Below are 115,343 nucleotides of genomic sequence, written 5' to 3' on the forward strand. Positions count from 1 at the left end.
GAAATTTTACGTGAACCGCAGGAAGACTTCACGGCTGGTGATTCAATAAATGTTGAAGGGCAAACACTTAGGGCGTCACATGTAGACTTTGGGTATACAACAGAAGAAAATATTTTAACAGATGTCTCTTTTGAAGCGAAACCAAATACGGTAATTGCCTTTGCCGGCCCTTCTGGTGGCGGTAAGTCAACAATATTTAGTCTTGTCGAACGTTTTTATGAACCCACTTCAGGCATTATTAGCATAGGCGATAGTCCATTAAATCAAGTGAATCTTGCCAGTTGGCGTTCACAAATTGGTTTTGTTTCTCAAGATTCGGCTATTTTAGCGGGAACTATTCGTGATAATTTAACATTTGGTTTGTCTGGGGAATACTCTGATGAGCAGCTATGGCATGTCTTGTCATTAGCTTATGCTAAAACATTTGTGGCTGAAATGCCAGCGCAATTGGAAACCCAAGTAGGGGAGCGTGGTATTAAAGTTTCGGGTGGCCAGCGTCAGCGTTTAGCTATAGCACGTGCCTTTTTACGAGACCCTAAGATTTTAATGTTGGATGAGGCAACGGCTAGTTTAGATTCACAATCAGAAGCGATGGTGCAAAAAGCTTTGGAGAGATTGATGGCTAATCGTACAACGTTAGTGATTGCACATCGCTTATCAACTATTGTCGGAGCGGATCAAATTTACTTCATTGAGCACGGTCGTGTGAGTGGCTTTGGTACACACCAAGAACTGATGTCAAATCATCCATTGTATCGTGAATATGTTCAGGGACAGGCTATTAATCAATAAAGAAACGGTAATCATTGTGATTACCGTTTCTTTATTGATTAAAAAGGTGAGTGCCAAGCAAACTGAGGAGAAGTACCGGTATACACAGCATAGGATTGACCTGATACCCATGCCCAATTTTGATTACCGTAGTCATAATGCCACCATTCTTCACTATAATTCGTAAAGCCATGTCGTGTCATAATGTCGTATAGTAGTTGTCGGTTTTTTCTTATAACATTTAATGGATCATTAAAATAAGTTGTTTGGGCACGAACACTTGCTTCATCAAAGGGCGTACCCATATTGAGCAAACGGCCAACAGAATCGATAATAGTCAAATCAACACTACCGCCTGTATTATGAGGAGACGGCTTCAACAAGTTAGTAGAGGGTAATGCAACAATTTTAAGCGTCAATTGTTGTAACTCATTAACAGTCATGTTTGGATTTTGTTGCCGATAGCGTTCGTAGAGTATATCAAATAAATCCTGTTGTGTTTTTATATCACGCCAAGCATCATAAATTAAGAACTTATAGCCAGAAGGTAAATCATTACTTGCTGTAATTAATTTTTCATAAACTCCTTGTCTGAGATATAGTTCGGGTATGGCACCTGGTAATTTTTGCAAGAAGTATTGTGGACTAATCTGTATTTTTTCTGGAAAAAAATTAATTGGCACAAGATCTTCTTCAAGTGGTTTGATAGGTACATTTTTAACCGCTAACCAGTCCCATTCAGTTGTTTTTGTAAACGCTTTCATAATGTCATTTTATCATGTTTAAACATTTATTTCACTAGTTCTGCACCGTTTCTTCATCACACGTTACTTGCTGATATTTAAGGATAGAAAAGAGAGGGGATTGTGGTATAATGAACGAGTATGTACTAGTAATTTATTGTCAGATAATGTGTCAGTTACCAAATAATTATAAAGTTAATCAAAGGAGCTTTTATCATGAAAGGCATTATTTTAGCGGGTGGTTCAGGTACAAGGTTATACCCTATAACAAAGTCGACTTCTAAACAATTGGTCCCAATTTATGATAAACCTATGATTTATTATCCCATGTCTGTTCTAATGTTAGCAGGTATCAAAGATTTTTTGATTATTTCAACTCCAGAGTACACGAACCAATTTGAACAACTTTTTAATGATGGTAGTGACTTGGGCTTAAACATTCAATATAAAGTACAGCCTCAGCCGAACGGATTGGCAGAGGCATTTATACTTGGTGAAGAATTTATTGGGGATGACTCAGTTGCACTGATACTTGGTGATAATATTTTTTACGGGGCAAACTTATCAGAAATGCTACAAGCTGCTGCTGCCAAAAAAAATGGTGCAACAGTTTTCGGTTACCAAGTACGCGACCCAGAACGTTTTGGTGTAGTTGCATTTGATGAAAATCAGAAAGCAGTTTCTATTGTTGAAAAACCGGAACAACCAAAAAGTAATTATGCGGTAACAGGTCTTTATTTTTATGATAATGATGTCATTAATATTGCTAAGTCAATTTCACCTTCAGAACGTGGTGAACTAGAAATTTCAGATGTTAATCAAGCATATTTGGATCGTGGTGATCTTGATGTACAAGTCATGGGCCGGGGCTTTGCTTGGCTAGATACTGGTACACATGATTCTTTATTGGAAGCATCGAGTTTTATTGCAACAATACAAAAACAGCAGAATTTAAAGGTTGCTTCTTTAGAAGAAATAGCATACCGCATGGGATATATTACATTAACGCAATTAGAAGCATTAGCACAACCATTGAAAAAAAATGATTACGGCCAATATCTGTTGCGCTTAGTTGCTACTGAACGGTAACAATCACATAACGACTTATAAAACTATCGCATAGCGAACCACTTTACTAGTAATATGAGTGAAGTGGTTCGACTTTGGTTTATAGGTTACAGAATTGTTCATTTTAAATTATCAGGTTTTCCTGAGTACATAAAAAGAGCGTCAATTAATGAAAGGCTTTTTAATATAGATGATTGAAAATATCAAAAAAATTGCTGCCGATGAAAGAATCCGTTTTTTAGTCGTTGGAGGTTTTAATACAGCGTTTGGATTTCTTATATTTACCAGCATTACACTTATGCTGAAACATGTGCCACATGGTTATATGATTGGTTTAATTGTTTCTCAATTCGTTTCCAATTTTGTTGCCTTCTATTTACATCGTAAAGTGACTTTTAAGGCTAAGGGACACGCAATGACTGACTTTATTAGGTTTACGATGGTTAATGCAGTGAGCTATTTAATTAATTTAATAGTCTTACCGCTCTTGGTCAACGTCACTCATATGAATCCGCTTATTGCACAATTCCTAATTTTGCTCGTTACAACCATGATTAGTTTCGTTGGTCATAAATTCTTTTCATTTAGGAGAACAAAATAATGCTAGATGTATCCGTTGTTATTCCCGTATATAAAGGTAGGCCGTTTATTGAGGAGACTGTGCTGTCTGTTTTGTCTCAGCGTGATGTAGCATTTGATTTATCTATAGCATTACAAGGTCCAGAAGATGGTACACGTGAATTATTAGCTGAAATTGCGAAAACTGATTCGCGATTAAAAATTTTTAATGCCCCAACTGGTGCAGCTAAAGAAAATTGGCAGTATGTCTCACAGCAGGCTACCGGCAAATATATTAAATTAATTCCTCAGGATGATGTTTTATTGCCTGGAACATTAAAACGTCAGTTTGATTTGCTTGAAGAAAATCCACAAGCAGTGCTAACTGCTAGCCTAAGGCAAGTCATTGATGATAAAAATACGATTTTAAAAAAATCATGGGGTCTGATGGGAATCACTAAACCAATGAGTGGTACTGCAGTGATGCGGCATGTTATTGGCTTAGGCATGAATGCTCTTGGCGAACCCGGCGGCGTCATGATGAGACGAGACGCATTTGAGCAAGGCGGTGGTTGGGATTTTTCAAATCCCTATGTTGTTGATTTAGCTTCTTATTTACATGTTCTTGCTCAAGGTGATTTTGTACCAGACAATCAAATTGGGGTTAAATTCCGTGTTAGTTCGGGGCAGTGGACAGCAGAATTACAAGATGTTCAAAGCCAGCACGTCATTAGCATGAACAAAGCGATGCATCGAGACTATCCTACAATTGTGACAAACGCCGTTTTATGGCGTGGTAATGTTATGTCTCAAGTCATGCAATTGGCTCGTTTAATGGTTTATAAAGTAAAAGGAATGAAGTGAAATGGCAGCGAAAAAATTAGCAATTGTTTTACCTGCATATAACGAAGAAGAAGTTATCGAGAAGACAACAGCACGTCTACATGGCTTGCTGTTGTCAATGATTGAAAATAAAAAGATCACATCTGACAGTTTTATTATGTATGTTGACGACGGTTCCAAGGATCGAACGTGGGAATTAGTTAATCAACTGCGTGCACAGTACGGCCAAGTACAAGGTATTCGTTTTAGTACTAATTTTGGTCATCAGAACGCACTAATTGCCGGTATGACACATTTAACAGGTACAGATGTTGATTATGTGGTTACCATTGATGCTGATTTGCAGGATGATCCGGAAGCCATTGTTGATATGGTAGATTTGGCTAACGCAGGGAAAGACATTGTCTATGGTGTACGAAATGACCGTACAACAGATACGCTCTTTAAGCGTTACACGGCGCAGGGCTTTTACAAAGTTATGAGTGCTTTGGGAGTGAATTCTATTCCAAATCATGCAGATTTTCGACTGGTTAATCAAAAAGTGCTCAAAGCATTTTCAGCATATCAAGAGCGTGAAATGTTTTTGAGAGGCATTTTCCCCTTGATTGGCTTCAATGAAGGCCGCGTGTATTACGCGCGTGCTGAGCGCGAGGCTGGCGAAACAAAATATCCATTAAGGAAAATGATACAGTTTGCGGCAACAGGGATTACTTCGTTCTCAATATCACCAATTACTTTTGTACGCAATTTGGGAATTGGTATTTTTGGTATTAGTATTTTATTTTTAATTTATATTTTCTTCGGTTGGGCTTTTGGTAAAACGTCAACTGGGTGGCCAACATTGATGGTATCAATATGGATGCTCGGTGGTTTACAGTTAGTGGCAATTGGCATTATAGGTGAATACATTGGTAAAATTTTCATGGAAGTCAAGCATCGTCCAAGATATATTATTGCAGAAGAGTTGAATGATTATGATGAACAAGCATAAGCAGAATGAATGGCCTATTACCTTTAAAAATGTTGGTCTAATTACCTTAGTCATCGTTGGTTTAAGTCTCATACCTTTAATATTTTTCCATCGTTTTTATTTTTTAGACGATACGCAGCGTGGTGCAATCGGTCAGTGGTATGAAGTCGGCAAACTATTATCACAAGGTCACTTACCTATTTTTAATGCTGCAGCGCAGGGCTCAGGTAATTACCTTGCTGAAGGTCAATGGGGGACCTTTAGCCCTTTGGTGTGGTTAATTGCTTTCACAGTTTATCATTCATCTAATTTTGTAATATTCTCAACTGTTTTTAAAATTATTTTATTAGTTGTTTTAGGTTTGGGCGCTTTCTTTTTAGCCCATTCCATGCACGTTGACAAAAAGTACGCAATTATTTACGGGTTTATCACCCCATTTGTTGGCTTTACACTTTTTGCAGGCGCAGCATCGTGGGTCACTGATTTAATGGTTTCTGCGCTATTTCCATGGTTTTGGTGGGCATTACGTCGCTTTTTAGAAAAGAATACAGGCCCAATACTTGTTTTCCTGATTGGTTATTCCATCATAACAATAGGTTATGTGTTCGGTACGATTATGCTAATTATGACAATGCTTGGCTCATTAATCGCATTTATAATGAACAAACATTGGCAAAGCGTTAAAAAAACTGTATTGTTAGGTGTTAGTTTAGCTGCTGCGACAATAGCTGTTTATTTACCTGGTATTGCTATAGCAACAGTGACATTAAGAAATACTTCAGGCATCTTTAATAATAACTTCTTATCGCCCAATTTGTCTGATTTGTTGTTTTCGTTTTCACCAGTCGGCTACTCTGAAATGAACTCTTGGTGGACCGCAGGCGGTGTTACATACATGCCATTTATGTACATAGGTTGGCCTTTGTTATTAATCGCTTTTCTTAACTTCAAGGCTATTCGGTCGTTTATTAATAACCATAAGACTGATTTAATACAGTGGGTGGTACCGTTCTTAATAGCGTTTTTGCTGCTATTTGGCCCAGACAGTGTTGGTCCGCTACGCTTTCCAGTTCGTATGATGGCTTATTTTGGACAATTACTATTGCTAATGTTGGTGATGGTGATTTCACAAGTAGGCTTGACTTTTAATAAAGCACGTATTTGGTTCCTCACATCAATAGTTTTGCTTGGCACATATTTAGAAGTGTCCAATACACCAGCCAGATTGAAATCAGTTTTAGTTATTAATTTAATTATTGGTTTGGTAATTATTGCAATTGCTTATATAAGTAGTGGTGGCAAGAAGTTTCAGTATAAAAATCATCGGTTTAACATCAAAAAACCGGCAATTACTATCTTATCGCTAGCTATTGTTATCTCATTTTTTTCGATGATTGTTCAGCAAAGAACCATAGGCAGACAACGGGATAGTATACAGCAGCAACACATTACCTATCGATATGTTGACTATGATATGCCAGCAAAAAAAGCTGATATTTTAAATATGGCTAAAAAGTACAAAGGCAATACAGTTGTATTAGGAAATAGCAGTCATATCATTATGGGAAATGATTGGTATGTTACTGACAATGATTCAATGAATGTATATACGCCCGTTGGCTTTAAAAAGTTTAGCGACGATTTTCGTGGTGGAGATCCCACGCGCATTCCAGTAAAGCACTATAATAAGCTCTTTACACTAGATAAGACAACGCAATTACCATTGGTTGATTTGCTCAAGATTGATACGATAGCAGTTGGTAACGAAGATGATAAAAAGATTTATCAAAACCTTATCCATCGAAAAAATGTGCCTAATGGTTGGCGTTTAACGTCTTATAATCGCGATTTTGCCGTAATTCAACGTAATGTTTCGGTTGGTCAAGTTGGCAGTGTTGCTTGGAGTAGCTTAAATAGTATTAAGCAAGTTGCTAACAATAATTATCAAGTTAAAATTTATGTCCCAGCTCATGATAAAAATGAAAAGGTCGTCTTTTCACGAACTGCCTGGCCGGGTTATCATGTTATAGGGCACAGTGCTAAGTTAATCACTCCCTTACGGGGGTATTTGACTCAAATTGAGGTACCCGCATCGCACGTGCCAAAAACCATTACTTTGCGGTTTGAACCACCAATGTTAAAACCTGCATTCGTTTTAGTTGTCTTTTCTGTGGTATTTACCTTGTCTTGGTCATTAATACGCATGTTAATTAAGGTAGTTGGGAGAAACTAAATTCCGTTCCTGACGTAATTGTTAATTATATCATTTCAAGAAGAGTGTATTAAATCAAAATTATTTAATACACTTTTTGTTTTCAATGAATTAACAGTATGTCTAATGACACGTTTTTCTGTAAATTATAGTGGGGTAGCATTTTCAGTAATGGCTATATCATATAGTTCATAATCATTTCTTATTGGAAGCACTACATTAAGGTAGTGTTTTTTTGTTTGGCATGTTGATAAATCAACATCTCTGTATTTTTAATACAGTTTTATTTTCTAACTACTTGACTGCGTGGTTACCACACAGTGTACAATATAATCAACTTAACTATTCAAGAAAGGAAGCTTATGCAAAACTATTCCATTTCCGAGCTAGCTCGTATTTTTAAAATTACAAAGTATACCATTAGGCATTACGTTGATGAAGGATTACTCTCACCCGAAAAAAATTCTGTTAGCGGTTACTATACATTTTCAGAAACTGATCTTTATAGGTTATATCAAATTTTGACATTTAGAAAAATTGGCTATGCTGTTAAAGATATCAAAAAATTATTAGAACAAGATAATTTTACTGACGTTTTTAGGGTTGCTGAAGCTAAAGTTCAAGATCAAATTAATTCACTATTGGCAACTAAACGGATTATTCATACGATTATTCAGGCACAAGAAAATACAAAATTTGACAAAATTGCCTTTGCAGAAAGAGATGGTCGTTTCTTCAAACAAGTGCCAGACAATTTGTTGGCAGAGGAACAGTTAAATTTATTAGAAATTGCTAAATTTGATTCTTATCAACCAGAGAATGTATGTTATCTTATCAAAAGTAATGGCAATTATGACACATGCTTTCTTGGTAAATCAGATGACTATCATTATGTTATGCCAAAGGGAGATTATGCATATAAAAATGTATTGATTCAGGAAGAACAGGAGCTGTATAATCAAATTGAATCATTTAAAAACGATAGTTTTATAAAAAATGCCTTATCTACTGACAATAGTGTAATACTATGCTATGAAAATATTTTTAGTTCCTTAGCTTATAATCAGGCGACAGTTTTTACGTTAGAGGTTAAATTATGATTGTTGAAACACTCAGCAAACGTGACATGTTTTCAGAAGACATGCGTCAGCAACTGAGTATGCTAATTTTGGATGGTTTTGAACGTAAATTTACAGTAAAACTTTTTAACGTTAATGTTGCTAAAGACATTGCTAAATTTTTAGCGCGTTATGTCAGTGAAAATAATAACCAATTAATTATTGCACATCAAAATACTAACATTTACGGTTGCTTATTTTACTCAAGCAAAGAAGCAGGTTCCTCACTTTATGATGCAATAAAAAAATTTTACTCTGGTACGACGCGCCTTAAAGTGATTTTGTTCTTTTTGATACTAGGATACAAACCACTAAGCAATGAAACTTATATTGAGTTTCTGGTAGTCTCAAATAAATGTAGAAGGCAGGGCGTGGGCACGCAATTAATAAAATATTGTCAAAGGCAACTGTTAACCAAAAAACTAACGCTATATGTTGCTGCGGAAAATACAAGAGCCATTAAGTTATATCAAAAAAATAATTTTGTCGTTCGGAAAGTTCAACATAGCATGCTTTCCAGAATTTGTGTTAACCATGAAAAATGGTGTTTTATGGTATGGAAGAAATCAAATGAAGATTGTTACGACCGAAATGTTTAGTAATAAAGATATTGTCGAAGTCAAGGAAGCGGTTTTTAGTGAACAAGTATTGTCAGTAAATATCGTTAAGGATGCCATAAGTGGTATCAAGGGTATTTTGGGGGGCAAATCTAATAGTTACTCAGAAGAATTCAGCAAAGGCCGAGAACTAGCACTTGTAGCGTTAAAAAGCCAAGCGGCGCTTTTGTCTGCTAATATCATTATTGATGTTTGTGTGGATTATAATCAATTTGTCAATTCTGATATCATGCTAATTGTTGTCACAGCTAGAGGCACAGCTGCAGTAATAGAATAAGTACACTGGGCAATTTGATTCAGTTAGGCGTTAAATTTGCTATTTTTTAAAATTAACTTTAGGTAAAGATGTAATGAAGAAAAAAATATTTGCTGCTATTTTTATAGTGCTAGTTCTGATGATTGGAATATTTATTTTTGGTAATGATTACCAAATGTCAGAAAAAAAGGTAATGATTCATACAAAAACTAACAACTTGTCAACTATTATGACTTTTATGACTTTTCCAAAACATGAAAAAATTAAGGGTTTTATTGTATTTGTACACGGCGACGGGGCTCAAAATGCAACGCAAGACGATGGTTACAAGCCGTTAATGGAAAGATTTGCTAAGCAGGGTTATGTCTCAATTTCTTGGGATAAACCTGGTGTTGGGAAATCAACGGGTAATTGGCTTCATCAATCGATGACTGATAGGGCAAATGAGGTGACCGAAGTTATTGACTGGGTTCATAAAGCCTATCCGAATGCAAACTATCGGATAGGCTTATGGGGCGCTAGTCAAGCCGGGTGGGTTATCCCTAAAGTAATGAAACAGGAAAATAAAATTAGCTTTGCGCTCTTGGCAGCGCCAGCCATTAATGTCATGCGACAGGGTATATATTATAACGTCTGGCAGGCAAAAAAATCGGGCGCTACGAATCAAGAAATAAACAGAATCAAAAGAAATTTTATCAACGATAGTTATTTAATTCAAAAATATAATACTTATCAGGAATACAAAATGCATGGGGGTAGTGAAAAGATTAGTGCAGACAGATATCGCTTTGTTCGTAAACTGTTGAATGAAGATGCCACTGCCGATTTATCTCAAGTTCATGGGAAGATAGGTCTCGTCTTAGCTGCAAAAGATAAAAATGTTGATTCAGTGGAAACAAAAAATGTTTATTCAAAAGTGATAGACGCTAAACAACTTAGGATAAAAACGATTCCCAATGTTGAACATCGAATGATCAATCCTGATATAGCTAATTCAGATTTTTTAATTAATCTCGTGGGTGTGATACTGCCTAAATACTATTTAATTGATAAAAATTATCTAGATTATTGTGAAACCTTTGTGTCACAGCTATCATCTTGATCATATTAAATCGAATTAAAATTTTTGTCACCAATCAATGACGCCAAGTTATAAAAATAGGAATAGGAGTAATAATGATACGTGCTGTTACATTAAAAGATCTCAATAAAATTCATCAAATAAATAGAGATGAATTAGGTTATGATTATCCGTTAGACAAATCTTTAAATCAATTACGTAAAATTTTAAATGATCCAAACCATCATTTTTTAGCACTATATCAGAATGATTTTGATCATAAAATTCTTGGTTATGTTCATGCTGAAATTTATGAAGAGATATACGCTGATCCAAGCCTCAATGTCCTTGCCTTAGCCGTATCATCAGATAGTCAAAAATCTGGGATAGGCACGCAGCTTATGGGATGGCTTGAAGATCAGGCTCTAAAAAACGGCTTGACTAACATTCGTCTAAATTCTGGCATGTCAAGAACCGCTGCTCATAATTTTTACGAGCATATTGGTTATAAGCATATTAAAGACCAAAAAAAATTTCTAAAGATACTTTTATATGAATAATCGTTAAAGCACACAATCAATCATACTGATGTTGTGTTGAATTGCAGGAGAGCGTTTAGAAGGTACTTAAAAACGTAGGTAATGCTTTCCACGTTAGTTACTTTCGATAATATATATTATGTTAACTTCAATTGGTATGGCGGATGTCAACCTGAAAACCACATGTTTAATATTTTAGTAAACTTCTGGTAACACGTATGTAAAACTAACGAAGATTATTTTTATATCAGAGCACAACTTTTTTAAGAATATCATGATTTTGTCTAAAAGTAAACTGCATGTCCACGCTTTTAGAACGTCGATACAAAGGCTTTTAGCAATCTAATTACTCACTATTATATCAAATATTTCAATCAATTAAACCATTTTCAAATCTTTATATTTTAAGCACAACAAAAAAAGACACTTCTAGTGTCTAAAGTTCATTATTTTATTGTTGTGCTTAAATTCGCAAAAAATATTGAAAAATAATAAAATTACGACCTGAGCCTTTTGTTAATGGCCATTATAATACTAATACTTTCGAATCTTTGGTGGGATGTAATTATTCATAAAATCGAATATTATTTCTAGAGAATCAGAAAAAAGTAATTTTTGACGATCTTCCACAGTTAAGAAACCATGCGCTGTCATAGTATCAAACATTTTTTTTAACTCATCATAATAGCCATTAATATTATAAAAAACACACGGATTATTATTGTTGCCTAAGCGTGCCCAAGAAAAAGCTTCGATAATTTCTTCTAGTGTTCCTGGTCCACCTGGCAACGCAAGACAACCATCTGATAAGTCCAGCATTTTTTGCTTTCTAACAGACATATTTTCTACTATCGTTAAATCAGTTAGTCTTTCTAAGGCTGCACCTCTGTCAGCTAATTGATTTGGAATGATACCATGAACATTACCACCAAAATCTAGTACTTGATTAGCTAGTATACCCATCAAACCAACTCTACCGCCACCATAAACCAATTCAATATGATTCTGTGCTAAATATTGACCTAATTCTTTAGTAGCAGTTACTACTGCAGAATCTTTCCCTAGTGATGCACCACAGTAAACTGCCAAATTTTTCATTTTTATATAACCCTTTTACATATTCTAAATTTAAATAAAACTGATTAATTAAAACGTTGTTTCAATTTCGTCTGACTTTGTGCTATTAAATCATCTAAATCTATATTATATTTTTCGCTTAAAATCAGTACTTGATCTAAAACATCAGCTAGTTCTTCTTTTAAATGTGCATTAAGCTCTGACTGATTTTGCATTTCTTCACCAGGATGATCTCTGCCTAGTTCTATTGCTCTAATACATTGGGCTAATTCACCAACTTCTTCAAATAAAAAATTTAATCTGATAAATGTCGAATATTGAAACCAATTGCGTTTTTTATAGAAGCTTGTTAACCACATTTTATGTTCCTGCATCACTAATCTTCCTCCTTAGTGTTAGTATGTATAGTATAATCAATGCGTACTAATTGATTATACTATACATATATATTTTATAAAATGAGACCTGTCACTTTATTTAGAAATATTAATTTAGCCACTACATTACTGACTATAATTGGTTACCCTTCATCATTTTGGCGCTCTTCTAGCATGCGCTGTTTACGCTTTTCATAAGCTCTACGGTAACGTTGCATGGCTTTATATTCTTGTTCAAACACTACCATTGGTCTTTTGCCGTCCAATACTTGTCTAAGTGGCATGGCATTCATTTTTGAAGCTACTTCATCTAGTTGTCGTTGCTTCACATCTTTAAATGACGTACCTTTAGGGTACCAATCACGTAGCTTACGGTTTCTGTTTTCATTTGAACCACGTTGTTGTGGTGATGACGGTGTAGCATAGTATAGCTTGATTTTAAGCTCTTTTTGAACATATTCTAAAAAGTCCCATGAGATAAATTCAGAACCATTATCAGCGGTAATCGTTCTTACTGCTTTGCCATATCGTTCATAAAATAGCTTAAACGCATCAACCATATCACTAGATTTTTTACTACGAACTAATACCAAAGCAGTAAACCGAGTTTTTCGTTCAGTAAATGTCATAATCGCAGTCGTATCTTGATACCGTAGATTATTCATTTTAGCAGGCAGAACTAAATCAATTTCCCAATGACCGAACTGTTTACGACTTTCAACAACCTGTGAGCGATCAAATATTGAGTGGCGGACTAATTCTCCGTCATTTTTTAGTTGCTCACGAAGTCTAGCAATTTCACGTTCTTTAGCACGTCTTGTTTGCGCAACAGCTCTTTCTTTTGGTGTCCCATTTTGTCGATGATACTTGTGTTTGCGAATATCAATTAAACCTTTTCTAGCCCATAATCTAATGACTGATGCGGAGACATCAACATCTTGAACGTTGCCAGCTATTTGTTCAGGTGTCCAATGTTCAACATTAACCCAAGTTTCAATGATTTCTTTTAATTCAGGTGTCAATCTTGAACCGGTACCCATTTTACTACGTTTCTTTAAGGCTAGATATTGACCACGTTGTGCCGAATACTTGATACGTGCGTGTATATCCATATTCAAAAGCGTTCGTCTATCTAAATGCGAAAAATCAAGTGTGTTGCCACGGTGTAATTCACGTAGTATTGATGACGGTGTATAGCCTAAACGCCTAGCTATATCCGCTTGTGTCATTTTCTCAATATTCCACAAGTATTCAATCATGTGACGTTGATTTTCATTTATATGTGGTTGGCGCTTTCGTTTTTTTGGTGTTTCATCACTCATAAAACGTATATACTCCTTTATTATGATTATTGAAGTTGGGAATATTCCCTTATAACAAGTTTACCATTTCACAATGTTGTCTATTATTTTATTTTTTAACTTATCGAAAAACAAAATTATAAGCATATCAACTGTTCACACAACATTGAATTCATCAAGAACCTTTTTTACATCAGCTAGTTCTTCATAATATTCAGATAGCCAACGAGTATCTAAACGCATACGTTCAAGTTCAGGTAGTAAATTGTTTTCCAAATTTTTTGCATGTTCTGACAATTCCCTCAAAATAAAGGCTTCATAATTGTTTACATCATCAAATGGTCTAAAGACTTCATCAGTAAAATCAACAATATTGTGAATGCTATAAGCTATCTGCCCTATAATTTTGTTATTATCAGACCATTTTAATTGTTCACGCAAATGACTATCAACCTCAATATCACGTAAACAATCAACATAACGATTGATGATGCGATACCTTAAATTGTCAATTGCTTTGTTTATCATCACATTGCCCTTTCTCTTAGTTGCTTTTTAGCTTGATACAACTGTTCTTCAATCTTATTCAAACCACTTTCAGTGTTGCGATCAGTTCCCTTAATCAGCAAGTCTAAATCACGATAAGCAAAGGTTAGCTCAATTGATTTTGAGACCAAATCTTGTACCCTTGATGCTAATTCTTTGTTAAAAAAAAGCACATCTCCGTATGTTTGAGATTGTGCTTGTCTGATTTTAGCTTGTAATTGCATTGATACGCTTAACGTTGTTTGAAAGTTAGGCGCACCAGCCTTGAATTGAAAGCCTTGTATATCGCTTTCTAACGTTTGGTCTAATTGACTATATAAGTCTCTAAATCGTTCTAACTGCTTAATATACAGCTCTAATTGTTCCGGCTTTAACCATATTTTTGTTGGCATCTTACTTTATCCTTTCAGTTTTAATTGCAAACAAAAAAGCTAGTACCTATCAAGCACTAACTCACTTTGTGACTAATCATATATATTTGTACGAACCGTCAAACCTGTTTCTTTACGAATTTTCTTAATAATTTCCGGTATTTGTTCTGTATATGAACTATCCAATCGTGCTATTTGTTGTGAATGTGTTGCACGACCAATCTTATACCATTCAAAAAATATATTGACCTTTTTTGAGTAGATTTGGTCTACAACTCTCACTTCATATATCGTATTAGGTTGCTTAGCAAACATTTCTTTAATATCCCCAATTACCGCATCAATTTGGTTCATAGCTCAAACAGCTCCAGTCGTTTTATTTACTATAACTATTATACGAACAGTTGTTCCCTTAGTCAACAGTTAAACACTCTAAATTATTTAGGGTAAATACTGTTTATCTTTACCAGTTTCATCAATAATTCGTAATGGTTCACTATAAATTTGTTGAGTACTCATAGTACGTCTAGGTGCTGGATATTCCTTTTGTAACTTACGCATCACATCTGCTAGCGTAGTGCCTATCATGTACTCATTCTTTGAATGCCAACCAACTGCTTTATACATTATCATGCCCCCTTTCCTTGTTCATCATCTTCGTTGTATTTTTTAGTCGGCTTTTCAAAGTTGATATTTAACTGCTTACTTGCCTGTGTAATCGCATTTTTAGTAGTTGCCATAACCAGTTTTTCGTGTTCAGCCGATAATTCCACTGCATTGATTGCTTCAATGATTTCATGCCAATGTCCTGTTTTCTTCAATACCGCTAGACTAGGCACAACCGACTGTAAAACCCATTTTTCAATACGCTCAACACTTTGCTTTTTTGGCTCTCTAACAAATTTCATTTTCTTGCCTAAAGCTGTTAGTAACGACCAAGCAGGCATCGGCTCAACCGTTGCTTCAATCTCATCACGCACTGTATCTGATTTCAATTGTTGGTCATCAATTTTGCCATTAGTAAACCACAAATAGGTATACAAAATATCAAAGGTTATATCCACCAATTTCTTATCTTGATTAAGCCACTCATCAAGGACATACTCTGCTTTATCTTGATGCAATTCTAATTCCACACGAGTTTTTACATCAGTGTCATAGCCTTTATTAGCTTGTTCTTTGTGCTTATCATAGGCACGGATAACAAAAGGCGACTTACCAAAATCAACCGTCCAGCCGTCATCAACGTTGCCATGCACTGCATAAGACTTTGATTTACTCCAAAAACGCTTTTCCTGTACAGCCTTAACAAGGTCATTCATGTTCAGCAGACCCCATTTATCATTGATTGCAATATCTAATCGTGTTAGATGCCCCCGATATAATCGTGCTTTTGCAAAAAAGTCATGCCAATTCATACTCTGCTCTAACAAAGCTTTTTCAAACAGCCGTGTGCCTTTACCAGTTAAATAAAGCGTTGTCCCAAATTTTTGATCCATAGCCTGTGTTTCTGGGTTTTTCACTGGCGCAAAGTCTTGTATGTAAATATTTTTTTCGCCAGCAAATGCCATTTCACGAGTATAAAAGTTTTGAGACGTAGGACGTTCTAAAAACAAATTTTCCTGCAAACGTAACACATCAGCAATCACTTGCTTTGAAGTTAAATCTGGGAACGTTAATGAAACCCAATCGAATTGTACTTCAATGCTTTCTGCTAAATCTGGATAGGCTACTAACAATTTATCAACAAACTTATCTGATATTTTTTGTTCTCCATTTTCAAAACGAGTAACTGTTTTTCTACTAATATCCAGTGCAGTAGCTAATTCTTGTTGTGTTATCCCAAGCAGTTGTCGCATCAATATTAAATTATCATTTGTTAGTTCTGGTGCATTTAAATCTTGTGTCATAATATTTTTCCCTTTCAATAGTTGGTATCGACCAACGTTTTTTAAATCGACTAATTTTTCTAATTCAGTTGAAGCCGTATTTTGTATTTTTGCATCAGACTGTTTAAGTTTTGCCTTAAAGCCTGATAATTCACTACCAGTAATTTCATCAATCGCAATCTGACTACCGATATTAGGTAATTGTCCCAATTCAATGGCTGGTACAGTTACGTTATAAGTCTCAACAATTTCATCATTCAATTTCATACCAACCATGATAAGTATTTCCAACGATAACCGTAAACTATGTTGTGTTGTGCCTAGAAATATAGGTGTATAAGCTGTTGGCTCATTGTTAATCGTTATCATGTCGGCTTTCCTTTTTTAAAATGTCCCATTTGGTACTTTCAAAGGGACATTTTTGTTTTTTGTTCTAAATGGCTTCATACCGGCGTTTGTTCCCCATATTGGGTTGACGCTTTCAGCGTTTTTACCGGTTTAACCCCCCTGTTAGTAACTGGGGGTTAAAGCCTTTTTGGTGACTTTATTTTTGGCGCATGTGCCAGTCGCTTACAAATGCTTTGCATTTGCTTAACAGCGACCACGCACCCAGCCCCAACGCTACGCTAGGGCTGGGCGTGGCACTGTCTCTTCCTTTGGTCGAGCCACGCCTAAAATAAAGTCACTATGTACATAAAGCCCCGGTCTCTCACAGGACATTTGCTGTAAAAGACTAGAGCTTTAACAATAGTTACTTACTTAATATGTGACAGTTGATCCAAAAGACCCTCAATATCCTTTGTACGATTGACACCGTGTGTCTGCAAAGACTTAGCCGTACCAAGCAAAAAACCTAAATTTTTACGTAGTTCTGCAAAGTAAGGTGGAAGCATTGGGCTAACAGCACGTAACTGTTCCTCATCTGCCATTGCTTTTTTAAGTTCATCACTTAGTTGAGCAAGGTGTTCAAGTCCACCTATCTTTTCAATTGCCTTCAAATCTTCAATTGATTGAGCGGACAAAGATTGAATTTTTTTAACTTCTAAAGCCATAATTTTTTACCTACTTTTTCTTTTTAAACTACAAATATTTAATTAACAGCAAAGCCAAACACAGATGCTAAGTGTTGGACTTCTTGCGTGGTATTTCATCATTTCTAACTCCTATTTTCTACTAGACCAATCAAGGTTTACATAAGGTACGCTATAAAAAGTAACGCTATATCAACGTTTTAAAGCACTAAAAAATAGAACATTTTCAAAACCTTTCACAAAGTCCTTAAAACGCCTATTTCATCACGTCATTTTTAAAATTTCACAAGTAAACTTGTTTTAGACCAATTTTCTAAACTCTTTGATGTACGCATCTAACTGTTCTTGCGAACTTTCAATATGCTTCATCAAATCGACAATATCCTGTGTAAAATTAAAAACATCAACATCTCTTATTTCTGCAATAAATCGTAACGCTTTTTCATTTTCAATTGCGCCACTTTCAACATCAATATTCTTAACAATATTTCTAATGTTAGCCATTTCATTGGCATCAATCGAACGTAACTTATCCAACATCAACGACATATTTCTTGAACCATTCACTAGACTTAACCTAGTTCGCTCAATTGCCATAATATCATCTGCCATTATTTTCCCTGTCTTTCTCTTATTGCGATATTTTCACGCATGTATTCATGTAAATTAAAATCTTTTGGTACTTCTGGTGCAAAGAATGACCTGACTTGACTGTCCCCAATCTTAATAAAGCCCCAACCTTTCAAACTAGATGACAAAGGGCGCAACTGCTTTTCATTATCAGGGAATACCATTTTTTCAATTTCAGGTGTTGGCACACCCATGTTAATACGCATATTCAATTGGTTACGTATTGCCATAGGTAACGTGCCTGCATCAGGTCTTTGCATACCAATTAAAATATAAAAACCTAGTTCACGTCCCAACATAGCAATCTCTCTAAGATTTGACATTGCTGTCTCATAACTAGCTTTAGTTGGGTCATCATAAGCCAATCTATCATTCATTTCATAATAAGCACCAAATTCATCAAACACTAAAAAATAAGGTGTAAACCCAAAATCTTTATAAGTCCCAACTTTACCCGATGCTTTAATTGCTTCAATTTTTTCAGCACGAGCCATCATTTTAGTATAAAAATCTATCACAGCTTGATTGATTTCAGATGCCACACTAAAAACATTATTTTTTAATTCAGGTACATGTTTTAAACCAGCTAAATCAGACCGTTTTGGGTCAATGATATAAACAAATTTAGTAACCTGTAATAACTGCCCAATAATCGCAAACATAGTATAAGATTTACCAGTACCAACGTTACCTGATAGTAAAGCATTGTAGAAAGTATCATACTTCCAATCAATACCCTTTGAAATTTGCAATAACCCTTTTTTAGGTTTCAATTCTTCTAACTGTCTTCTAAACTTAATCGGGTCAAAAGCAAAGGTACTAATCATTTTATTTTTACTAAATTCACTTGTTTGTCTATCAGCGAGTAATGCTGTTTCAACAACATTATCAAACTCATTTTTAGAAAAACTTTCCATGTATTTCTGGCCGTCTACTGGCTCTTGTAAAATCAGTTGACCTGTTTTGTGTAATACCTTTAATTTTAATTTTGGGAAATAAGCTATAAATGTCCCATTATCATCACTAGCAGTATCAAAGAACCCTTTGGAAACAATCAACAGGCTTATCATCTGGCGTAATTCAACTGTTTTCAGGTACTTTGAAATAAAGTCGGAATGTTCTGGGGCATAATTCTTGTAAAACCAAAAAAAACCCCAACCAAACAAACCAGTCAACAAGATGCTTAACACAATAGGCAACAAATACCACCAACTATATTGTCCTTGCATCAAGGCTTGAAAAATGTTTAAATACCAAAAACCAAAACAAACTGTTACTACAAACCAAACAAAAAGCAAAGTCCTTTTAAATAAAGTCTTTGCTAAATACTGATCGCTGTATTTAATTTTCTTAAACACTAACTATTCCTCCAACATATTAAACATTACAAATTCAAAGAAAAAAAATAAATCAAACTTGAAAAAAAACCAAAACCCCAAATAAACGCTACCAAACTTAATTTCCAATCTTCCCCTTTCTCAACAAATATAATGTAATTAAACCAGATAAAGAAACTAATCAAAAGATATTTTAATAAGTCTATCCAATTCATAAATGTACCCCTTATCAATTACCCGATAGAAAACGACGACACGTCAAGCCACTACCAGCCAATAAACGCCACTCAACTTCAATGTTTGAAGCATCTGTCTTACCTGACTTCAAACATCTTTCAGCTTGTTTGTAAAAACCAAATAATTCATTATCATAAACCCTAAAGCAAGCCACACTAGAATAAAAAACACTATTCACTAAAAAATCATGAAATTTATCAGAACAACGCTTAGCATCTTTTACATCAGCAATAGTAATAACACCGCTCTCTCTATACTTCGGAAAATAAGATTGTTTAAATTCATCAACTGTTAAGCCAAACATTAACGTTCACTCTCCAATCTCTGCATCTCATCATTGATGACATAATCATACATTTGATGTGTGAATTCATTTCTAAATCGTTCAAATTTTTGAGGACTGCCCTTAATCTCATTCAAAGTAAGACTATGTTGGTCGGGATAAGGACTATCACTAGCATAATCTTGCCAAGCAATCTTTCCATGAACATTGATAATTGCTTGAGCTAACAACAACACATTTTTACGTGTCATACGATACTTTTTAAATTCACTCATGATTAAACCTCTTTTTCATCACTTTTAACAGGCACATAATCATTTCTAATCAATGCCGATAATTCATTGTAGCTATCAATATATTCAAGATAATTACCAAAAATATCTAAGCTATTATAATTACCTGCTCTAACCATTAACTTTGCTTGTTTTGCAAAATACTCTAACGACATATCATGATAAATAAAAGCATATCTTGCTTCATCAAAATCTTTGATTTGGTCTTTGATTGCTAAATACTTATCATGAAATAACTTATAAGCACGATTAGCTTTCCGTGAAACATCTTCATTCACAAGCATACCCTCGGAATAACCAAGCATTGTACTTTGTAAATCTGCCATTGTAAAATCAACTTTAGTCATCAACCTTACCTCTGTTCGTTACATCAAAGCGAACCACATCTCGCTTTTTATCCAAAATAACCGTAATTGTATAACCACTGGCTTCAATCTTTAAAGTAAGTTGCTTTTTATCAAAAGCAGTCACTGTCTTACCAGTAATCACACCAGTTGTCTCTTGAATATCTTTTGACAAATCACTAGCCTGTGGCATAGTAATTGCCAAGTCTTTTGTCTTATAAATATCTTGTGCCAACTGATCTAATTTTTTCAATTCGGCATCATGTCTAAAATACACATACCAAATGCCAACCCCAACAATCACTAAAAATACAACATTCATTATTAGTTCCTACTTTCTTATCCGTACTTTGCTTCAAGCTCCGCACCAGCGTTCTTATCAACTGTCTTAAAGGCTTTCGTCCATTCTTCAAATAACGAATGGATAACCACCTTACCGACACGACCATAAATATCCCTAAACAAACATTGACCCTTTTTCAGGTCTTTTAACATATCCATATTTGATTTATTCACTGGCAAACCAAAATGTCGCAAGATATTTTCACGCTCACTATCATCAGCGCTATCAAAGGCAAATATTTGTCCATATTGACCGTTACTCTTTTCATCATTGACATCACCAACTCTTTGAGTGGAATATATCAGCATATTGTTTTCAGAACGACCCAAACGCTTGATGCCGTCCAAGACTTTACGTCCAGCAGGCGAAGCGTTAAATATCCACGCTTCATCAATAATTTCAGCACTAAATCGTTTCGTGTCTTCACGTCCAAATTTTTCAAGGTACTTACCTAATGCCAACATAATCGATACCGAATATTTTTGTGTTTCAGTGTAACTACGTACTTCTTGTTCAGCGTGTGGCAAGTCCAAACCCGTCACTTCTAAAATTGTCCGTTGATTATTAAATTCGATACTATCCGTTTGTCCGTTACTAAAAGCAAGTTTTAACATACTATCAGGAATGACACTCTCATAATAATTCGCTAACTGTTGTGACTTCTCATTGCCAGCTTTTAGAATTTCGATAATCGCCATTGTACCAACTTGTTCGCCTGCTAATCGTTGATTACAAACTTGCTTAATTGCATTCGTCAAAGCCGTATCAAGTTCCATATCTTGTGAGATTGACCGAACTTGTACCAACATTTCCTTAACCAACGTCAAGACACTAGGTATTTCATCAACTGTACTTTTACTGTTCAAAGTAAGCATTGGGTCAAGAACACCACGGTTAGCACTATCATTGGCATTCAAAGTCACATAATGAAATGAATTCATCAGCTTAGTGAAAAACGGGTTTTCATTATCTTCCAATGATGCTTTAAACCAACGTCTCACTTCTTGCTTAGGGTCAACGTACAACAGCTTGACATCGAACATAGCAAGATAATTCAACAGAATTTTAACTAAGAATGACTTTCCTTGTCCGGTATCGCCAGTGATCGCTATGTGTGGACTATCTGTTTTCGCCCCAACAATTCCTTTGTTGGCAATCACTGGGTTGATTAAAAGCAATGTTCTTGAAGATGCCACGGCGCTATCGACACTAAAGTAACGGTTTGTATCTAACACACGTCCAATATAAAAGCCAGTTCGAGACCCTAATTCGTGACTAGTACCAAACATCAACTGGGCTAGGGCTGGCGCATTGGTAAATTGTCGCCAACGTTTAAAAACGCCCAAATTAGTCGCTGGCAGATTTTGATACAACAATAATTCTTGATTAAAACTAGGTTGAAAAACTTCTATTTCACGACTAAAGGTAGATAATCGTGTTTTAATTTCTCTAATCTTAGTTTTTAATTGCTTAACATCATCATCACGCACTACTAGAACTAACAGCCATTGCATAAAAGCATCTTTACTATCCATAACATCAGCCAAGTCTTGTGCTAAAGCATAATTTGTTCGAGAACGCTTTGAACTATCATCATCACTTGACAAGGCATCTTCTAATTCATCTTTGTACTTTCCTTTTGAACTTCTAGTCTCTTGTTTCATTCCTTTAAAACCGTCACGTTGTGGAAAATTGATTTTAAAATGAACTTCAACAGGAAATTTAAACGATTGTAATTCAGGAATAAGCGCTAAATTGTCTAGTCTATCAGGCAAATTCAAAACCAAGTGACTAATATAGTCTGTTTCTTCCTGCGTTTCACGTTTGACAATACCCAATTTTGCTAAATCAAAAGCCGTATCACGCATGTTAGAAAAATCTTTCATTCCTTGATGATGATAAGTTGAGCCTAACATATTGATTAACTTTTCTTCGGACATTTTAACGGCATCTAGCGGTCGCAAAATACCAAGTACATCATCATTCATAGTTTGATAACGTTCAAAGAATTTGTCATCAAACTTGACCTGATAACGCATGGTTTCTGCCAATCTACGCAAGATTAAATCTGTGGCAAACTGGAACTTGTCTTTTAAGTCGTCCCCAACACTGGTATTTTTCAACTTAACACCAATATAGAATTCATCACGAATTGCTGGCTTAAATTCACTTTCCAAAATATCGACTTCTTCTTGACCCATATAGTATTGCGCCACATCAGCTATATCTTTTGCCCAATCAGGACTAGTGCCTTGAATACGCCCCGCCAAGTCCATATCAACTGGAATCAACTTCAAATCAACATCATCATATTTTTGTAAACGCTCAAACACATCAACAAATGTTTCTTTAAAATTGCTTTTATCTTGTGCATTAGCGACATTGATTTGAAATGGTTTTAACTGATAGTAAGCCCACACATCACCGATTATTGTCAGGAGTAAATTATCTTGATATTGCACAACTGGGTTTTCGTACTTTACATTGACATTCTTTGCCATACTTAATGACCTACCTTTCTTTTAAAATTTGTCATTGATCACTTGCCCCAGTTTCTGCAAAATTGTTAATTTGTTTCACATCAGTTGAGACAAGCTTCATGTTTGGGTTATTAGGTTTCATAAACGTTGGTGTTTCTTGTATCGCAAAGTCAGACACATAATGTTTGTTATTGACGTTTTGCACATTGATTGTTTGAATTTGTTTGTCCTCATGATTGAAATTCAAAACATTGTGCCAAAAGATTTTGGGATAGACCTTTTGACAATGTGCGCAATCGGCATTGTAAAACATCACAGCTTGTACATTTGTATCTAACCCTTTCACATCATTATTTTGAAAATACATTGATGCTTTCGGGATAAAATAAAAACCAGCCACTAATAACAAAATGACTGGTAATACGCTATTGATAATAATTGTAATGGGTTTGGGTAACTGTTTTTTATTCCCTTTCTTAGTTTCATTACCCCCTTTAATATAATGTTTCATCATTCATTCTCCTTACTGTATTTGATTGATTTTAATTGATGTTAGTTTCTGCGTTTTTATATCAAACCAGCCATGTAAAAGAACGGTTTGATTGATTGCTTTTTGACCTGTACCACTAGTTTGTACAACCACATTCGCTAGGCTTTCGATTGTTTGATTATCTAAATCACTTGTATAACCTGTGGCTGTTTGATACTCACTAGTTAAACCAAGATTATCAATTCGTGACCCACCAGTGGCATCTAGTCCACTATCAAATAAACTGTTTTGCTGGTCTTTAGATAGTGACACAATACCAGACACCTTACTAAATCGCTTATCATAATCTGACTGACTACTAAAAGTATAATAAGCCTTTGCAAATTCTAATAACTTTCGTTTAGCTGTCGCATCATTTGCATTGTAAGTCGTTTGCAAGTTATCAATTTGTGTCGTGACATGCTTTTGTGTTTTAGCCACTTGCGACACTTCCTTTCTAACTTCTGCTATCTGTGACCGTTTATGATTTGTGATTGACATTGTGATGCCAAGACTAACTAAAAGCAAACTCATAATGCTAAGTAAAACCTTATTTTTCATTATCGAATGCCCCTTTCAAGTTTAGTCGTGACATATCAGTCACTTGCTTTTCATCAGTATCATAAGTGATTGTGTAAGCCACACTTTGTACATCACTCTTAGCAATAACTAAATATTCTAAATCAGACCCCCAAGCATTTTTAAGCCCGACAAGTGGTACATCATAATGTGCCTTGTCACTAAACGTCACAGTAGGCGCAAAAGTCTGTGTTAATTCGTTAATCACTTTTTGTGATGCCAACCCTTTCAAACTATCAGGATAAGTTGAAGTAGGCTGATTACTAAATGTTTTTACAAAATTAGTGACTTGATTAGTGCTATCACTAACTGTCGATTGTTGTGATTGAGGACTAGATACGATTGTCTTTGACTTTTTTTGACTTAATTTAGCTTGCTTTAAATCAGCTTTAGCTTGAACTAATTGTTTATCTAAATTAGGCATCTGATTAAATTGTGTTACAAGAATACCAGCCAAAACTAAACACGCAACAATGATTAAACGGCTATTTTTCATACTATCTCCTTTCGATTATTTACCTTGAATAAAGGTTACGCCTTGACCTGCTGTTAATTCTCTAAAACTAACCGTTCCAGTCCCAGATGCCACAACATTACATTCACTAACTAAGAAATGCTTACCGTCATCACTGATCGCTTCAACTACGGCTACGTGTCCGTAAGTCGGGTCGGCACCGTCTGCACCTTGTGAGAAACTAACTGCCCAACCCACATGTGGTTGACTATCAGTTTTATACCCTTTGGCTTTAGCATTCTTACCCCAATCAGCACCATTACCTAAGCCATTTTCTACTGGTGTGCCTAATTCTTGCATACGATTATAGGTATACCAAGTACATTGTCCGAATGGATAAGTATTTGATGATGACGTGGCTGTGAAATTCGTATCTTTAATTTTGCTTTTATAGGCACTAGGAATTTCTTTAACTGGCGCACCACTAGTTCCCATACCTTGCGCAACATTGGTTGAGCAACCACTGGAATTATTAGTTGTGTTATCAGTATTTTGAGTTGTTTCAGTACCAGTTGTGGCGGTGTCAACGGCTGTATCTGATGACCCATTGGAAAACTTAGCATACCAAGAACGAGCATAGCTTTGTCTTGTAGCTGTTGTCCCAACACCACCACGTTCCCAACTAGCTCTTAAAAATTCAGTGGCATCATCAACGTTAGTCATTTTCAGACCTTGCTTTAATAAATCAGAGTTCGTGCCGTCATGATTAAGGGCAAAATCTAATTGCAAGCTGGCATCAGTCCACTTTTTATTTTGAGATTTCGCATAATTCAGCAACTCAACACGCCTTGAATTGTCCCATTGATTAAGCCCAAAAGCGTAACCACTGATACTAGCGTTCATTGCCGTTGTCTCATTGTAAGTTGCATTTGATTGCACAACACTAGCATTAAAACCACTTTCATGTTGTGTATTACCCAGATAACCAGCAATACCAGCTTCGGTCACACTTGATATTTTTTTAAGGTTGTCATGCAATGACTTAGCAACCGCTTCTTTATCAGCACTGGTTGTGACACTAACGTCTGTACTGGTAGATTGACACTGATCACTATTGCTAGAAAACATACCAATAATGACAATAATTAAAAAAACAAGGGATAAAATAGCTATTAAATAGCCTTTCAGAAGTTTTTTCATCGCAACTCCTTATCTAAATCTTGCTTGTTTTGTTTACGCTGTTCAGTATCAGCTTGTAAACGTTGATTAAAATGTGTGGTATCATCTTTTGACTTCAATACCTTTGAACGTGCCTCACGTCTTGTCTGTGCCTCTTTAGAACCGGTTTCATAACTTTTACTTGATTTACGTCCTGTTGGCTCTGTGGCGCTATCAGACGTTTCAGGGACTTTCTTTAATTCTTTAGAACGTTGATAGCGTGGCAATTTCACTTCATCAGCAATTGCTCTACTATGTGTACCGTTATTATCAGGCAAATCATTGCCCTTTGACTGTGGCATGTCATGTGGTGTATCTTGATTTGGCATTGCATTCTTTAAACGACTAGCACGGTCTTTTTTCACTTGTGCTTGATGCTTTGCCATATCTTTTGAAAGGTAGTCTTTGCGAGCTTGCTTACGCTTTGCTTGTTCTTCCTGTTCAATTTCATCACGAAGTTCATCATCATCAAAATCATCACTATGCTTGTCTTTGTAATTGTCTTTCATGTCTTTGCCACGTTTGATACCGTTACGTGCGCCTTGATACATACGATTAGCACTATTACGCATTTCATTTGCCGTACCTAGTGCTTTACGTCCTGCCCGAGTCATACTGATTTTGTTCATAGCATTATTAGCTACACTTGAACCAGTAATCGTTTGCACTAACCAACTTTTGTTTTTCCAAAGTAGAATCATCAAAACAATATAAACAATTGAGTTTAACATTGAACTTGCACTATTTGTTGGTGGAATAACAGTATCGGTCACATTGCCAACCCAACTAATAAACATGATGCCAAATAACAAACCAACCTTAGCAAAAAGCAACCCCAGCGCACCCATTGCAGTTTTTAAAGCACTATTCGCAAATTTTGGAAGAAGTGAAATCATAATTGTAAAAGGCGCTAAATAATACAGTAAAATAGCCCCTAATTGAACTAATAGATTAGCTAAACCAACCATTAGTAAAGGTATACCATAGGCAACCGACATCACTGGCGACATAAAGGCGATTGCGACTTGATACCATTCTTGTCCGCCTTTCTTTTTAATATAACTATTATTCTTCGCAAATTCTGTCAACACATCATCAGTGACGTTACCACCAATTAAACGATAAGGGTTACCCATTTTATCATTACCTTTTTCGGCATCTGCCATTGTGGCAACACCATAATTACCTAACAAAAAAGGTCGCTCAACCGCTTTTGTAAAGTATGCGTATCGTAAAGTACCTTGGAAATCATCGCCAGTTGAAGTATAACCACTATCATCAATATCACTTGTCGCCACAAAGACGGCTGTTTGCGCATTAGAAGTTAACGTATTGATTGTTTTTAATACTGTACTACCACCACTAACCCAAGCCGAACCGACAACTGCAATAACAAGTATCGTAAGAATTGATTTTAAACCACCTCCATTTTTAATACTTTTTGCAAACGTCCAAATAAGCCCAATGCCAAATGCTACATAAAGTAGTCCTTTTAAGGCATCACTTTGCCATGCTTTTTGAGAATATTTTCCCACGCTACCTAAAACTTTATTGATACCATCAGTAATATTCGTCAAATCAAACATCGTTGATAGTGACTTATCAAACAACGGATAAACAATATTTAAATTAACAGCTGTAAACAGATCAGTCATAATATGTGCCGCACCAGAAGAAAAATCTGTCAATGAACTATCTTGATGATAGAACTTGTAATTTTGCAAAATATGACTGTTTACCCAGTTCATATTATGTTGAGTTAGATTTAATTTAATTTCTGTCTCCGTATAATCACTAGTGGAAGAAGTATCCCCTGACTTTTTTTCCGCATCACTGGTTACTTCTCCGACTGCTTGTTCAGCTTGCTTTGAAGCATCATCGATTGCCTTAGTAGTATCATCAGAAATTACGGAACTGTTCGAATTACTACTATCATTGGCAGATACTTGTGTTTGTGCAAAACCCAAAACAAACAAAAAAGAAGCCAAAATAATTAGCTTCCGACATAATTTTATTAACATGTGCTTTCCTTTCAAAATAAAAAGCGCCTGCAAACATTGCAAACACTAACATATTTATTGAACTGTATTATTCGTCCAAGTATATACTAATGGCTGATTATCATAATACAACCGTCCAATGTGACCTGTTACCATTTCTTTTTTTGATAAATCGTAAGCTATTATCACCGTTGGCTCATTGTTTTTATAACCATTCTGAAATAGTTTTTGAACAACTACGTTCTTTGCTTTATTATAATAGAGTTCAATTTTTGCATAGTTACCACCGTCAGTATTCATATCATTTTCATAATTATTAACACCAGTAGCTGTCATAGCTTCATCAACACTAGCTTTATCAATAATACCGTCATTTGAATATTTAACAGTGTAGTCTTTACCCTCAACGTATTTACTAGTTGATGAGCTTGATATACTCGATGCACTACTACTTACTTTAGCCGTTGCACCAGTTTCTTCAGTAGTCGCACCCGAATTATTGGAAATTATGACCCATGATGCTAATAAAATGATAATGACTAAAGCTAGTCCTGCAATCACTAGATACAATAAATTCTTTTTCTCAAATTTTTTTGGTTTTTCAGACATATTCATTCTCTCATATCGTGTTGTTAATATATCCATTCTATCACACCAACCTTTCCATTTTTTTGTAAATTAAAATGTTACCTGCTGGAACTGCCCCAGCACTGCCCTATCTTTCAATTGACGATAACATGATAAAAACATGCTTTCACATGCTTTTTAAAGACTATAAAATTTGATACCGCTTATGATTACTATTCAAATGTTTATCCTGATACAACTGTTTCTTTTGAAACCAATAACGCCAATAATGTGTTAAAGCATATTTAAGCGTTGTCTCAAATGGTAAATCATCAACTTTGAGTAGTTTGTCTAATTGATAAACACCAACTAATGTGCTAACCAATAGAGCAAACCCCAATGTTAAACCCCCATTACTCACAGTATAAAGTTTGAATACAAAGATAATCACGGCATCGATCACCGTTGTAATTGACAAAACGCCAGCAATTCGAGTATCAATAAAAACTGGTAACTTGAAATCGCCATAAATCGTTTTGAACTTTGCCGAATTCGTGTAAACTCGCCTGTAATTGTACATAGACCTTAACCCCCTAGCCCTTGAATATAATTCAAAATTGTATTCATCAAACCAGAAAAGGCATTTAATGTATTGGCTGGTCCATTGACGAAGAAATAAACCAAAGCGCCAATTAAAATTGTTACCCACATGGCTTTTGTTTCATTCTTACCATAATGACCGATTGAACGGCCACCAGCGATAACAACAACACCAAAAAGCAACACAGGTTTCAAAGCGTTATAAATATCCATAATACTCCTTTCTATGCTTGTACAAATTTAGTGACAAAATAGGTTGATGATTGTTTCTTCAAATCTAACCTAATTGTCTGTACTTGCATAATGTTTGTACCATGAACTTGAACCGTCATTGTCGCTGTCACAACTGGCTTTTCACTTGTGCCTGTTACTTTGATACTACTATCATCTAACGTCACAAGGTCAACAGCACCATTTAACCCCACAGGGTCGGACATTAACATTGACATATCTTTAGTTGAAGATGATACATATTTTTGTGCAAATTGTTTGGTAAACTTAACGACTTTTGCCGTGACTTCACTATCGTTGATTGTCTTACCAGTTTTATCAAATCTTGCAGTCCCTATGTGTCCGACACTATCAATTGTGTTGGCAACATAAGGCAAACCAATCACGGTTAGTTTTTCATTTTCCTGCGCATACGGTACATTAACCGTCATATCACTTTGTTTGCCGTCCGCTTCAACCACCAAGCTATACTGTGCTGTTTTGACACTATCCACAGTGAAGATGCCATTTAATTTAGCACTATCTAACTTCATTTTGGAATTGCCAACGTTGTTAGGTAGTGTGATATTACTCGCCAAATATTTACTTAATTGTTGCGAACGACTATCAGCGTTACTATCTGATGAAGCATAATAAAGTGTCAAAAAGTTGGCAAGATATTGTCCGACAACAGGGTTGTAACTGGTTGTACCAGCACTTGCTTTATCCAATTTTTTGCTTAAAGTTGTGACCGTTGCACGCAACGTTTTATTCTTTTGAGCGATCGCATTAGCAAGTACCAATACATAACTAAAGTAAATAAAAAGCCCTATTAGAAATAATAGAACTATCTTACGTACCTTACCTAAATTCATTGTGTGAGCTTTAGGTATTTTTACTGCTTTTTCCTTTTGCTTTTTTTCATACTCAAAATTCACTTTGAGTTTTGGGAGACCACGCATTTCACACCCCCTTTCGCTATTTTTAAACCATTATAGATGCTTACGCTTGTAAATCAAACCACCCAAAGCAACTAAACCAGACACTGCCAATGCTAAGATGCCATTACCACCCATAGATGACTTTTCTGTGGCATGTGTTAATGGCAATGCCTTAGCTACGGCATCATCAAGTTTTTGCTTAGCTTCAACAACTGGTGCCTTTGTCGCATCTTTGTCATTAGCAGTTAGCGCTTGATTATAGGCTTCAACTGCACGAGCAACGCTAGGTACACTAGCAACTTGTGTTGGCACATCAACAACATTACCAGAATTATCAGGTGTTACTTCAACTGGCTTGACATGATTGACTTCGCCTTGATTGTTTGTATCAGGTGTAGTTGGTGTCAGTGGCACGGTATTATCTTCGCTTGATGCCCCATTGTCACCAGTCGTTGAACTATCCGTACCGCCACCATTTGATGAAGAACCATTGTTATCTGATGAAGAACTTGAACTATCATTGTCCTCTGATGAACTTGAACCACCATTATCAGTTGACGAACTATTACCGTCTTCTGTTGAGGAACCAGAACCACCATTATCAACACTGGTACCATCATCAGTAGATGAAGAACCACTACCGTCATCAGTTGAAGAACCGGAACCACCATTATCAACATCGGAACCGTTATCAGTAGATGAAGAACCACCGCCGTCATCAGTTGAAGAACCAGAACCACCGTTATCAACACTGGTACCGTCATCTGTTGATGTACCACCATCACCCACTGTCGTACCGTCATCTACGTTAGAATTGGCATCACTCACAACATCAGTTGTAGCACTTAAGACAACCGCCTTAACTTGTGGCAACACCTTAGCAGTTGCTTGTACTGATTGTGCTGTACTAGTATCAGTTGTTGGTACAGTATCAGCACTAACTGCTTGATGACCTAATGCTAAAGCCCCTAAAACAGACCCAGCGATTAAAAGTTGTTTTTGCAACATGTTTATTGTCTCCTAACAATTTTATTGATTGGGCTTCACACCCCATTTGGTTATATTCTGTGATAACGTCACGAGATCAATTTTTAAATTAGTTTTGCTTTTTACCTTTTTTTGAGATACCAAAAGCCAAACCAAGACTAGCTAACCCTGCCAATGCACTTAACAAAACGCCACCCTGATTTTCATTAGCATGCGTTGTTGGCAAAATACTTGCCGTTTCAACTGCCTTTGGCGTTTCGGGTGTGGCTGTCTTTTCAACCTTTGGTGTTTTCTTAATGTTGTAATAATGCACTGCAACCTTTTGTGGTTGTGGCTTATCAGCATTTGGCATATCCGCAACCGTTACCTTTTTAACACTAGCAACTGGTACAGCAGGCTCTTGACCTTTAGCAGGTGCGACAACTTGTACATGATGTACTGTTGCTTTCGGTGCCGTAGGCTTCACAGGGTCTTGCTCATAAGTTGGTGCCTTTGGCGCTACATTAGTATTCTTAATTTGCGTTGATACTTGACCGTGTGTATTCCATATCCAGTTATCATCAACAACCAAAACCTGTGTTAGGGGACTAGTCTCATTTGGTGAGATTTTGAATGTTTTGTTAATTTGCGCAGTCTTATTGATTGTTTTTGAGAATGTCGTATTGCCGTCATGGTAAACCGAAAATAGTTCGTTGCCGTCATTGTCATAGACGTGGAAATTGATATTTTGGTTAACCGCTTGGTTTTGATAAGCATTGGTATACGTATATGAATACAATTCAATTGATGAAATCGTCACGGTTTCTGTGCCGTCACCATTTGAAACAATCTTCCAATTGATTTTACCTTTCAAAACACCATGACCAATGATGTGTACACCGTCGTTCATATCGTGTTCCAATGTGAATTCGCCTGTTGTTTGGTCAACAGTGGCATTCATAAAGGTTTGATATTGACCAGATGACGCATCAGTTTGCGTTTGGGCTGTCATGCTTGTCGTATGGTTAGTCCCATTCATATAGTCTTCAAGCGCTTTTTCATAGGCTGCTTTTTTATCAGCATTTGCCTTATCAACCGCTGCCTTTTGTGCTTCATAGTCAGCCACTTGCTTTTGATATTCAGCCGTCAATTTAGCCAATGTTTCAGTATCGGCTTTTTCACTTGCCACACCACTAGCTACTGCTTTGTTGTACAAATCAAGGTTATAAGCCATTGCATCTAATAAATCTTGATCCTCTAAGCCAGTCAAATCTTTGTACTTTGGCGAAACTTTTGAAACTTCAACACTAACATCAAGTCCAGCATTTTTGCTTGCTTCAACTTGCTTATCAAGGTCTAATGTCGCATTGTTCAAATCTGATTGTCCTTTTTCAACCGCTTCATCACGGTCTGCATTAGCTTTGGCGTAATCAGCTTGCTTTTGTTGGTATTCAGCCGTCAATTTAGCCAATGTTTCAGTATCAGCTTTTTCACTTGCCACACCGTCTGCGATTGCTTGTTTATACAAGTTAATGTTATAAGCCATTGCATCTAACAAATCTTGTCCCTCTAGTCCCGACAAGTCCTTATATTCGGGTGAAGATTGAGCGACTTCAACGTTGACTTTGATACCAGCTTTTTCAGTAGTATCAACTTGTTTATCAAGGTCTGATGTGGCATTGTCCAAATCAGCTTGACCTTGCTTAGTGGCATCTGTTTGTTCAGTAGTTGCCGTTTGATAAGCCTGATCGTTTGCTTGTTGTTTTGCCGTGGCATCTTTAACCGCTTGGTCTTGCTTATTCAAATCTGATAAGACTTCATTTGTTTTTGATGAAGCGTTGTCATCATTGATTGTGACATCAGTTGTCTTACCAGTCGTCACATCAACACCAGCTTTTGAAGCGGTGTCTGCACCACTCTTAACAGTATCTTGTGCTTTATCGACCGCATCTTTTGCTTGGTCTTGTGTCACACTTGAACCGGCAGTTGTTGGCACTGTGCTTTTTTCAGCAGTTGAAGAAACAGTTGCAGATTTAGTGGCATCATCAGTTGTCGCTTTGTCCGTAGCTGTACCAGTTGATGAAGCAGTTAATTGAACTTGCTTGTCATTTTGCGTGGCATCAGTGGTTTTAACAGCATGTGCATCAGCATTTGAAACAGTATCAGCACTGACATGTGTGATATTAGCACTCACAGCAACAGCAGTTACTGCAACAGCTCCGATTACCCACAACTTATCTGACTTGTACAACTTATATTTTTTTACATTTTCCATAATTTTCTAAATAAAAAGACTACATATTAGGTAGCCTTTCTTTCCCTTCCTTATAAAGTATTTCTAACACAATCGTGTAGTTTCAAAAAAAAAAGCCTCCGAATGGAAACTTTTCATTTTCACAGAGTAATGTCTGTAAATTTTATTCAATTACTGAAATCTTTTTTAACACTGATTTTGGTACTTTATTTTGTTTAATGGCAGTTGGACCATATAAAACTCTAGTGTTCGATACTTCCGCTTCCAAAAATTCGCCTGGTTTAAATGGTTTGACATTTTCTCCTGATAGCTCAAAAGAAATGCTTTTTTTAGTACCATCAGCGGTCACAAATTCAAAATGATACTGATAACTGTATGATCCTTTAATTACCTTGCCCGTGTCGTCTTTTGTTTCTTCACGATTAGGAACTTTTACGGGCGCCCTAGTATACGCCTTGGACGCTGCATAGGTGTTGTCATAATAATTTCTGACCTGAATTGCTAGGCCAATAACTAAACTTATTGTCAATAGACTTGCAATGATTAAACTGACTTTTTTCATTTTATATTTTTCCTCCTGTATTCTAAGAGATAAATATGGACAATATATTAATAATCACAATGATTAGCATAAAAGCTATATGAAATTTTTTGTGATTAGAAAGAATTGCTATATATTCACGAATTAATGCATTAGGCAAAAAATAGTTACTTGTTTTAGAGCCTATACCATCGATATTCAAGCCAACTAAATGTGCAAAACCCGCTGCTCTAAAAACATGGTAATCATTTGTTGCAAAAATCCCTTTTTGTAAATCAAATCCATTTTCTTCAACAACTTGTTTAGAAAAAAGCATATTTTGATAAGTATTTTTTGATTGATTTTCTACTAGAATATCAGATTTTGGCACCCCGTGATTAATTGCATATTCTCTCATAGCTTCAGCTTCGGCCAACAACTCATCTCGCCCTTGGCCACCAGACATAATTAATTTCATAGGCATTTTATTTTTCTTGAATTGTTGATTTTTGAAGTTAGCAGCTACCATGATTCTTGAGCCGAGCAATGGTGAAACCGTATCACCATTAATCAAACCGGATCCCAAAATAATAGCATATTCTTTATTAAATTTTGGACGAACCACTTTTGTAATCACATAAGATGCAAGAAATGTCAAAACCCAAAAAAGTAAATAATTTTGAAAACCGTATGAAACATTCTCCACAAAATCAATAATTTTGTTGTTTGGAATATATCTATTCAACATACTGAAGACAACTGGAATTAGTAGCAGTAAAATGCCAATAATTAAAGTTAGCATGTTTCCAATTGAATGACTTTCACGCCGCCAAACTATGATGCCATTCCATATAAACAAGAATGCGCTTAAAAATGTCAATAAAAAAATGGGTATGAAAATCAATACCAACACAGCCAAATAGACATAAGTCAACACTTTGTTATTGATCTGGAGAACAATAATAGATAGTGAGACAAAATAACTAAAAATGGTTGCAATGGTTGCCATACCACACAGAAGTCTATAACGGTTTTTCTTGATTAGAAGAAAAGTTATTGACGACATCACAGCTGATGCGGCAATAAAAAATATAGAATAACTAAAATAGTTATCAAAAATATTGCCCATAATAAATGAATCCCCTCTCTTACTTAACTACAATTGTAGCATGAAAGAGGTTTTTACAAAAAAAGCAGAAACTATTGCTCAAAATTTCTTAAAATTTTTTGATGACAAGAGTTTATGTTATTGTGTGATTGATTACATGTAACTCTGTAAAGGTTCTTTGAACGATAATAAATAAAAAGGTCAGCACACTAGCAACAGCCATAGCAACATGTAGCGATTGACCCAAACTCATAAAGAGTAAAAATATAGGGAGCATAGACCCAATATAGACGAGCCAAACTCCAAACATAAAGCCAAAATAAATCATTTTTTGTGCCATTGTAACAACTAAAAAAGACCAATTGTTTAATCGGCCTTTAACCTTTCTACTATATTATGATGCTATTAACCTTTTGCTTTGTCAGCTTGATTAGTCGTTGTCTTACTTTGATTTGATGCTGGCTTTTCGGTTGCCTTTTCGGTTGCCTTTTCATCAAGTGCAACTAACGTGTCAGCATACACTGTCCAATCAGTGGCATCATTACCAGCAAATGCAAACTTCAAACCTTGTGGCACTAACTTGTCCCCCGGCTTCAAACCAGCTTGCAAGCGTTCACTTTCTGCTGGGTCAACCAAAATACGGACAATGTTATCATCATTGCCAACATCGCCTGACTTGCTTTGTTGGATAAAGTTGAACTGATAATTTGAAATAATTGGTTCATCATAATCATCACGGGCAACTTCGCCACGATTATCAGTTTTATAATTAGGTGTAACCCTAAACAAAACTAAATCATGACTATCAAACGCATCAGCACTACGCACACGTCCATGTGGTGTCTTGTCTTTACCTGATACGAATACAGCATCATATTCTTCTTCTGGCAAAGTGTCTGTTTTAGCATCAGACATAGGTAACAAAGTTCCTGTCTTAGTGGCAACACGAGCGCCATTTCTTTGGTTACTGCGAGCAGTACCAGCAATAATTTTTGCATCAATCAGTTTCAACGCTGTGCCAAAAGGCATACTAAAATCAAAGCCAGCCTGTGGTGTAACATTTTCAGTGTTCAATGTGTTGTTCACATTCAACATTGCCACTGCCACATCAGCATTAGCACCAACTAAATTACGCCCAGCAAATGTGAGCTTTCCGATACTTTTTCCTTGTAGTGATAAACTACCAAACTTATTAACCATAATGTAAATCCTCTACTTTCTTTTATAAAATAAAACACAAAAATCATTTGATTTCTGTGTTTTTTAATGTGGAATGCATATTGTGTTTGAATTTAAGCATTGAAAATAATTATATAGTTCTTAAACCTAACTATATGTTGTAACCATTTTTCAAAAAGCGTGACAGCCTAAATTTCTCAGTGTGTCCAATAAACGTATTTTCAATTCTATTTCTTGAACAGATTTTTTTTGGAGGAACTACTTTTTCAAAATCTCCCCTACCATTTTGTGGGCGCATTAATGTTTGATAATAGTTACCTAGCATATCTTGATACTGTACAATAAAAATTTCATAACTACTTGAATATGGCAATAAACCAATATTTTTTTGCCCATCAGCTTTTATAGTTCCTAGGCTTTTTTCCAAAGTCACTGTTGCAAATGGATATTGATTTTTGTTATTTCGTTTCTTTATAAAGTTAGGAAGATGTTCGTGTATATGTTTGTACCAAAAAGACTCTTGGGTTATATCTAAAAAACATCTAAAAATATTTACATTGACCGCAGTATTTACGCCTACATTTTCAACCAACTGAGATTCTCCGTCAATATTCTTCGCTTCATTATTAATTTCTGCATCTTGTATTTTGAATACTAATAGTGGCTGTCGTGATATTCTAATTTGCTTTGCCACATTTTTACTTCCAACGTAAATAGCAATTAAACTAACAAGCGTAGTTTGTTTTAAAATATAAGATATTATAGGATGTATAAATTCCCAAAAGTGCAATGCAATATTAACCAAGTCAGCCACCTCATTATCAATATATCATAAAACCTGCCCTAACAAATAAACTAAATAATAAAAATTCTATTATCTCCGAATAATGTTCACGAACAATCGAAAATAAAGAATTTTATAATCAAAAAAGCAAAAACAGAAATGCCTGATTTTGCTAATATCAATACTGTTTGTAAAAATATACAATAAATATTTACTAACGTTTTCTAATTCACGGGATATAATTCTATTTTGACTATATCCGTCCTTATGATTAACTATGCTAAATTCTCAAATGTTTTAAAGTCGCCTACTTCATAAGTAGGACATTCAAGCAACACTCTTAGGCTCTGCCCATTTCCGAAATGCAATCTAGCACTTTACATTTCTCGACATGTTGTATTTTTGATATCGGAGCGGAAATTGTGACTAACTCAATTTTTCTAGACTTTTCTCTCTTACTGTTTACAGTCTCCGGATTGAACACTTTTCAAAAATACAGTATAATAAATGTATTGAAACATTATATTCTGCACTATTTAATAACCGTGGTGGGGCATTAACTATGTGTCAATCAATATTAAGTTTTCAATGTACAAATTGACTAGCCATTGGCTGGTCTTTTTTTGTGCTTATTTTGTGTTCTTTAGGTTTTCTTAATAATATAAGCCTTTTCTACAAAATAATAAGCACAAGGTATGTTACAGAGGTATTTCAACTTCCATATCAAACCTTATGCTTATAATTTTACATACTCCGGTCAACCCCTAAAGTAACAAATAATCTAAAAAAATTGTTTTTAATTTGGCTAATCCGTTGTCGTTGTTGCGATAGCGGATTTCTTTACAATCTGATTACAAAGACTGTTTTAGTGCTATTTTTGGTTTTGCAGTTCTAAAGTTTAGTTACCATAATTTATTTCTGATTTTGGTCGCATATTTAGTTTTTGCCTTGCCATTTTGACTTTTTTAAGCCAATCAAGCACTTAATTCGTGTTTATCTGGTTATTATTATACGCAAAAATGCAGCCCAAAGCTATTGACTTTGAACTGTCTTAACAATTAGCGATATTTAGCATTTAATGATAATTAAGCTGCCATGATTCGCTTAGTAAAGACTTTTTCAGGTGTTTTGAACCTGAGCACATTTCTAGGACGCTCGTTGATGTCCTGAATGGCGTTTTGAAGCTTACGTTGGGTAATCTTAGTAAAGTCATAACCAGCAGGAAATACACGCCTTAATTCACGATTCATGCGTTCGTTTGTACCACGTTGACCTGGTGATTGTGGATCAGCGTAATATAACTTTTTGCCGTACGTATCTTCAATGCTGTAAATAAATAAACTACTGGTGAATTCTGAGCCACGATCACATGTGATACTGTCACAAACGTTCTCAAATCTTGACATGAAGGTATCTATGGCTGTTTTGACATCTTCTGAGTTCTTACTCTTTGCTTTGACACCAACCATAAAACGTGTTTTTCGCTCTACAAATGTGATTACGAAAGATTGGGAATCTTGAGGACTCATCACCCCATCAATTTCCCAATGACCAAATGTTGAGCGATTATTGATGACTTCTGGACGGTTGTGAATTGAACGCGTTTCAATCATCATCCGTTTATGTTCTGGATTAACTGGTTTTGCCCTTAGATGCCTGCGTCTTTTGCCTTTAAGCGGTAAATCATTTAATGTCGCACTCAGGTTGCGATTAAGTATCCAGTTATAGATTGTCCGTGTGCAAACACCAATTCGTGGCACACCATTTGCAATTTGTTCTGGCGACCAATGTTTCGTTTTGAGATAGTAATCTATCTTTTCGCGTTTTTTAGGTGTAATTTTAGGCTGTGAACGATGCGACTTTGATTGGTAATACTCAGCACGTCTAGTCGCTTGCACAGGTTCGTATGTATGGCGCAATATTTTCTTTTTGCCACGCCAGGTCATGACACGCGCATTACGCTGCAATTCATGTGTAATGGTAGCTCGAGGTCGGTTTAGCTTGCGAGCAATTTCCGCATTGGTCTTACCCGCATCAATCATATTTTTAATCGTAATACGCTCACTAAAGTCTAAACGTGCGTATTTGGATTTGGGATTCTTTTTAGTCATGTGGCAATTATTCCTTCTCTCAATAAGACTATAAAATTGACATTCGGTCAATAGTTAAAATGTTAAGAAAAACAAAAGTGAACAACTGCGCAAATAGCTTGGTATCAGCGTTTGAAGACTGTTATGGTTTATTTATATACGTGTGTATATTAGCAAGTATGATGTAACTATATGCACGTATATATACATGCATATAGTTACAAGTATATACGCTAACATACTCATCAATATGTTTATCTTATATTGATGTGTATACGTATATTGATATAGATAATAGACTTGCTTTTACCTAAATCATGTATCTATATTTTCTAATAATATCGTGCAAATGATTTTATGTAATCGTCATCTATTTGATGTGTTCGTCTGGCTTGACAAGCGTGCTTGTTCATAAGCACACACAAAAAAGCCATCAAATGACGGCTCTATTTGCGCAGTCAATCTGAAGTAAAGATTCACTGTTTAACTTAGGAAAAATGTTCTGAGAGGCCATGCAATATTGTTAAATGTATGAAGTGAGACATGATAAATTTCAAAAAAGAAATGATATATTTAGGAAAACAGACTATCAATATCACATGTCAAGACCCCCATCTGAACACTTTAAATATACCACCTTGTGAAGAACAAAACAAGTGTTATTGTTTATTATTTTATCGCTTGATAAGGACAAAACAAAAAAACAATGCCCTCAGGCACTGTTAATGTATTTATTTACGGAAAAGCTTTTTAACGATTATTTTGCGGAACTTGATTGCTGTTATTCCAAGCAATGTTAGTGCTGCAATACTACCGTACAAAAGTCCTTTAGGCGCTTCACCAAAGCCTGTGTTTGGTGTTGCAGGTGTCTTTGGCTCAGCAGGCTTAGGATTTTCAGTGATATTATTCTTCACTGTATCCGTCTTATAAGTCTGTCCGAAATTAGTTTGAACGGCCGTATTAGTCAACGTACCAGTAGCGTCATCCTTGACGACTGGCTTGAAGGTAATGATGATTTCATGACCCCCATGCGCCTTGAGGAAGGCCTGAACGTCATTTGGTGTAACAATCCACATACCCTTCTTCTCGTCCCATGTGAGTGTTACTTCACTCGCTACAGACTTCTTCGTTGTACTATCAATCAAAGTGAAGTCCGTCTTCGTCGAGGCCGTAATATTGAGCTTAGTTTCGTCATAATCATCTGAGAACGACAATTCCTTTGCTAACACATCATCTGAAATTGAGGCGTCTTTAATACCCTTTAAATCCCAAGTCAATTGATAATTCATTGTTGCCCCAGGCTTAACTTCCTGACCGTTGATGTCGTTACCATCAGCGTCTAGATCTTTTTTTATAGGTGCCACAGCTGGAGTATTATTTGTCACCTCTTTTGAGTCATTACTATCTTGATTGATAGTCTCAGTGAAGGTATTAGTGAAAGTCACGTTGTCTGCATTGGCTGTAACGTAGACATCAGCGATTGGCTTAGCAAAGGCTTTGGTCTTGTCCTTGTTCATTTCAGCCAAATACTCGTCATTAGCTTGATAAGTTACGGTGTGCGTCTTTTCGTCGTAGGTGATCGTGAAATTATCGGAAATATCCGTCTTACCATCAGCACTTAACACTTTACCAGACGTGTAAGTCACATCCTTTGGCAACTTATCCACGTACTTAAAGACGGTCACATCATAAGCGCGATTGGCTGGCAATGCACTTGACGTCAATGAGTAAGTTAGGTCTTGTCCTTTGACAACGGTCTTGCCATCATCACTGCCTTCTTTGTTACCATCATTCGTGCCAACGTCAACGTCCTTGACGGGTTTGACTGTCACGGTTGAGTTGTGAACCTTGTTCGATTCAGTTGTACTATCGTTGAGAATCAATTGATAACTGTTCTCAAACTTGACATTACCCTCGTCAGCTTCAACATACACATCGACAATTGGCAATGCAGCAGCCTTAGACTTGTCCTTGTTTAACTCGGCCAAGTATTCTGCTGTCGCTGTTGCCGTAACAGTGTGTGACTTTTCATCATACTTAATCGTGAACTTGTCTGACATATCCGTCTTGCCATCGGCGCTATAAGCCTTCGCTGACTTGTACGTCACACCGTCAGGCAATGGATCAACATATTTGAGACTGGTAATGTCATCAACGCGGTTAGCCGGCAAGTCGCTAGCTTTCAATGAATAGGTCAGCTTATCACCCTTGTTGACCACTTTATCGTTGTCTGAACCTTCCTTATCGCCAGCATTTTCGCCTTCATCAACATCCTTACTATTTTCCGGTGTGACGTACAACTTGTTTAGGTTGTAGCTAACCGTCAGTGCCGTAGGCTTAGTTGGTGCTGTAGGCTTAGTTGGTGCAGTTGGCTTTGTAGGCTCAGTTGGTTTCGTTGGTGCAGTAGGCGCAGTTGGCTCGGTTGGTTCTTTAGGTTTAGTTGGTGCCACTGGTACGTCAATTTTTGCAAGCGGTGATAACTCTATCCATTTTGCATATTCATTATAATCACCGGCGGTAGAATTACCTTGGCGGTTACGAGTGATAATACGTCCCAATGTCCACGTACCATTATTATTATTTAACGCATTATAGGGAACACCGTTGGTCAATGTCTTTTTAGTATAATATTCATCCGTTTTGTTATTGTGCGAAATAAATAGATTAACACCATACTTAGAGTCTTTTACAGTGTCATAGATAGACGAACCAGTCAACGTTAGATCAGCACCATAATTAATTTCGCCTTTAGCTTGATCTTGCGGGATTGTAGAATTAGGATTTTGAACGATTAAGGTATCCCAGAATCCGTTTCCAAAATGTGACGGGTCTTGTTTCGTGTAATCCAAACTCACCTTAGTGACTTTGATGACCTTTTCAGTTTCATCATAATGGTAAGTATAGGTATACGCTAGCTTACCCTGGAAAAAACCACCATAATAATTATTAAGACTAAATGTGCCAGATTGTTGATGATCAGTAGTTAATTCAGCTATTTTCTCTTTATATTCGGCTACATCCTTCTTATATTGCGCTTCATCAGTATCATATTGCGCTTTATCTAACTTATACTGTGCCAGATCCTTGTCGTATTGGGCTTTCTTTGTATCATATTCAGCCTTAGCCGTTGTATAGGCAGCCAGGTCTTTTTGATATTTAGCTTCTGCAGTTTCATAATCAGCACTGTCCGTATCATACTGTGCTTTATCCTTATCATACTGCGCTTTAGCCTCATCATAAGTGGCCTTATCTTTATCGTACTGAACATTCAACGCTTGTTGCTTCTTCACGATAGCGTTGATTTTATCAGTTTGACTTTGATAATCAGCTAAGATACTATCTTGCGTCTTATCTGAAGCACTCGCTAACACTGTTTGGCTTTTAGTAGCATTTTTTGTAACAGATACACCTGCTTCTTTCGCCGCCGCAATCGCCTTGTTGAGTTCATCATGCTTCACGCTGACTTCAAGACCCTGCTGTTTGCTAGAAGTGGTGGTGTCATCAGCTTTGGCTTGACCATCAAAAGGATGTGATAGGCCCATAATTGCCACAGTAGACAATGCCACTGCCCCAGCAGTGATCAGTTTTTTCTTGTGTTTAATGTTGTGTGTCATAAATATTCTCTCTTTACTTTAATTGTTGTTGTAAATTGCCATCTATGGATGACAAAGGTTGCTCATTAACCAATTCACCCGTCAAAACGATACGCTTTTTGGCGGTGTAATTGGTATAATTGCTTTTTTTGACTTGTGCCCAAAATTCCTGGTCTTCTAGACAAGCAATCAATTTCACTTTAGCTTTGCCAGTGTTGGCAACGGTTAAGGATTGATTCATCTGTCCAACAGGCATGCCATAAGCCAATTGGGTTGCTTTATAGGTGTAAACTGTTTTGCCATCAGAAAGGTATATGGGTTTCCCAAGGGCCGTCTTTTCAGTCATATTCTGTAAAGCGCTAAACTTAGTTGCCCCGTATGGAGAATTGTAGTCGCCCATGTTGTGAGCAAAAATTGGTACTACACCTTGTCCAAATTTAAGGTTAGGTGCATTCATACCAGCCCCAATTGCCAAAACATGATTACTGGTACCTTCATAGACCGCTTCACGAATTTTGAAACTCGGCATGGCCACATGGCCACGTAGAATTTCTGCTTGATCACTTTTAGCCATTTTCAGAAGTTTGGCTGTAGTGGTCAAACCACCCGTTCCAGTATAATCAGGTGTCACACCTTTTTGTTTTGCAACAGAATTGACTTTATCTGCAGTGACAACGGCCTGCTTACTGTGATTGGCACTTAGTTTCTTCACCTGTTGGGCGGTTCGCCATTGCGGGTGATTACCATAAATGACGGCGCCAGTGACAATCAAAATACTCATCACGGCAAACAGAAACGTTGACAGTATAGGATGCCGTTTGTGACGTTTTACAGTCTTTGGCGCAGGAACCTGACGTTTTTTAACTTGTTCTAAATTAATCGCCATATTAGTGCCTCCACTTAGTTAACCGGCACAGTGTAATCGTAGCCATCGTAATGAACTGTGATGGCTTTGTCTTTAACAGACACGACCTGAGCTGTAACCTGTTGACCGTTGATTGTGGCCTGCACGTCTTCACCGACATGATAGCGGTCAGCTAATGTAGAAGAACTGTTAGCTTGTGAGCTAGATGAGCTTGATTGACTACTTGAAGCACTTACCTTTGAAGAAGAACTAGCCTCAGATGATTCTGGTGCTAAGGTTACGGTTGCGTTGCCTTCGTTGTGACTACTCGCAGAGACCGCTTTTGATGATTGTGCAGTGGCATCGGTTTTGTGTTGTGCCATCGCATAACCACCAAAGCCAGCACCACCAATCGCCAAAACGGCCAAGGCAGCAATCGTTGCTGTTTGCCAACCCTTGACAGGCTTTGCTTGCGGTTGAGGCTGTTTCATTTGCGCTGCTAACAAAGTCATCAATTGTTGATTAGTTTCATCATGTGATGTTGTTTTGGGGGTATTTTGAAGCATTTGTAACTGTCGTTTGAGTTGAGAGACCTCATCATTATTGACAGCATCTTTACCTTTTAATTGTTGCTCGAGGTTTAGATTAGTTTGCTTCAAAATCTGGACTTGTTGCTCAAGTTCACTGAGGTTACCAGCATGCGTTTTAGCACTTTCTAACTCAGTGGCACTGATCATTGCTTTTTCATGCTCTGATTGATATTGTGCCCTCTTATTACTGATGTCTTCTTCCAGCTTTTGATGCATGTCTAGCAAGGATTGTGTGTTTTGAGCTAATAACTCATCACGCAAAGCTTTAAGACTGGTTAGCGTCTCTGTTTGCGCTTGTGACGTCACTTCTGAGACTTGATCGTCCACTGTGGCTTGAAGATTACTTTGCAAGTCTTTAGAACGTTCTATAAACCAGTTATCCAGCTCTTGATTAACAGATACTTTCAAAGCCTCTAAGTCGCTTACAAAGTCACTCTTGAGCGTTTTGAGTGTATTATCATGACGCGCATTCTCATCTTCCACAGCCGTGCGATAACCTGCTTCACGAGCTTGATGTGCTTGCGCATAACGGGTTTCAAACTCTGTTGCCCGTTCTTCTTTCATTTGTGCATCAACGGTCTCAGAAACATTAGTGTCACGTAACTGTTCAACTGCTGCTTTCGTCTTTGCTTGTTGTTGTTTCAACAAGTCGGACATCGCTTTGCGTATCTTTTGCGTGTAAATGTTGCTGGTATCATTCAAAAAGTCATTTGCTTTGGCTTTGTCTTCGTTCAAACGACTAACCACGTAATCGGGGTGTTCCGCAGGTAAATCAGCTTTGACATCACTCATCTCAAATGCATTTGGTGCCAGGTTGACACGATCAATTAACTTCTGTGTGGGATCATTTTCGGTCATGACACCCTCTGAGTTGTCTTGAGTCGGAACAACAGCTTGAACAATTGGTTTCACGATTTCACCACTTGCAGGCTGCTCGGATTGTGGATTCTTTGGGGCGACGTCCCTCGGTACATTTGCAGCGAATGGATCGACATCTTCGTCAAGCGTACTTTTATCTGCTGATGAGCTGCCAAAAACTGAGGGCGTGTTCGTCGCCACGTTGTGTGCAAACTTACGTGGCTCAATTGCTAACACTTCACCAGTTTCACGCGCTTGTCTAAACTGTTCCTCAGAAGGTAAATCTGGCAAATCATCTGATGACAGACTACCATCTGCAAGCACGGCATCCATCAGCGGTTGTAGGGCTTCAACAATAATGTCATAAGTCATATCTTCATCTTGACGAATTTCTGTGTCGTTGAAAATATGATCAGCGGTACTAACAACAATGTTTTCAAACCCTGCTGTTAGTACCGCTCTTTCCCAACTTAATCCGGTTGGCTCAGCACGACCTTTTTCGTTAGTGATAAAGTAGACGACATTGCCTAAACGAACATCATGATCACCTGCCCGCACCACATCATTGACTAAACCAGCAGCGAATTGTTGTAGCCCTGACAGTGATACATTCGGCCAGCTTTCACTTACTCCACTTTTTTCTGCCAGGTCTTGAATCACCTCATCATTGAGATTAATTTCAGTTTGTTCAACGCGGGCAAAAAATGGATCACCGATACTAGTTTGTTTTTTCTTTCCAAACATCTCTCACCCCCTGCTTAGAATGGCCAGTTGATGACGTTTCCGCCACCAGCAGTTGTAGCAGTTTGCCAAATCCAAGTCAGTAATAGGCCAGTTAAGGCGCCGCCACCAATACCAAATAAGGCGTGCATTAGCTTACTGTTACTTTTTTGTGCCATCTGTTCATTACCTGTTGAACGCAGGATAAACGCCCAGAGCAAGGCAACAGCGCCAACAACGATCAACACAATATAAAGAATTGTGATGACCTTTGAACCACTTGTTTTGGCAGCATCACCAATGTCCGCTGAGGCAACAGTCGGCAGCCACATTGGTGATGAAGCAACCAATCCCGCTAATGTTTGTTGCAAGCGTGAAATCGGACGACGCTCCCATAGAAACTTGTTATGTGCATTTGACTTTTTCATTCAAAAAGTCCTCCTTTTTTTTGTTGTGTTATCAACACACGCACAGAATAACAAGAATCAAAAAATTGTCATAAAGGTAAATGGTTTTTCCTGAGGCAAACCAAAAAGCCCATCCAATTGGACGAGCTTTGAGATTAAAAACTATTTAAGTTATAATGAGTATAAATAAAAAAACCCGATGTGTCGTTCCTACTTTGGCGAGCTGGAACACATCGAGCTAAAAATAATTTTTAATTTGTATGTATAGTATAACTAATAATACTATAAAATACAAATTGAAATGATTTAATTAGCTCTTATCACATCGGTGGATAGGAGCTTTTTTCATGTCAAAATTCACCTTAAAAAATAAATCAATCATTACAATTCTAGCAATATTGGTGACTGAAGTCCTATTCTGGGTTGTTTTGTCAAAGTACCCAGATCAGTTTGAAAAATATCTCACCTTACTATTCCTTTATCCTATTGTGACAATGATTTTATTTTCGACTACTCAAACACTATTAGACGGTCATTTTGAAATCAAAAGATTATTAGGAGTATTATCAGCTTTCCTCAGCAGCACACTATCTTCCTTCTCCGCAGTTATAATAATGAGCTTATGGATTAAATTTCAAGAACCAAATGCTTCTGGTGGTAAAATAACAGACATTCATTTTTTAATCGGCAATTTTGCAATAAATTTCCAAAAAAGTATTGGCGTTTTACTTAATCAATTACAAAATGCCAGCTCACATACTTTATCTCTTTTGTCTTTCGGGTTCACCGTTATACCATTTACCTTAATTTGTATTCCTGTTTTCTCAGGAAGTGTACAAAGACGAATTATTTATGAATGGTTATTTACGGTCATTTTCTTTATTGTGATTTTCTCTATGAGATATTTTGCCTCTTAAATCACTTGAAAATAATGCACCATAGACGACAAGTCTTAAAAGAACGTGACAAAACAAAATAAATATAATTGTGGGTACTAGGCTTTTGGAATTTATAGATAAAATAATAAACGTTTGGCTAAGCAATATCAACCAAGTTAGCAGCGTAAAATAATGACTGATTTTTAAGAATACTCTTACGATAATCAAAGCGAGCAGCGAGCTAAGTAAAGGCAACAAGAAGTATAGAATCAAAAGTTTGACATCCAAATATACTATGCTTTTGCAACTAAATAAGATACCTTGAAATAAAATAGTGCTCCCCCAGACAAGACTATTAAAAAGTGGTCCATGAGGGCAGTACCAAATTTTCATTCTTTGAACAAAATTCATATTTTTTTCCTTCTCGGATCATTTTTTCTCTTCAATTGGTGTCTACGTTTAGAGTAGCTCATTATGCCTTCGATGACTGTAAACGCTAGTCCACCAATAATTGGAAGCCAAAACATAAACTGCCAAAACCTCAAAGACACCTGGATCGCCTCTGCAATTTTCAAGGTAGAAATATGGCTGGCATGACTAATGTCACTTGATTTTATTGTTGGCATTGTTGTCATTGCAACAACAGTGAAAATAAAGTAAAATGCTCCCGCCAATGTAAACGACCATGTGAGAAACCTTTTGAAATAATGGTTGAATGTTTTTAATTTATTGCGATTCATATTACGCTCCTTTACAGCACACTGCTGTCACTTTGTAATTGATAAGTTCCGATGCGATCTAGTTGTGTCACAAGATTTGTTTTAGGATTGAAGCTGACATTATAGACAAAACGTGTGGTGGCATCTGCCGAGTCCTTGAGATGGCTTTTGACAAAGACAATCACCTTCCCCTTCACTGCTGTGGCGCTTGCCGAGGTGGGTAAGAAATCCATGTGATCATAAGTCATTACCACACCTGTCTGTGTAATCATTTTATCGGGATCAGCCTTGAAATCTAAACTATTTTTGACGACCTCCTGAGTCACATAAGGTGTCATCTGTTTGGCTTTAGCATCAAATTCCTTTTGAGAGGCAATTGTCCAATCTAGGGTAAACAGCCTATCTAGCAAGTTAGAAGCTGCAGAAACATTTGGTTGCTTTGAATCTAGTACCGTACCGACCTTTGATTTCTTCTTGATGAGTTTGCTTTGTTGCACGGCTAGTTCATTTGAGGCACTTTGATGCGTTTTAACAGCGACTTGAGTAGCTAACCAAAAGCCTAGTCCAGCAGCCACCATCAACACTGGAATAGCCCACAATAAGGCTATTGTTTTATTTACTTTTGACATGGTTATTTCCTTCCTGAGGTATCTTTTACAGCACCCGTTTGGAGTTCTGTAATTTTGCCATTTTCAATGTGCATCAATAGTGTTGTGCTGGTTTCCTCTTTGCCTAATTTATATTTAACCGTCCCAAATCCTAGACCTGAGCCATCGGCTGCTTTGGAATAGACAATATCATTGCTTTCTAAATGAAAAGTTGGCACACCTTCATCCACATCACCACCAAACGTTGCCCCTAGAAAAGCTGACACAACGTCATCCGTTGCCACACTACTTTTAGCATCTGATTTATTTAACTTTGGTAAGATGGCAAACATTTCTTTGAGGAAAGTATTGCCAATCTTTTCAATGTTTTGGGTATCTCGAATATCAGCGGTTTTAACCTTATCAAGTTGTTTAGCTTTAATACTATACTGACTTGACTTAGCTTTTGTTGCCTTAATTTCCTGATGCACGATATTCACACTCTTGACCGTGCGTTGATAGCTAAGTCCTTGCTGGACTAAAAACAGGCAAGCAAGCGTCAATACAAACGCGTAAACACATTTTAAATTGAATTTTGTCATGGTTAATCTCCCGAGACTACTTTGGCAATCGTTTTGTTATTGGTTGAGCTGGTACTGTCAATTACTTGATTACCTTTTAAAGCAATTACTGTTGGCACTTGTGTCACACCATACTTAGAAAGATAGGCTTGTGCATCAGACTTCTTGACGTTGATGACAACATAATCAATTGTCTTTTGATGTGTCTTGATCGTCTTTTTAATCGTGTTACGCGCTTTCTTACAGTCAGGGCAACCAGGCTTATGGAAGATTAAGACTGTCTTTCGCTTGCTACTGGTATCTAACTGGTCAATCTTGTCAGCGAAGTTCTTGGTATCTGGATAACCATTCACCTCTGTGTTGTAGTAATAAGTTCCACCAATCACAGTCAATATCGCAATGACGGCTAAAGAGAACACTGCAATGCCCCATTTTTTTATCTTACTCATATTAAATACTCCGTTTACTAATTCTTACTTTCACTGGACTTAAAGGGACCACTTGGAATCACTACATTTGTACCAGCTTTCTTTGGTAATTTAAGATAGTCTCCAGGGGACTTCAAACCTTTGCTTTGTGGCGCCCAATTAAATTGGTCCTTAGTCTGTACGGCAAAATGAACGTGAATACCTGTTGCTTTACCAGTTTGACCTTCATGACTTATATGTTGCCCTGCCTTGACTTTATCACCAATGTTTACCACAATTGCCGACTGTGTTGGTGCGTGACCATAATAGGTAAATACCCCATCAGTGCCTTTGATAACAACCCAATTCCCGCCAACACTATCAAAACTTTTACCAACAACGACACCATCACGAACGGCGTAAACATTACTATCATCGCCAGTTTCATTAGCGCCGACAGTTTGAAAATCAACCCCATAATGTTCTGCTCCCGTTATACCGCCGTAATTGGGATAACCACCGGTAATGTTGTACTTGCCCTTAACAGGCAAGCCGTCAGTAGTACTAACCAACCCAGTATCACAGGCGGCGTCAGCTAATGCACTTGACTGACTATCACTTGAGGTATCCGCCGTTCCACTAGCATTATTCCCTTCATCAAAGACATCAATATCACCCGCATAATCTAGTTTGAAAATTTTTTTGACTTCTTCCGCTGTTCTAGCAGTGTCGGCGACTTTTCTTTGGGGATCATTTTCCCCAACCCCTTCAAACTTTGTGTCCCATGCCACCATGGAACTGTTAATATTGTTAGCTGTGGCTAAGCCAATCAGTGTGGCCTTGTGGCTACTGTGCAATTCATTAATTGCCAGTTGAACTTGTGCTTGCACGGTGTCAGCTGTGTCACCATAACGATTACCATTGATACCACCAGCACCCCACTGCCAAATGCCTTTTACGGAGCCAGCAGGATTGACGGCTTTCGGATTAAAGCCACTTTCTCTAAGACCAATTGCAATCGCAGCAGCAATATTGTCGCCTGACATTTTAATTTCTTTATGAAAACGGTCAATTGCATGTTGTATGGCTTTGTGCGTTGCTGAGTTGGGATCTTTCCAATCGCCACCGATTGTCGTCCCGCCATCTGAAATCGTGGTATCATCATTCCAGCAATCAGCGTTCTGTGTTGAAAACACCATGATGCACATCATAAAGATAACAGTGATAGCAAGGAGTGCCGTCGCAACCATGCCGACAATCAGGTATATTTTACGTTTTTTATTTTGCATCCAACGTTCTAGCATGGCCTAACCTCCGATTAAAAGGCTAAGGCCTTTGAGAATAAAAACAAAAACAAAACCAGCAATGACATACCAAATAATTTTGTTATCCACTGGTTGAGGCTTTTGACCTTTGTCATAGTTCTCAACGATTTGTTGTGCCTCTTGCTTCATTTTTTCACGGTTATCACGCGCCTTCTTTAATGGATGTGGCAATTTCATCTTACAGTCCTCCACCAAACAAATTAATTTCTGAGTCATTAAGATCAACGTGCATGAACGTAGCTTGCTTACCCACCAAATTCATCAAGAAATCACCTTGATCTAATCCTTGTAAGGCTGCCAATTGACCATCAGTGATGTTAGTTTCACTCACCACACTACGTAAACGGGTGGTATCTGTTTTTGAAAGCCGACCAATGATTTGCTTTGGGAATCGGCCAAAGAACGAAGATGCGGCACGACTAGCCTCAGTGTCTGAGGCGTTGCCTGTTGGCACAACGTTTTTGAGTCCTGGGAAAATAGCAAACATACCAAAGAAATCTTTACCATGTTGTGCCATCATGTTGTCCCCGAAGGTAATGCCTAATGAATGTTTGGCATTGAAAATATCATCCGCTTCATCCTGTATCCACCAGAAATATTTTGGTGGATTACCATTGTTGTTGGCTTGAGTTGAGACCTCACCGCGCTTAATGCGCTCACGTTGTTGTGTGCCGTTAATCGTGATGTAGCTTTCCATCAAAGACAAAATGGTAAAATATTGCGCGTTGTAAAGATCATCTTCTAATCTTGAAAGACCACTAGTATCAAAACGAATCAAACGCTCACCAGACAGATCAGGCATAGTCGTTACACCGTTCACCATGTCACCGTGGTTTTGAATTAGGCTGCTAATTGTCGATAAGATATTGTCCAAACGTTCTACGGCGGGTTGCGTCATGTTGCGCGTCAGCATGTTACGGGTTTCTAGGAAGGTTTGAAAATCTTCGAGAATTGGATAATCTTCGTTGCGTAGCCCGATTACACGTAAATCCTGTGGGTTGTCTTTTGGTGACAACGACCACATACGCCGTTCAACATAGAAATCAGTAATTAGGTTACCCAACATTTCTAATTCTTTCTTATCAGCTTGTGGATTGAGTGTAGCGTAGTACGTAATCACTTTTGTACGATGCTGGTTGAAACTTGCAATGACATCAACATTGCCATTTGCATCAAGGACAGTGCCAAACACTTGCATCAAATTAATGATGTTTTGACTGCCATCAAGTGTCAAAGTGACACCGTAATAATAATTCACCAGATCACGCCATTCATTAGACTTATCAAATACCCAAACCGTGTCACCGCGAGAAACTAATGGTCCCAAGTTCTTTTTGGCAAACGAGCTTTTACCTGAGCGCTCACCACCCACAACTAGGTTATAAGCAGTTAACTGCGTACGGTGGTCATTGTAGCTAGGATCGTACATAACTTCACCACGTTGCATTGTTAAGCCCATGTATGAACCTCTAGGATGAGCGATAAAGGTTTGGTTAAAGGCATACGAGCCAGCCAGCGCATAGGCTTTCATTGGAAAACCTTTGTCCTTAATCGTTTGATTTTCAATTGACATGGCTGGCATAAAGAACTGTTGGAAGTGAGTTAATTGCTCAGAAGGATAAACTTTCATGCGGTAGTTAGAAAGCTGTTGTTGGATTTCTTTAACGCGACGGCGTAATTCTTCTGGTGAGACATCACTAACTAATAGACGGACGTAGACACGTTTGTAAATTTCACGGCCATTGCGGGCTTCATTCAAATCCTGCAACGTAATATCAGCATCTTGTTCGGCTTCCAACGCGTCACCTTGTGAGGTCACTTCACTACGTGCCTTACTACGCAACGTGTTAGTGGCTGTTTCAAGGGCTTTTTGGACCTCAAACTTGTTTTCAGTACCAATCTTAATGTCTACAATGGTGTTCTTGTGGTTAATGAGTTCCTTGAACCAGCCCTGTAATTGTTCATTCTTGGGATAGTCGTAGACGTTGATAATGGCACTACTTGCCATACCATCATCAAAGTAAGTGGTATGAAATTCAATACCACTAGGATTTTGAACTTCCTCAATGAGTTCTAAATTATAGCCGCGTGCTTTTAGAGCGGAACGTTTTGCTGTATTTAAACTTGTGCGCATTGTTATTTTTCCTCCAATTCTAGAGTTTCACCTGGGTTGTTGATTTGATACATGACCATCTTTTTACGATTAATTGAGACTGGCTCAGGTGTAAACGCCATGCCTGCGTGTGCCATAAAGTCACGTCGGTTTTTATCTAAGGCAGCTAATGTCTTACCATAGATCACAGCGGTATATTCTTGATGCTTAATGTCGCCGACTACATTCTTTTCAATGTTAATTTCTTGCAAAATAGTTTGGCGCATCATTAACAATTGTTGATAATGACGATCATCTAGGTCACCACTATTCAATTGATTTTCCACTCTCACTAGTTCTTGTCCCCATGAAGCTTGCTGGATACGGGTGTCAGCGGGTAGTTGACTAACAAAAATATCAAAGTCTTCCACGTAAACTGATAGCAATTGATGAAAGTCAGCGATAATGGCATTAGAACTCTTATCGCCTTCAGCATTCAGAAAATCCAAATCTTTTCCAGGTAAATTGAGCATGTCAGCGTACGTATCATCAGCCAATAGAATTGGATGCCCTTTTTTATTCAAAATGTCTTTATAAGGTAAAGCAAAGTAGATTGGAATTGGTTTGCGATTATCAAGTGCTTGTTTGACAACTGTTAAACCCTTTCCCTTTTGTGCTTGTTTAGCTTTTATTCCCATTATTTTTCCTCTCGTTTCTTGTTTTCAGTAATCGCAGTTAGATCACCTGTGGCGTGCTTGCTGGACTTTAAGATGCCACGTAGGATTTCTTGATACATGAGACCCATTGGGTTACTTGGACTAGGTAAAATCAAATAGCCAGCTAGTAACGCATTACTGATAATTAGAATCAGCCCATACTTGCCAATATTGTAGGGATAGAATGATTTAATCATCAGGTAAGTAATCCCAAAAACAATGACTAGGACAAAGATTCGTTCCATCGTGAAAAACATCCACCGAGATACTTTCTTCCAAATATTGCGTCCAGGGGTAAAGTGTTCATACATATAATTTCTCCTTTAACAAGTTATTTTTGCCTGGATTGAATTTCAATCTGTGGTCAGTGTACAAGCTATCGAAAAAATGTCATAAAGGTAAATGGTTTTTCCTAAAGCAAAGAAAAAGCCCCCTGCACGAACAGTAGACAATGATTTGTTTGTTATCTTTTTGTGTATCCAATCTATATACGATATTGATATCTGTGTATATATTCATCTTATAACACAAACATACTTTTATTTATATTTGAAGTATAGTATATTGATATATATGTTATACGTATGGTATAATATATATGTAAACAAGTTTTACATGCCTGGATTGGTGGTTTCATCGTTATTTCGTTTTGACAGATAAAATAACTAAGGAGCTTCATCATGAGTAAAACAATTACATTTTCAGCATCTAAAGGTGGCGTTGGTAAAACAACGATGACATTCAACTTCGCTAGTTTTTTGGTTCGACAAGGGTACAAGGTTTTGTTAATTGATTCAGACTATCAAGGTAACTTGTCCTCTACCTATGAAAGCTATACTAATAAAAATACGCTATATGACGTCTTTACAGGCGGTTTAGCACAAATTAGACAAATTACCCCACAATTAGGTTTATTACCTGCTAGCCCTCATTTAGACGAATTAGAAGGTACATTACAATCAAAGAATAATAAAAACTTTTTGATGATGATGTGGCTTCAAGATCACCTTGAGGAAATCAAAGATTATGACTATATTCTAATTGACACCCATCCAGAGTTTGGGACATTAACGAAGAATATGATTGCCGTTTCTGATTATGTTGTGGTGCCACTAGAACCCTCAGAGTATGGTTTTATTCAATCAAAACAACAATTTGACCTGCGGATGAAAGAGTTCCGTGATGATGCCGTGGATATTCGTACACGAGAGTCCCTAATTGAAGCAAAGGTTTTGTACCTTGCTAATCGTGTGAAGCACAATACCCGTTCAAGTCATGAGTTTGGCCAGATTATTGACCAAATTGAGAACCTTGTCGCCGTCTTAAATGAGCGTGAAGTGTTTAATAGTTCAACGATGCTTAAAACCCCAGTGTTTGATTTAGACCAAGCTAAGCGCAACCCTAAAACATTGCAGCAAATCAATGATGCTTATCAAAAGCTATTAGAAAGTGTGAAATAATGGATTACGATAAAAAAGACCCCCGTATGTTTGATGAAGCCAGCGCTCAAAAACAAATGGCAGATGCCTTTAGTCGAGACGCACCACAATCAGAGGTATCGTTAGGTGACGGGTTTAAGTTACCCTCTTCAAATCATAGTAGTCGTAAAGTGCAAACGACTTACACCATTCGCCCTGAGATAAAACAAGGCATTGAGAAATTGGCTATCAAACAAGGATTCCGCTCATCAAGTGCCTTTGTAGATCTAGTATTAGAACAAGTCTTAAATCAATCAAAATAATTTAGGACAAAACAAAAGCCGTGATTTAATAAGTAATCACGGCTTTTTAGCTATTTCTTTATATCATCAGGATTGAATCCAGGGTTGGCCTTGTTAAATTCTTTAACTGTGTCGTAGTAATTCGTTGCTACCCCGTCAGTTTGAATTTGATTTGCAATTTTATCTAGTGGGTATGTCATATTAGTATCGCTGTTTTCCCAACTAGTTGAAGTTCCAAAACTCTCCTTCACTCCGTCTTGGTGTCTTTCAGATTCAGGTTTTGCTAGATATTCATTGGCCCAATTTTTAAAGTCTTGTTTAGACCAAGATGTAAAATAGTCAGAATAAACATGGCCTTTCATTTTAGCAGCTTTTTTAGCATAAGCTTTTTCATTGTTCTTGTCCTGAACTGAGGTTGAGGCGGATGAAGCCTTAGCACTTGACACGTAACTTGATGATTGTGCCTCAGGACTGTTTTGTTTTTGTTGGTGCAACATGGCTAACAAAATTCCGATAACAATAATTCCAATCACCACAATTGTAATCCAAATTTTATTTTGCTTAATTTTCTCCATCAGTATACTCCCTAAAATCAACTACTGTTAATTTTACCGTATTAGCCTACAAATTAAAAGTTTCACTTGTCTTCTTTACTTGATACGCTTTGTTGATTCTGCATTTTCGCTTTTTGTTTTGCAATAACACTCTCAGCCCAGGCGCGATCCTTTTCTTTTTGTTGCGCTGCTGTCAACGGTTGAGTCACCGTCTTTTTGCCAGGCAATGTACCGCTCAAACGTGGGGTGTTTGGACGTGACATGGTTGCTGGTGTTGCACCGACTCCCTTAGGTTGAACAACTGTTCCACCACTCACAATTGGCTTAGTTGAATTAGCAGCGCTAGACTTGGGTGAATTAGTTCTAGTAGGTAAGCCACGGTGTGCATCTGACATAGCGTGGCTCATGTTAGATTGAGGCGTATTTGCTGTATCCTTTGGATGAGAATTAGGTGAATCTGTCGCTGCCTTTGAAAGTGCTTCATGAACATTACGTGGTTGAGAAGAATTAGATGGTGAATCGCCACTACCTGCTTTGGGTGTCACAGGCGAATGACGTTTGTTAAAGGCTTCAACGGCTTGTTGTCCTCCTGCAAAGTTGTCGGCGACACCACCAGCATAATCTTTGACATTGCCAACGGCTTTATTCACGCCACCTTTAACTTTATCACCAGCCGCACGACCAGTGTTTTTCAATAAACTACCTGGATGTTTCATTGCTCCGACTGTACGTCCTGCTACCTCAGCCGCCTTTGCCGCCTTACCTGTGGCTTGTGCGGATGCATCGACACCAGTATCATTTAAGCTATGATCAGTCAGTGCTTTACTATTATCTAAGCCTTGATTGCCACCTGAGTTGGCAATCTTCTTACCTAGTTCACGATTCTTCTTTTTCTGTTCTGGTGAAATTGCGTTGAGACCCTTGCCAATATTTTTCTTGGCAACCCTTGTGGCGCCACCTACCATGTGAGCAGCTTGATTGGCTAACATCATCGAAGCAACAGGATTATGACCTGAGCGAACACCAGTCCACTGTTCAATCATTTCAAATCCACCAGCCAAACCCTTACCACCAGCTAACAGAGCGCCAATCGACAAAATTGTAAATGGCCACATATCTAGACCTAAACCATTAATGGTATTAAAGGCGAATTCTACCCAGGCAAAGAAGAATATTAATGAAATTGGCATCATGACAATACCTGTTATTTGTCCCTCAATCATTCCTAAAACTTGTTGGACACGTTTGCCTTGTGTGCCATCTCTGAGGCCAAAGTAAACAATGGATCCTGCCATAAAAGCCATTTTATAGACTGAGGACAGCAAACGCACAATCGCACCGGCTACGACGATAATAAAGACGATTTCACCACCAATAATGCCTAACCAATTAGTTTTCATCACTGGATAATCATCCGCAAATGTCTTACCCAGAACAAGTGAGTCACCGGTAATATCAACCATGTTGCCATTGCCACCTATTTTTTTGGTGAATACTGATTTTTGAGCGTCGCTTAAACCGTCTGTATATCCAGCATCACTCATTACTGAATGGTAGTCAGAACCTTGAATTTTTGATTTTGCATCCTTGAATACACGCTCGTCATCTTTATATTTGCTCAAGTCAAAATTATCTCTTGCTAAATAGTGTAAGTCTGTGGAATTTCCTTGCCATAATTGTGTAACAATGTTCTTGTCCTTTGTACCGGATGTATCATTGACCGTGGCTGTCCCAATACCACTCATCAATCCGATTATTAATGGTAAAGCAGAAATTACACCAACAGTGATGGTGATTCCCTTAGGCCATTCCCTACCCTTGCGACCAGAAGTAGCGGTATATTGTATCCACTGCACCATCATCATGATGCCAAATATGACAAAACCCAGGTACAGAAAGTCTTTTAGAATATTTCCTAAATTCCAATTTCGATAAACGTCGCTCTTTGGCTCAAAAAAGATTTTCATAAAGTCCAACATTTTGAAAGATGATTGGTATGCGGTAAAGACTGCATTCGCAATGTAATAGAAAATTAATGCAATGCTGTGCATGAATAACATGATCAGCGTTAAGAATATATGTGGCAGTGGTGATAGGTATTGCGACCATTGTGTGTAAAAATCGGCTGTTGGGCCATTATTAGGTAAAGTTGGTAAACTTTCCGCTAATGTATTGATGCCCGAGAATAGATTTGTCATTCGACTTCTCCTTGAGTTGTTGCAGCGTTAAGCTGCTTATATATTTCCCACATATATGCGGGTTCGTTGTTGAGTAATCGTAGAACTTTACCGTTATTGTTGTTGCCAGAAAGTGTCAAATATTTGCCACGATTTAAGTAAGCAACGGCACTGTTTTGTTCTTCGGTCTTATTTGAGCGCGGTATCCTCATTTTGATGGATTTCTCTACAATTTGACGTAGCTCAACATTGTCTAGTTGTTCTTCGGTCATAAATGGCTCATCAGGGTTAAAGTCATGTTTCCACTGCAAGTAACGTTCCTCATCAGAGAGTTCTTGTTGTGTTTGCACTGTCGCTGTTTCGATACCTTGATGCGCTTTGGCCAAAATGTTGTTGATTTCATCATCAGCTAACGTATTGAGTTGACGATTATCAATTTGATTGCCACCTGCGCCTTCTTCCTCAATTTCTAGTTGTACTTGTTGATCTAGCTCATCAAAGTAAGGCACAAAGTCATGATAGAGGTCATCATATTTCAAATCGTTATGCTGCGCTTTGATGTTCAAATCGGCTGTATAGTAATCAAGTGAATACTGCTTACCCAATAATTCATAGGCAAACGGCATTCGGTAAGCACCCGTAGAGAAAATTGGCAAAGGGCGAACAGAACGCCCTTTCTTATCCGCACGTTTGATGGTACGGATGGTAATCATCTCACGCGGACTCAATTCGCTAATTTCTTTGGCATCTAACAGCCGAACCTTGCTAACTTGTGCTTGACGGTTACCACGATCTTGACGATCTAAGCCAATTTGTGAATTGACTGATTCGGTTTGGACTTCAACCTCACCTAGTTGCTTAGATAGTGCTTCATTTGTTTGCTCATCATTAGTTAAAATGTGGAACCAGTTACCCGTGTTACCATTGATGTCGTTGGTTTCCATTTCAGAATAATGCAATCGTGGTTGTGTTAAGGTTTGAATATACAAATCAACCAAATGCCCGTAGGTTAAACCACGCGTTAGAATGTTGGTGAAGCCTGGAATACGTGGGAACATAGAAAACTCATTGAGCTTATAAAGTATCCAACTGTCCATTTTCCTGCGGGTAATCGTTGATGCAATGTCCGTATTGACTGAGAAAACTTGTGAGATAAACAAGCTGGCCAAAGCGGAGAAATCATCGTTAGATTGTGGCGTGATGATGAAGACTGCCATTGGATTTTCTGAGTAACGCAAGGTGACACCTGGTGTCTCAGTAGTGCCTTGTGGTTTAATCTGATCAACCAGGCATTGGATGACAGGTTGCTTAGAAAACAAGTCACGCTTAATCTTGCCATTGAGTAATTTTCGTTGTACAATCTTACCAGTCAACGTAAACGACTGTTTACGCATCGCAATTGAATTGCCGTCATTATCGAGTGACAACTCAATTTGCCATGAGACAGGTAAATGGTTATGAATCGGATAAGTTAGCGTGCCTGATTGGGACACAGTTAGCTTGTCCTTTTCTATTGCCTGCTTTTTACCTGATTCATAAACATGAATGCTAACATGAACGCCTTTATAGCGGTCAGAGAACTTAATCTTTAGCATTCTTGGAAACCCTAAGTCGGTCAAATTGATAGTGTTAAAGGTTGTCAGACGAGTGATTGACTCTGAGGCAAACAAATTCAAACGATTCATCACTGAGAAAGAAATTGATGATTTGGTATCCCCTGTGGCAGATAGGTACTCAGCGGCGTTTAGAATAATCATATTGCGCGCTGGTGTTCGCGGTAGTTTACCAATGTTAGTGATGTACTTAGTTAAGCCATCACCTTCTTTATCCGTGAACTTGTTCATATCATTGATGAACTGCAAAACGTTTGAGATGGTCACCATTGATTTGTCCTGGTGACGTACAGCAATATCTAGCACAGTGAGCATGACTGCCTGGATGGTACTTTCAGCAGCACTATCCCAAATATCTTTGTGGCTACTTTCTTCCCCACTTGAACCACCAATGACTTGTACAACCTTACGTAGTTCCGTATTGGCACTGTCCCAATCACCATCAAAGGCATAATCAATGGCAATTTCAAGAGGATTCCAGGACTCAGACTCACTTGGTTCCATGATATTGAGTAATTTCACGTCATAACCTGCTGTGCGTAAGGACTTGTAGCTCATTTTGGCATCTTCGTTTTTGGCATCAGTATCAATAATGTTCCATTTGATTTCGGCACGACGAATGATGTCAATTAAGGTATAGCCACGCATTTGGTCTTTTGAAGAACGCGTCATCCCAGTGGTCTTGGAATGAGTGTTACTGGTATCCACCCAATAGAAACCATCAAAACCGCCTTGAACATTCAGTTGCTTTTCAAATAACTTTGGTAAGCGTTCCAGTAAAATGGGACGTATTTTTTTGTAGATACCACCAAATTGTAAAGAATTCATTCCTAGCGGGCGCTTGAGCCATTGCCACGCCCACAGAAACGGATGAATCATAAAGAATTCGAAAGTGTATCCTTGTGTGTGCAGCACTGGTTGTCCTGGGCGACCCTTAAAATTCTTATTGCGATCAGGAATCAATTTATAAACCTTATCCACCTCACGTACTTCCGCAAAACGGTTAGTATTACGCGTTTGGTCTCTAAACAATTGATACCAGTCATAGATACGCTGGAAGACATATTTTTTAAGTAGGAGTAACAGGCATAGGATTAGTACAATGCTTGTTACTAAAGTTAGTCGCGACAGAATAGTGAAAATATTGAGTGGATTGAGCACAGTGGCTGTCATGTTCATGACATCATTGAATTCAGGCCATTGAGCAACACCACTTTGCATATAGAACTTGAAGGCTTGAATATATGGACCAACTACTCTTATCAACAAGTCAACAATAATCGTGACGTAAAGCGATATGAATATCACTCCAATAGCTGCTATAATGCCATACAACCATAAGAACCAGGGACGACCACGCCAACGAATGTAACTCTCGCGCATAAATTGTCTTTCAGCGCGGTAATCTTTTTTAAATAGCTTCATTGTCTGTTGCCTCCTTAACTGTGGAAACCACAACTTGCCATTCACCATAAGGGCTTGTCAAAGATGGTGGATTGCCAATGGCTCTAAAGATGAAAGTGTCAAAGTCTTGCCCTAATCCTTGTCGCTTTTGGATAATTGCGCTAGACACTGGATCACTCACATACGTAGCAATCGTGTCATCAATTGGTCTGACTCCTCGAGACGGTTTATAACCAACGTCTGCAATGTAGTTGGCAATTGGTGAGCTGACCTCCTGTTTGTCATTCAGATATTCAAAGCCCAAGTCAAACGATGGGATATAGCGCGCCACCTCTTGTGTGTCAAAAACAATATTGAAGCCGCTCTCTTGTGCTTGTTGATTGAGTCGTGACAATTTTAGTTCAACAATTCGCACCATATCCGCCATCTTTAAGACATCAAAGACAATAATGGCACCAATTCTAGCGATAAACTCGGGACGGTAACCATCACTTTGCAAGGCAATTTCTAGTTGTTCTTCAAAGTTTGCTTGACGCTTTTTGTCTTCTTTAACAGCATCTGATTTGGCATCACGATTCATCACTGCTGTTGCCCCTGAGTTAGTTGTCATGACAATGATTAAGTCTTTGAAATTAATGACACGCCCATATTCATCACTCAAACGACCATCATCTAAGACCTGCAAAAGCAAATCCATGACTTCTGGATCAGCCTTTTCAATTTCATCCAACAACAATACGGCATAAGGCGTGTGCCTGACTCTAGTTGTTAGCTGGTCTTTAAATCTTTCTAGGCTAGTCCCCGCAAACTTGAACTCTGACATATCAAAGCGAATAAAGTTTTGAGCGTTACCAAATAGATTTAGCGCTAGTTGCTTGGCTGTCTCAGTCTTACCAACACCTGTTGGCCCCATAAAGAGAAATGACTCAGGCTTTGAGGTGTCAGCTAGTCCTGCCTCACGATTAGTCAGTTTCATCGCAACTTTTTCTAAGGCTGTGTCTTGACCAATCACCTGGCTTTTTAGTCTTGGTAACAGGTTCAATAATCGTTCATCAGTCGTCTGATTAATGACATATTCAGGAACATGATAGTCATCATGGATAATCGTAGCTACGTCTTGATTTGACAGTGTTGGTCGATTATCTAGGCGTGCGACACTTAACGCACCATCTAACAGCATAATTGCCTTTTCAGGAAAGTAACGGTCAGTGATATAGCGCTGTGATAGTGCCATAATTCTGTCTTGTACCATTTCTGGCACTTCAATACCGTTATTTAGTTGTAAAGCGACTTTAGATAAAACACGCTTCGTTTGTTCAAAGCTTAATTCTGGCACTTCAATCAAATCAAATCGCCGCATCAGTGCGCCATCACGCGCCACATATTCGTGAAATTCTTTCGTAGTCGTTGCTCCAATAATTTGGAGATCATCACGACTTAGAGCTGGTTTGATAATATTACCCGCATCCAACGCACTTCCATGTGTGTCAGCTCCTGTCCCAACCAGTTGGTGAATTTCATCAATAAAAGCAATTACAGTGTCTTTATTAGCAATCAATTCATCAATGATCGCCTGGAACTTATGCGCAAATGACTCACCATCGCTGCTTTTCATCAAGTTGGCCAAACTAATTTGAACTAAGTGTTTGCCTTTGAGGGAAGAAACTGACGTACTCAACAATTGGCGTGCCAAATCCTCTACAATAGCTGTTTTACCAACTCCAGGTAACCCAACTAATAAAGGCGCATTTTGAATTTGTTTCATCAGAGAGACCATGATACGACGCGTAATACTTTCACGTTCGTAGGCACGATATTTGTCTGGTTCAGACATCACTTTGGCACTAATGTCTGTTGTATAGCGATCAAGGTATGGTGTGGAATTGTTGTGTTTTAATTCAATCATTCATTTCCTCCCTGGTCAGTAACGGGATCACCGTAATTCGTACTGCTTTCAGGGACTTGATTTGCAGCATCATGTTCTCTGGCTAATTCCTCTAATTCACTTGTACTCGCATCAATGTGATCAACTGCTTTTTGACGATCAGCGAGTAAACTTGTGTAGACATCAGTGCTTTTGACATCATCTAATTGATGATTCAATTGGCCAAGTTCTGGCACCTCATCAGCGGCAATAAAATCACCTTCGGGATCATAAATTGAGACTACTTGTAATTTCTTGCCAATTTGTTGTAATACGGCCACCATTTCAATACCTAGAATTGGATCGCCTGCTGGGAATAATTCATGATAGCGCCTGGTTTCAATTGTCAAAGCAATTGCACCTGGTTGCCCTTTTTTTTGGAAGGATAAAATATTAACTTCGGCAGACTTTGTAATGCCTGTGATAAAGCCTGTAACTTCTTGAATGTTTTCTTGTGACATGTGTTTGCTCCTTTTACATGCGTCGTGTAGTTGATTGATTAATGGCCTGATAGTTTTGTTCGACAACCGCTAACTTATCAGGCTTAAGCAATTTTGTTGTTTTTGGTTGACGGATTTCACCGTTGCTCAAGTTATCCGATAAATACTGAGTAACATCGGTACTAGCTTTGAGTGCTTGACTAATGATTTTGCCAGTGTTTTGACCCTCAAGTGCCTTTAAATTCTTTGACCAACCCGCAATATAATCAACGCTTTTCTCACCAGGCTCAATGCCTAGGTTTTTAGTAATCACATAGCTGGATAACTCTGCCTGCGTCTCTTTAATGGCTGTGGGCCAATTATTTTGACTCTGCAAAGAATGAAGCTGTGCATGTGCTATTTCGTGTGCTAAGGTGTGGATTTTATCGGTTGGCGTAAGATCACTGCGCAACAGGATATATTTTTCATCCTGATTGGTTTTTGATTGAACAAAGGCCCCTTTTGCTTGTCCTTGCCAGGTCATTGGACGCTTGGCAATTTGTTCGTCGACACCTTGGTCAATGACGGGCACTTTAAGTTTGTCGGCGAATTTCAATAATGTTTTATAGGCCGCATCCAAATGTTTTGGACTTTTATCTGTGGCTAAGTCAATTGGACGATTGGGTAACATGCTTGGCAATTGCGCAGCTGTGGCATTAGTTTGACGAACATCAAATACGGTTTCGACTGGATAATGTTTTACACTGCGAACTTCCAATTGCTTGTTATTGGCTAACTGTTTTTGTTCAGGCGTTGCATCCGCCCAACGTATCTTTTCACCATTGCTATCAATAATGGTTTTCAAGTTTGTTGGGGCGCCAAATATTTTGATGCCCTTTTCCCCCTTATTAACTTGGATGCCATCAGCAGACCATTGTTTATAGCCTTTTAACAAGGTGGCTTTTGGGTTTTGTAGTTGAATCAACATTGAATTACGAGCCGAATAATTTAAGCCAGTCGCGGTAAAGTCAAGGAGCTTTTTGAGCTCAGCGGGATCTTGTTGGTACTTGGCCACCTTTCCCATTGCCTCTTGAATTATCTGCTTATTCTTCAAAGCATTTTCCTTACGACGATCAGCTTTGGAACGACGTTCTTTACTCTTTTTCGGTGTTTTTTCGTCAACTGCTGGCTTAACAGGTTGAATGGTACTCATTTTGACATCCACATAATCTGGTTTGCCTGTTTGTGTCTCTTGCACTGCAAGTTTTTCTAAGGCATCCAGGCGATTAGCATTATCCGTCATACTCATAACGCGCCGCCCTGTAACACCCGCTTTCAATTGTTCGTTCCAATCTTTGCCTTGTAAGGGAATATGACGCTCTGCTTCAATCGCTTCACCAGTAATTGGGTTTTTAAAACTAAAACGATCAAAGTAATCAGCGGCTTTAAACCCTGCGACATCGTTGTCAAAAGCCACAATGATCTTATTAAATTTGGCTTGCTTAGCAGCAACCGCATCATTCAAATATTGCAAGCCACGTTTGGCATAAGTACCAGACACAGACAATAGTGTGGCGTTACTTTTCACCATGTCTTGATGGTTTTGTTGGGCATAACTCAATAAGTCAATTGGGCTTTCAAATAAAATTAATGTTTTGTCGCCTGATCCAAAAGAGAGGTTATAGCCTGTTGAGGTATCACTGCCAGCAAAAATTTTTTTGGATGTGCCACGCTTTTTGTAATGTTCAAAGTCTTGTTCAGTTCCTTGACGATCAGCGCCCACAATTTTGCCATTCACATCCTTCCAGGGAAAGATGACGGGGTTTTGATGTAGTTTATCACCTTCACGATAACGGCTACCTTGTACCACTGCGCCACTTCTCAATAAATTGTCAACGAACTGTGGATTGAGCTTTCGTTGATTAACTAAATAATCTTTGGCTACGTTTGTTTCCTGAGTTTTGAAGACCTTGTCATAATCAAACTTGTAACGCGGTGTATTGTCTTCGTACAGTTTAGAGACATCAATATTTTCACCTTTGACAAAGCGTGCGTAGGCCAGTTGATTTTTAATAGCGGCACCTTTTCTGTCACCGTCTGATTTGCCTAATTCGTAGTAGTGGATGAAATCAACTAAATCTCCTTGAACGCCAGTTGAGTTCCAGACAAAGCGGTTTAATTTTGTTCTAACCACCAAACTATCGTGATCAACCATACGTAACTCAGTGGGAGTGTCCGTCGTGTATGGAATACCCTTCCAATCGCAATAGCCACGAATTGGTAATAGTTTGAGTTGCGCACGTTCTTTTTTACTGATCCCCATGGGCTTGTCCTCCAACTTGTTTGTCAATTGGTAAGTGATTCAATTCAGCAAATGCCTGGTCAATATCATCTGTTTCCAAATTCATTTTGGCTAACAGTGACCGTCCCAATTCAGCCACCAGGGCATCATTAAGTTGTTTGATGTCTTTTTTGATCGCGCGCTTTTCGTCTTGAATTGCTTTTGCCTGTAAATCTAGTTCATCCAAACGTGTTTGCTTTTCTTTAATTTGTTGGTCAATCGTTTTTTTAGCCATTTTGTAGCTCCCTTTTTGTTTAATATAGGGTCAATATATCAACCTTTTGAATAACTTCATAAAAGTAAATGGTTTTTCCTGAGACAACACAAATCCCCCCAGTCCCCCTAAACATTAACTTGACAGGCGTGGTTGATACCACACCAGTAAAGTTAATTGGGGGTTCAAAAAAAGCCATCACATTCAAACAATTTTCAAACCGTTTAAAAGTGATGGCTTTCCTTCCTGCTGGCTGTTATGCACCATCTATTCTTGCTTTTGTGACTACCAAAACTCTAACAAGCCAAGCAAATCTAAGGACTAAAGTCCAAAGATTTGGGCTAAATTTGCAAGGCCAAGCACTACGTGTCGCTACGCGAGCTTTGCAAACCCGCCCTGGCTTGTTTTAGTTTGTCCGTTCACAACGCAATAAGAATAAATTGGTCACAAAACAGGCCAACAGGAGGACAAGTTTATGTCTAATATCACAGTCACAAATTCAGGTTTTCAACTGAGAGATATCAGTGTAGACTTTACTGCTAAATCAGCGGTTGAAGTCGGTAATTACCTCAAACATCAAATTGGGCGTCAATTGCAAGAACGGTTGATTGTCATGAGCTTAAATTCTCAATTGGACGTTATCGCCTCAGACACGATTGCCATAGGACAAATTTCCAGTATTGTTGTATCCCCTAGGGAAGTATTTCAAATAGCGCTCTTAAATAACGCCAGTAGTATCATTCTTGCGCATAATCATCCCAGTGGCCATTTAATTCCGTCACAAGAAGATATTGCCTTAACACAAAAGCTAAGAGAAGTTGGTCAATTATTACAGGTACCAGTTAATGACCATTTTATTGTTAGCACAGATGATTACTACTCATTTGCAGAAAATCAGTTTAAATAATCAGAAAGGATATAAAAATGAATATCAAAATTATTAGAATGGAAACCTACTTACAAAATCCAGCAATGGTACTCATTCCTAGCGGTGCTATTCAAGCCGTAGAACTTGTTTATGAAGCTAAAAGCTATGATGAAGATGACTTGACGACTAATGTTTGGTCAGGGCTGGAAGATGAGCTATCCGAGCTAGGACTTTACTACCCCGTCAACAACAATTGGGTACATCATCAACATCTAAATGATAAATACGATAGATTAACAATTGGCTACGTGGCAGACAACAACATCACGGTCACAAACGAAAGCCTAGTAAATCATATTCACGGCAGTATTGATGGTGATGAAATACCCGATTGGATGTAAAGGAGACATTATGGCATGGTATAGCCCTCAACAAGGTTTGACAACCGACTATATGATGATTGAACAAAATGTTGCCAGACCAGAAGAATTATTAAGTTGGCGTGATTGTGCGTCAACCTTCAAACCAATTCACTTGCAAGCGTACCGTAATGACTACAAGGACGGTGATTATGACTATTTTTTTCACTGTGTTTTGCAAAATATCCATTATCCAATCTTGTTTTTAATAAAGATGTTACGGAACTAGTATGTGGCAACCCAAAAGCCAGTGCAGCAACCATTCGTAAAAAGTTGTTTAAAATCATGAATGACTGGTGGCTAAACAACCCAGACTATCACTCACCAAAATCAGACAAGGAGCAACAAAATGACAGAAACTAACCCATTTGAAATTGTAAATAAGCTAATCAGTACCAATGGTGTGATGATTGCAACCCTAAAAAATGGTGATGAAATAACCGTGGCTAGTAATGGTCTAGCGAGACATAACGGAGCTTACTTCAAAGATTATGGAGACATTCTAGCAAATGTTTCAATTGATACAATTCTTGACGCTATTGTTCAGTCAATATCTCAATAAAAAAGCCATGACTATTTTTTAGTCATAGCCCTTCCCCCAGTCCCCCTGATCATTAACTTGACAGGCGTGGTTGATACCACACCAGTAAAGTTAATTGGGGGTTCAAAAGGCTCACTTCCGTTCGCATCGCACCAAATTGTTCTGTTTGCTCTGTGCCGTTTTCACAATCGCATGATAAAGAGTCTGTAAGGCGCAAGCGCCAAACAGTCTCTACAAAGAAACACAAGGACGTGGCAAGTTGCTGCGCAATCCTTGTGTTTCTTTGGTTATCATGCCAATTGTTACCCGTCACGACGCAACCAGCTCAATTGGAGCGATTGCCAACAGGAAAAAGTTTTTGAAAGGTTTATTTCTTATGGAAGTTTATTATCAACTCATTCGCAACAGCGGTCATACTCTGCGTTATGCCTCAACTGATAAGCAAGTTGTTCTCACGCATGGCTACCCAATTTATTTACAAATCTATGGCGCTAATCGTTCTACAGAATATATTTTGAAAGACACATTTGCCTTTTTAGCCACCCAATACGGTAACAATATTAAATTAGTCAATGTTGATGAACTGGAGAAAAAATAATGACAAAGCAATTCTATGATGATTTTAGTAAATTACCAATTGCCAAAATGGCACAAGAAATAACAAACATGACTTATTTGTTTAATGAGACCAAAGTGCCAACTAGTCACTATAAAGCGCAATTAAGTAAAGGCTTTGAAGAAATGGTTGAAGCTAGCGTTAGTGTTTCATTAGTTAATACCATTTTCAACACTTTGCAAGCTTTGCAAAAAGAAAGCCCAAAGTTGTTTTACCAAGCTATGCTCTGCCTTGATACCAAAGTAAAGCCTAGCAGTATTACCCCTAGTCAATATCAAGCAATTGAATTTACTTGGTCACAATTTGAATTGAACAAAAAGAAAAATATCCTTGATAAGGACTTTATCCAAATGTTCAATCAAGTTGAAGAAAACGGACTCACCTATTACACGCAAAACCAACAGGAGACTAATGACAATGAATGATGAAGTGATGGAAAATATAGCCATACGTTACTTTTCATGGTCTGATGAATTCCCTATGGGCGGGAGTGAAATTCACGTCAGTGCGGCCACTAGCAATGACTCGGGTGAAATAGATTTATCAGATGATGAAGCACTGCGATTAAGCGCATTTATCATGGAAGAATTGGCTGAGGGTAAACACGTTACCCTAAGAACCACAATTTAAGGAGAATAATATGGCAATCGTCAACGTTAAATATATGGAAACATTGGTTAAAACAGTGGCAGTTAATGTCCCTGATACAATCACTGATGAACAGAAACTGACACAAGCTGTTGAAATGGGTAAACGTCACTATTTTGGAGAAAAAGTGATTTTAGGAGCAGATGATTTACGTGAAATCAGTGCGGAGTACAAACAAGAGACAACGGACTACGAGGAATTTTAATCACAGATAGGAGTGTGTGCTTATGGGTGTATTCGTTTTTAAACTTCTCATGCTAATTGCCATGCTGGTCTATATTTTATATTACCTAGTCGGTGTGATTATGATTGCACGTGAAGATGATGAGCGGTAAAAATTTTTTGCCGTGTTCCCCAGACCCGCAAGCGGGATCAAACACGCTACGCTATTCCTGCCAAACTCTTGGGTGCCACTTCGCTTTGAGTCAAACATTGTGCCACAACCAGTGACTTGTAAGCTGTGGTGATGATACCACAGCAACAAGCACTAGCCCAGAATACAAGGGCTTCGTAAATTCGCTACGCTCACCCTTGTATTCTGCGCTGCTTGTGTCCCCATGTTCTTCGTCAAAACGAAATAACACACCAATCACAGGCAGGGCCGACAGGAAATGGTTTCTGCCTGGTGCGTACATAATCAAGGAGAACTACTATGAATCGAATTACCAAAGTTATCACTACTATTGCCGCAACAATTATCAGTGTGGATATTTTATTAATGGTCATCAATGGCACGATGCTGTATGTCTTGCTCACCCTGGCTGGCTTTTATGTCTTAGCTTGCTTGGCTTTCAAGCAGTCCGCTTATAAAGCGACGCGTAGCTGGATTGATACTGGTCACCTGTCCCATAAGGAGAAAACTCATGTCAAAACTCACAACTAAATCATTGTCTACCACTACTGATGTTAACGGATTAGTCATTTTAGAAAGCAATGGCCAATATATCTATCCAGGTTTAGCACAAGCAATCTTTGACGATGCTATTTTTGGTCCGCGTATTTTAAAGCGACTGCAACGTCTTTTTGTTGACCACCCAGATGGTCTGAGTGAATCAGGCCATGACTGGTATTTTGGTTATCTGGTCTGCGCTTATACGCAAACGCATTTTGGTATTAAGAATCTATTGAATTATCCCTCAGTGACAAAGGAGCTTTTTTCACTTTGTCTTACAAAACTATCCGAATAGGAGGATAAAATCATGTTAATTTTTTGTTTATGTTTATTAGCAATGTTTCTATTTTGGCTGTTCGGCCACATCATTGGCACCATCCTGTATTTGAGTATTCTATTTGTTGGTCACTTAATTTCATATTGGTACTTTTATTTACCACTTATTATTCTGATAAGTCTGGCTATTGCTTTTGGCATCAAAAATGTCTTAGCGATGCTAGTGCTAATTATTCTCATTCTGTCACTTACATTAGCATTATTTATTGCAAAATAAAAAGCAAAGATTTTATAAAAAAAGTCTTTACCTTTTATTTTTCCCAAATCATATGATACTCTTTTGAATCAGTCTCAGTATCCATACCTACACTGTCTATGATAAAATCTTTATTCTCATAAAAATTAACGGCATTAATATTATCTACATAGACTGAAAGTGTTAATTTGTCGTTTATTTGTTTTAGGTAATTAATTAATTGGCTACCAACACCTTGGTTTCTGTAGTTCATGTCAACAAATAATCCAGCTATGTAACCATCTAATTCGCCTAAAAAACCGACAATTGTTTCATTATTCCTATACACAAAAATATTTGCTTCAGGCAACATTTTTTTAATGTTCACAAATTGATTTTTCCAATACTGAGCGGGAATAAATGAATGTGCTTGTAAATTGCCATTCAACCAAATCTGTGCCAATTGTTCTAAATCCCTGTCTGAAAAACTGTTTAATTTTGTAATCATTGTAGCCCCCTTTTTCCTAAAACAAGTTTAATAAAAAATAGGAGAGGAGTCAAGTATCTAAAACTAGGAAATAATACTAATTAATCATAATTTCTTTAAATGTTAGTATTAACTGTTAAGCCCGTTTCTTTGCGTATTTTAGCAATGATTTCAGGTATCTGTTCTCTGTACTCACTATCTAAGCGAGCTATTTGTTGTGTGTGTGTTGCTTTGCCAATTTTATAGTATTCAAAGAAAATGTTAACCTTCTTTGAGTATATTTGATCAACCACCCTCACCTCATAGATTGTGTTAGGTTGCTTAGCAAACATCTTTTTAATATCAACAATAACTGCATCAATTTGATTCATTCTTCTTTCACCACCGCTCTAATATTTTCAAATGCAATATAGGACTCATTAATATACACCCCTAAATCAGAAAAACCATCGACCAAACCAGTTGCGTTAGGCACTAAATTGCCTTCCGTGTCCTCAATATTTTGTTGTACAGTCACAAATTCATAATTCGCTGAGGCATGACGCAAGATATTTTGACAAGCCGTTAAGGACATCATTGGTAATTTAACAGGTACTGCATTTTTGTTCTGTGCTTCACGCTTTAAAGCTGAGGTATGGTCCGACAGGAAATAGCCATTCCACTTCACCTTGCCACGCTCGCGATAATCGTTTTGAAAGTAATTGTTAATCATCTTACTAAATTCTGCATCACTCATAGCTGTTACCTCCGTTGTGACCACCAACCAGGCTGGCACGGTTAATCGCCGTACCGCCTTTTTTCTTTGGACATTGCCCGCATCAGGGCTGTGGTGCCAAACCGTTTTCGAATTTCATCAACAACTTGATCAATCTTGTTGGATTTAATTAATTTTTCTGGTTGCTCAAAGAGGTCAAGCTGCACGCCAGTGTCATCAATTAAGCCGCCATAATCAATCCCAATATTACGAATCACTTCACCATGCCAATGCTTTTCAAACAAATCGACCATAATTGCCATTAGTTTGCGGGTATCATTGGTGGGATCAATTCTTTGTTGTTTTCTAAAACCATGACTTCCCTGGCGTTCACTTTCGGCAAAAGAATACCCGATGAACAAGCTAACCAAACAGGTTTGTTTCTTGTGTGCTCTAATCCTGGTAGCCACTTGATCAGCCATTTCACGAACAACAATCTCAATCTCTTCTTTTCGTTTATAATCACGCGGTAATACCTGAGAATTACTGTATGATTTGCTTTTAGGAACAACCACCTCAGTCATAACAGTACGATCAATGCCCCAAGATAAGGCAAACAATTGCTCACCAACTAATCCCATCTTTGCTCTAAATTGATAAGGGTCCTGATGCGCCAAATCGTACATTGAATGGATACCCATCACTTCAAGTTTATGTGCTGTGCGGGAACCAATACTCCAGACATCATCCAGTTTTGTAATTGGCCACAATTTTGTCGGCACATCCTCATAGTGCCAAATACCCGTCAGGTTTTTAGTGTGTTTTGCTTCAATGTCTAAGGCTATTTTTGCGAGCACAGGCGTGTCACCAATACCAACTGTTAAATAGACACCCGTTTCCGCTCTAACTTGCTTTTGAATTTTAAAAGCGACTTCCTCAGGAGTTTTACCAAACAACCGCCAAGAGTGGGTTACATCTAAAATAGACTCATCAATCGAGTACGGCAGCAAGTTAATATCATCGGTGTATTGACGATAAATATTATTGATTTTTAGGTTTTCAGCAATATAATTATTCATCCTAGGGTGTGCGATCAACAAGCCATGTACATCAGGTAAATCACGCTGGCGCATCACATTACTAATGCCTAGGTCTTTTTTAGCTGTTGGCGACGCCGCTAGGACTAAGCCACCATTCGTGTTTGCTTGTTCAGACATCACGACTAAATCGCCCTTTAATGGATTAAAGCCTCGCTCAACATTTTCAACACTGGCGTAGAAACTTTTTGAATCAATTAAAAAGAACACGCCACGCTTTTCTTTGCTATAATCATATTCATTTGTGATTGCGTTTTCCATCAGCAACCTCCAAAAACAATTGTGTATAATTCATTATACGAACAAGCGTTCGTTTAAGCAAGCGAACAAAACATTAAATTTGTGACAAACGCAAAAGCTATGCTATAATAAAGACATAGAAAAGAGCCGTAGCGCTAACTACGACTCCTAGCAAACCCGTTTTAGACGGTGGCTAACGTAAAATAATCACTAAATGATCATCCGCAGGCTAAAGCAAGATGGTCATTTTTTATTGCTGTTTTTTATCAGCTCAACAACTAATCCAACCAGCATCAAGACAAATGTCCCAAAACCAATCATTAGCTGTAAAGTATCCGAAACGGACACTAGGCATCTCCTTTCCTAGAATCTGGGTTTACAGTTTTAACACCATAAGCACCACCTCCACTCGGGATAGCCACCATCTTAACTTGTTTGCTGTAACTAGTATATCACACCTAAATTTGGCAATTGGTCTAAAGCTTAAACGCTTGTGAAATTTTCAAAAATGAGTAATAAAATAAGGCTTCCAAAGACTTTGTGAAAGTTTTTTTGGAAACCTTATTTTTGACACCTTTGAAACGTTGATATAGCGTTACTTATGATAGTGACAATTATGTCAACCTAAATTGGTATAGCTGAGTTTAGTGTGAAATACAATAATTGACCGAAGATTCCAATTTAGGTTGACAAACTTTTCGTGATGATTACAGCTTAATTTTTTCGTTGGAGGTTTCTGCAACTCATAAACTACCTTATTGTGTACGAAAAATTGTTAATCAACAAATTAGTCCTCCAAAAATGAAAATGTTCAGTGTCCACATTGCCAATCTTATTGTTTAAAACTATGTCAGGAACGGTGGAACGGATAAAGTTCCTGCTGTATCGAACGATTATAATTTTGCTTATAATATCCTGCAATGTTGTCATCGTCAGAATAGATAAACATTTGATTAACTCCTACGTTATCAAGTTGCCTCAATATTTTCTGCTTATGCTCACTCGGAATAGACAGCGTGTCAGCAGCAATGATTGGCTGCATGTATCCTTTTGAAGCACTACCATGCGACGTGTTCAATTGGTAGATGAATGCACCCTGCTGATTTTTCATGCGATCAAATACGATAGACGGTTGGATTAACAAGTATTTAAGTGGTGGGAAGTATTTGCCATTTGTGACGTCAATTAAGTCAAACGTCTCACTTATATCAATACGCATCAACAAAATTGGGTCTATTGGTGTTTCTCTAGCTAAAGCTGTTTTTCTTAACTCAGAGCGCTTTTGAAAATTGGATGAATATAATGTTGCTTTGAGCTTGTCACTCTTAGTAAGTTTTTCCAATTGAAGTTTGTTTTCAGCGTGCAAATTCAGTATTTTTGATTTTTGAAAAATACGATAGACAAAACTATTGACTTCTTCGAATAGGGATTTTTGAATCATACCTTCATCAATTTCGTCCGTCCAAAAAAATTTATGGAATTGTTGCTCCACGGGCAAATGATCAAGTCTCGCTAAATTGGGATTATATAAATCAAGGATAAATTGGCTTTTATCACGCTCCTTTAATGAGTAAAGGTTGTTATCAAACAAATAGACAAAGCCATTTTCATCAGGATTTTTTGACACCGCGAAATAAAGTGCTACAAGAGGGTTTGCCGTGATGTCGAGTAATTCTGTTGGCAACCCATGATGTTGAGCGTAGGCTATGAAGTTTGACTTCTCCTGCGCATTTATATGTGCACCTACTTCACGAAAATATTCATGTCGCATATGGATTAAATCTAAAAAACGTCTGTTATTGTCTCTTATCCACCGGTAGCCACTGGCCATATTCTTTGTATCTCCAAAATCAGTTGATTCACCACGAAAGAAATACTGACCATTAAATTTTTCATCTAGTAGTGATATATAATCTTGCAATGATGTTATGTCCATCATATATCAGTCCTCCAATCACCAAGCTCACTTTCAATAAACTTCCTCTAATTATAGCAAAAAAAAGGTAAATATTGAATTTTCCTTATCACAAAATATCCTAGTCGAAGAAGCGTGTGCAAGGTGTTTGGATGATTCTCGCAGTCTGCCATGAGTTTAGTTTCAATAGCCTTTTTAAAAGTAATACTTTAAGATTACAACAGAGTCCTGCCCAGGATGACAACAAGTTTTAACTGTTTAAATAGTTCTGTGCTGTTCGCTTTCTAATTCTTGAATTTTTTGTTCACGTTCGATATTTTTTCGATTTTGCATAAAGCGAAGCTGCGCTGTCATTTCTGCTCTGGCATCTTGTCGCCACAACCGACTAATTCTGTTCATGGTACGCGGATCTTTAGGAAAATGAGGTGTTTGCTCTTTCTCACGATCCTTATTGATTTGTGTATTAGAAGAGGTCTTTGAAGGTTTAGAATTTTCCTTGAGGCCAGTTTTTAACTTTTCATTGGTAACCATGTTCTGCTTAATTCTTTCAAGTTGCTGGTCAATGGTATTCAGACTATTATCTTCGACTTGATTTGCTCTTAAATTAAAAATAGACCATTTTTTTAGTATAAGAGCAACTACTTGTGAAATAGAAAAATGCTCAATTAAATTAGCTTGTGAATTTTGAAATTTCACAAACAAAAAACAGGCTTTTGAAAGCCTGTCTCTGCATTACTGTACATAGACATGTATTATGTCAACTTTGATTGGTCTACTGATTAAACTTTTCAAGTCGTCGAATTCGAATGTCTCTTTCCAGATTAAATCTTTCTTTATTAAAGTGCGTATTTATATTCTCTTTATCAGAGTATTTCAACTTCTTTAAATTTTTGATGATGTCGCAAACGACAGTTTTATCATTTGCCAAATTGAATATTTTCTTGATTAATTTAAATGCTTCATTAGTCTGATTGTCATCTATCGTGAAATTGTCGTCTATCGACCCAGTTATTATATGGACACCACTAGCCCAGCCGAAACTTCTAGGTGAAGTTATCCATTTATTCAAATAATTGATGGGTTCTTCTTTTTTAACACTCGTCAGATAAAAAGTGAATAGATAAAATAAATCGGCGTATGCTATTAAATCAATATCAGGTAGCATATGTTCTAATGTATTTTGTAACGAAATACTTTTTTTTGAGATATTTTGATAATCTATTTGGTCTGAACTAATTATTTCATTCAAAAGAATGTTATTTAATTTGACAAACCACTCCTTTTTATACGGTACATCTAAATCTGCAACAGAATGAATTAACCATTCTCGTGGAAACCATTCCCAATAGGAAAAAGTTGCTTGAGTGTCAGTATCTAACACTATCAGTTTTTCTCCATATAGGTTAATAAATCGTTTAATTTCTTCTGGTTCATTATTGTCAAATGCATTTTTCATACAATGAAAAAATTGCATTTCTTCCGTTGGATCTTTTTTTATTCGGTTTATGGTCAAGTTCATAGTAACATCAGCAGTGACTTTCAACCTTTTATTTTCTTTTTCTTGAATTTTGTTGAAATAATAAGCTATAAAATGATCATAGAAAAAATTGGCAGCCTCATAATTATCCAATTTAAGAGAATTTAATTGAAAGTTGAAAGAACGTAACAAAAAAAATTTAGTATCTGAATTTAGTTCATTCTCCTCTAATAATTTAAAAAAAGACTTAACAAAAATTAATTTATCAGGAAATGCAGCATTACTTACATCCTCCATACTGAATATTTCTTCCCAACTGGAAAGAAATTGTCGATTATTCTTAAAATCTGTAAGAAATTTTGTTCTCATTTTCACTTGGTATCCATTAGGATCTTTATCATTCCAATTTGAAATCCACTTATAAATACGAATTAGCATGAACGTATAGAGTACTAATCCAATTATAACAATTGCAGCTAAATAATTGTTTAATTCATTCGGTGGCGAATCTTTCCACCATAGCAGTGGTAGAAGTAGGCACCCAATCATAATAAGAAATTTTGCAGGGTTAATAACATTTTGGAGTATTACCATTTTGTCCCATTTTAAAATTTGTGAGATGTTTTTGTCCATAAGAAAAATAACGAGTGGTAAAAGAAGAGCAAGCAGACCAGAAACTAATGCAATGATGCCATCTTGATTAACTGATGAGAGAATCACTAATAACAAACCGTTGAAATACTGTAACGCTGAGCAAATAATTTTTAACGATTCAAAATATAAAGTGATTATTGTTTTCTGAAATATCATTTTTATCCCATTCTGAAATTTTATATATCTGGCTGATTGTAAAGTTAAACCGAACACACTGCACAAAAGACTAACATAGGCTTTAATAGTAATTGAATAAAACCAAATATGAATGGTTTAAAAGTTACGTCTTCTAGTTTATCATCTTCGGGAACGCTCTGTCATTAAAGTTATGACCCAACTTGGTCCCTCAATTCGCAAAAATTGCGTGTTTCTTAAATTGTTCACCTGCGGCTAAGTAAATATTTAATCACTTAAAACTTTAATAAACTTACCTTTAATAATGAGCATAAGATTTTGAGCGAGTATCATTTTTTATTTCTTGATTATCGTTGAAAGATATTTTAGTTTTCTCTGTTGTATTAATCCTGATATTACCAAGTCTAGGCTCAGCAAAATTTCGTCGGCAACGCTCCAATACGAGAGTATTTTTTTGAAATTTTATCGGTTAATGAACGCCCCCTAGTCTCTTATTTATAAATACTCCATAAATCAGTAAGTTTAATGTCATCACTAGCTGGATGTAATACTTCTTCTTTATCGATTCTTACGAACACAGGAACCTGCATAGCACTTCCTGTAATAATTGCTTCTCCTTGTCCAAGACTAGGAATCATCTTATATGAGCTATTATCCAGCGTAGGCATAGTATTTTCAAGCATTCTCAAATCTTTTTCATTAACCAAACGATGAATCAGATAATTATGAGTTTGTGAAAGAATCGTGGTCGAAATATCCGCTGGTCTTTGACTTGATAAGGTTAGGTAAAATCCAAATTTTCGACCCTCCTTAATTATTTCTTCAAAAATTGATAAACGGTAATCCTGCCAATCATCACCATTGTTTCTAAATTCAGAATTCAAAATGTTGTGCGCTTCATCAATAATTAAGTGCTTTGTTTGGCAGACTTTTTTACCGGAAACCAATGCCTTTTGTTCATCGTAAATCATTTTGGATAGCAACATAGGAATTAGTCGGGTAATTTCTTGATTTGCATGAACCAGTGAGATAATATTCATCATTTTAAAATCTTTAATAGCATCATCTTTTACCTCAATAACTTTCTCTAGACTTTTTAAAGAGGTGTTAATTCGATTAAATAGAGGATTCAAATGCTCACGTGTAACTTTACCCCACGCTGTACGATGAACTCTCTGAAAGTCTAAAAATATTTGCAACTTTCGTATTGGCGTAGTTTGAACATTATGAAAGTAATCATTTAATCTTTCAGAAATCAACATAATTTTACTTTTTTCAAGTTTTTCTAGTGAAATTCCATCTTCAGAACCACTATTAAACCAAATTTCGTTTGGGCCAGATATAAGGAAAGCACCATTATTTCTCTGTTCGATCTTATTTATCTCAGAATAGGAGCTATTGTCATTGTAATATTTTTTGGCAGTATCTATCCAATCTTGCAAACTATCTTGATTTACTGAAAGTCCTGAAGTCAAAATTTTTTTAAGGGTCCCCGTCACATAGCTTCCAAAATCAAAATCATCAGATGTGGATATTTCGTTGAACTTTTCCATACTGCTTCTCAAAAAAGGCACCTGTGTTGCTGGTCGAGCATCAAAAAGGATTGATAGAATATCGGCGTCAAAAAGATACTTGCTTTTTACAGGTAGCTTTCTACCAGAATTTAAACTTTGTGTATTTATTTCAAATATTTCTTTGTTATCGTTACTAATTCCGAATATGCCATTTTGTGTAACACTGTCAATGACTGGCGATGAATACTCACCATTAAAGTCAATTACAAAAAATTGAGATTTTTGTACTATTTGATCGTAAAAATCAGACCTAAATAGTTCCAAGTAAAGTTTATGGAGTGTATTAGATTTTCCACTTCCTGTATTCCCAAATATACCTATATGAGAAGCAAAAAATTTATTTATTGATAATTGAATGGGTTGACCTTCCAAAATTGATTCACCGATTTTAATTGTTGGATCGTCAGATTCAACCCCATAAATAATTTTTAATTCATCCATAGTGGTCAGTGAGACTTCATTACCAATCATAGATACATATTGACTTGTTACCTGGAATTTTCCTGCTTCAATGACACCTTTAGTTTTCAAAGAAATAATTCTATTTATGGAGTTTTTAGAATAACGGTTATCAAATTCGGTACTTTTGATTGAGTTCTGTTGATCAATCACTTTTTCGTTTGAAACAGTTGCAATTATTTTAATGTCATTTTGATTAATGGTGAGGAATGCTCCAATTTTAGGACCTGTCAATATTTTCCCATACCAAATGAACTCGGCATCATTTGACATACTATACATTCCAACTTGTGATATATCACCATCAACTGCAGTAATCACTCCAAGCTTTTTCTTAGGACTTTCCATCACTTAGATCCTCCAAACTTGCCCCTCGTAGGATGCTTGTTAAATTTGGCAAAGTAAAACTGTACCAGTTTTCACCATCAGTACCAATGTTTTTAGTTCTATAATCATCACTGAAATCTTTAGGAGTTAAAATAATGAAATTGCTTCGATCATCAGAAAACCCTAAATTATTTAAATATATATCTCTATCTCCGTCAGCAAAACCAAAAGCAAAAATCATTAATTCTGGATTTTGAATCGCTCGTTTAATCATTTTTGAAATATGATTATCTTGAAATGAAAAGCCAATTACGAATAAAACTGACTGCGGCTTATCTAGTTCTAATTGAAAAACCCTTAACATTTCATGAAAATGATTATTGTAGAAAGTTTCTTGTTCTTCATATCCTGTAGGCTTAACAATAACTGGGTCATCAACGATGGTGCTTCTTATCAACACTGAATCTTCCTTTTTTTCCCAGTTCATAGAGCCATGAGGTTTAATTAAAGTTACTGAGGGGATCTCGTTTGTATAATTATCATTCAGGCCCTTATATGATACTGTTCTATTGTAGTTTGAACTATCAAGTTTTCTTTCAAAATAACCACTAGCACCATCGTTAAACACAAATCGGTAAGCATGCAGGACTTGGTCAGCAGCCTTCTCAATAAATAAATCGTAGTTTGTTGTAAAAAGATTAGTTGTACGAGGTGTTTGTCTAGAATTTGAAAGATTGAGAATATCTAATATTTTTGACAAGAATTCTGCATAATTATCCAAGGTAATTGATATGGGATTCTCAATTTCTGAAATATCTTTCAATATTTGCTCGCTTACTGTTTTGACTTTCTGGGCTAAAATCCTATTTCTTTGTTCATTATCTTTCTCCTCAATCATTCCCATTAAAGGAATAGCAGGATAAGAAGTTCCAGAACCAATTAAAAAATTTAATTGTTTTGTAATTGCCAATTTTCTGATTTTTTTTACTATTTCATCATTTTTTTTATTTTGATATTCTTCAGACATAGAAACCTCCAAGTAAGATAAATTACCATTATTATACTATAGTTTAGAGCCTTTCAATTCCCAAATAGTAATATTAAAAATGTAATTTTCATATCAATAGATACAGTTTTTAGATATTTTCTGATTTCTACAGATTCTATATTCGAATTATAATGTAACAATCACAAAGCCTTAAATTTATATATACTCCGTTTTATAGCCAAGTAACGAAAAATAAAAATAATCAGAAAGAATTATATCAAATCATTCATTGGATTGTTATCAGAAAAATAAAAAAGCTTCCTCATGCTCAAAAGGCAATGAATTGATTTATTGCTATTTATTGCTCATTAAAAGACTCAACTATGGATTTGCAATACATAACTTGGACAAAAAAATTTGGTTTTACATTCTTCTAGATATTGATGACTCATATTCTTCTTGAGACTTTTCTTGTTCAACTTTCTTTTGATTTCTTAAGAACTGACGTTCTGCGTTTGTTTCAGCGCGAATGTCCTGCCGCCACAAGCGACTAATTTTATTGAATGAACCACCCCGCAATGGCATCTGATCACCTATATGCTTTGTTGTATTTGGGTTTACATTGATGATCAACGGCTTGGAGGCCAATTTTTTTTCCTCAGGGCTAGATGCAATTTTAGTTCTATCTACGTTACCGCCTTTGTCACGTTTTTTAACATGGCTTAGCAATTCAGACATTTGTTGGTCAATATCATTCAGTGAGGTGTCTTCAATTTGTGCTAAATGTTTATATAGTTGATTCGCTAAGCGTTTTCTTAATTCATCTTCCTTGTTTTCAGACCATTTACGTTGTCCCTTATGCAACACACCCTGGTCTTCAATATTAATGACATCATATTCTTGTGCCAACGACTTAAAGCCTTCATATTCAGGTTTAAGCTCTTTGGCAAACAAATCATCTAATAGTTGATCGGTTAATTGATTTGCTTTTGCCATCTTGCCTTTGCCAGCTGTTAAATGAGCGTTACCAACCTGCCACCGCCCTTTCATGTCTTGAGGTAAAGCATCATAAATTTGTTTGATGGCTTTAGCATGACGATCATTTAATAGGTTGTCAGGCGCTGCCTCAACAATTTCTTTTTTAAAGCCACCAACACCTTTCAATATTTCCTGATGCCGTCTTAGTTCCTGTGATGACATTAATTGTTTTCTAAACTGTCGCTTGGCTTGTTCAATCAGTTCTAAAGGTATAACACCTATTGGCTGCCCTTTATATTTACCTTCTTGCTTGATCATCTCAGGCCGCGTTTCTTGGCTTTTTTTAGCAAACCACAGATGCATGTTTAGGTGGTCAGTATCCTGATGAATCACACCAAACCAAACAACGTCATTTTCATCTTCTCCCAAAGGTAAATTAAATCCTTTGTTAATTAGCGTCTTAGCAACCTCTTGTTCTGCATGCTTCAACTTATTTTGGTCTATCATACGGGTTTCGGGATCATAGAGATTGTTTTTAACTAACCAATCACCTCTGATTGAGAAAGCGAGTTCATGGATATTATTGCCATTTTTTTGAGCCTCATCCAAGTCTTTTCTCAATACAGAAATATCGTGATTATCATAATTTAGTTTATCGCTACCAAATATTGGATGCGTTTCTGTTACCGCAGAATTGCGGTTAGCATAGCCAGGCTTACTAAATTGTTCCTTTAAGTCAATTAAATCGGTCATGGACTCATTATTAAGATCGTTTGTCTTTTCCGAATTATTAGCATAGTCAACTAAATCTGAGTATTTTTGTCCCTTCATATCTGCTGTACTAGACGTGACAAACTGCGCTGGTAAATTGACCATTGCCGTCTTTTTTTCACCCAGGGCAAATGCAGCAATTTCACCAGTCTTCGCCATTTTGCAATTCCTCCATAATCTCTTCTAAACTATCAAAATCTTGTTCATAATCAATTGTCAAACGGCGGGCTGTTCTGGAAGACATGTTCAGCATTTGAGCAATTTGCATGTAGGACTGTTGATAGTTATTAAACAGAATTAAACTTATCTGAGCCAAATAGTACGTACGATTATCGCGTTCATGTTGACTGTCAGCCATCTCACTAACTTGCGTCGGATGATGCCAATTAAATTCATCAAGTTGTGCTAAATACTTTGTCAATTGTGCTTTTCTTTTATTATGCTTTTTAGTCGTCATCGAGTTGTCCTCCTGTTTGGTGATATTTTTTGATCAGCTGCTTATCGCGACTCCGAATTTTTTTATATTCTTCATAAGATTGTGCCAATTCATTGTTTGGATTGAGTTCTGTTGGTGTACCAAATTGTTGGAACTCGGTTGGATTAATTGGGTTGATGGCATATTTAACAAAACCATTTTCTAAATTAATGCCTTCTGGAATGTATTCAAGTTGACGTTGCTGCATGGTTAAAAGAAATCCTAATAAATTCTCTACATTTGCCAATTGCGCAGTCAATTTTGAATCACTTTTTGTGGAGTTGGCATCATTTACCTTCTGGGCTAGTTCTGAATAATTAAGACGTGCATTGTTGGCATTAAGCGCAATATTTTCTACGAAGAAATGCAAAGCAAACTTATAAACACTACTTCGACTTAACTTCGCATTAAGAGCATTTGGGTGTCTTTCTATCCAATGCTTCATTTGTTGAAAATACCATTCTTCATCTCGTGAATTTTTAATTCCAATCATTGTTGGTCTTTCATCAAAAATTAATTGATTGATGTCAAATTCATTTAACAAATTTTCAATAAACTCTAGTTCTGATTTAACCTCTAAAGGAATATATTCGGGTAGCGTTGTATCATATTTTTTATTCAAAACATTTCTTCTTTTGATGAGCGCCTTCATTTGACTTGTTTTGAATTCTATTGCATCTTTCATTTATTCGCTCCTTTCAGCATTACCGTTTAAGTAGTTGATTGTCCAGCCATCTTGAACGTTAAAAACATAGACATTAAATTTCAAAGTATTGTCATTTGACTGTGCCATCATGTGAACACCACGGGGTACTAACTCAACATTTTTGTAAATTGGTTTGACTTGATAACGCACATAATTATTTTTTGACTGATGCAAGTAATCAGCAATTTCAGTTTCATAAGTCACCATACTTTTAGCATTAACCCGACTGTCCGCGTTCAATTGTCGCGTGCCTGTAATTAGATTTTTTGCTTCGTTGTTTAAACCAGTAAATTGATACCCAATTAGATGACTACGGTTGTATAACCAGTCTGTATTATTCGTTCCCGTTTTAATGGCGTGATAGCCCGGTGTTTTAATTGTTAACCGTTCACGCGCTTTGTACCTTTGAGATGGAGGCATCAACTTTTGATTCAATAAGGCATTAGCAACTTGTGGTCTGCCTAACCAATCTAATGACGAAAGTTTTTGCCAGCCACCCTGTTTAATTTGTAAATCATCTTGTGTAAATGTTGGTTGGTTATGATTGACTTCAACAACTGTTTGACCAGTATATTTCAAATCAACAAGTTCATCGTTTTGTGTTGGAGAGCTACTTTGTTTATCAATGTTAATCAGTTGTGATTGCGAACCTAGTGCTACAATTCTTTGCAAAATCGACACACGGTTTAAATACACAATACCTATCAATATGACAATGCTAAATAGAATTCCTCTTGCAAATCGACCACGTTTATAATTTTTCATTTGAACCTCTTCTGCTTATTCAAACTCATCAAAGTCAATCGACTTTGGCAATTTTTTTTCCTGAGGGCGAGCGTTTTTTTGAATTCGTTCTACCTCATCATTCAAGTCTGGAAAATACATATCAAGTCGCGCTAGAATTGTTTTAAACATTTCGCCTATCGCAATGGTATTGTCATTTAATCCGTGCACAACGTTATTGTTAGCCATGATTAAATCGTCGAGATAAGTATGCAATATTTTTGCTGCGCTATCTTCTTCAATCTGACGCGCATAGTTAGTTATCAATTCCCTCAACAAGTCATTTGATGTAACGCCCTCCTGTTTGGCACGTTTTTCGATTACGTCTAATACGTCTGGATTCAATCCACGTATATCTTTTCTAACTGTATCCATGAAAACTCCTAAATATATTTTGATAACTGGGAACAGGTTAAGGGGGAATGGCGGTACGCAGTACCTTAGCCCCGCCGTGCGGGCATTCCAGTGGCGGTAAGCAATTTCTAAAGTTAAACCTTTTTTAAACCCTCGTTTAACCCTTTTTAAACCTTTATTTGATTGAAAAAAAATAGCCCAATAGGGAAATCTTTGAACTATTTAGAATTACAAATCGGTTGGTTTTGGCAGCAATGATTTGCCTTCCTGAACCTGCTTTTTAGTCTTTTGATATTGACTAATATTTGTCTTAGCACGTTGAATATTTTTTTGTGCATCACTGATTTGTGTTCGTATTTGTGTAATGGCATCACGTGCATTATCAATGCTAGTTTGTATATCTGAGTCATCAGACTGGGCGAGTATTTTTTGGTACTTTTTGATGGAAGATTGTTGTTGATCAATGGCTTTTTGATATTCAACAATCGCGTTCGTATTCTTGGAAATCAGTTTTTGTTGTGCCGCTATTTTAGCTCCACTTTCGATAACTTCAAGTTCCTTTTGGCTGGCAAATGTTAGCGTATTTGATTTAGATACTTTGTCACGATTGATGATGAATTTGCCACTTGCCGTATTTGTATCTGTTGCCGTTTTCTTCGTACTTGAGCTTTCAGCACTAACACTACTTGGCGCTTCGACTGTGGCAGTATTTATGCTTTTATCATGAGCTGTTAGTGTTACAGCATTGAAGTTATGACTCAAGTTTTTAAATTGGACCACAAGTGTATTATTTGAAGTTGGCACGACACGCCCAGTAACTTGATTGCCACCATGATCGGTCATAGCAGTGAATTTAATTTTGCTAATATCAACCAAATCTTGATCAGAAACAGCTCCGTCAGAAATTGTATAATGCAGTTCCAAAACACCATTATTTTTATTAAAAACACTTTTTGTTAGACTAGCGGTTTTGTTCAAAGAGCCAAATGAAACTGGTGTGTTTAACTCCGTACTTGGCAAATTTGAAGGTCGAGGTGTAATGTTAACCATCACGGTTGTACTAAAAGCGATCAGGATAAACAGACCAAATATTGCAATTAAATTGCGCCGCTGATGTTCCAAAAACCAAGTACCGAAGCGACTAAATCTTTGAAAGATATTTCTAAATTTATCAGCTAATGTGATTATTGCAGTCATTGTCCTACCCCTCTACATACTCATATGCATTGCTGTTAAAGTCAGGATATGGTGGCAAATCCTTATCTGTCACTTCGCTATTTTTACTGTCAGCAAGCTGTGTTTGAACAACAAGAGTTTTTGATGACTGATTAGATTTATAGATGCGGAATTGTGTCACTTGATTTTGCATCGCATAAATTTTTTGACCAGTATTTTTATCGGTGTAGTTGTGATTGCGCATCACAAATTCAACCTCAACTACTTGACCAACATCAGTCACATAATCATGAATCAATTCTGCTGTTTTGTTAAAAGCAACATAATCAATGTAAGTTGCTTTGCCATCTTTTAAATCATTAATGGCTAATTTAAAGTAGGCAATCTTGGTTTTATTTTCACCTCTTACAGTGAAGTTAACTTCACGAACTAAACGTCCTACGTGGTGATTAATTTGCATAATAATTTCTCCTTTTTTGATCCAGTAAACTAATAATCGGGGTTAATTGGTTAGTTAAATAGTCTTGGATATTATTTGGTAGTTTAAACACGGGGATTTGGTTACCAGCTTCAGAATAATGAATGCCTTTCAGGACTGTACAACCGACATAATGATTACCTAAGCAATCGTCAAACAGCTCACCTTTGACTTTCATTTCATTTGGTTTTAAGCAGACAAAGGCTTGTTTTTTTGTTGGTTGAACGAGATTATTTTTTAATTCCCTAACGAGAATGACGACGTATTTAGTTTGTTGCAGTTCATGTAAACTTTGCTCATCCAACAGCGTTAATTGTCTGACTTTCATAATCTCTCCCTTTTGGTCTTGCAGCTTCATGAAATGGTAAGTGATAGCGTTCCATGATTTTTTTTATAGCCTTAAATGATTGATAAGAGGTACGGTATAACCTCACTGCGCCATCACTTTCTAATTCGTGATTTTCAATTGCTTTAATCACTTTTCGGCTGAGTTCACCTGATGAGTTAGCCACAAAAAGTATGTCTGCATTGAAAAAGTCTACTGCAATAAATACGTTGTATTGGTTTGCCATTATATCTCTCCTCTCTCCAATTTAAAGTTAAAAGCCTGATACCGATTGACTTGTTGTGATCGCAATTTTCAAACGATTGTCAAAACCACTAGCAAAATATTTACCATATTGGCTGATATCAATCAGATGGTCACGCATGTAATCTACTTGTTTGAACCCAGTGTTTAAAAGCAACTGTTTTATGGCAACCTCACCTTGTAATTGCTTTTGCAAAGTCAAAACAGAATTACCTTTTTCAAGTTCGGTTATCAAAAAGTGATAACCACGTTCAAGAGCGCGGACGACAATTTCTGCTTGTTGAGGTTCATTCAAAAGTAAATCAGGAATCAAGCCTTGGACTACATTTCTTAATTCAGGATTGTTTTGAATGATTTTGCCGATTGCGATAAATGATTGTTGAGCTTTTTTTGAATTAGCATTTACTTCATCCTCATCAAAAGAATTGGTTTCAGTTTCACTCAAATTAGTCTCACTACTCTCAGTCTCACTTGACTGTCGTTTTGACAGTTCTTGACCTGTCATTTTGGCAGTTCTTGACCTGTCATTTTGACAGTTCCGGAACTGTCGTTTTAACAGTTCCTTGTCCCCCAAGGGATTAGCCCTGTGGATAACTTCAATATCAGCATTTATGTTGCCAACGTAAAGTCTGTTTGGTTTATTTAACCCTTGTCGTTCTTCTTCAAGGAGACCAAAATCTGCTAGTTCTTTTTTCAAACTAATGACTTTTTTCTCGCCAACACTAAGGATTGTTTGCAGGTCACTGTTTTTGTAAATCAAGTAAACATCACCATTTTTATCAATCCAATTATTCTTAATGGACAACAAGAAACGATCACGCAGAATTGCATAAACCATTTTTGTTTCAAGTTTCATTTCGGCATAAAATTCATTTTCAAACAGTGCTTTTGGAATTTTATAGAATCGTTCATTAGTTTCGACTTGATCTCTACTAACCCGTTCCATTTTCCTGGGTGTATCTTGATCATTTATCATTAGCAGTCCCCTCTAATGTCGCAACAATTTCTTCAAATGGCACATCCATAATCTTGTAAAATTTGATGAATGTTGTCAGTTTCGGATTATAACTTGGATCGGTTTCAGCTTTTGAAATCGTCGCCGTTGATAGTTCCCCTTTTGATTTCACAGCTAATTCCAATTGTGTTAGTCTTTTTCTTTCCCGATAGGCTTTTACAATTGACCCAAAAGAATGTCTCATTTTGTTTCTTTCTCCCTTGTTTTAGTTGTCAATTTTCATTGATTTTATTACCAATAATTAACCGTCATGAAGACGGTTTCTTAACAACTTCTTAATATTTAGGCTGTTTTTAAGCAAAAAAAATAAGCCCACACAGGACTTATGAGCTTTTAAAATAACGAATGTTACAAATACGTTACTTTATTTCAAATTATTGACTTTGGATTTTTTTAAAAACGTGTAATCCCTTGTGCGCCAACGTATCAACAAGCCCCTGTTACGTTAGATTTTGCACTATACACTTCAATTGGTATGGGCGGATGTCAAGTTGAAAACCACATGTTTAATATTTTGGTAAACTACCGGTAACATGTATGTAAAACTAACGAAGATTATTTTTAAATCAAAGCACAACTTTTTCTAGAATATCATGATTTGGTTTAAAAGTAAACTGAACGTCCACGCTTTTGGAACGTCTATACAAAGGCTTTTAGCAATCTAATTACTCACTATTATATCAAATATTTCAACCGATTATACCGTTTTCAAATATTTATATTTTAAGCACAACAAAAAAAGACACATCTAGTGTCTAAAGTTCATTATTTATTTTATTGCTTTTTAATGCTTATTTTCGTTGTTTTGGCGTTCTTCAAGCATACGCTTTTTACGCTTTTCATAAGCCCTACGGTAACGTTGCATGGCTTTATATTCCTGTTCAAACACTACCATAGGTCTTTTGCCGTCTAGTGCTTGTCTAAGTGGCATCGCATTCATTTTTGAAGCCACTTCATCCATAATTACTTTTTCCTTAGTAAGACGTTTACTTTATTATTATACGAACAAATGTTCTTATACGCAATAGTTTACATCTTTAACGCTCTGATTTTTTAGGTTGCTATAATTATTTGAACCTTTTCAAATAAACACGATACAAATTAAGATTTGTATCGTGTTTAAAAAAACTATGCCGCCAAGATAACTTGTACTTTTATTGCTTAAATAATCTATTAAAAAGTTTTATTTTTCTAACAATGGTTTTATGCTTTCGTTTCTTAGTATTGAGTAAATACATGAATCACTCATGCCGGCGTTACTATAACTTCTCTGTCTTAGAATCCCTTCAAAAGTAAAGCCACATTTTTCTAGAACTTTTTTTGATTGTTGATTGCGAATATCACATTTAGCTTCAATACGTCGTACGTCAGTTGCGTGGAAAAGATAGTTAACTATATAATCTAGTGCCTCAGGAAGATACCCTTTCCCCCACCATGCTTTTCCTATAACATAGCCAATTTCAAACATTTTAATGCGGTTATCTTGGTGAACTACTGTTATAGTGCCAATGAGCGTATTGATACCTTTTATAACTATTCCCAAGTCATAGAAGTTATCTAACAAATATTTATTCTCTCGAATTTTAATGTTATCCCAAACATCTTCTAAATTCTTATGAGGTTCCCAAGTTAAAAAATGTGTTGAATCTGCATCAGAAGCCCAATTCTCAAACATTTGAGGCGCATCTGCCACACTAAGTGGTCTCAGGAATAATCTGTTCGTTTCAAGATAAGTTGTGCCTGATATTTTCATTGTACATTCTCATTTCTATAGAATTAGATTCTTTATCACTTTTACCAAATTGCGATTTGTTTGATATGATTTTGCTCTTTTCATATTTATATACCATAACAGACTTTATCATCATATTTAACACAATTGACTAAGGCAAAACGGCATACTTCAAAAATCATGGCCTTAATAATACTTTTTTTCGAATGCCTTCAACAAAATGCAAAGCTTCATAATCAATACCATTAACAAACGACCAGTTTAACGTATCAAAAACAATACTAGCGCCAATTTGTGCAACTAATTCTTGATAGTGTCCCTCTGTTGTTTCATTGAGATAGGCTAACCAATGATTATACAAAATTGTTTCGAATTTTTGTTTCAAATTATATTCGGGTTCATCAATCTGAAATAACGCTTGCAGAATGGGTTGCCTCGTAACCAATTCTTGATAAAAATGTAAAACGGTTGCCTCAAATTGACCAGAAATTAGTCCATTGAAACGTTTCTCCACAATTTCCGAAAATAATGACAGCTGCTGATCAACTAACTGTTTCAATAAATCATACTTATCTAAATAGTGTAAATAAAATGTTGACCGACTAGTCAATGCGCGTTTGCAAATATCGTTAACGGTGATTGATTGACAACTTTTTTCATTAAGCAAACTGACAAAAGCATTCTCAATATTTTGTTTGGTTTTAAAAATTCTAATATCCGACATAAATACTTTTCCTACTTTCTGTCTAATAATGGACATAGTATATAGAATTTGTCCATTACTAGACATTACTATGACTATTTGATAATTGTTGACAAGATTTTTATTTATTAAAATAACTATATCAAATAAGGAAAGAGGTTTAAACATGTTCTACGAATATATGAAGGCTAACCCGCAATGGAACCTACAAATCAATCGGCAACTCGAAGAGATAAAAGAAAGTCCAAAAGTAAAGAAAGATCTCGCTTATGCTATACCTCAACTAGAAAAAACTAAAGCTTGGGACAAAACTTGGTATAATTTGGCGATTATGCGAGAAAAAAACGAAGATTTCCCAATTGCTTGTGCTTATTTTGGACTTGCTCAGTTTTATCTCAGTTCCGACGACCAAAATAAATCATTGTTAGTTCACCGGTATTTGGGTAATTTTTACCGTTCACATACTGAAATTGATTACAAGAGTTATCAAGTACCTTACCAAGAAACATTTTTACCCGCAATTAAAGTCACTATCAACCCAAACGCAAACAAAACATTGATGATAATCAATGGATTTGATAGTTTTATGGAAGAATTATTAATCGCAGTTAACTTCTTCAAGGGGACAGACTATAACATTATCTTATTTGATGGACCTGGCCAAGGGCGTGCACTAATTGATAATGATATTAAATTTACCCCTTATTTTGAAAAGCCAGTGAGCGCAGTTATCGACTATTTCAACCTCAAAGAAGTCGACGCTATGGGCGTTTCTTGGGGCGGTTACTTTGTAGTGAGAGCAGCTGCATTTGAAAAAAGGATTAAGAACGTTGTTTGTTTTGATTTTTTCTATGATGGCCTCAATACTTTTTTAAAAGGATTTGATCAAATTATAAGAGAAAAGATACGCCATCTAATCATTGCGAAAGAAGCATTATCACTAAATGACTTAGTCTCGCCGCTACTGAGCCAGAATGATAATCTTAAATTTCTGTTCACAAAAGGATACGACAATACTGGCACCCATGATCCATATACTCTGCTCGCAGAAATTGAGAAGCATACCATAAAAAATATTGGTCATTTGGTTAATCAAAATGTCTTGTTATTAGCTGGCGAAGATGACCAGTACGTCCCCTTCAGTGATCTTGCTCTAGAGCAGCGAGAGTTATCTAACGCTAAAACTTTAGAAACAAAAGTATTTACAAAAGAAACAGGTGGTGAACAACATTGCCAGGCCGGTCGCTATGATTTAGCTCTTCAAGCAATTCAATCTTTCTTATTATCACACGCTGAATAGGCCTACGGCATAATATAAGCACGGTGGTTATTCTAAAAGATGTTGTTTTTGCTCGATTAAAAAGCGTTATTGATTAAAATAACGCTTTTTATGTTGCACACTTAATCTGGCTGTTGCCCATCATGGGCTAGCCATTGACAATCAGTCATTTCAAAATTTGTAAATATTGACTGAAATGATGAATTTTCAGGCGAACAAGCATAAATGCCAAAAGCTATTTCGTCGTCATCTTCTAACATATGAAATATTCTCATCTGTGTGAAATGATTACCATCAAAAGAACTCTCAATCAAATAGTCATTGTTTCTTCGGCTCATTCTATACCAAACCTCATAAATATCGCCTGCTACATTTGTCGTTGCCCAATCTGAGTAACCTTGATTAGTCACAACGCTTCCCAAGTGTTGCGTGACACCATCATCAAATTCTACTGCTGCCTTAAACCAATTTTGACTGTTCAAATACATGACTATCCCACATTGGTCAAAACGGTGATTACTATCAATAAAATTGGTTTTGACTGAAAAAGAAAAATACTTTTCTTTTGTACTAGTTAAAAATAATGGTGCGTTATCATTTTGAAAATGGTAGTAAGTTCGTTGCCACAAGTCTGTAAAAGGCAAAGAAACGATTTTGATATAATCATCTTTTATGTCAAATTCTTTGACATCTTGTGTCCAAGTAAAATTTTCCAACGCCAGTTTCATGAAACTACTCTCCTTTTTATTACAACCATAAAATTAACGTGATAACTGATGTTGCTTGTATTATACAGATGATAAGCATTATTGTCCTATGGCACTCGAATATAGTGTAACATTAGTCATTAAAACGGGCGCTCCAAGAAATTTTCGCAAATTATTGGAGCGCCTATTATTGTTACTTATTAATATTACTGTGATTGGATATACCAGATAATTAAATAAGGTGGGTACCCTTATCCACGTAAATTGTGTCTCCAACGATGCCACTAGCAAAGGGACTTAATAAGAAAGCCGCCGCATTGCCGACCTCTTCAATTGTAACGCCAACCCCATCAACAGTACGTTCGTCTGATATTTTAATTAAATCACCATGATTTTTAACACCAGTAACTGCTAATGTTTTAACTGCGCCAGCGGAAATAGCATTGACGCGAATAGCCTTATCAGCCAAATCACGTGCTAAGTATCGCACTGCTGATTCAAGCCCTGCCTTAGCAATTCCCATAACGTTGTAATTAGGTATTGCTCTTTCAGAACCCATATAAGTGAGTGTTACGATGGCACCATTTTCATTCATGATTTCATGACCATATTTAGCCGCAGCGATTAAGGAATAGACGCTGATATTTTGGGCTAATGAAAAGCTATCTAAAGTACCGTCGGTCACTTTATTGTCTAAATCACTCTTTTCAGCATAAGCGATGGCATGTACAATACCATCCACTTTACCAACTTTTTCAGCGATATTTGCAAAAGCAATTTCTATGTTTTCTGGCTTAGCAACATCACACTCAACTTTTAAAACTGAATCATCAACAAATCTATCTAGGCTGCGTTTCATTCGATCATTTTGATAAGTCAAAATGACTTGCCCCCCCTGATTAATAATTGCTTGCATACATCCAAAAGCCAAACTACTTTTATTTGCTACACCCATAATAATAATTTTTTTGTTATCTAACAGTCCCATACTTCGCGTACCTCAAATTTATATTTTATTAAACTATGCTCTAATTTAGTAAAATTGTCAACGAAACAATCTTAAAAGTAAGAATTAGTCTTAAGATTCTTCACCATGCTCTTGTGAAAGCAATCAAACAAATCGTGACATCAGGTTTAATCAATTAGGTAATAAATCGCCCAGTATCATCAAAATGATGCTTGAACGATCATTTTCAGCATTACAAGTCGAAGTGTTTAGTAGTAGTCTATAATTGCGTTGTGCTCTCACTTTACACATAAAATGTGTCATTTAAAATTGATATAATAGTAGCTGTGACTTACAATCTAAATATTATGAGCACTGAGGAGGCACTATGAATAAAGTTGTTAAATTACAATTTGTGACGAAAGCTGATTTGAAACAATGGTGGGAAAAAAGTTACGGTCCTGAAGCAGACCTAAAGTGGATGCAATTCAACGGGCCCTACTTTCAAGATCCCGTTCTAACTTGGGAAGCATTTTATGACCATCATCTGACAAGGTCAGTCAATAATCCGATGCGCAAACTGATCATCTATAATGGCACCATTGTAGGTGAATTATCAGCTTATTGGACAGATGGTACGCTAAAACAGTGGCTAGAGCTAGGTATCGTCCTTTTTGACTCTGATAGTTGGGGGCATGGTATTGGGACGGCCGCATTTAGACTATGGATTCAGGAAATGTTTGACCTATTTAGTTATTTACCTCATGTTGGTTTTACGACATGGTCAGGCAATAAAGGTATGCAAGTATTAGGTGAGAAGGTTGGTATGACAAAAGAAGGCGTTATTAGAAATGTCAGATATTGGAAAAGTGAGTATTACGATGCGATAAAATATGGCATATTGAGAAACGAAATTAAATAGTTTTAATACATCAATCTCACTTAGACTGCCATTGTGCTATTTTGATGGACATTGAAATTAGTAACAGTTATCCAAACTACCGCACTAGCTACTATGGGCGCCAGTTTGTTATATTTTTCTATTAATTTAATGCGCTTAAATAAGTTGGCAGTAAGACATCCTCAATTATTATCTGCACATCCTTTTGTTCAAGCGAGCCTCTAATTAGTATTTGGTATCTTATCCAATCAAATGGTAATAATTTTATTTCTTCTTTGAGGTTAACATATTTGATTTCACCTCTGGCCTGAGCTCTCTGAAGAATTTGTTCAATAGCTCTAATATCAACTTCTATTCCCTCATCAAGCACCTTTTTTAAGACATCTTGTTGTTGCTGACTCGATTCAATCATTATCCCGCCTGTACTGTAAACATCAAAAGTACGTATACTAACGATAAAACGATTTAATAATTGTTCTAGGTCTTCTTTCAGTGAGTGGCCTTGCCAAACGATTTCATCCATTTGTCCACTGTTTTCTGTTTTAATCTTATATTTTATAGCCGCAACTGCTAATTCAAATGGCGTGTCCCACCTTCTGTATAGGACGGATTTACTCGTTCCAGCTAATTCAGATACATGACCAAAATTCAATTTTAAGAAACCTTCTTTTTCCAATGCTTCAAGTGTGGCTTGATAAATAGCAGTTTCTAATTCTGTGCCACGTCGACGTTTATTAACCATGATAACTCACCCTTCAAATAAGATAATTTTAGTTTCTTATTGTTTTATTTCTCTACAAGTAGTATTATATCATTTATAGTAAGATACTAATATTATCTAATAGGAGAAAATGATGGCAACAGTAAAAATACCTAAATCTACCTTAATTGTCGCATGGGTGATTGTCTTTGGCGCTATGGCTCCCTTGTTGGATGCCACTATGATGAATATCGCTATTAATAGTTTAGTCAATGATTTTCATAATTCAGTCACCACTGTTCAATGGACGATTACGTGTTATATGTTAGCTACCGGTGCAGCAGTACCTTTTTCAAGTTGGCTACTAAATAAGTATGATGGCAAATATGTTTTCTTAGTTGGTGAACTGCTATTTAGTCTAGGATCAATCTTGGCAGCGATTTCCCCGAATATTCAATTTTTAATTGGTTCTCGACTGATACAAGGATTTGCTGGTGGCTTAATTATGCCGTTACTAACCACTTTATTAGTGCAAACTGCGGGAGCCGATGTTATGGGGCAAATGATGGCTACTGTAGGATTACCTATGATAATCGGGCCATTATTAGGGCCAATTATAGGTGGCTTTATTATAAAATATCTATCTTGGCGCTGGTTATTCTGGATAAATATTCCGGTTACTATCATTTCAATTATTTTAATTATGATTAAAATGCCCCATTACCGGCCACAAAATCAAACAGCAAAACTAGACTTTATTGGGACAACACTCATTATTATCACAACAATCACCATCATTTATGGTATTGTTGCTGCTACTCAAACTGCCAGTTTTTCCAATAAAACAACACTAACTTGTCTGTCAATTGGTTTTTTGAGCATTATTCTGTACATAATATGGGCGCTTCGGCTCGGTGATAAGGCAGTTATGCCACTCGAATTATTCAGTTTTTCCTCTTTTAACGGGTCAGTTATTGGCCTATTTATTGCAGGCACAGTTCTCAATGGTGCAATGCTATTGCTACCCCTATTTTTTCAAAATGTACGTGATATGACGATTACCGCGGCTGCTATATCCTTAGTACCACAAGGTATTGGTATGCTTATTTCTCGCCCTTTGACTGGCAGAATGACAGATAAGTTTGGTGCAAAATACGTCGTCGCAGTCAGTACGATAATTACCTTTATAAGCACTATGCCTTTTTATTGGATTAACCAATATACAAGTTATTGGATTATTGCTGCCTTACTGCTACTACGAGGCATAGGGACGGGTGGCATTTTAACACCATTAATGACCGATTCTTTCACAAATATGAGAAAAAAACAAATTGCTAATGCTACAGTAGGTTCACGTCTAATACAAAATATTGGTAGTGCTTTTGGTTCAGCCATTGTAACGACAGTGGTCACTGCTTTCTCAGCCAATCACGTCAAAAACTTCCAACAGCGATTAAAGGTTGGTGAATACCATATTAAACCTAATGAAATGGCTACTTTTGTCCATGAACATCTGTTAAATATCAGAGTTGAATCATTTCAAGTGGGATTTCTTGTTATTGCAATTGCGAGTCTACTTATTCTTCTCCCAACGCTACTACTGTCAAATAAAACGCAGCTAAAAAATAATAAAAGTATGTAATTCAAAGTCTGAGACATCTCATGCAAAAAGATATAAATACCCTTATAGAATATTGGTACATTGTGCTGCTAGTAGGCGCTTGGATTGCTTTTATCAGCACACTACTAACAAAAAAATATTTAAGTAGCCGTCGTTTGGGTGCTTTAAAAGTGTATGTTGCCCCAATACTACTTTTGCTTTTCGGACTTAACAAAATGACTCATTTTAAATATTTATTACCTACGATTATTCTTTTTGTATTTATGATTATACTATTTGGCTTTATTGGAGCGCATTGGTCTTACAAATTACAGCAGTTTTATTATTACAACAATAAAACCGAGATGGTTGGTGGTACTTATAGTATCTTTTTAATGCTAGCTAACATTTTTATAATGCTGCTATTAAGTTTTCATAGTTTTGTAAATCCAATAGCTTATCATTCTTTTCAGTACATGATAGTTTATGCTACTTTAGGAGGTTCGGTGAAAGGTCTTTTGATTGGCCAATCTGTTAACATGTGGTGGCATCTTAAAGCTTTAAAACTGAAAAAAAGTGATTAGTTTATTAGTTATGATAGACACAACCCAACAAATAAATTATTTACGCAAAAAAGGCAGTTATGCTATAATAAACGTATAGAAAAAGTCGCAGCATCAACTGCGACTCCTAGCAAACCCGTTTTAGACGGTGGCATCACTAATAATTCACTTAAATGATCATCAGCTGTGCGAAGCTAAGATGGTCATTTTTTTGTGCTGTTTTTGATCAACACAACAACTAAAGTAATTAACGCTAGGATAAACATCCCAAAGCTAATCATCAGCTGTAATGTATCCGGTACGGACACAAGGCCTCTCCTTTCCTAGAATCTGAGTTTACAGTTTTAACACCATAAGCACCACCTCCATTCAGGATAGCCACCATCTTAACTTGTTTGCTTTTAATAGTATATCATATATCAAAAAGGCATTCTAAAGACGTTATGGGCTCTTTAGAATGCTTTTTCTAATTTTTAAAAGCGATTGCTGTAATGTATTTTTATTCACTATTAGTCTAGCAAGTGATTCAAATTATTTAATAAGCAATAAACAAAAATGAGTAATGCTACGTTACTGTACTTTCTTTAAATTTAATCTTTGGAACATGTACATTAATACATTAAATAAATAATTGAATAGTCCAAAAAAATGCCTTGTCGTGTTGCTAAAAACGTGAGATGCAATTTTTGACTTTGAATATCCAGAACCTCGTTTTCCAGTAAATGACGACGGCGGGTGGCAATGAGAACATAACCACAAATACCATACGTTAAGAATAATATATTGATTGACATGTACCATATTAGAATATCTTGTACGTGCTTGTAGTTATCTAAACTGACAATTACAAAAACAATAACGTTACTAATTAAGGTATAGCAAAACAGTGCCATAAATCCGGTATTACCAATTTTATAGAGCTCCTGACGCCGATATTCGTCTAATACCCCTTGAACACCATAAAAGCGTTTGATTATTTTTGACGTTCTCAATCAAATTAATGGTTTGCCTAGCTACGCCAACGGCCTGTGCTAACTCATATTGTGACATTTTTTTGCTTTGTGGTACATTTTGATATGGTTCATGATGCTCTCCAATGTCCTTTATATATGACTAAACATTAATCACGTGATTTGTAACTACTTTTCTGAAATGCAGTAAGACAAACTAATCTGCGATAAACATCAAAAAAAGGCAATTGCTTGCCTGTTCTCGTTCTTTTAAATTCATACTGATGGCCATTAACATAATAGTTAATCGCAAGGTTTCATATATTATTATTCATGCTTAACCTGCTTTGCCACGTGCTGCTTCTTTTCCATATGTTTAATTGCCATTTCTAACATAAATTTTTGAACTGCGTTAGGTTGTTGTTCTGCGGCAATGTGCAGGCCATTGTTGAATTCAACCATTAGGTGCCATTTATGCCCATCTACAATTTCTTTTGGTGCAGCAGTTGGTAAAAATACACCAAGTTTTACTTTCATACCAGTTGTTGTTTGAGTCAACTGATGCATGCCAATTAGTTTTGTATCAATATTTAGTGATTTCAAGTACGTTTTCCCAGCCATCACTAAGCTAACATTGTGATCTGGTGCTATTGGATACTTAATATCCGAGTCTGGACGCAGATCTAAGTAAGATGGTTCTTTATACATCCCAAAGGTTTCAATAATTGTTTGCTCCCCTTTGCTATTGGCATCGAAATAATAGTGCTCTGGGTGAATTGTTGAAGGCAAATAGAGATTATTTTTCTTAGCAAGTAACTGATTAAACATCATAAATTGCACAAGAGAAATATTTTCTGTTTCAACTTCTACAATACCTGCTTGATATTTTTGAGGATTAGGCGATGCTAAAGCTATTTCACGCCACATGTCATTGCTTTCCTCGATTTCAGATTGAAATAAGGTTAGCATTTTTTGTTTGCCAATTTTTTCTCTAGTTTCTGCTAATGCCACTTTGGCATTTTCGAGTGGCAACTGAAGTAGCGATTCCAAATCTAGTATTTGATTATCTAAAGTTATGGGAATAGCCTTTGCATCAAATATTTTAAATACATGATGATACCTTTGTAATTCAACAGCTCTAATGTCTTCTTCTGTGACAACTTGTCCATCGAATCTAAAAGTAATTTTGTAGTTTGCCATAATGAATATCTCCTATACTTTCGATTTTTTACCAATTTTGAATAACAACATACCAACAACGACATAAGCTAATAATACAGTTAATGGGTATGCAATAGCATGTCCATTAAAGAAGGCAATGTTTCTTAGTAGTGTACCAGTTGCTCCTGGTGGTAGTAATTGCCCCAGCGCTCCCCAACCAGTTGGTAACATTTCTGGTGCGGAAGCTAATCCAGATAGAGGATTGCCCAACAATATTAGCAATACGGCTGCAATACCTAGTCCTGGATTACCCAAAACTTCTAATATACCAAGTACAAAGAACCCTGTTGCAGCAATGCCTAACATAGCCCCTAATGAAGTTAAGAAATAATTGCCATCAAATGTACCAATGCCATATTGAATAACAGCAACTAATCCCAGGCCCCCAATTACCGCAAAACTAATGACTGCGGCAAATTTTTGTCTTTTACCTTTAACCATGTTAGCAATAGCAACCGCCCCAATCCAACCACCAAGAGCAATTGGTAATGCCCCGGCTGCTAAACCAGTTCCCTTGGAATCAGCCTTTGGGAAAGCCCTGACTTCAACAATCTTAGCAGTTTTAGCATTCAACTGTGCGAGCTTCTGATTTAAAGCCTTAATTGTGTTAACGTCATTTGTTTTGCCAATTATCTGATTAATTTGTGCTGACCCAATAGCCTTTTGTTGTGTTACAACACTGTTTCCGATTTGCGTTAAAGCCTGTGCCACGGCAGCCGATGCTGCGGTAGCTTCGTAGACTGTTAAGTTTCCCGAAGCATCAAGTGATATGGCGCCATAAATATCACGCTTATTAATTTGCGCTTTTGCTTGGTACGCCGTCGCATATTCACTCACTTTGAATCCTTTGTTTCGTAATGGTTTTGCCATTTTCTGAAAAGTTTCATCGTTAGTGGCAATGATACCAATTGGCACACTATTAATGCCCGAATTAACTGCTGGTAGTGAAAAAGCTGTCATCATAATCGCTAGAACTGCAGTTAAGCCAATAGTTAAAGTCAATATGAATCGCCATGTAGATTTAGGTTTCATTTGTTATCCCCTTTTGTTTTCAATAAACAAATCATAGCAAAGGAGAAAAATAAAAAGAACCAACAATTTTCGAAAAGTGTCGGTTCTTATGCGATGATTCCTTTAAACATTATTGGTAATATGTGACTGACAATACCTGAAAATTCTTCTGGCGTCTCAACAAAATCTCGTTTTATCCAATTCTGAATTAAATTAACCATAACCCCATCAATGACAGCAAACGAATAAACTTCCGGTACAGTCATACGCTCGGGTATATCAGTTTGTAATAATAATTGTTCTGAAAAATTTGAGAAACGTGAAAAAAACAAACCATCTGATTTATCGCTGTAAAATAACTTAAATAAAGCTTTCTTGTCGTAAACACGATTTATGATAGTTTCAATTCTGCCCCTCACAATGTCCTGGTCGTTTAAGCTATATACATTAACTTCAGGCAAATCTTTCGTTAGTTCAGTTAATAAATTCACCTGTAAATGCGTGATTAAGTCTTCTTTATCTAAAAAATGTGCATAAAACGTTGAACGGTTAATTTGGCTATTAATAATTAATTGGCTGACAGTTATTTGTTTATAACCAACACTTTGAAGTAATTTTAAAAATTCGCTCACGATTCTTTTTTCGACCGTATCATAAATTATTGTATTTTTATTCGTTTTCATAATTTGAGTATATCAAATGATATCTTTTTTGTTCATCATAATATTAACTATCTTGCAAGGCATGTGGCTGTCCTTCACTTGTCAAAACGATTTGAACAGCCGGTCGATTTCTCATGCGATTACTAAATAGGCTTAAATTTTCTAAGTAGGCAAAATTGTCAATTTTTCGATGAAGTATGGTAAACCACTTTCTTCGAGTAAAATATGTGGGCTAACGAGCTAGCACCAGAAGCATAAAATAGGCACATAGATGCCTCTTCATTTCTAAATATATCGAAATACCATGTCAAAAAAACTACAATACCTGCAATAAATTTGGTAAATATTTTTGAAATGTTTGCTGCTTCAAAGATAAATACTTCATTTGTTTTATCTGTCTTTTTATATTTTGATTTATCGGCGTTAAGGGTTCACAGGCACAGCATGTTACATAACCATAATATTGACCTGCTTGATTACGTTTGGTTACAACTTACCGCCGGCATAGAATGCCGGTAATATAATTTCATCAACTAAAGTCGGAATATCTGGGCCAGTTGCATTATTCACCAAAATACTATGATAGCGCAGTATTTCAAATAAAAGTAACTGCACCTGTTCACTGGGTGCTTGATCTAATTCTTGATTTTCAATAGCGTGATTGCTTATTTTCGCCATAGTAGCTAAGTTAGAGCGACGAACTTGTGACATCAAACGTTTTGCAAGTAAAGAACCCTGGCTAAACTCTTGAACACTTGCGCGAACAAATTCATTATTAACATGTGAGCCATAGTTTTCATAATAATGACCAAGTGCAATTAAATCAGAGCGCAAACTGCCAGTATTAATCGCAATATCATACGGTGGTTCGCTAAACTCATTAGCTGTAATCGCATCATGAACCAACTCAAAAACACTATCCCAACGGCGATATAACACAGTTCGGCTAGTTTTTGCTTCTCGAGCAATTTGCGCGAAAGTCGTCTTGTTATAACCATCTCTTTCTAAAATACGCAAAGTTGTTTCATAAATTGTGTTTTCGAGTTGATCTCCTCGACGTCTTTTGTCTGCCATAGCGTTATTATAACACATTTAAGATACACAATGCACCTTTTGACCCTAAAAAAGCATTGCTTAACGATTAAATTAATCGTATTCTATTTAGTGTACGTTATGTACCTAATATAAAAAGGAGTGAAGTATGTCAGAAAAAAAAGATAATAAAGTCCCAAGTGCCTTAATGGCAATGGCTTGGGTTCTAGTTTTAGGGGGTCTTGCCCCCATGTTAGACGGAACAATGGTCAATATTGCTATCCCCCACTTGGTCAGTACTTTTCACACATCGCTATCTCACGTGCAGTGGATAGCAAGTGCTTACTTGCTCACCATGGGAATTGCGATTCCATTTTCAGGATGGCTATTAAACCACTTTAATGGTCGTTTGGCCTATCTATGGGCACAAATTATTTTCTTGATTGGCTCAATCGTAGCAGCATTGTCTCCTGATTTGAATTGGTTAATCGGTGCTCGAGTAGTACAAGGTTTTGGCGCTGGACTAGTTATTCCAATGCTTACAACACTACTTGTTCAGCAAGCTGGTGTCTACTTTAGAAAGTTAATGCTCATCGTTGCTTTACCAATGATGCTAGGGCCTATATTTGGACCAATTATTGGTGGCCTAATTATGAACTCAGTGTCATGGGAATGGATTTTTTGGGTGAACGTACCTGTCAGTGCATTAGCAATTATCGGTATTTTTTGGAAGTTACCTTCTATGCCTGCGCAAAATACTAAGAAACCATTTGATTTAATCGGGACTCTGCTATTCGGAGGGTTTGCTACATCTTTGATTTATGCTGTGGTTAAGGCTAATAAAACTTTATGGAATCAAGATACAAAGCCCTTTATTATATTGGGACTTGCCTTGTTTGTTGTCTATCTCATATGGGCCTATTTCCGTAAAGGAAATGCGGTTTTACCATTACATCTATTTGGTTTCAAATCATATGTTGGTGCCACGCTTGGCTTGATTTTAGCAGGCGTTGTTATGAATGGTACTTCGCTCTTGTTAACCACATATTTCCAATCGGCACGAGGATTCAGTGCTTTAAATGCTGCTTATGCATTAATTCCACAAGGTATCGGTATGTTTTTGGCTCGACCACTAACAGGAAAACTAATGGATAAGCTGGGTATGAAGAATTTAGTTTTCTGTAGTTTAGTATTAGTAGTTGGTGGTCTAGCCGCGCTAACAAAAGTAGATGAAACAACTAGTATGTGGTTAATCAGCGCCATCTTATTCATCAGTGGCATTGGGATTAATACAGTTTTCATGCCTTTAATGACAGATGCATATACTGGCATGCCAAAACAAGATGTCCCTGAAGCAACCATTGGTACCCGAATTTTTCAAAATGTCGGAGGTGCATATGGTACTTCCTTAGTGGCAATGCTAGTCGCGAGTCAATTGACTCACCTACTAACCACAAAACACATGACGTTTTCCCCACACGTCTATGCTCTAGCACTACAACACGGTTTCTTTTGGCTGGGTGTACTTGCCCTGGCAATTGTAATTCCTGGATTCTTATTGAGTGGTAAAGACAAGCATTAATAAAAGCACTTATACAAAATTATGGCTGCGTCAAATACAGCTAGATAATTGCGTATAAGTGCTTTTAAACGATAATACTGACTTAAAACATAATATTCAGAATCATTAGACGCTCTCACGAATCATCAAAGTTGACGGAATTATCAATTCTACTGGTAATTCTCGTTCGCCTACCAAGCGTTCGCGAGCTAAACGTAAGGCAGCCTTGCCCATTTCCTCAGCCTCTGGATGAACAGTAGTCAGAGACGGCGTTAAAAATCCAGCAACCTCAATATCATCAAAACTCACAATAGCAATATCTTCTGGGATTTTAAAACCAGCAGTTTGCAAACCACGATACAAGCCGATAGCAATCGGATCTGAAGCAGCAAAAATTGCAGTAGGGCGTGGGTTTTTGTTGAGAATAATTGGTACAACTTCCAATGCTTGCATAGTGTCCCAACCAACTAAAAAAGAAGATAAATTTTCTGTCAAGCCGTGGGTAGCCATCCACGTACGATAGACGCGGTGCCTGGGATCAATTCTTTCGTTAACGACCATACCGTGTTCATCGTATAACGCCACATCTGCCCCAACAAAGGCAATATTTCGGTGTCCTTTTGCAAATAAGTAGTCTAGTACCCGATAAGATTGGGCGGAAAAATCATTATGTACGGTATCGTAATTTGTTACAGGCTGATCATCGTCTACCATAACCACATGTGGGTTCAACGATTGGATTTTTGCAAGTAAAGTAGGGCTCACATTGCCAACAATAATGACTGCACCGTATTGCGATAATTGTTTCCAATTTTTTTTAGGTGCATCTAATCGAAATACCATATCAACTTTGATCTGCCAGCGCGTTGCGGCAACTTCAATGCCAGTCCTAATTGAACGAAAATATGGATCATTTAACTCGCGTTCCTCACTAAATGTACTGATTAACGCAATGGATAGTTTATCTGTGCTATGGTGAGCAGCAGTTCGGCGACCCGATTTTTTCAATTGATAATTTAATTTATTAGCCACCTCAATAACGCGTTGGCGCGTTTGTTCAGTAACTTGCAGTGTGTCATCTTGATTTAAAACACGTGACACAGTCGCAGGTGATAAGCCTGCTTGTCGAGCAACATCTCGAATACTTACCATAATTCACCTCATTGAGTATGATTATACGCTGTTTAGTAAACAAAATTCAAACAAAAAATAAGACAACACTTAAAGTATTGTCTTAAGAAGATTATTTTTGCGTATATGCATATATAATGGTGTGCGTTCGCTTTTCTCCAGCGGGCAAAAATGTATCACCTAATGCCCGTAAATTTTCACTATTTGGTGCCGTTTGTGCTTCAATAGCAACTGCTAATGATGGATGGCCATCCCCTCGATTCAGATTTTTTACGACCTGACTATCGAGTTGTCCCGCTGTAAAAATCACAGCCGCATTGCGATCTGAATAGATTGTTATTCGTCTACCAGAATGGCGATCTTCTAGGTAACCAATGGGTGTTGTCAAATCCGGTCTGACTAAAAAGACATCATCAAATCCACCTTCACTTGTCGTTTCCTGTAAACTATGGAGCGCCTGTCCAAAATCGGAATGATTTTTCAAATCAAACAAAGAGTCAGCATTGTCAATCAAACCACCAGTTGGTACCTTATCATGATTAACCGCTAAATGTTGCGTACTATTCAGCCACAAATCATGTTCTAAAACGGTCTGCTCTTCTTTATTTGCAAGATTAAAGTATGTGTGCACTGTTGGATTAAAGACACCGTCCGTGTCAAATTGTGTTCCGGTAAAGGTTATTATGACACGGTCATCGGCCGTTAGTTGATAGGTAACCGACACATCTAATGTGCCTGGAAAACCATCATCATCGGACGTCTGCTTGCGATAAAGTGTAACCGAATTATTGGACTCGTTAATTGTTACTTCAAAGAATTGTTCACCTAAACCTTGCGCACCGCCATGCAATGTATGACCATTTTCATTACTCGGAGTTGTAATCTGCTGCCCATTTTGTACCCACTGGCCATTTCTAATACGACCTGCCGTTCGACCAATCACACGATTAATATTATAATCAGCAAGTAAATTTTCTAATTTATCACTAGACAGCACCAAATTGACCCGTTCACCTGATGGTGTGGCAACTGAAAATTCTTGTAAAATGCCAGCAAAATTCAACACACCCAAACGCGTGTCGTTTTTATTCTGTAATGTATATTTGTAGACTTTTTGACCGTGATGTTGGCCAAAATCAGTGATTGTAATCATATTACTTCCTTTCTAATTTACCGTCCACATGAGTTCATAATGATAAAATGGTGCTGTCAATAAGTATTCTGACGCAACACTAGGCGACCAAGAATCATCCCCACCGACACCCATATGCTGGCCATCTAAATTTAACCAAACACCTGCATCAGCAACTAACGCTGTACGATGTTTGGCTTGTATCAAAGCTTTTTCGCTATAGCGACTCGCACCGATTTGTAAGGGGGTTTGGGGTGCCAAAATATGATGACTGCCCCAATGCAATGAACTAACTGCCATACGCAAGCCATTCTCACTCGGAAAAATATAGGGCGTCGTTAATTCGTCAAGTGTTTGTGTCCAATAGCCCATGCGTGCGCCGCTGTGTCTATCAGGATAGTTTTCAAGGGGTCCCCGACCAACGTAACTTAAGCCATCAAATATACCTACTTGAACCTGCAATCCGACACGTGCCGGTGGTAAACTATTGATATTTCTTGACACATCAACTGTTAAATACATGCCGTCCGCGTTGAAGCGGTAAGTCTTACGTGAGGATAGAACTTGCTCATGACCAGCTAAAAAGTGGTGTATCGTTTGTACTTCAATAAATGCCCCGACTTTCGCGATTGCAAAGTCGTCTAATTGTGCTGACAAATTAAACCAACCGGCATCATGCCAACGCGCTTCCCAAGCGTTAGGATCTGGATTTGCCACCTCACTCACGCCAATATCATTATCAATTGGTGCGCGTGTAAAATGATCTTGTAAGGGGGTAATAAATTGTTGCTCGCCATCTTTTAACCACTGAGTTAACCAACCCGTATCTGTGTCAAAGTACCATTTATTATGTCTACTTGTAATCATCACAGCGTGTGAAGTCTCAACAACCATTGGCCTATCAGTCACTGGTAAGGATACAAATTGTGTCTTGCGCTGTAAAACAAATTGTTCTTCAGCTAATAAATGACCAGCTGGCAAATCAATTGTCGCCACATTTTGTGTGACCTTAATATTTAAAAAAACATCTTGTTGACCAATTTTGGGTAAACAAACGACAATGTCTTTTTTTGTCTCTGGTGGCAACTTCAGCGTCAACGATTCTTCTTTCATGGGCTTACCATCTACAACAATAGTATACGTTAATGTCGCATCAGTCGTTTTAAATAGGTACTCACTACGTACACTTAGCTGACCATTCAGCCACCTAAATTGCAGATATTGTTGCTGATAGGCAACCTCTTGCAGCGCTGGTTTTGCCGTTCGATCTGGAAACAGTAACCCATCCAAACTGAACTGGCGATCGTTAGGTGAATCCCCAAAGTCGCCACCATAAGCATAATCTCCATCTTTCGCTAATCCTTGATCGACCCAATCCCATATAAACCCACCTTGCAATCGCTCAAATTGTCGAAAGGCTTGCCAATACCTATCAAAACCCCCTAAACTATTTCCCATATCATGGGCATATTCACATAGAATTAACGGCCGTTGTTCACCTGGTTTGCTTATCCAGCGTTTTAACGACCATTTGGTGTTAACTGGAAAACATTGGTCTTCGGATACACGAGCGTACATTGGCGCGATAATATCTGTCACTATTGTATCCGCTCCACCGCCCTCGTATTGTACTGGCCGAGTCGTATCTGTTTGTTTTAACCACTGATATAGTGCATCGTGATTATGACCATAGCCAGATTCATTTCCTAATGACCACAAAATAATGGCCGGAAAATTGCGATCACGCAACACCATACGTGTCAATCGGGCAAGCATTTGTGGTAGATAATTGACGTCGTCAGTCAGTAAGTTCATCGGTATCATACCATGTGTTTCAATATTCGCCTCATCAACCAAAAGTATTCCGTATTCATTTGCCAATTCATACCAACGCTGCTGATTGGGATAATGTGATAGGCGGACTGCATTAAAATGGTTCTGTTTTAATAACGCGATATCCCGCCGCATGGTGGTTTCATCAATAGCGTAACCTTTTTCTGGGTGAAATTCATGTTTGTTAACACCCCGAATGAGTAATGGCTTGCCGTTTAAAGTTAATAGGCCATTTACAATAGCAACCTTGCGGATACCAACTTGAACGTGCTCAATATGTGTTACTACTTTATTTTTATCAGAAACTGTTAACACTAATTCATATAAGTGAGGTAGTTCATCAGACCATAAATAGGGTTTGTCAACAATCAAATCCAATTGCAACGCATTCGGATTAGCGCCGCGTTCATCGATTGCTTCTGTACCAGGACTGTTGATTTGTGTTGCAACCAACGTATTTTGCCAATATAAAGCGGCTTGAATGAATACATCGGCGGTACTCTTTGTCTGAACACTGACAATGGCTTGATCGAAATCGGCATCTAATGTTGTTGTGACACAATAGTCTAACAAATGCTGTTCGGGCAGATGTCTCAAGGTGACATCACGAAAAATACCAGACAAACGCCACATATCTTGATCTTCTAAATAGGTGCCTTTACTCCAACGCAATACTAGCACGCAAAGACGATTTTCACCCAGCTGCACGGCTGAGGTGAGATCAAATTCTGCGGGTAATCGGCTGTCTTCAGAGTAGCCAATAAACTCACCATTAAGCCACAAATAAAACGCAGATCCCACCCCATCAAATGTCACATGGACGTAACCAGCTGATAACCAATCTTCTGGTAAATTAAATACTTTGCTATAAGCCCCAGTTGGATTTTGTTCGGGTACATCAGGTGGCTTCACTGGAATTGGATAAGTTACATTTGTATAAATAGGAACATCGTAGTCACCCTGTAACTGCCAATTAGCAGGAACAGTGATTTTGTCACCAGTAACTAGGTCTGTTTGTAACCATGTTTCGGGTACATGTTCTGGCTGGTCAAAATAACTCATTTGCCATTCACCATTTAAAACCGACTCATTATTACTTTTCTGCCCATACACTGGCTTTTCATTTTTATGCCAAAATTGCAATGGTGCATGCATTGATAAGCGATTAACGGCAATCACGCCGAGATTTTCCCAATCGCGGCGTGCTAAAATTTGCGCTAATGTTTGTGTCATATTGGCCTCCTATTTTGCTGTTAAGTTGGCTTTTAACTCTTCAACAATTTGATTATGCATTTTTTCGGTTAATTTGACACGCCAAGCAAAGATTACCGCAGCAAATAACATTAACGCACCAGGCAGCAAGAAGGCCAACATGTTAAAAGTATTAATGCCATGTGCACTGACACTGGCCGCCGTTGCATGCCCTGTCATACCGGCTGCAACAGTAATGAATCCAACAATACCGTTTGAAAATGCACCTGCAATTTTATCAAGCAAAGGTCGAATTGACAATGTCACAGCTTCATTACGTACACCATTTTTCAATTGACCATACTCTACGGCATCTGTAATTGTCATTAATGCTGATAAAAAGACTAGCTGGTATGGGAAATAGAACAAGATAGTCGCAATAATGACAATAATTGCACTTTTGGCACCAAAAATAAAGAGCATATACGCCACTAACTGCATGACAATACTACCAATATAAACCCAGCGACGCGTGATTGTCTTAGCCAACCAAGGAAACAATGGTACAGCAACAAATCCAGTAATTGTTCCAATTAAACCAACCATCCAAAATGAACCAGGTTGTCCCAATACAAACTTATAGAACAGATACAGCACACCAGTTGTAGCAACATAGGCTAACGCATAGGCAATATATGACAAAGCTAACCACATTAATTGATCATTTTTCAAAATAGCTTTGAAAACATCCGTTGTTTTAACTTTTGGTGCTTTTTGCCGGATAATAGATTCATTTTCTTTTGTCCCCCATGCTGTAATTGCAGCTGTTCCAAAAGATACTAAGGCAACAATCATGGCAAACCAGAACCAACCAGCAGCACCTTGCTCATGTCGACCTGTAGCCAAATAAGTAAAAAATGTCGTAATTGGGACAACCAGCATCGTGGTACCATTGGCACCTAAAGATGAGCCAAAACGGGCAACGGTTCCTAGCTTTTCACGTTCTGTCGTATCGGTAGTGATTGCTGGAATCATTGACCAATAAGCAATATCTTTGAATGAATAGAATGCATCCAAAATGATAAAAACAATCACAAATAGTACAATAAATAACGTCTGATTACGCTCAGCTAAACCACCAAAATTAGTGAAAATAGCCAATAACGCTAAGGATGACACCAAGCCACCAACAATAAGCCAAGGCTTGAATTTACCATACTTTGTTTCAGTATTATCAATGACATTACCAATCAATGGATCAAAGAAAATTTCAACTAATCGAATACCGACCACTAAGCTTGTAACAATACCAATTAAGGCAGATTCATTGGGTAACCCATCAAACATCGAGCTACTCACAAAAAGGATAAAGTAAGTACTCAGAGTGACATAATAACTATCGTGCCCGAAAGCACCCAACGCATAACTGATACGTTGCTTCCAATTTTTCGCTTGCATATTTCTTCTCCTTAAGTAAGCGCTTACATTTTATTTTAAAAAACAAAGGTTATCATTTTTACGTGATAACTATCGTAAAAATAGCTATATTTTTAACTTAACGCAGTGTATCGATGAATTGCTTGAAACCTGCCTGCCCATCAGGCGTACATTTGAACACACCTGCATCCGACAAAACACGAATAAAGATATCTGCGACAGATTGACGAACAATTATTTTAGCCTCTTGCAGCGACACATTACCGTGTTTTTCATGCAGTTGCTGTGCCCACACCGCATGTTTCGATACAATTGGTGTTTGTGAATCGACTAAATAATTTTGGACAGCCTGTAATTCATTTTTGAGACGTGGCGGTAAGATAGCCAACCCCATGACTTCTATCAAACCAATATTCTCTTGCTTAATATGCTGTACATCAGGATGGGGATGGAATATACCTTCTGGAAATTCGGCTGAAGTGTTATTATCTCGTAATACAAGATCTAATTCATAGTCATTACCCTTTTTACGGACAATTGGTGTCACGGTATGGTGCCTAGTGCCATCTGTACTGTAAGGTTCGATATGTCGACCAACATCTGCATAAAATTGCCAATGGGCCATAATTTGTTCAGCCGCATCTAATAGCTTTACTTGGTTAGAATCAACTAATCGAATAACTGACATCGGCCATTTTAAGATACCCGCATCTTTTAAGCCGCCCAACGGAAAATGAGAAGCCATTTTTGCTTTAGCCATTGGCATATCGTATCGACCACCTTGAAAATGATCGTGAGACAAAATCGAACCACCTACAATCGGCAGATCAGCATTTGAACCGACAAAATAATCTGGAAATTGGTCGACAAACGCTAACAAGCGTGACAAATTTAACCTATCAATTTTCATTGGTCGATGCACTGGTGCTAAAATAATGGCATGTTCGTTAAAGTAAGCGTACGGTGAATATTGAAATCCCCAGTTTTCACCCACTAATGGGACGCGAATAATCCGATGATTAGTGCGTGCGGGATACGTAGCAGTTCCGATAAACCCTTCATTTTGAAAAGATAATTGATTGACTGGGTAAGTTGTTATTGGCGCTTGAAGCGCAGCTGCAATATCTCGCGGATTTTTCTCTGGTTTGGACAAATTAATGGTGATATCAATTTGTCCAAAATCTGTATTCGCTTGATAAAAAATATTTTGCGCAATTTCACGGGTTTTAATATAATTCGTTCTTTTTGAGAAATTATAAAAATCGTCCGTAGCGACACTTGGACTTTCTTTATATAAATGCCAAAAACGTTGATTAACGCGACTGGGTGTACTGGCAAAGAAATTCATTAACTGTGATGCAAGTTGGTCACGCTGCGCTGTAATGTCACGAATAGCTTGATTGGCTACAGCGATATTTAACAAAGCATCTAATAATTGCAATGTTGTGCCCTTTCGTGACTCAGTATCTTGGAAAGATGTTTCCCCAACCAATGCCAATACACGATTAACTAAATATTGTGTGTCGAGTGGTTCATATTCTGAATGCATAATAATTTGCTGTACAAAGCCACTCACAACAGCTGCAGTTGTCATTTTTTTACCTCACCAATCCAGTGGGCCCCTGGTCCAATATCAGCAACATAAAATGATGGCGCATAACCAATCGTTTCTTCATAAATCTGACCTACTTTTGTCTTGAGGTCATCGACAGCCTGACGATTAACTAAGGCGATAGCGCAACCACCAAAACCGGCACCTGTCATACGTGCTCCCAAAACACCCGGTATTTTTTGTGCTGTTTCTGCTAAAGTGTCTAGCTCTATTCCAGTCACCTCGTAATCATTTTTTAAAGAGTCATGTGATGCATTCAACAACTCGCCAAATTTGACTAAATCATTAGCTCGCAGTGACTCTACCGCTAATTGCGTACGTTCATTTTCTGTCACAGCATGACGCGTACGTCGTAAAATTGTGTCATTCTTAATTAAATGTGCATTCGCTTCAAACGTACCACTAGTCAATTGGCCTAACGATTGTATTGGCAGCGATTGCTGCAATTCATAAACCGCTTCTTGCGTCTCTTTGACACGTTCATTATATTTAGAATCGGCTAATTCACGGCGCTTATTTGTATTCATAATGACAATCACGTTGTCACCCAAATCTACCGGTACCATATCATAAATCATAGTATTTGTATCTAAATAAATTGCATGAGCTTTCTCACCAAAACCAATAGCAAATTGATCCATAATACCAGTGTTGACGCCGACAAAATCATTTTCTGCACGTTGACCAGAAGCAACTAACTGCAAGCGTGGTACTTTCAATCGATACAACTTTTGGGCAACAACGCCTATCAATAATTCTAGGGAGGCTGAGGATGAGAGGCCAGAGGCATTGGGAATATTACCTTCAATGACTAATTCAAAGCCTTGATTAAAAACGTTACCATAACCGCGTAAAGCCTGTAATACGCCTTTGACAAAGTTCCCCCATGATCCATGTGACAACTTTGTTTCATCGTTGACATCAAATGTAATGACACCTTGGTCAGGAAAGTTTAATGAATATAATTTCACCAGCATGTCATCACGAAGACGTGCAACACCGTAAGTACCAATTGTAATTGCTACTGGAAACACATGACCACCATTGTAATCTGTATGTTCACCAATTAAATTGATACGACCAGGCGAAAAGAATTGATCAGTTGGTCTCTCTTTGAATTGGTCTATAAACACTTGTACTAGTTTTGCGTTCTTTTCCGGCATATCGTTCTCCTTTTGTAACCGCTTTCAACACTTTTATTATAATGTTTAGTAATCATTTAGTCAATGTTTACTAAATGGTTTTTGACATTAAAAAAAAAGACACATAAGTGTCTTTTGAGTAATTATTTATAAATGATGCTAACTGTCTACGGCGTCTCACTATTACCAGTATCCAGTACGCTTAATAGATCATTAGCATAGATAAAGAAGCGTTCGGCATAACCTTCTTTTGTGGCGTATTTTCCTGCTATTTTATTGAGATCTTCAAGATTATCAGTAATAATACCATCCACCCCCAAAATAACCATACGGTTCATGTCTTCGACCTCGTTGACTGTCCAAGCAAAAACTATTTTACCTTGCTTATGCGCCGTTGAAACATTCTTTTTAGTCAACGTTGTTTCTTCTAATGAATAAGCATCAGACACTGTGTTTGGAAAACTTAAACTGAAAGGTAAAATATAACTACTAAATAAATCATCATGGTTCTTTCGTAATTGCGTAACGACTTTATAATCAAATGACTGCACAAGAAATTTATTTTTTCTAAGTCTTGGCCCATATTTGGTTGCAAAATTGTTAACCATGTCTTTTGAATCACGTTTCGTAGTTTTGATTTCAATTAATAATCTTTGGTGAGTCTTTTCTGCTGCAGCTAAATAATCATCAAAGCTATTAATTTTAGCTGTATAGCCATTTTCTCTAATGGTTGTTTGTTTTAGTTCATCAAGCGTCAAATCGTGTGGCGCTTTATAAATACGTGCTAATAAAGCAAGATTTTCATCATGCAAAACAACAAACTGATTGTCCTTTGTCTCACGTACATCGATTTCAACGTAATCTGGTTTTTCTTTTTTAACCGTTTTTTCGAGTGCTGGTATTGTGTTTTGAACCCCATTTCGATTAGTAACACCGCGATGTGAAATAGTTACAATATTGTTTGCTGCTGTACTAGTCATATAGACATAACTATCATACACACCTTTTATAATGAAAACCAAAAAGAATATCGTAAATATAATTTGCAATAATGACCTTTTTTTCAGCGTGGTCGATGGCATTGCCGGTTGTTTAAACTCATGTTTCGTATAACTGGTTAACATATTAAAAAAAGTAACAAAATTAAGCGTATTGAAAAAAATAATCATGAATTGAAACAGCAAGACACTTAAAATTGCCGTCAATAAAGCAATTCTATTATGATGAATACTATCAATATATATCTGTATAAAATACAAGATGTATAACAGGCCTACAGCAAGCAGTGCAATTAGTATGACCAAAAGTACACTGCGCCAAATGAGCTGCCATAAGTTTTTTTGTGTTAAAAGCCAACTTTTTTTGATGATGACCGAAATTTTTTGTTTCTCAAAAAAAGTTAGCGGCAAGACCATCAGCATTCGTAGTGAAAAATAAAGGCAAATAATATAGATTGCTACGAGCAATGTTGATAAAATAGTATTACTTAAAATAAAATCTAATAAAAAATTTGGCAACTTAACTTTCGCAATAAATGGCGATTTGAAGAAAACACCACTAATGGGTAATATCAAAACAAAATAAAAAGCGTAAATTAAAAAATTAAAAACACTAATTTTCCCCAGGTCTTTCCCTGTTATTTTAATAATGTTAATCCAGTCCAGCCGGTGATACACTTTAATATACATCACACCTTGGATTAAAAAAGAAAAATGTAAGAATGTCCCAAAAAACAAAACAATTACCAGAAAGATTATTTCAATCGCGGCAAAGGGCTGGTAAATCAAAATCAGTAAAATATTAGTATAGGATAAAAAAGGAATATCATTAACATACAAAATAAAACGCATGACATAATTACATATGGGTAATATTAAATTTATAATCAAGCTATTAACTGCTAATACCAGGAAAAAATATGCGAACCAATCTCTAAAAAAAACGGCCAGAGCGTCTCTTAATAAGCGATGTTGTTTGTTATGACCCTTTTCTACTTCTGATGTTTTTCTACTTGTCATTTTAATGCCATTCTCACGTTTTGTGGTTTATCCTGTTGGGGAAAAATTAGTAATGGTCGTTTATCTAATTTGAGGGATTGTTTTTGGGTAGTTTTTCGAGCACTGTTTTTGGAATATCGGCAATTTTCACCTCGTTTGGCCCATTCACCACTCGTATATTTGAAATCTCTGCTTTGAGCAATTGATTGGCTTTGAAGGGTTTAATATTTTCGCCCGATAATTCAAATTCAATTTCCTTAGTGGTATCATCTTTTGTTACAAACTTAAAATGATACTGATAACTATATGAGCCCTCAATTACCTTGCCGCTATCATCTCGCGTTTGCGCCTTACTAGGAATCTTTTCAGGTGCTCTAGTGTAAGCTGTCACGGAAGCATAAGTATTATCATAATAATGACGAATTTGAATTGCTAACCCGAATACTAAAAATAGAGT

At 37.0% G+C, this 115,343-nt stretch carries 123 protein-coding genes and 3 pseudogenes (2 of these 126 only partly in view); 30 read left to right on the top strand and 96 right to left on the bottom strand.

All coding sequences use genetic code 11. The features are described from left to right. Positions 1 to 792, top strand: partial view of an ABC transporter ATP-binding protein gene (locus tag FGL72_RS03415; protein ID WP_146992640.1) — the end only. The gene continues 960 nt to the left of window position 1, outside the view; the window shows 792 of its 1,752 coding nt (coding positions 961–1,752); its start codon lies off the left edge, out of view; it ends in the stop codon at positions 790 to 792. Between the two features lie 38 nt (positions 793 to 830). Here the strand turns inward: FGL72_RS03415 and FGL72_RS03420 are convergent, their stop codons facing one another. Continuing rightward, entirely contained in the window at positions 831 to 1,535 is a 705-nt protein-coding gene (locus FGL72_RS03420; RefSeq protein WP_146992642.1) for a M15 family metallopeptidase, read from the bottom strand. Positions 1,536 to 1,730: 195 nt separating this feature from the next. Here FGL72_RS03420 and rfbA point away from each other — a divergent pair, with 195 nt between their 5' ends. The 10 genes from rfbA to FGL72_RS03470 all read left to right on the top strand — a co-directional run bounded on the left by rfbA (position 1,731) and on the right by FGL72_RS03470 (position 10,776). Beyond that, positions 1,731 to 2,603 (top strand): glucose-1-phosphate thymidylyltransferase RfbA, encoded by an 873-nt coding sequence (gene rfbA, locus FGL72_RS03425; protein WP_004908661.1) that lies wholly within the window; start codon positions 1,731 to 1,733, stop codon positions 2,601 to 2,603. Positions 2,604 to 2,772: 169 nt separating this feature from the next. Next, positions 2,773 to 3,183 carry a GtrA family protein gene (locus tag FGL72_RS03430; protein WP_004902755.1) on the top strand — a complete coding sequence of 137 codons (411 nt, stop codon included), beginning with the start codon at positions 2,773 to 2,775 and terminating at the stop codon, positions 3,181 to 3,183. Further along, entirely contained in the window at positions 3,183 to 4,004 is an 822-nt protein-coding gene (locus FGL72_RS03435; protein ID WP_004902753.1) for a glycosyltransferase family 2 protein, read from the top strand. The genes FGL72_RS03430 and FGL72_RS03435 overlap by 1 nt, the downstream gene beginning before the upstream one ends. Position 4,005: 1 nt before the next feature. After that, positions 4,006 to 4,974 (top strand): glycosyltransferase family 2 protein, encoded by a 969-nt coding sequence (locus FGL72_RS03440; protein WP_004902752.1) that lies wholly within the window; start codon positions 4,006 to 4,008, stop codon positions 4,972 to 4,974. After that, complete coding sequence (locus FGL72_RS03445; protein WP_223246008.1) at positions 4,958 to 7,186, top strand: hypothetical protein; 2,229 nt, start codon at positions 4,958 to 4,960, stop codon at positions 7,184 to 7,186. Before FGL72_RS03440 ends, FGL72_RS03445 begins: the two co-directional genes overlap by 17 nt. A gap of 341 nt (positions 7,187 to 7,527) precedes the next feature. Beyond that, complete coding sequence (locus tag FGL72_RS03450) at positions 7,528 to 8,265, top strand: MerR family transcriptional regulator (protein WP_133286140.1); 738 nt, start codon at positions 7,528 to 7,530, stop codon at positions 8,263 to 8,265. Further along, entirely contained in the window at positions 8,262 to 8,882 is a 621-nt protein-coding gene (locus FGL72_RS03455; protein ID WP_133286141.1) for a GNAT family N-acetyltransferase, read from the top strand. Before FGL72_RS03450 ends, FGL72_RS03455 begins: the two co-directional genes overlap by 4 nt. Further along, complete coding sequence (locus tag FGL72_RS03460; protein WP_085699142.1) at positions 8,854 to 9,177, top strand: YbjQ family protein; 324 nt, start codon at positions 8,854 to 8,856, stop codon at positions 9,175 to 9,177. The genes FGL72_RS03455 and FGL72_RS03460 overlap by 29 nt, the downstream gene beginning before the upstream one ends. Before the next feature lie 73 nt (positions 9,178 to 9,250). After that, positions 9,251 to 10,258 carry an alpha/beta hydrolase family protein gene (locus FGL72_RS03465; protein ID WP_146992644.1) on the top strand — a complete coding sequence of 336 codons (1,008 nt, stop codon included), beginning with the start codon at positions 9,251 to 9,253 and terminating at the stop codon, positions 10,256 to 10,258. A 74-nt stretch (positions 10,259 to 10,332) separates the two neighbouring features. Continuing rightward, a complete protein-coding gene (locus tag FGL72_RS03470; RefSeq protein ID WP_085699138.1) occupies positions 10,333 to 10,776 on the top strand; it encodes a GNAT family N-acetyltransferase in 444 nt (147 codons plus the stop codon). A gap of 513 nt (positions 10,777 to 11,289) precedes the next feature. On the opposite strand, the gene FGL72_RS03475 is transcribed toward FGL72_RS03470, so the two are convergent. From FGL72_RS03475 to FGL72_RS03655, 36 genes are all read right to left on the bottom strand, one after another. Continuing rightward, the gene (locus FGL72_RS03475) at positions 11,290 to 11,853 is read right to left on the bottom strand and encodes an LOG family protein (protein WP_146955647.1); all 564 of its coding nucleotides are present in this window, start codon (positions 11,851 to 11,853) and stop codon (positions 11,290 to 11,292) included. A 44-nt stretch (positions 11,854 to 11,897) separates the two neighbouring features. After that, positions 11,898 to 12,206, bottom strand: a complete 309-nt coding sequence (locus FGL72_RS03480; RefSeq protein ID WP_146958284.1) for a MazG nucleotide pyrophosphohydrolase domain-containing protein — start codon at positions 12,204 to 12,206, stop codon at positions 11,898 to 11,900. Positions 12,207 to 12,352: 146 nt separating this feature from the next. After that, on the bottom strand, positions 12,353 to 13,531 hold the full coding sequence (locus FGL72_RS03485) for an IS30 family transposase (RefSeq protein WP_146992645.1): 1,179 nt from the start codon (positions 13,529 to 13,531) through the stop codon (positions 12,353 to 12,355). Positions 13,532 to 13,666: 135 nt separating this feature from the next. After that, complete coding sequence (locus tag FGL72_RS03490; RefSeq protein WP_146955645.1) at positions 13,667 to 14,038, bottom strand: ATP-binding protein; 372 nt, start codon at positions 14,036 to 14,038, stop codon at positions 13,667 to 13,669. Beyond that, the gene (locus tag FGL72_RS03495) at positions 14,038 to 14,448 is read right to left on the bottom strand and encodes a hypothetical protein (protein WP_146992647.1); all 411 of its coding nucleotides are present in this window, start codon (positions 14,446 to 14,448) and stop codon (positions 14,038 to 14,040) included. Before FGL72_RS03495 ends, FGL72_RS03490 begins: the two co-directional genes overlap by 1 nt. 72 nt (positions 14,449 to 14,520) lie before the next feature. Continuing rightward, a complete protein-coding gene (locus tag FGL72_RS03500; RefSeq protein WP_146955643.1) occupies positions 14,521 to 14,781 on the bottom strand; it encodes a hypothetical protein in 261 nt (86 codons plus the stop codon). 87 nt (positions 14,782 to 14,868) lie between these two features. Then, on the bottom strand, positions 14,869 to 15,054 hold the full coding sequence (locus tag FGL72_RS03505) for a hypothetical protein (RefSeq protein WP_146955642.1): 186 nt from the start codon (positions 15,052 to 15,054) through the stop codon (positions 14,869 to 14,871). Between the two features lie 2 nt (positions 15,055 to 15,056). After that, complete coding sequence (locus FGL72_RS03510) at positions 15,057 to 16,685, bottom strand: replication initiation factor domain-containing protein (protein ID WP_146955641.1); 1,629 nt, start codon at positions 16,683 to 16,685, stop codon at positions 15,057 to 15,059. A 386-nt stretch (positions 16,686 to 17,071) separates the two neighbouring features. Then, positions 17,072 to 17,368, bottom strand: a complete 297-nt coding sequence (locus tag FGL72_RS03515) for a hypothetical protein (protein WP_011679788.1) — start codon at positions 17,366 to 17,368, stop codon at positions 17,072 to 17,074. Between the two features lie 279 nt (positions 17,369 to 17,647). Then, positions 17,648 to 17,959, bottom strand: coding sequence for a hypothetical protein (locus FGL72_RS03520; protein ID WP_146992649.1), 312 nt, complete (start codon positions 17,957 to 17,959; stop codon positions 17,648 to 17,650). After that, a complete protein-coding gene (locus tag FGL72_RS03525; protein WP_146992651.1) occupies positions 17,959 to 19,335 on the bottom strand; it encodes an ATP-binding protein in 1,377 nt (458 codons plus the stop codon). Before FGL72_RS03525 ends, FGL72_RS03520 begins: the two co-directional genes overlap by 1 nt. Before the next feature lie 208 nt (positions 19,336 to 19,543). Beyond that, complete coding sequence (locus tag FGL72_RS03530) at positions 19,544 to 19,855, bottom strand: hypothetical protein (RefSeq protein ID WP_146955638.1); 312 nt, start codon at positions 19,853 to 19,855, stop codon at positions 19,544 to 19,546. Then, positions 19,855 to 20,112, bottom strand: a complete 258-nt coding sequence (locus FGL72_RS03535) for a hypothetical protein (protein ID WP_146955637.1) — start codon at positions 20,110 to 20,112, stop codon at positions 19,855 to 19,857. Before FGL72_RS03535 ends, FGL72_RS03530 begins: the two co-directional genes overlap by 1 nt. Further along, on the bottom strand, positions 20,112 to 20,474 hold the full coding sequence (locus tag FGL72_RS03540) for a hypothetical protein (protein ID WP_146992653.1): 363 nt from the start codon (positions 20,472 to 20,474) through the stop codon (positions 20,112 to 20,114). The genes FGL72_RS03535 and FGL72_RS03540 overlap by 1 nt, the downstream gene beginning before the upstream one ends. Then, complete coding sequence (locus FGL72_RS03545; protein ID WP_186727495.1) at positions 20,467 to 20,793, bottom strand: hypothetical protein; 327 nt, start codon at positions 20,791 to 20,793, stop codon at positions 20,467 to 20,469. Before FGL72_RS03545 ends, FGL72_RS03540 begins: the two co-directional genes overlap by 8 nt. 17 nt (positions 20,794 to 20,810) lie before the next feature. Next, positions 20,811 to 23,315: an ATP-binding protein gene (locus tag FGL72_RS03550; protein ID WP_146955634.1), complete on the bottom strand. Its 2,505-nt coding sequence runs from the start codon at positions 23,313 to 23,315 to the stop codon at positions 20,811 to 20,813. A gap of 31 nt (positions 23,316 to 23,346) precedes the next feature. Beyond that, positions 23,347 to 23,805 (bottom strand): thioredoxin domain-containing protein, encoded by a 459-nt coding sequence (locus tag FGL72_RS03555; protein WP_146958282.1) that lies wholly within the window; start codon positions 23,803 to 23,805, stop codon positions 23,347 to 23,349. 12 nt (positions 23,806 to 23,817) lie between these two features. After that, positions 23,818 to 24,384 (bottom strand): hypothetical protein, encoded by a 567-nt coding sequence (locus FGL72_RS03560; protein ID WP_146955633.1) that lies wholly within the window; start codon positions 24,382 to 24,384, stop codon positions 23,818 to 23,820. After that, positions 24,374 to 24,898: a hypothetical protein gene (locus FGL72_RS03565; protein WP_146955632.1), complete on the bottom strand. Its 525-nt coding sequence runs from the start codon at positions 24,896 to 24,898 to the stop codon at positions 24,374 to 24,376. Before FGL72_RS03565 ends, FGL72_RS03560 begins: the two co-directional genes overlap by 11 nt. Before the next feature lie 15 nt (positions 24,899 to 24,913). After that, entirely contained in the window at positions 24,914 to 26,056 is a 1,143-nt protein-coding gene (locus FGL72_RS03570) for a phage tail tip lysozyme (protein WP_146955631.1), read from the bottom strand. After that, complete coding sequence (locus FGL72_RS03575) at positions 26,053 to 28,095, bottom strand: CD3337/EF1877 family mobilome membrane protein (protein WP_146992655.1); 2,043 nt, start codon at positions 28,093 to 28,095, stop codon at positions 26,053 to 26,055. Before FGL72_RS03575 ends, FGL72_RS03570 begins: the two co-directional genes overlap by 4 nt. Before the next feature lie 54 nt (positions 28,096 to 28,149). Continuing rightward, positions 28,150 to 28,683 carry an alanyl-tRNA synthetase gene (locus FGL72_RS03580; RefSeq protein ID WP_243130159.1) on the bottom strand — a complete coding sequence of 178 codons (534 nt, stop codon included), beginning with the start codon at positions 28,681 to 28,683 and terminating at the stop codon, positions 28,150 to 28,152. Positions 28,684 to 28,846: 163 nt separating this feature from the next. Continuing rightward, positions 28,847 to 29,221 carry an MFS transporter permease gene (locus FGL72_RS03585; RefSeq protein ID WP_146955628.1) on the bottom strand — a complete coding sequence of 125 codons (375 nt, stop codon included), beginning with the start codon at positions 29,219 to 29,221 and terminating at the stop codon, positions 28,847 to 28,849. A 5-nt stretch (positions 29,222 to 29,226) separates the two neighbouring features. Beyond that, the gene (locus tag FGL72_RS03590) at positions 29,227 to 29,454 is read right to left on the bottom strand and encodes a TcpD family membrane protein (RefSeq protein WP_146955627.1); all 228 of its coding nucleotides are present in this window, start codon (positions 29,452 to 29,454) and stop codon (positions 29,227 to 29,229) included. An 11-nt stretch (positions 29,455 to 29,465) separates the two neighbouring features. Continuing rightward, positions 29,466 to 30,413, bottom strand: coding sequence for a conjugal transfer protein (locus tag FGL72_RS03595; protein ID WP_146955626.1), 948 nt, complete (start codon positions 30,411 to 30,413; stop codon positions 29,466 to 29,468). A gap of 30 nt (positions 30,414 to 30,443) precedes the next feature. Further along, positions 30,444 to 31,400, bottom strand: a complete 957-nt coding sequence (gene uasX, locus FGL72_RS03600) for a serine-rich aggregation substance UasX (protein ID WP_146955625.1) — start codon at positions 31,398 to 31,400, stop codon at positions 30,444 to 30,446. An 88-nt stretch (positions 31,401 to 31,488) separates the two neighbouring features. Further along, positions 31,489 to 33,633 carry an aggregation substance precursor gene (locus FGL72_RS03605; RefSeq protein WP_146992657.1) on the bottom strand — a complete coding sequence of 715 codons (2,145 nt, stop codon included), beginning with the start codon at positions 33,631 to 33,633 and terminating at the stop codon, positions 31,489 to 31,491. 142 nt (positions 33,634 to 33,775) lie between these two features. Beyond that, positions 33,776 to 34,174, bottom strand: a complete 399-nt coding sequence (locus tag FGL72_RS03610) for a DUF1093 domain-containing protein (protein WP_146955623.1) — start codon at positions 34,172 to 34,174, stop codon at positions 33,776 to 33,778. Between the two features lie 22 nt (positions 34,175 to 34,196). Continuing rightward, entirely contained in the window at positions 34,197 to 35,141 is a 945-nt protein-coding gene (locus FGL72_RS03615) for a YdcF family protein (RefSeq protein WP_243130160.1), read from the bottom strand. A 504-nt stretch (positions 35,142 to 35,645) separates the two neighbouring features. Next, the gene (locus tag FGL72_RS03625; RefSeq protein ID WP_146955620.1) at positions 35,646 to 36,440 is read right to left on the bottom strand and encodes a hypothetical protein; all 795 of its coding nucleotides are present in this window, start codon (positions 36,438 to 36,440) and stop codon (positions 35,646 to 35,648) included. Between the two features lie 130 nt (positions 36,441 to 36,570). Next, positions 36,571 to 37,224: a hypothetical protein gene (locus tag FGL72_RS03630; protein WP_146955619.1), complete on the bottom strand. Its 654-nt coding sequence runs from the start codon at positions 37,222 to 37,224 to the stop codon at positions 36,571 to 36,573. Between the two features lie 1,064 nt (positions 37,225 to 38,288). Then, positions 38,289 to 39,314, bottom strand: a complete 1,026-nt coding sequence (locus tag FGL72_RS03635; protein ID WP_146992662.1) for an IS30 family transposase — start codon at positions 39,312 to 39,314, stop codon at positions 38,289 to 38,291. Positions 39,315 to 40,024: 710 nt separating this feature from the next. Next, the gene (locus FGL72_RS03640; protein WP_146992664.1) at positions 40,025 to 42,907 is read right to left on the bottom strand and encodes an SspB-related isopeptide-forming adhesin; all 2,883 of its coding nucleotides are present in this window, start codon (positions 42,905 to 42,907) and stop codon (positions 40,025 to 40,027) included. A 13-nt stretch (positions 42,908 to 42,920) separates the two neighbouring features. Beyond that, positions 42,921 to 43,772: a class A sortase gene (locus tag FGL72_RS03645; protein ID WP_146992665.1), complete on the bottom strand. Its 852-nt coding sequence runs from the start codon at positions 43,770 to 43,772 to the stop codon at positions 42,921 to 42,923. A 14-nt stretch (positions 43,773 to 43,786) separates the two neighbouring features. Continuing rightward, positions 43,787 to 45,922 (bottom strand): AAA family ATPase, encoded by a 2,136-nt coding sequence (locus tag FGL72_RS03650; RefSeq protein WP_146992668.1) that lies wholly within the window; start codon positions 45,920 to 45,922, stop codon positions 43,787 to 43,789. Positions 45,923 to 45,936: 14 nt separating this feature from the next. Continuing rightward, positions 45,937 to 46,326: a hypothetical protein gene (locus tag FGL72_RS03655; protein ID WP_146992670.1), complete on the bottom strand. Its 390-nt coding sequence runs from the start codon at positions 46,324 to 46,326 to the stop codon at positions 45,937 to 45,939. Between the two features lie 326 nt (positions 46,327 to 46,652). Between FGL72_RS03655 and FGL72_RS03660 the strand changes: the two genes are divergently transcribed. Then, positions 46,653 to 47,222: a hypothetical protein gene (locus FGL72_RS03660; protein ID WP_146992672.1), complete on the top strand. Its 570-nt coding sequence runs from the start codon at positions 46,653 to 46,655 to the stop codon at positions 47,220 to 47,222. 368 nt (positions 47,223 to 47,590) lie between these two features. Here the strand turns inward: FGL72_RS03660 and FGL72_RS03665 are convergent, their stop codons facing one another. The 9 genes from FGL72_RS03665 to FGL72_RS03705 are packed head-to-tail and all read right to left on the bottom strand — an operon-like array spanning position 47,591 to position 53,921. Further along, positions 47,591 to 47,923, bottom strand: a complete 333-nt coding sequence (locus tag FGL72_RS03665; RefSeq protein WP_146992674.1) for a hypothetical protein — start codon at positions 47,921 to 47,923, stop codon at positions 47,591 to 47,593. An 11-nt stretch (positions 47,924 to 47,934) separates the two neighbouring features. Continuing rightward, on the bottom strand, positions 47,935 to 48,531 hold the full coding sequence (locus FGL72_RS03670; RefSeq protein WP_146992676.1) for a hypothetical protein: 597 nt from the start codon (positions 48,529 to 48,531) through the stop codon (positions 47,935 to 47,937). 2 nt (positions 48,532 to 48,533) lie between these two features. Next, positions 48,534 to 49,091 carry a hypothetical protein gene (locus FGL72_RS03675; protein ID WP_146992678.1) on the bottom strand — a complete coding sequence of 186 codons (558 nt, stop codon included), beginning with the start codon at positions 49,089 to 49,091 and terminating at the stop codon, positions 48,534 to 48,536. A 2-nt stretch (positions 49,092 to 49,093) separates the two neighbouring features. After that, complete coding sequence (locus FGL72_RS03680) at positions 49,094 to 49,519, bottom strand: glutaredoxin family protein (RefSeq protein ID WP_146992680.1); 426 nt, start codon at positions 49,517 to 49,519, stop codon at positions 49,094 to 49,096. A 17-nt stretch (positions 49,520 to 49,536) separates the two neighbouring features. Beyond that, entirely contained in the window at positions 49,537 to 50,781 is a 1,245-nt protein-coding gene (locus FGL72_RS03685) for a phage tail tip lysozyme (protein ID WP_146992682.1), read from the bottom strand. Positions 50,782 to 50,784: 3 nt separating this feature from the next. Then, positions 50,785 to 50,979, bottom strand: a complete 195-nt coding sequence (locus tag FGL72_RS03690) for a hypothetical protein (protein WP_146992684.1) — start codon at positions 50,977 to 50,979, stop codon at positions 50,785 to 50,787. Position 50,980: 1 nt separating this feature from the next. Next, on the bottom strand, positions 50,981 to 52,936 hold the full coding sequence (locus tag FGL72_RS03695; protein WP_146992686.1) for a type IV secretion system protein VirB4: 1,956 nt from the start codon (positions 52,934 to 52,936) through the stop codon (positions 50,981 to 50,983). Between the two features lie 2 nt (positions 52,937 to 52,938). Then, complete coding sequence (locus tag FGL72_RS03700) at positions 52,939 to 53,592, bottom strand: hypothetical protein (RefSeq protein WP_050891944.1); 654 nt, start codon at positions 53,590 to 53,592, stop codon at positions 52,939 to 52,941. Continuing rightward, positions 53,592 to 53,921, bottom strand: a complete 330-nt coding sequence (locus FGL72_RS03705; RefSeq protein WP_013102170.1) for a hypothetical protein — start codon at positions 53,919 to 53,921, stop codon at positions 53,592 to 53,594. Before FGL72_RS03705 ends, FGL72_RS03700 begins: the two co-directional genes overlap by 1 nt. Positions 53,922 to 54,290: 369 nt before the next feature. On the opposite strand from FGL72_RS03705, the gene FGL72_RS03710 reads away from it, so the two are divergent. Together FGL72_RS03710 and FGL72_RS03715 are read left to right on the top strand one after the other, a co-directional pair. After that, a complete protein-coding gene (locus FGL72_RS03710) occupies positions 54,291 to 55,070 on the top strand; it encodes a ParA family protein (protein WP_146992689.1) in 780 nt (259 codons plus the stop codon). Beyond that, positions 55,070 to 55,351 (top strand): hypothetical protein, encoded by a 282-nt coding sequence (locus FGL72_RS03715; RefSeq protein WP_146992691.1) that lies wholly within the window; start codon positions 55,070 to 55,072, stop codon positions 55,349 to 55,351. Before FGL72_RS03710 ends, FGL72_RS03715 begins: the two co-directional genes overlap by 1 nt. Positions 55,352 to 55,401: 50 nt before the next feature. Here the strand turns inward: FGL72_RS03715 and FGL72_RS03720 are convergent, their stop codons facing one another. From FGL72_RS03720 to FGL72_RS03750, 7 genes are all read right to left on the bottom strand, one after another. Further along, on the bottom strand, positions 55,402 to 55,905 hold the full coding sequence (locus tag FGL72_RS03720; RefSeq protein ID WP_146992693.1) for a hypothetical protein: 504 nt from the start codon (positions 55,903 to 55,905) through the stop codon (positions 55,402 to 55,404). A gap of 62 nt (positions 55,906 to 55,967) precedes the next feature. After that, the gene (locus FGL72_RS03725) at positions 55,968 to 58,082 is read right to left on the bottom strand and encodes a pLS20_p028 family conjugation system transmembrane protein (protein WP_146992695.1); all 2,115 of its coding nucleotides are present in this window, start codon (positions 58,080 to 58,082) and stop codon (positions 55,968 to 55,970) included. Next, positions 58,079 to 61,099, bottom strand: coding sequence for a type IV secretory system conjugative DNA transfer family protein (locus FGL72_RS03730; protein ID WP_146992697.1), 3,021 nt, complete (start codon positions 61,097 to 61,099; stop codon positions 58,079 to 58,081). Before FGL72_RS03730 ends, FGL72_RS03725 begins: the two co-directional genes overlap by 4 nt. After that, positions 61,086 to 62,984 carry an AAA family ATPase gene (locus tag FGL72_RS03735; RefSeq protein ID WP_146992699.1) on the bottom strand — a complete coding sequence of 633 codons (1,899 nt, stop codon included), beginning with the start codon at positions 62,982 to 62,984 and terminating at the stop codon, positions 61,086 to 61,088. Before FGL72_RS03735 ends, FGL72_RS03730 begins: the two co-directional genes overlap by 14 nt. After that, a complete protein-coding gene (locus FGL72_RS03740; protein ID WP_146992702.1) occupies positions 62,981 to 63,463 on the bottom strand; it encodes a hypothetical protein in 483 nt (160 codons plus the stop codon). The genes FGL72_RS03735 and FGL72_RS03740 overlap by 4 nt, the downstream gene beginning before the upstream one ends. Positions 63,464 to 63,476: 13 nt before the next feature. Beyond that, on the bottom strand, positions 63,477 to 65,744 hold the full coding sequence (locus FGL72_RS03745) for a toprim domain-containing protein (protein ID WP_146992704.1): 2,268 nt from the start codon (positions 65,742 to 65,744) through the stop codon (positions 63,477 to 63,479). Continuing rightward, positions 65,731 to 65,997, bottom strand: a complete 267-nt coding sequence (locus FGL72_RS03750; RefSeq protein WP_002814593.1) for a hypothetical protein — start codon at positions 65,995 to 65,997, stop codon at positions 65,731 to 65,733. The genes FGL72_RS03745 and FGL72_RS03750 overlap by 14 nt, the downstream gene beginning before the upstream one ends. Positions 65,998 to 66,451: 454 nt before the next feature. On the opposite strand from FGL72_RS03750, the gene FGL72_RS03755 reads away from it, so the two are divergent. The 8 genes from FGL72_RS03755 (at position 66,452) to FGL72_RS03790 (ending at position 69,273) form a co-directional block, all read left to right on the top strand. After that, positions 66,452 to 66,883 (top strand): JAB domain-containing protein, encoded by a 432-nt coding sequence (locus FGL72_RS03755; protein ID WP_146992706.1) that lies wholly within the window; start codon positions 66,452 to 66,454, stop codon positions 66,881 to 66,883. Positions 66,884 to 66,921: 38 nt separating this feature from the next. Beyond that, positions 66,922 to 67,245, top strand: coding sequence for a hypothetical protein (locus FGL72_RS03760; protein WP_243130161.1), 324 nt, complete (start codon positions 66,922 to 66,924; stop codon positions 67,243 to 67,245). A 10-nt stretch (positions 67,246 to 67,255) separates the two neighbouring features. Beyond that, positions 67,256 to 67,492: a hypothetical protein gene (locus tag FGL72_RS09845; protein WP_243130162.1), complete on the top strand. Its 237-nt coding sequence runs from the start codon at positions 67,256 to 67,258 to the stop codon at positions 67,490 to 67,492. 120 nt (positions 67,493 to 67,612) lie between these two features. After that, entirely contained in the window at positions 67,613 to 67,825 is a 213-nt protein-coding gene (locus tag FGL72_RS03770) for a hypothetical protein (protein ID WP_146992710.1), read from the top strand. 271 nt (positions 67,826 to 68,096) lie between these two features. Beyond that, positions 68,097 to 68,402, top strand: coding sequence for a hypothetical protein (locus tag FGL72_RS03775; RefSeq protein WP_243130163.1), 306 nt, complete (start codon positions 68,097 to 68,099; stop codon positions 68,400 to 68,402). After that, positions 68,402 to 68,845 (top strand): hypothetical protein, encoded by a 444-nt coding sequence (locus FGL72_RS03780; RefSeq protein ID WP_146992712.1) that lies wholly within the window; start codon positions 68,402 to 68,404, stop codon positions 68,843 to 68,845. Before FGL72_RS03775 ends, FGL72_RS03780 begins: the two co-directional genes overlap by 1 nt. Continuing rightward, positions 68,832 to 69,050 (top strand): hypothetical protein, encoded by a 219-nt coding sequence (locus FGL72_RS03785; protein ID WP_243130164.1) that lies wholly within the window; start codon positions 68,832 to 68,834, stop codon positions 69,048 to 69,050. The genes FGL72_RS03780 and FGL72_RS03785 overlap by 14 nt, the downstream gene beginning before the upstream one ends. A gap of 10 nt (positions 69,051 to 69,060) precedes the next feature. After that, positions 69,061 to 69,273 carry a hypothetical protein gene (locus FGL72_RS03790; RefSeq protein ID WP_146992715.1) on the top strand — a complete coding sequence of 71 codons (213 nt, stop codon included), beginning with the start codon at positions 69,061 to 69,063 and terminating at the stop codon, positions 69,271 to 69,273. Between the two features lie 220 nt (positions 69,274 to 69,493). On the opposite strand, the gene FGL72_RS03795 is transcribed toward FGL72_RS03790, so the two are convergent. Next, positions 69,494 to 69,703: a hypothetical protein gene (locus FGL72_RS03795; protein ID WP_146992717.1), complete on the bottom strand. Its 210-nt coding sequence runs from the start codon at positions 69,701 to 69,703 to the stop codon at positions 69,494 to 69,496. A 17-nt stretch (positions 69,704 to 69,720) separates the two neighbouring features. Between FGL72_RS03795 and FGL72_RS03800 the strand changes: the two genes are divergently transcribed. From FGL72_RS03800 to FGL72_RS03810, 3 genes are read left to right on the top strand one after another with little or no spacing between them, the layout of a single operon-like run. After that, entirely contained in the window at positions 69,721 to 69,951 is a 231-nt protein-coding gene (locus FGL72_RS03800; protein ID WP_139968325.1) for a hypothetical protein, read from the top strand. Beyond that, positions 69,932 to 70,255 carry a hypothetical protein gene (locus FGL72_RS03805; protein ID WP_146992719.1) on the top strand — a complete coding sequence of 108 codons (324 nt, stop codon included), beginning with the start codon at positions 69,932 to 69,934 and terminating at the stop codon, positions 70,253 to 70,255. Before FGL72_RS03800 ends, FGL72_RS03805 begins: the two co-directional genes overlap by 20 nt. Before the next feature lie 12 nt (positions 70,256 to 70,267). Then, on the top strand, positions 70,268 to 70,513 hold the full coding sequence (locus FGL72_RS03810; protein WP_146992721.1) for a hypothetical protein: 246 nt from the start codon (positions 70,268 to 70,270) through the stop codon (positions 70,511 to 70,513). Between the two features lie 34 nt (positions 70,514 to 70,547). Here FGL72_RS03810 and FGL72_RS03815 read toward each other — a convergent pair whose 3' ends face one another. The 24 genes and pseudogenes from FGL72_RS03815 to FGL72_RS03930 form a co-directional block, all read right to left on the bottom strand. Then, a complete protein-coding gene (locus tag FGL72_RS03815; RefSeq protein ID WP_146992723.1) occupies positions 70,548 to 70,979 on the bottom strand; it encodes a GNAT family N-acetyltransferase in 432 nt (143 codons plus the stop codon). A 95-nt stretch (positions 70,980 to 71,074) separates the two neighbouring features. Then, positions 71,075 to 71,329, bottom strand: coding sequence for a hypothetical protein (locus FGL72_RS03820; protein WP_146992726.1), 255 nt, complete (start codon positions 71,327 to 71,329; stop codon positions 71,075 to 71,077). Next, on the bottom strand, positions 71,326 to 71,694 hold the full coding sequence (locus tag FGL72_RS03825) for a hypothetical protein (protein ID WP_146992728.1): 369 nt from the start codon (positions 71,692 to 71,694) through the stop codon (positions 71,326 to 71,328). Before FGL72_RS03825 ends, FGL72_RS03820 begins: the two co-directional genes overlap by 4 nt. Beyond that, positions 71,687 to 73,010, bottom strand: a pseudogene (locus FGL72_RS03830) (Y-family DNA polymerase). Before FGL72_RS03830 ends, FGL72_RS03825 begins: the two are co-directional and overlap by 8 nt. Positions 73,011 to 73,232: 222 nt before the next feature. Further along, the gene (locus FGL72_RS09710) at positions 73,233 to 73,310 is read right to left on the bottom strand and encodes a putative holin-like toxin (RefSeq protein WP_243236589.1); all 78 of its coding nucleotides are present in this window, start codon (positions 73,308 to 73,310) and stop codon (positions 73,233 to 73,235) included. Positions 73,311 to 73,839: 529 nt separating this feature from the next. Then, a complete protein-coding gene (locus FGL72_RS03840; RefSeq protein WP_146992730.1) occupies positions 73,840 to 74,928 on the bottom strand; it encodes an FRG domain-containing protein in 1,089 nt (362 codons plus the stop codon). Between the two features lie 234 nt (positions 74,929 to 75,162). Beyond that, on the bottom strand, positions 75,163 to 75,600 hold the full coding sequence (locus FGL72_RS03845; protein ID WP_146992732.1) for a hypothetical protein: 438 nt from the start codon (positions 75,598 to 75,600) through the stop codon (positions 75,163 to 75,165). A 76-nt stretch (positions 75,601 to 75,676) separates the two neighbouring features. Continuing rightward, positions 75,677 to 77,191 carry a hypothetical protein gene (locus FGL72_RS03850; RefSeq protein ID WP_146992734.1) on the bottom strand — a complete coding sequence of 505 codons (1,515 nt, stop codon included), beginning with the start codon at positions 77,189 to 77,191 and terminating at the stop codon, positions 75,677 to 75,679. Between the two features lie 470 nt (positions 77,192 to 77,661). Beyond that, positions 77,662 to 79,551: an ATP-binding protein gene (locus tag FGL72_RS03855; RefSeq protein ID WP_186727983.1), complete on the bottom strand. Its 1,890-nt coding sequence runs from the start codon at positions 79,549 to 79,551 to the stop codon at positions 77,662 to 77,664. Next, a complete protein-coding gene (locus FGL72_RS03860) occupies positions 79,538 to 80,557 on the bottom strand; it encodes an SIR2 family protein (RefSeq protein WP_146992738.1) in 1,020 nt (339 codons plus the stop codon). The genes FGL72_RS03855 and FGL72_RS03860 overlap by 14 nt, the downstream gene beginning before the upstream one ends. 384 nt (positions 80,558 to 80,941) lie before the next feature. Continuing rightward, entirely contained in the window at positions 80,942 to 82,426 is a 1,485-nt protein-coding gene (mobP2, locus tag FGL72_RS03865; RefSeq protein ID WP_146992740.1) for a MobP2 family relaxase, read from the bottom strand. After that, positions 82,410 to 82,724 carry a hypothetical protein gene (locus tag FGL72_RS03870; protein ID WP_146992741.1) on the bottom strand — a complete coding sequence of 105 codons (315 nt, stop codon included), beginning with the start codon at positions 82,722 to 82,724 and terminating at the stop codon, positions 82,410 to 82,412. Before FGL72_RS03870 ends, mobP2 begins: the two co-directional genes overlap by 17 nt. Next, positions 82,714 to 83,427, bottom strand: coding sequence for a hypothetical protein (locus FGL72_RS03875; protein ID WP_146992744.1), 714 nt, complete (start codon positions 83,425 to 83,427; stop codon positions 82,714 to 82,716). The genes FGL72_RS03870 and FGL72_RS03875 overlap by 11 nt, the downstream gene beginning before the upstream one ends. After that, positions 83,428 to 84,213 (bottom strand): DNA/RNA non-specific endonuclease, encoded by a 786-nt coding sequence (locus tag FGL72_RS03880; protein WP_146992746.1) that lies wholly within the window; start codon positions 84,211 to 84,213, stop codon positions 83,428 to 83,430. A gap of 15 nt (positions 84,214 to 84,228) precedes the next feature. After that, positions 84,229 to 84,606 carry a hypothetical protein gene (locus FGL72_RS03885; RefSeq protein WP_146992748.1) on the bottom strand — a complete coding sequence of 126 codons (378 nt, stop codon included), beginning with the start codon at positions 84,604 to 84,606 and terminating at the stop codon, positions 84,229 to 84,231. 207 nt (positions 84,607 to 84,813) lie between these two features. Beyond that, complete coding sequence (locus FGL72_RS03890; RefSeq protein WP_146992750.1) at positions 84,814 to 85,782, bottom strand: hypothetical protein; 969 nt, start codon at positions 85,780 to 85,782, stop codon at positions 84,814 to 84,816. A 4-nt stretch (positions 85,783 to 85,786) separates the two neighbouring features. Beyond that, on the bottom strand, positions 85,787 to 86,221 hold the full coding sequence (locus FGL72_RS03895) for a single-stranded DNA-binding protein (protein ID WP_146992752.1): 435 nt from the start codon (positions 86,219 to 86,221) through the stop codon (positions 85,787 to 85,789). Further along, positions 86,211 to 86,567, bottom strand: a complete 357-nt coding sequence (locus tag FGL72_RS03900) for a hypothetical protein (RefSeq protein WP_146992755.1) — start codon at positions 86,565 to 86,567, stop codon at positions 86,211 to 86,213. Before FGL72_RS03900 ends, FGL72_RS03895 begins: the two co-directional genes overlap by 11 nt. After that, positions 86,536 to 86,811: a hypothetical protein gene (locus FGL72_RS03905; protein WP_146992757.1), complete on the bottom strand. Its 276-nt coding sequence runs from the start codon at positions 86,809 to 86,811 to the stop codon at positions 86,536 to 86,538. The genes FGL72_RS03900 and FGL72_RS03905 overlap by 32 nt, the downstream gene beginning before the upstream one ends. A gap of 27 nt (positions 86,812 to 86,838) precedes the next feature. Beyond that, the gene (locus tag FGL72_RS03910; RefSeq protein ID WP_146992759.1) at positions 86,839 to 87,804 is read right to left on the bottom strand and encodes a replication initiator protein A; all 966 of its coding nucleotides are present in this window, start codon (positions 87,802 to 87,804) and stop codon (positions 86,839 to 86,841) included. Then, positions 87,794 to 88,027, bottom strand: a complete 234-nt coding sequence (locus FGL72_RS03915) for a helix-turn-helix transcriptional regulator (RefSeq protein WP_146992761.1) — start codon at positions 88,025 to 88,027, stop codon at positions 87,794 to 87,796. The genes FGL72_RS03910 and FGL72_RS03915 overlap by 11 nt, the downstream gene beginning before the upstream one ends. Before the next feature lie 600 nt (positions 88,028 to 88,627). Continuing rightward, positions 88,628 to 88,804, bottom strand: a pseudogene (locus FGL72_RS03920) (IS30 family transposase); the annotation flags it as partial. A 222-nt stretch (positions 88,805 to 89,026) separates the two neighbouring features. Further along, on the bottom strand, positions 89,027 to 89,596 hold the full coding sequence (locus FGL72_RS03925; protein ID WP_146992764.1) for a GNAT family N-acetyltransferase: 570 nt from the start codon (positions 89,594 to 89,596) through the stop codon (positions 89,027 to 89,029). Between the two features lie 157 nt (positions 89,597 to 89,753). After that, positions 89,754 to 90,299, bottom strand: coding sequence for a TetR/AcrR family transcriptional regulator (locus tag FGL72_RS03930; protein ID WP_012305158.1), 546 nt, complete (start codon positions 90,297 to 90,299; stop codon positions 89,754 to 89,756). 145 nt (positions 90,300 to 90,444) lie between these two features. Between FGL72_RS03930 and FGL72_RS03935 the strand changes: the two genes are divergently transcribed. Then, complete coding sequence (locus tag FGL72_RS03935; protein WP_146992766.1) at positions 90,445 to 91,578, top strand: alpha/beta fold hydrolase; 1,134 nt, start codon at positions 90,445 to 90,447, stop codon at positions 91,576 to 91,578. Positions 91,579 to 91,679: 101 nt separating this feature from the next. Here FGL72_RS03935 and FGL72_RS03940 read toward each other — a convergent pair whose 3' ends face one another. Then, positions 91,680 to 92,285 (bottom strand): DUF1349 domain-containing protein, encoded by a 606-nt coding sequence (locus tag FGL72_RS03940; RefSeq protein WP_133286144.1) that lies wholly within the window; start codon positions 92,283 to 92,285, stop codon positions 91,680 to 91,682. A 211-nt stretch (positions 92,286 to 92,496) separates the two neighbouring features. Beyond that, positions 92,497 to 93,252 carry an enoyl-ACP reductase FabI gene (gene fabI, locus FGL72_RS03945; protein ID WP_004902875.1) on the bottom strand — a complete coding sequence of 252 codons (756 nt, stop codon included), beginning with the start codon at positions 93,250 to 93,252 and terminating at the stop codon, positions 92,497 to 92,499. A gap of 346 nt (positions 93,253 to 93,598) precedes the next feature. Here fabI and FGL72_RS03950 point away from each other — a divergent pair, with 346 nt between their 5' ends. Beyond that, the gene (locus tag FGL72_RS03950; protein WP_004905806.1) at positions 93,599 to 94,132 is read left to right on the top strand and encodes a GNAT family N-acetyltransferase; all 534 of its coding nucleotides are present in this window, start codon (positions 93,599 to 93,601) and stop codon (positions 94,130 to 94,132) included. 121 nt (positions 94,133 to 94,253) lie between these two features. On the opposite strand, the gene FGL72_RS03955 is transcribed toward FGL72_RS03950, so the two are convergent. Beyond that, on the bottom strand, positions 94,254 to 94,853 hold the full coding sequence (locus FGL72_RS03955; RefSeq protein ID WP_085699086.1) for a TetR/AcrR family transcriptional regulator: 600 nt from the start codon (positions 94,851 to 94,853) through the stop codon (positions 94,254 to 94,256). Between the two features lie 109 nt (positions 94,854 to 94,962). On the opposite strand from FGL72_RS03955, the gene FGL72_RS03960 reads away from it, so the two are divergent. Then, positions 94,963 to 96,453, top strand: coding sequence for an MDR family MFS transporter (locus FGL72_RS03960; protein ID WP_040176906.1), 1,491 nt, complete (start codon positions 94,963 to 94,965; stop codon positions 96,451 to 96,453). 20 nt (positions 96,454 to 96,473) lie between these two features. Then, on the top strand, positions 96,474 to 96,995 hold the full coding sequence (locus FGL72_RS03965) for a hypothetical protein (RefSeq protein ID WP_085699084.1): 522 nt from the start codon (positions 96,474 to 96,476) through the stop codon (positions 96,993 to 96,995). A 182-nt stretch (positions 96,996 to 97,177) separates the two neighbouring features. On the opposite strand, the gene FGL72_RS09715 is transcribed toward FGL72_RS03965, so the two are convergent. The 7 genes and pseudogenes from FGL72_RS09715 to FGL72_RS04000 all read right to left on the bottom strand — a co-directional run bounded on the left by FGL72_RS09715 (position 97,178) and on the right by FGL72_RS04000 (position 101,892). Next, complete coding sequence (locus FGL72_RS09715; RefSeq protein ID WP_370687704.1) at positions 97,178 to 97,255, bottom strand: putative holin-like toxin; 78 nt, start codon at positions 97,253 to 97,255, stop codon at positions 97,178 to 97,180. Positions 97,256 to 97,585: 330 nt separating this feature from the next. Next, entirely contained in the window at positions 97,586 to 97,966 is a 381-nt protein-coding gene (locus FGL72_RS03975; RefSeq protein WP_223246005.1) for a DUF3278 domain-containing protein, read from the bottom strand. Then, positions 97,887 to 98,059: pseudogene (locus FGL72_RS03980) on the bottom strand (helix-turn-helix transcriptional regulator). The gene FGL72_RS03975 and the pseudogene FGL72_RS03980 overlap by 80 nt, the downstream one beginning before the upstream one ends. A 192-nt stretch (positions 98,060 to 98,251) precedes the next feature. Then, positions 98,252 to 99,124, bottom strand: coding sequence for a hypothetical protein (locus FGL72_RS03985; RefSeq protein ID WP_085699082.1), 873 nt, complete (start codon positions 99,122 to 99,124; stop codon positions 98,252 to 98,254). Between the two features lie 12 nt (positions 99,125 to 99,136). Beyond that, on the bottom strand, positions 99,137 to 100,177 hold the full coding sequence (locus FGL72_RS03990; protein WP_085699080.1) for an ABC transporter permease: 1,041 nt from the start codon (positions 100,175 to 100,177) through the stop codon (positions 99,137 to 99,139). Positions 100,178 to 100,263: 86 nt separating this feature from the next. Continuing rightward, a complete protein-coding gene (locus tag FGL72_RS03995) occupies positions 100,264 to 100,839 on the bottom strand; it encodes a TetR/AcrR family transcriptional regulator (RefSeq protein WP_012305151.1) in 576 nt (191 codons plus the stop codon). 465 nt (positions 100,840 to 101,304) lie between these two features. Beyond that, positions 101,305 to 101,892: a TetR/AcrR family transcriptional regulator gene (locus FGL72_RS04000; protein WP_085699078.1), complete on the bottom strand. Its 588-nt coding sequence runs from the start codon at positions 101,890 to 101,892 to the stop codon at positions 101,305 to 101,307. 127 nt (positions 101,893 to 102,019) lie between these two features. Here FGL72_RS04000 and FGL72_RS04005 point away from each other — a divergent pair, with 127 nt between their 5' ends. Then, complete coding sequence (locus tag FGL72_RS04005) at positions 102,020 to 103,432, top strand: MDR family MFS transporter (RefSeq protein ID WP_012305149.1); 1,413 nt, start codon at positions 102,020 to 102,022, stop codon at positions 103,430 to 103,432. A 105-nt stretch (positions 103,433 to 103,537) separates the two neighbouring features. Here FGL72_RS04005 and FGL72_RS04010 read toward each other — a convergent pair whose 3' ends face one another. The 8 genes from FGL72_RS04010 to FGL72_RS04045 all read right to left on the bottom strand — a co-directional run. Beyond that, on the bottom strand, positions 103,538 to 104,563 hold the full coding sequence (locus FGL72_RS04010) for a LacI family DNA-binding transcriptional regulator (protein WP_004905817.1): 1,026 nt from the start codon (positions 104,561 to 104,563) through the stop codon (positions 103,538 to 103,540). A 91-nt stretch (positions 104,564 to 104,654) separates the two neighbouring features. After that, a complete protein-coding gene (locus FGL72_RS04015) occupies positions 104,655 to 105,695 on the bottom strand; it encodes an aldose epimerase family protein (protein WP_085699076.1) in 1,041 nt (346 codons plus the stop codon). Positions 105,696 to 105,707: 12 nt separating this feature from the next. After that, positions 105,708 to 108,740 carry a beta-galactosidase gene (locus FGL72_RS04020; RefSeq protein WP_146992769.1) on the bottom strand — a complete coding sequence of 1,011 codons (3,033 nt, stop codon included), beginning with the start codon at positions 108,738 to 108,740 and terminating at the stop codon, positions 105,708 to 105,710. A gap of 9 nt (positions 108,741 to 108,749) precedes the next feature. After that, a complete protein-coding gene (locus tag FGL72_RS04025; protein WP_012305145.1) occupies positions 108,750 to 110,156 on the bottom strand; it encodes a glycoside-pentoside-hexuronide (GPH):cation symporter in 1,407 nt (468 codons plus the stop codon). Positions 110,157 to 110,253: 97 nt separating this feature from the next. Continuing rightward, positions 110,254 to 111,729 carry a UDP-glucose--hexose-1-phosphate uridylyltransferase gene (locus FGL72_RS04030; protein WP_085699072.1) on the bottom strand — a complete coding sequence of 492 codons (1,476 nt, stop codon included), beginning with the start codon at positions 111,727 to 111,729 and terminating at the stop codon, positions 110,254 to 110,256. Next, positions 111,726 to 112,910 carry a galactokinase gene (locus FGL72_RS04035; protein WP_146992771.1) on the bottom strand — a complete coding sequence of 395 codons (1,185 nt, stop codon included), beginning with the start codon at positions 112,908 to 112,910 and terminating at the stop codon, positions 111,726 to 111,728. The genes FGL72_RS04030 and FGL72_RS04035 overlap by 4 nt, the downstream gene beginning before the upstream one ends. A 146-nt stretch (positions 112,911 to 113,056) precedes the next feature. Continuing rightward, a complete protein-coding gene (locus FGL72_RS04040) occupies positions 113,057 to 114,907 on the bottom strand; it encodes a glycerophosphoryl diester phosphodiesterase membrane domain-containing protein (protein WP_085699068.1) in 1,851 nt (616 codons plus the stop codon). A 64-nt stretch (positions 114,908 to 114,971) separates the two neighbouring features. Continuing rightward, positions 114,972 to 115,343, bottom strand: partial view of a DUF1093 domain-containing protein gene (locus FGL72_RS04045; protein WP_146992773.1) — the 3' portion only. It continues 36 nt past the right edge of the window; only the last 372 of its 408 coding nucleotides appear in the window; the start codon falls outside the window, past its right edge; it ends in the stop codon at positions 114,972 to 114,974.

It is taken from the genome of Leuconostoc citreum (assembly GCF_007954785.1).
In the GTDB taxonomy this organism is placed as follows: Bacteria; Bacillota; Bacilli; order Lactobacillales; family Lactobacillaceae; genus Leuconostoc; species Leuconostoc citreum.

Coding starts and splice junctions, on each gene's coding strand:
- FGL72_RS03730 (WP_146992697.1), bottom strand. CDS start 61,099: ATGAAGCTATTTAAAAAAGATTACCGCGCTGAAAGACAATTTATGCGC.
- fabI (WP_004902875.1), bottom strand. CDS start 93,252: ATGGGACTGTTAGATAACAAAAAAATTATTATTATGGGTGTAGCAAAT.
- FGL72_RS03755 (WP_146992706.1), top strand. CDS start 66,452: ATGTCTAATATCACAGTCACAAATTCAGGTTTTCAACTGAGAGATATC.
- FGL72_RS03940 (WP_133286144.1), bottom strand. CDS start 92,285: ATGAAACTGGCGTTGGAAAATTTTACTTGGACACAAGATGTCAAAGAA.
- FGL72_RS03850 (WP_146992734.1), bottom strand. CDS start 77,191: ATGATATTTCAGAAAACAATAATCACTTTATATTTTGAATCGTTAAAA.
- FGL72_RS03870 (WP_146992741.1), bottom strand. CDS start 82,724: ATGACGACTAAAAAGCATAATAAAAGAAAAGCACAATTGACAAAGTAT.
- FGL72_RS03605 (WP_146992657.1), bottom strand. CDS start 33,633: ATGGAAAATGTAAAAAAATATAAGTTGTACAAGTCAGATAAGTTGTGG.
- FGL72_RS03715 (WP_146992691.1), top strand. CDS start 55,070: ATGGATTACGATAAAAAAGACCCCCGTATGTTTGATGAAGCCAGCGCT.
- uasX (WP_146955625.1), bottom strand. CDS start 31,400: ATGTTGCAAAAACAACTTTTAATCGCTGGGTCTGTTTTAGGGGCTTTA.
- FGL72_RS03670 (WP_146992676.1), bottom strand. CDS start 48,531: ATGTCAAAAGTAAATAAAACAATAGCCTTATTGTGGGCTATTCCAGTG.
- FGL72_RS03540 (WP_146992653.1), bottom strand. CDS start 20,474: ATGACTAAAGTTGATTTTACAATGGCAGATTTACAAAGTACAATGCTT.
- FGL72_RS03825 (WP_146992728.1), bottom strand. CDS start 71,694: ATGAGTGATGCAGAATTTAGTAAGATGATTAACAATTACTTTCAAAAC.
- FGL72_RS04020 (WP_146992769.1), bottom strand. CDS start 108,740: ATGACACAAACATTAGCGCAAATTTTAGCACGCCGCGATTGGGAAAAT.
- FGL72_RS03500 (WP_146955643.1), bottom strand. CDS start 14,781: ATGAACCAAATTGATGCGGTAATTGGGGATATTAAAGAAATGTTTGCT.
- FGL72_RS03915 (WP_146992761.1), bottom strand. CDS start 88,027: ATGAGACATTCTTTTGGGTCAATTGTAAAAGCCTATCGGGAAAGAAAA.
- FGL72_RS03445 (WP_223246008.1), top strand. CDS start 4,958: ATGATGAACAAGCATAAGCAGAATGAATGGCCTATTACCTTTAAAAAT.
- FGL72_RS03880 (WP_146992746.1), bottom strand. CDS start 84,213: ATGAAAAATTATAAACGTGGTCGATTTGCAAGAGGAATTCTATTTAGC.
- FGL72_RS03680 (WP_146992680.1), bottom strand. CDS start 49,519: ATGAGTAAGATAAAAAAATGGGGCATTGCAGTGTTCTCTTTAGCCGTC.
- FGL72_RS03465 (WP_146992644.1), top strand. CDS start 9,251: ATGAAGAAAAAAATATTTGCTGCTATTTTTATAGTGCTAGTTCTGATG.
- FGL72_RS03795 (WP_146992717.1), bottom strand. CDS start 69,703: ATGTACGCACCAGGCAGAAACCATTTCCTGTCGGCCCTGCCTGTGATT.
- FGL72_RS03645 (WP_146992665.1), bottom strand. CDS start 43,772: ATGGCGATTAATTTAGAACAAGTTAAAAAACGTCAGGTTCCTGCGCCA.
- FGL72_RS03985 (WP_085699082.1), bottom strand. CDS start 99,124: ATGGCAAACTACAAAATTACTTTTAGATTCGATGGACAAGTTGTCACA.
- FGL72_RS03775 (WP_243130163.1), top strand. CDS start 68,097: ATGCCAATTGTTACCCGTCACGACGCAACCAGCTCAATTGGAGCGATT.
- FGL72_RS03515 (WP_011679788.1), bottom strand. CDS start 17,368: ATGGCTTTAGAAGTTAAAAAAATTCAATCTTTGTCCGCTCAATCAATT.
- FGL72_RS03590 (WP_146955627.1), bottom strand. CDS start 29,454: ATGGATATTTATAACGCTTTGAAACCTGTGTTGCTTTTTGGTGTTGTT.
- FGL72_RS03735 (WP_146992699.1), bottom strand. CDS start 62,984: ATGATTGAATTAAAACACAACAATTCCACACCATACCTTGATCGCTAT.
- FGL72_RS04005 (WP_012305149.1), top strand. CDS start 102,020: ATGTCAGAAAAAAAAGATAATAAAGTCCCAAGTGCCTTAATGGCAATG.
- FGL72_RS09715 (WP_370687704.1), bottom strand. CDS start 97,255: ATGATTAGCTTTGGGATGTTTATCCTAGCGTTAATTACTTTAGTTGTT.
- FGL72_RS03565 (WP_146955632.1), bottom strand. CDS start 24,898: ATGAAAAATAGCCGTTTAATCATTGTTGCGTGTTTAGTTTTGGCTGGT.
- FGL72_RS03450 (WP_133286140.1), top strand. CDS start 7,528: ATGCAAAACTATTCCATTTCCGAGCTAGCTCGTATTTTTAAAATTACA.
- FGL72_RS09845 (WP_243130162.1), top strand. CDS start 67,256: ATGGCATGGTATAGCCCTCAACAAGGTTTGACAACCGACTATATGATG.
- FGL72_RS03575 (WP_146992655.1), bottom strand. CDS start 28,095: ATGTTAATAAAATTATGTCGGAAGCTAATTATTTTGGCTTCTTTTTTG.
- FGL72_RS03545 (WP_186727495.1), bottom strand. CDS start 20,793: ATGAATGTTGTATTTTTAGTGATTGTTGGGGTTGGCATTTGGTATGTG.
- FGL72_RS03840 (WP_146992730.1), bottom strand. CDS start 74,928: ATGATGGACATAACATCATTGCAAGATTATATATCACTACTAGATGAA.
- FGL72_RS03710 (WP_146992689.1), top strand. CDS start 54,291: ATGAGTAAAACAATTACATTTTCAGCATCTAAAGGTGGCGTTGGTAAA.
- FGL72_RS03650 (WP_146992668.1), bottom strand. CDS start 45,922: ATGTTTGGAAAGAAAAAACAAACTAGTATCGGTGATCCATTTTTTGCC.
- FGL72_RS03950 (WP_004905806.1), top strand. CDS start 93,599: ATGAATAAAGTTGTTAAATTACAATTTGTGACGAAAGCTGATTTGAAA.
- FGL72_RS03625 (WP_146955620.1), bottom strand. CDS start 36,440: ATGGTTAATAAGTTTGGTAGTTTATCACTACAAGGAAAAAGTATCGGA.
- FGL72_RS03430 (WP_004902755.1), top strand. CDS start 2,773: ATGATTGAAAATATCAAAAAAATTGCTGCCGATGAAAGAATCCGTTTT.
- FGL72_RS03660 (WP_146992672.1), top strand. CDS start 46,653: ATGTCAAAATTCACCTTAAAAAATAAATCAATCATTACAATTCTAGCA.
- FGL72_RS03560 (WP_146955633.1), bottom strand. CDS start 24,384: ATGAAAAATAAGGTTTTACTTAGCATTATGAGTTTGCTTTTAGTTAGT.
- FGL72_RS03820 (WP_146992726.1), bottom strand. CDS start 71,329: ATGAATCAAATTGATGCAGTTATTGTTGATATTAAAAAGATGTTTGCT.
- FGL72_RS03485 (WP_146992645.1), bottom strand. CDS start 13,531: ATGAGTGATGAAACACCAAAAAAACGAAAGCGCCAACCACATATAAAT.
- FGL72_RS03655 (WP_146992670.1), bottom strand. CDS start 46,326: ATGAAAAAGTCAAATGCACATAACAAGTTTCTATGGGAGCGTCGTCCG.
- FGL72_RS03995 (WP_012305151.1), bottom strand. CDS start 100,839: ATGAAAACGAATAAAAATACAATAATTTATGATACGGTCGAAAAAAGA.
- FGL72_RS04000 (WP_085699078.1), bottom strand. CDS start 101,892: ATGGCAGACAAAAGACGTCGAGGAGATCAACTCGAAAACACAATTTAT.
- FGL72_RS03815 (WP_146992723.1), bottom strand. CDS start 70,979: ATGATTACAAAATTAAACAGTTTTTCAGACAGGGATTTAGAACAATTG.
- FGL72_RS03675 (WP_146992678.1), bottom strand. CDS start 49,091: ATGACAAAATTCAATTTAAAATGTGTTTACGCGTTTGTATTGACGCTT.
- FGL72_RS03475 (WP_146955647.1), bottom strand. CDS start 11,853: ATGAAAAATTTGGCAGTTTACTGTGGTGCATCACTAGGGAAAGATTCT.
- FGL72_RS03720 (WP_146992693.1), bottom strand. CDS start 55,905: ATGGAGAAAATTAAGCAAAATAAAATTTGGATTACAATTGTGGTGATT.
- FGL72_RS03490 (WP_146955645.1), bottom strand. CDS start 14,038: ATGATAAACAAAGCAATTGACAATTTAAGGTATCGCATCATCAATCGT.
- FGL72_RS03895 (WP_146992752.1), bottom strand. CDS start 86,221: ATGCAAATTAATCACCACGTAGGACGTTTAGTTCGTGAAGTTAACTTC.
- FGL72_RS03745 (WP_146992704.1), bottom strand. CDS start 65,744: ATGGGGATCAGTAAAAAAGAACGTGCGCAACTCAAACTATTACCAATT.
- FGL72_RS03555 (WP_146958282.1), bottom strand. CDS start 23,805: ATGAAACATTATATTAAAGGGGGTAATGAAACTAAGAAAGGGAATAAA.
- FGL72_RS03770 (WP_146992710.1), top strand. CDS start 67,613: ATGACAGAAACTAACCCATTTGAAATTGTAAATAAGCTAATCAGTACC.
- FGL72_RS03890 (WP_146992750.1), bottom strand. CDS start 85,782: ATGACTGCAATAATCACATTAGCTGATAAATTTAGAAATATCTTTCAA.
- FGL72_RS03875 (WP_146992744.1), bottom strand. CDS start 83,427: ATGAAAGATGCAATAGAATTCAAAACAAGTCAAATGAAGGCGCTCATC.
- FGL72_RS03935 (WP_146992766.1), top strand. CDS start 90,445: ATGTTCTACGAATATATGAAGGCTAACCCGCAATGGAACCTACAAATC.
- FGL72_RS03470 (WP_085699138.1), top strand. CDS start 10,333: ATGATACGTGCTGTTACATTAAAAGATCTCAATAAAATTCATCAAATA.
- FGL72_RS03635 (WP_146992662.1), bottom strand. CDS start 39,314: ATGACTAAAAAGAATCCCAAATCCAAATACGCACGTTTAGACTTTAGT.
- FGL72_RS03800 (WP_139968325.1), top strand. CDS start 69,721: ATGAATCGAATTACCAAAGTTATCACTACTATTGCCGCAACAATTATC.
- FGL72_RS03510 (WP_146955641.1), bottom strand. CDS start 16,685: ATGATAACGATTAACAATGAGCCAACAGCTTATACACCTATATTTCTA.
- FGL72_RS03530 (WP_146955638.1), bottom strand. CDS start 19,855: ATGTTTGGCTTAACAGTTGATGAATTTAAACAATCTTATTTTCCGAAG.
- FGL72_RS03665 (WP_146992674.1), bottom strand. CDS start 47,923: ATGAATCGCAATAAATTAAAAACATTCAACCATTATTTCAAAAGGTTT.
- FGL72_RS03810 (WP_146992721.1), top strand. CDS start 70,268: ATGTTAATTTTTTGTTTATGTTTATTAGCAATGTTTCTATTTTGGCTG.
- FGL72_RS03435 (WP_004902753.1), top strand. CDS start 3,183: ATGCTAGATGTATCCGTTGTTATTCCCGTATATAAAGGTAGGCCGTTT.
- FGL72_RS03930 (WP_012305158.1), bottom strand. CDS start 90,299: ATGTCGGATATTAGAATTTTTAAAACCAAACAAAATATTGAGAATGCT.
- FGL72_RS03640 (WP_146992664.1), bottom strand. CDS start 42,907: ATGACACACAACATTAAACACAAGAAAAAACTGATCACTGCTGGGGCA.
- FGL72_RS03955 (WP_085699086.1), bottom strand. CDS start 94,853: ATGGTTAATAAACGTCGACGTGGCACAGAATTAGAAACTGCTATTTAT.
- FGL72_RS03740 (WP_146992702.1), bottom strand. CDS start 63,463: ATGTCACAAGAAAACATTCAAGAAGTTACAGGCTTTATCACAGGCATT.
- FGL72_RS03750 (WP_002814593.1), bottom strand. CDS start 65,997: ATGGCTAAAAAAACGATTGACCAACAAATTAAAGAAAAGCAAACACGT.
- FGL72_RS03705 (WP_013102170.1), bottom strand. CDS start 53,921: ATGTATGAACACTTTACCCCTGGACGCAATATTTGGAAGAAAGTATCT.
- FGL72_RS03780 (WP_146992712.1), top strand. CDS start 68,402: ATGACAAAGCAATTCTATGATGATTTTAGTAAATTACCAATTGCCAAA.
- FGL72_RS03460 (WP_085699142.1), top strand. CDS start 8,854: ATGAAGATTGTTACGACCGAAATGTTTAGTAATAAAGATATTGTCGAA.
- FGL72_RS03725 (WP_146992695.1), bottom strand. CDS start 58,082: ATGACAAATCTATTCTCGGGCATCAATACATTAGCGGAAAGTTTACCA.
- FGL72_RS03805 (WP_146992719.1), top strand. CDS start 69,932: ATGTCAAAACTCACAACTAAATCATTGTCTACCACTACTGATGTTAAC.
- FGL72_RS03585 (WP_146955628.1), bottom strand. CDS start 29,221: ATGTACAATTACAGGCGAGTTTACACGAATTCGGCAAAGTTCAAAACG.
- FGL72_RS09710 (WP_243236589.1), bottom strand. CDS start 73,310: ATGATTGGTTTTGGGACATTTGTCTTGATGCTGGTTGGATTAGTTGTT.
- FGL72_RS04040 (WP_085699068.1), bottom strand. CDS start 114,907: ATGACAAGTAGAAAAACATCAGAAGTAGAAAAGGGTCATAACAAACAA.
- FGL72_RS03855 (WP_186727983.1), bottom strand. CDS start 79,551: ATGGAAAGTCCTAAGAAAAAGCTTGGAGTGATTACTGCAGTTGATGGT.
- FGL72_RS03550 (WP_146955634.1), bottom strand. CDS start 23,315: ATGGCAAAGAATGTCAATGTAAAGTACGAAAACCCAGTTGTGCAATAT.
- FGL72_RS03455 (WP_133286141.1), top strand. CDS start 8,262: ATGATTGTTGAAACACTCAGCAAACGTGACATGTTTTCAGAAGACATG.
- FGL72_RS03925 (WP_146992764.1), bottom strand. CDS start 89,596: ATGAAAATATCAGGCACAACTTATCTTGAAACGAACAGATTATTCCTG.
- FGL72_RS03610 (WP_146955623.1), bottom strand. CDS start 34,174: ATGAAAAAAGTCAGTTTAATCATTGCAAGTCTATTGACAATAAGTTTA.
- FGL72_RS03580 (WP_243130159.1), bottom strand. CDS start 28,683: ATGTCTGAAAAACCAAAAAAATTTGAGAAAAAGAATTTATTGTATCTA.
- FGL72_RS04030 (WP_085699072.1), bottom strand. CDS start 111,729: ATGACAACTGCAGCTGTTGTGAGTGGCTTTGTACAGCAAATTATTATG.
- FGL72_RS03615 (WP_243130160.1), bottom strand. CDS start 35,141: ATGGCAACCATTGCAACCATTTTTAGTTATTTTGTCTCACTATCTATT.
- FGL72_RS03790 (WP_146992715.1), top strand. CDS start 69,061: ATGGCAATCGTCAACGTTAAATATATGGAAACATTGGTTAAAACAGTG.
- FGL72_RS03420 (WP_146992642.1), bottom strand. CDS start 1,535: ATGAAAGCGTTTACAAAAACAACTGAATGGGACTGGTTAGCGGTTAAA.
- FGL72_RS04025 (WP_012305145.1), bottom strand. CDS start 110,156: ATGCAAGCGAAAAATTGGAAGCAACGTATCAGTTATGCGTTGGGTGCT.
- FGL72_RS03910 (WP_146992759.1), bottom strand. CDS start 87,804: ATGATAAATGATCAAGATACACCCAGGAAAATGGAACGGGTTAGTAGA.
- FGL72_RS03440 (WP_004902752.1), top strand. CDS start 4,006: ATGGCAGCGAAAAAATTAGCAATTGTTTTACCTGCATATAACGAAGAA.
- FGL72_RS03570 (WP_146955631.1), bottom strand. CDS start 26,056: ATGAAAAAACTTCTGAAAGGCTATTTAATAGCTATTTTATCCCTTGTT.
- FGL72_RS03495 (WP_146992647.1), bottom strand. CDS start 14,448: ATGCCAACAAAAATATGGTTAAAGCCGGAACAATTAGAGCTGTATATT.
- FGL72_RS03990 (WP_085699080.1), bottom strand. CDS start 100,177: ATGAAACCTAAATCTACATGGCGATTCATATTGACTTTAACTATTGGC.
- mobP2 (WP_146992740.1), bottom strand. CDS start 82,426: ATGGCGAAGACTGGTGAAATTGCTGCATTTGCCCTGGGTGAAAAAAAG.
- FGL72_RS03905 (WP_146992757.1), bottom strand. CDS start 86,811: ATGGCAAACCAATACAACGTATTTATTGCAGTAGACTTTTTCAATGCA.
- FGL72_RS04010 (WP_004905817.1), bottom strand. CDS start 104,563: ATGGTAAGTATTCGAGATGTTGCTCGACAAGCAGGCTTATCACCTGCG.
- FGL72_RS03965 (WP_085699084.1), top strand. CDS start 96,474: ATGCAAAAAGATATAAATACCCTTATAGAATATTGGTACATTGTGCTG.
- rfbA (WP_004908661.1), top strand. CDS start 1,731: ATGAAAGGCATTATTTTAGCGGGTGGTTCAGGTACAAGGTTATACCCT.
- FGL72_RS03595 (WP_146955626.1), bottom strand. CDS start 30,413: ATGCGTGGTCTCCCAAAACTCAAAGTGAATTTTGAGTATGAAAAAAAG.
- FGL72_RS03760 (WP_243130161.1), top strand. CDS start 66,922: ATGGAAACCTACTTACAAAATCCAGCAATGGTACTCATTCCTAGCGGT.
- FGL72_RS03695 (WP_146992686.1), bottom strand. CDS start 52,936: ATGCGCACAAGTTTAAATACAGCAAAACGTTCCGCTCTAAAAGCACGC.
- FGL72_RS03960 (WP_040176906.1), top strand. CDS start 94,963: ATGATGGCAACAGTAAAAATACCTAAATCTACCTTAATTGTCGCATGG.
- FGL72_RS03480 (WP_146958284.1), bottom strand. CDS start 12,206: ATGCAGGAACATAAAATGTGGTTAACAAGCTTCTATAAAAAACGCAAT.
- FGL72_RS03885 (WP_146992748.1), bottom strand. CDS start 84,606: ATGGATACAGTTAGAAAAGATATACGTGGATTGAATCCAGACGTATTA.
- FGL72_RS03785 (WP_243130164.1), top strand. CDS start 68,832: ATGACAATGAATGATGAAGTGATGGAAAATATAGCCATACGTTACTTT.
- FGL72_RS03690 (WP_146992684.1), bottom strand. CDS start 50,979: ATGAAATTGCCACATCCATTAAAGAAGGCGCGTGATAACCGTGAAAAA.
- FGL72_RS03860 (WP_146992738.1), bottom strand. CDS start 80,557: ATGTCTGAAGAATATCAAAATAAAAAAAATGATGAAATAGTAAAAAAA.
- FGL72_RS04035 (WP_146992771.1), bottom strand. CDS start 112,910: ATGCCGGAAAAGAACGCAAAACTAGTACAAGTGTTTATAGACCAATTC.
- FGL72_RS03505 (WP_146955642.1), bottom strand. CDS start 15,054: ATGTATAAAGCAGTTGGTTGGCATTCAAAGAATGAGTACATGATAGGC.
- FGL72_RS04015 (WP_085699076.1), bottom strand. CDS start 105,695: ATGATTACAATCACTGATTTTGGCCAACATCACGGTCAAAAAGTCTAC.
- FGL72_RS03900 (WP_146992755.1), bottom strand. CDS start 86,567: ATGAAAGTCAGACAATTAACGCTGTTGGATGAGCAAAGTTTACATGAA.
- FGL72_RS03700 (WP_050891944.1), bottom strand. CDS start 53,592: ATGGGAATAAAAGCTAAACAAGCACAAAAGGGAAAGGGTTTAACAGTT.
- FGL72_RS03685 (WP_146992682.1), bottom strand. CDS start 50,781: ATGCTAGAACGTTGGATGCAAAATAAAAAACGTAAAATATACCTGATT.
- FGL72_RS03520 (WP_146992649.1), bottom strand. CDS start 17,959: ATGGCAGATGATATTATGGCAATTGAGCGAACTAGGTTAAGTCTAGTG.